Genomic DNA, 84,458 nt, shown 5'->3' with positions numbered 1-84,458 from the left:
ATGATAATCATTTTTATATTTTAAAAATTGTATGATGATAATCATTTTTATATTTTAAAAATTGTATGATGATATCTTGAATGAATTTAAATTGATGGCTAGATTTAACCTTAATTGCGATACCTACATTATTTGAAAATAGTGAATCAATGAAGTCAATCATGCCAGTGAAACTCAATTTTTCTAAAGCAAGGTTACTAATATTGTTAATCATCAAATAGGATTCGGATAAATCAGTAAAATTGAGATTGGTGTTTAAAGTTGTTTGAACGATATCCATTAGGTCATCAATGTGAATAAAAAGCGTCGGTGTTTTTGCAATATCCTCGTAGGATAATTGATCCAATTCGATATTGACTTGATCAGATGGCAATGGCTTTTCTACTGAAATAGATTCGAAATAGGGGATATACTTACTAACGTCTTTGTTAATGAGCTTAACAGGCATACGTTGTAATACCATGAACTTTTTCCTATATTCATTAGGTGTCATATTTAAGTGGTTTTTAAATTGATGTGTATAATTTGGATAATGGTTAAATCCCATGTTTTCTGAGATCGCATGGATTGTATTCTTACTATTTACTAATTCAGCTAAGGAGGCAGCTATCTTTAAGCTAGTAATATAATGTTTAAAACTTATGCCTAAATATTTCTTGAACAAAATAGAAATATACGGTGCAGATATATAAAAAGAATTAGAAATATCTTTTGAAAAAATAGGCTGAGTGATATGAGTCTTAATAAATAAAGTGATTTTATTTAATAAATTACTTTCAGACTGAATAGAAGGTACATAAATAAAATCTTGTTTAATTTTAGCTTCTTTATTTAAAATGGTAATAACTTCAATGATATTTGAAGATTCCGTAGCTTCTAAGCGACTTAAGTGATCAATCATAGTCAATGTTAAATACTTAATATATTCACTAGAATTTATCAATTTGAAATTATAATAACAATGAAAGAATGATTGATCTATTTCTGTAAATTGTTGTACAGGTATCGTTAATTCAATAAGTTGTTCAGCGTTCGTGATTTGATATAAATCGCTATGATTGATAATGATAAGATTGCTGCCAACAGACTCATGTTTCCCATTGATTACGACGTCAAGTTGGTTGTTTAAAGAAAATAACAAGATTACTCGGTCGATACAACGTCTTGTGTAGGTACTTAAATATTCATGAATACATAGTGTTGTACTTTCCATAATAAAAGCAACTCCTATTAGAAAAATGATTTATTGAACAAATTACATTATATAATAAAATATTGTGAACATTAATACTTTAAATATAAAAAATTTTGAATATCATGTTGTTATATAGATGTGAAAATTAGGGCAATGTAAAATCAGACGAGCATAAATTTCACTATACAATAACAAATTTTAATTAATGTACGTATCATTTAGAAGGAGTTATTCATTTATGAAGCATATCTATACCAACTTTTATACAACATATAATAAAATAACTGATTTAAAACCTTATATATTAGGTATTGTACTTCATGATAATGCTGAGAATTATGCAGCTAAAGATTATATAGAATGGCTAAATAATAGAATTGCAAAAAATGAACTTGAAAAAGGATGAGCAAGTGTTTACGTAGATGCGGACACTTGCTATTGGTTTCATCCAACTGAATACGTAGAATGGAATTGTGGTAAGACCTATGCTAATTCACATTTTATAGGCATAGAACGATGCCAATATAAAAGAGGCGGTGTACTTACGGATCAAGAATTTATGGACAATGAAGAAGTTAATTTTAGAGTTGCCGCGCTGTTATTAAAAAAATACAATTTACCAGTTAACAGAAATACCGTTAGAATACACAAAGAATTTTTTGAAACTGAATGTCTAGATAGAGCATGGAAGATTCATCTTGAAGATGCACAGACAAATTCAGAATCTATACTAAAACTAAAGGATTATTTTATAAGTAAAATTCAAGGATATTATAATAAAGTTGTTCATTCTGAACTCAGAAATATAGGCTGACTATCATTTAGTAAGTGATATATACCTCCCAGAACAAGTGGTGTAAAAGTTCATTTATCTATTGCGTAATTTATTGGAACCGGTTACAATTAAAATATTCATACTTATGGAACCGGTTCTATTTTAATGGGAGGTATAGAGATGAACTATAAAAAATATGCTGCAGAAATACTACAAGCAATCGGTGGAGAAGCAAATATAGATGCGATGGCACATTGTTCTACACGATTACGTCTTGTTCTTAAGGATGAAAGCTTAGTAGATGAAAAAGAATTATCCGAAATGGATGTTGTGAAGGGAACATTTTCAACCGGGGGTCAATATCAAATTATTATAGGTTCGGGTACTGTAAACAAGGTATTTGCAGAGTTAGAAAGCATAACAGGTGAAGAGTCTGCTACGACATCGGAAGTAAAAGCAGAAGGTAATAAAAATATGAACCCATTCCAGAGATTTGTGAAAATGTTATCTGATATATTTGTCCCTATTATTCCTGCAATTGTAGCTGGTGGTTTATTGATGGGGATTAATAATATTCTAACGGCACCAGGTATTTTCTATGATAAACAGTCTTTAATAGAAGTACATAGCCAATTTAAAGGTCTAGCAGAAATGATTAACATTTTTGCAAATGCGCCGTTTACGCTACTGCCAATTTTAATTGGATTTAGCGCTGCCAAACGCTTTGGGGGAAATGCTTTTCTTGGTGCAGCGCTAGGGATGATTCTTGTACATCCAGAGTTAATGAGTGCTTATGATTATCCCAATGCTTTAGAAGAAGGGAAAGAAATACCTTCTTGGAATATACTTGGTTTAGAAATAAATCAAGTAGGTTATCAAGGTCAAGTGTTGCCAATGCTGGTAGCCACTTATATCTTAGCTAATTTAGAAAAAGGTTTACGTAAAGTAGTACCAGCTGTATTAGATAATTTATTAACACCGCTACTTTCAATTTTAGTAACAGCATTTTCAACATTTTTATTTGTTGGACCAATTACACGCACATTAGGTTATTGGTTATCTGATGGATTAACATGGTTGTATGAATTTGGCGGTGCAATTGGAGGGCTTATTTTTGGATTGTTATATGCGCCAATTGTAATTACTGGTATGCACCACAGTTTTATTGCAATTGAAACACAACTGATTGCAGATAGTGCGTCCACAGGTGGTTCATTTATTTTCCCAATTGCAACGATGTCTAACATAGCACAAGGGGCAGCAGCTTTAGCCGCGTTCTTTATTATAAAAGAGAACAAGAAATTAAAAGGTGTAGCATCTGCTGCGGGCATATCAGCACTTTTAGGTATTACGGAACCTGCAATGTTTGGAGTGAATCTAAAATTAAGGTATCCATTTATTGGAGCGATTGTAGGTTCAGGTATAGGCTCAGCTTATATCTCATTCTTTAACGTTAAAGCAATTGCTTTAGGTACTGCAGGACTTCCAGGATTTATATCTATTAGTGGTCAGAATAATGGTTGGTTACATTATGGTATCGCAATGCTCATTACCTTTATCGTAGCATTTGCGATTACTTACATTTTATCTTTTAGAAATAAATATAAAAATGAAGTAGGATAGTTTAATGAAAAGTTATTAAGTAATATGTCCCCTTAAAACAATTGAATTTTAAGGGGGCATTATGATGTTGAAATATTTCCAACTAATAATATTAGTGTTATTGATCTGATTTCATGTGAGACGTCATAGGTCTCAGAACGAGTCGATACTACAGGAAGAGACCGTGCCCTAGGCAAGCGAGTATGAAATTTATATAGGAAAGTCGAAGTTACACTTGCGGAAAGTACACAAAAAACTGCCAACCAAATCCGCGAGAATTTGTCGACAGTCAGTGAACACTAAAAGATATGTTTCTATATTATAAAATCAACGAAGATATAAGTAGCTTTTCAGAATTTAAACTCAAAGTTTTTGTTTACGCCACAAAAAGGCACCTACAATTGTAACAATCACTAATGAAATGGCAATAACAATCAGCCACGACACATAGCTATGATCATCTATAGGTAAGGGCACATTCATACCAAAAAAACTAAACACCAATGTAGGCAAGGTTAAAAAAACAGTGAACAATGTTAATGTCTTCATCGTATTGTTCATTTCATTAGAAAGCAACGAAGCGTAAGAAGATGTAATGCTCTCTAAAATGTCCGTATATAATTTTGTGGTTTCTAATGCTTGATTATTCTCGATAACTAAATCTTCGAGTAAATCTTCATCTTCATCAAAACGCTTAATCGCAGGTAGTCGAAATAATTTTTTGATAATTGCTTCATTGCCTTTAAGAGCAGAGAGAAAATATACTAAACTCTTCTCTACTTCCATTAAATTATAAAGCTGTTTATTCGTGACATTATTTTTCAAATCACGTTCGATGCGTAATCTTGTTTTATTAAGTAATCTAAGATTTCTATTATAGTGGTTGGAAATTGTCAGTAATATATTAAGCGCAAAGCGACTATGAAAATGTAAATTAATATTTTGATGACTAAACTTTTCAAGAAACTCATTTTCAGTATTACATACGGTTATTATTTTTTTATTACCAATGATGATACCTAAAGGAATAGTTATAAATGAAAGTACTTTTAAGTTTGTATCATTAACAACTGGTATATCAAGAATGATTAGTGAATAATGTGTATCTTCATCATATTCTACACGAGCACTTTCTTCTGTATCTAATGGGTCTCGAACAAAGTCATCTGGAATACCATATAAATTTATTAAAGATTCAATTTCTTCCCAATTTGGATCAACTATATTTATCCAAGAAGCGGTTTGATCTAATGGAGATTCAACAATCTCATGTGTTTGTGTGTGTTTATATGCAGTAATCATAATACAAATAGTTCCTTTCTCTAAAATTCTTTTTAATACTAGCGGAGAACTATAAAGATGACAAGTTTAATTTGTGTGATCAGGATAGTGGTGTTGATTTGCCATAAGACGTAAAGGACCATTAAAGATAATTTTAAACAAATAATCAACTACCGTATCAGGGTCCATTCTATCTTCATCTTGTACCCAATGTTTGATGAATGAAACTGTAGCGCCATTTACATAACTATGAAAATAATCAATAGGAATACCAGAAACGGTATTACTTAAAGGAATGCTTTTTTTCATATTATTCAACATTAAATCAGAAATTTTTTCTTCGATTTTACTTTTTCTATCAAGTTTAAAAATCACTTTATAAAATTCAATATTGTCATATAAATAAGTAATAATATTTTTTAAAACTTCCTCAGAAAATGCCTTGGCAAATGCTTCAATGCTTACACCATGCATAATGACTTTTTCAAATACGATTTTATCGGTTAATCCTGATATAAATTCATCTTCCATATCAGAAAGTAAAATGTATTTATCTTCATAGTGTAAATAAAAAGTACCACGGTTCACATCGGCTAACTGTGTAATATTTTGTATCGTAATTTTTTCTAAATCTTTTTCTTCAAGCAATTGTATAAAAGCATTTTTAATCGCCGATTTCGTTTTACGTACACGTCGATCTTCTGGCATAGTAGTCACCTCATTATAGTTAATTAACAATATGTATTTATATGTTGATAAACAGACAATATGATCGTTATTGTGTATTGTGTATTGAATATTCGATTAACCTCATTATAATAAACAAAGTAGTCAATAATCAACACGATGTTTAATAAGGAGGTAAATGGTATGAATATATTTAAAAATAAATTACTTTGGATCGCACCCATAGCGATATTACTCATACTTGCAATTTTTTCGATTGGATTTTATCCAGCGTATAATCCACAACCTAAAGAGATGCCAATCGCAATTGTGAATCACGATGAAGGGACATCTATTCAAAATAAAGATATAAACATAGGGAAAATTTAGAAGATAAATTAAAGGGTAGTGACTCTGATAAAATAAAATGGGTTCAAGTAGATAGTGAAAAAGAAGTACGCAAAGGCTTAGATGAACAAAAATACTTTGGTGGTGCAATTTTTGAAAAAGACTTTTCAAAAAATGCGATGAGTAAAACACAAAAAGTAGTGATAGACAGTAAGAAACAAGAAATGAAAGATAAAGTGAAATCAGGTGAAATACCTGCTGTTCAAGCTTCACAAATACAACAGAAAATGGCTCAAGTAGATAGTAACCAAGACATAACAGTTAAACAAGCTGAATTTAAAACGCTTACGAATAGTGGGGCAAATATGCAAGCTTCACAAATGTCATCCAATGTACTCACAGATATCGGGGATAATCTGAATAAGCAGATTTATCAACAAAGTTTAAATACATTAGATAAGCAAAATGTTCAAGTAGATGCGAGCGACATCAAAGATATTACAACGCCTGTGAATGTAGTAGATAAAAAAGTGAATGAAGTGAAAGATCACCAAGCTAGCGGTAACGCACCATTTTTAATGTTTATGCCAGTCTGGATAAGCTCAATTGTAGCTTCAATATTACTATTCTTTGCATTTAGAACCAGTAATATTATTAAAATTTCGCAACGTATCATTGCTTCATTAGGTCAAATGGTTGTAGGAGTAATTACAGCATTTGTTGGTGGCTTCGGTTATGTTTATTTCATGTCAAGTGTGTTAGGTTTTGATTTTCCTGATATAAATAAAATAGCAATTTATATATCTATTTCCGTTCTAGGGTTTATGGGGTTAATCTTAGGTGTAATGACATGGTTGGGTATGAAAGCAATACCTATTTTCTTTATTGCAATGTTCTTTAGCATGCAACTCGTAACATCGCCAAAACAAATGTTACCGAAATTTTATCAAGACTATATAGTGAATTGGAATCCATTTACGCACTATGCTGAATATTTAAGAGAATTACTCTATATGCATCAGTCATTAGAACTGAATGCAACGATGTGGATGTTTGTAGGATTTATAATTTTTGGGATAGTTTCATCAATATTAGCAGCAATATTTAGAAAACATAGTGAAAAACGTTCAGAATTACCATCTTAAACCAAATAATTAACTGTATATAACAAACAGTTATAGAAAAAAATCGGATAAAAATTAAGATTAAATAAAAAAGGTTCTCCAAAACTTGGAGAGCCTTTTTTATACTTAAAACTCAATAAAAACATAAAAAAGAGAATTGTTTAATTTGAATATATTTATAAGATTAAATTCATTAAAAAGACATAATTATTTTACACATAAAGACCAATGAAATAACTAGGGGAACACTGATAATAAAGCATTTGTTAGGGGGGCTGATATATCGTTGAAATATGATTGCAAAAACATTTAGAAATCTCTCTATAATTTAATAAAAAATTAACACTAAATTTACAAATATGCGTTATAATTCACATAGTTTACAAATAATTTAAAGAGGTGTGACAATGGATTCATCTGTTATGGAGATAATTTTCACTTTTATCGGTGGATTAGGTATATTTTTATACGGGATTAAGCAAATGGGCGATGGCTTACAAGCTTCAGCAGGAGACCGTCTTAGAAGTATATTAAATAAATTTACCAGCAACCCGCTTATGGGCGTGCTTGCAGGTATGATAGTTACGGTTTTGATACAAAGTAGTTCAGGTACAACAGTAATTACAATTGGACTTGTAAGCGCAGGATTTATGACAATGCGTCAAGCCATTGGCGTTGTAATGGGAGCGAATATAGGCACAACGGTTACAGCATTTATTATAGGTATTGATATTGGTGCATATTCGTTACCCATATTAGCTGTGGGTGCATTTTTAATATTCTTTGTTCAAAAACGTAAAGTTAAAAATATAGGTATGATTTTATTTGGTTTTGGTTCGCTATTCTATGGATTAGAATTAATGAGCAGCGCCGTAAAACCACTTGCTAATTTAGATGGTTTCCATCAATTCATGTTAGATATGTCAACGAATCCGATCTTTGGTGTTGCAGCAGGTACAATCATAACAGTTGTCATCCAAAGTTCGAGTGCCACAATAGGTATATTACAAGGGTTCTTTGCCAACGACTTAATTAGTTTGAATGGTGCTTTACCAGTATTATTAGGCGACAACATTGGTACAACAATTACAGCGGTACTCGCAAGTTTAGCTGGCTCACTTGCTTCAAAACGAGTAGCAGCAGTACATGTTATGTTTAACGTAATCGGTGCGGCAATATTCTTAGCGATTTTACCAATATATCAATGGGTTGTCGAATGGATGCAAGGAGCAATGAACTTAAATCCAGAAATGACGATTGCATTTGCACACGGCACATTTAATGTAACAAATACATTAATCCAACTACCATTTATATTTGTCTTAGCTTGGATTGTTACAAAACTTATTCCAGGTGAAGATATCAATGAAAAATACAAACCTAGACACTTAGATAAAAATTTAATTAATAGAGCTCCAAGTATCGCTTTACAAGAAGCACAAGATGAAATCCAAAACATTGGACGCATGACATTCTCATTATTAGAGAATGTTAATGAATATAATGAAAAAAATGAGAAAAAAGTACTTCAAAAGCATGCCGCTATTAATAATATGCATGAAAATGTAAAAGAATATTTAACGAAAATATCTGAGAAAAAGATATCTAAAAAAGATGCAGAAAGAATGACTGTGTTATTTGACGTAAATCGTACGATGTTAAAAGTAGCTGGATTATCTGAAGCATATATATTAGATTTGAAACAATTGCATAATGAACCAGTACAAATTTCTGATAAAGCTGCACAAAGTATCGATAAACTCTATTCACATGTGAATACGTCATTCGAGAAATCAGTTGAAATGTTTAGCGTATATGACAAAGTTAAAAAAGATGAAATTGTTAATTTAAGTAACGACTCATATACACTTGAACACAATTTAAGAAAAAAACATATTAAGCGTTTAAGTTCAGGTGAATGTTCACCAGAAGGTGGTCTGTTATATCTAGATATGATTGCTATATTAGAACGTATCGGTTACCATTCAAGAAATATATCAGAAGCAATGATCGATATTGACGAACTTTCAAGTGAAGAAGAAGCAGAACATACTGTAGGTTGGACTTACTAAAGTTTAATTAAATATAAGTTGAAAGCTGAGAAAGTTTGTTGTAAAACAGACTTTCTCAGCTTTTTTGAGTTGTTGAAAATCAACCAATATCGCTATATCTGAAACGATAAAACACAGGTACCAAATTATTTCATTTTTAATCCTTAGTAAAGAGATAGGGATACTTGACAAAGTGTTATGGAAAGCATAATATTACATATAATAAAAATTTAACAAAACTGATATGGGGGGGACAGCGTTTGACAGCCATTAGCATTCTTGATCAAAGCCCGATAGATAAAAATGAAACAGTAAACGACGGTATAGCTCGTACCATTGAATTAGCACAACTAGCAGATAAATTAAACTATACAAGGTATTTTGTTGCTGAACATCACAATATAGAAGAAGTAGCGGGTACAAGTCCGGAGATACTCGTAACACATATATTGAATCACACAAAAAATATACGTGTAGGTTCTGGTGGCGTAATGTTGCAACATTATAGCCCATTCAAAGTTATAGAACAATTTCATTTCATTAGTCATTTAGCGCCTGGAAGAGTCGATTTAGGTATAGGTAAAGCGCCAGGGGGCTTTCCTTTAGCAACACAAGCTTTGCAAACAGAATTAAAATCACCTCAAACAAGCTTCAACGATAAATTTCATTTATTAAATCAATTTAATAATGGAGGTTTTTCTGAAGATGAAGATTATCGACAATTACAGACAACGATTCGCAATAATGAAATCCCAACACCACAAATTTATCTACTAGGTGGTAGTGAACGTTCTGCACAATTTGCTGCTACAGAAAAAGTTGGCTTTATATATGCATTTTTCATAAATTCAAATATTGAAACATTACAACAAGCACTTAAAGATTATAAGCAACAATTTCCTGAAGGAAGAGTCATTGTAGGAGTGGCTGCCGTTGTATCAGAGAATAAAGAAGAAGCGAAATTAGTTAAAGAAGGTAGTACAAATTACGCTTTACATTTCGATGATGGTAGAAAAATCACTGTTAATACAAAGGAACAAGTAGAAACATTTAAAAAACAAAGTGACGAAGACTTTGAAGTTGAAGAAAAACAAATAGATGTTTTTGATGGATCCGCAGATGAAATTAAGCAACAGCTAAATCAATTAAATCGTGATGGAAATATAGATGAATTTATGCTACACATGCCAGTTAAAAATCATAAATTAAGAATTAAAACAGTTGAACAATTAGCTATAACGAATAACAAAAAAAAGCAGAAAGAAGGGGTATTATGAGTCAAAAAAAAATCGATTTTGGAATCATGTTAAACGGTCCTGGTGGTCATATGCATGCTTGGAAATCTAAAGATGTGCCGAGTGATGCGAGTACAAATTTTGAGTTCCAACTTGATGTCGCTAAAAAAGCTGAACAAGCAGGATTCAGTTTTGTGTTTGTGGCAGATGGATTATTTATTCATGAGAAATCTATTCCACATTTTTTAGATAGACATGAGCCGTTAACGTTTTTAGCTGCGCTTGCGCCGGTAACTCAACGTATTGGGTTAGTAGGTACCATTTCAACGTCATATAGTGAACCCTTCACTGTGGCACGACAACTCGCAACAATCGATAAAATCAGTCATGGACGTGCAGGTTGGAACATAGTAACTTCGCCACTTGCTGGTAGTGCTGATAATTATAGTAAAGGAGACCATCCTGAACATGATGTCAGATATGACATTGCTGAGGAACATCTTCAAGTCGTTCAAGGATTATGGGATTCTTACGAAGATGATGCCTTTACATTTGATGTTGAGACTGGTGCATATATAGATAAGGAAAAAATGCATACGCTAGATTATAAGGGGCAATATTTTCAAGTTAAAGGGCCATTAAATGCCAGTCGTTCGGAGCAAGGTCAACCTGTCATATTTCAAGCAGGTGCTTCTCCTAAAGGGCAAGCATATGCAGCTCAATATGCAGATGCAGTGTTTACTTTAGGTGAATCACTGGATACCGCTAAAAGTAACTACGACAGTATTAAATCACAAGCTAAAGCGTTTGGACGTAATCCACAAAACATTAAAGTATATCCTATATTATCCCCAGTTATTGGTAAATCGAACGCTGAAGTAGAAACACGCTTTGATGAAATAAAATCATTGGCGACAATTGACGAAGCTTTAGATTACTTAGGTAGATATTATGACCACCATGATTTCAGTCAATATGATCTCGATGCACCGTTTCCAGACTTAGGTGAAGTGGGTCAAAATAGTTTTCGTGCTACTGCAGATGCAATTGCGGCACGTGCAAAACAAAATGATTTAACATTGAGAGATGTTGCTTTAGAAGAAACAGCACGTCGCTCTCCTTTCACTGGTACCTATGAAGAGGTAGCAAACTTAATCATTGAATGGTTTGAACAGGGCGCAGCGGATGGATTTATCTTCGGACCTCATATTAATGGACCAGTATATGATGAATTTTTAAATTATGTATTACCTATCTTAGAAGAAAAGGGTTATTACGATAAAGCATATCAGGGAGGTACATTACGAGACCACATTGGTATTCCTTTTAAAGAAAATAGATATAGTAGGTCAGAAATAACACATTAATACTCAGTAAACAATAAAGTTGATAGATGCAGCTGATTTTAAAACGTTGCGTCTGTTTTTAAATATAAGGAGTGAAGTTCATGTCAGAATCAAGTACAACATCATATCAACATGTAAATCATAGTAACGTCAACACCACACCAGAACAAACTGAAACAAAAGTGAAAAGAAAATTCCAATTACCACATGTGCTATTAATGATGCTTATGATGATGATGTTTGCTTGTTTATTGACGTATGTCATTCCTGCTGGACAATTTGATACGAGTAAAGATGGATCAATGATACAGGGGACTTATCATGCGATTTCACAAAATCCAGTAAATCCATTTTATGCTATTACACTCATACTTAATGGTGGGATACAATCGGCCCAAACGATTACACTATTATTATTTATTGGTGGTGCAATGGGCGGTATATTACAATTAGACTCTGTGACAAAATTAACGAACTATATGATTTTTCGTTTCGAACATGCAGGTGCATTACCGTTAATTATTGGGTTGTTTTCCTTAATGGCGTTTATCGGCTTCTTCGTTGGTGGAGATCAAATGATCGTGTTCGTAACGCTTGGAGTCATACTCGTAAACCGTTTGAAATTAGACCCTATCATGGCGCTAGCTATTACATTTTTACCTTTGTATATGGCTTTTTCAATTTCTCCCTCAGGTATGGCTAAAATTGGTCAAATTGTTTATCCTGAAGTAGCGCTTTATTCTGGTTATGGCGGGAGAGCCATAATGTATGCAGTATTTTTAATTATCACCCTGTTATATGTGATTTGGTATGCAAGAAGAGTCATTAAAGATCCGAATAAGAGTATGATGCCGACACAAACATGGCTGTTTAAACACAAAGAAAAAAGTAATGATGATATGGCAATTGAAGATAGACAAGTAAATTGGAGAGATATCATCGTAGCTGCATTAGTCATTGTGACGCCGATTATATTAGCCTTAGGTAATGGTATGTTAAACTGGACAGAAAAATACGGGAATGGTGTATTTATTACTGTTTTTGGTATTAGTTTTGTTTTGGCTTATTTAATAAAACGCAAAGGGACAACTGCAATGGTCGATGGTTTTTTGGAAGGTGCTAAACCAATGTTGGTCGTAGCATTTGCGATTATCATGGCAAACACAATTAGTGTGATTCTAGAAAAAGGTAAGATATTAAGCACAATTGTAAACGGTCTTACTACACAACTTGATGGTTCATCGTCTGGCATGGTAGCTGTTATCGTCTTTATTGTCGCAGGTATATTTAATTTCCTAGTACCATCTGGTTCAGGGTTAATGAGTGTGATGATTCCTATTTTACAACCTGTAACTAATGCACTAGGAGTTAATGATCAAATGTTGTTAACCTCTTTATCGTTTGGTGGAGGATTAGGTAACTTAATTACACCAACTTTAGGTGCAACAGTAGGTGCTATCGCGATTGCCAAAGCAAACTTTGGTTCGTGGTTTAAATTTATGGCACCACTATTTCTAATTTGGATTGTTGCAGGCTCAGTCATACTTTACATTTTTACTGCCGTAGGTTGGACGGGCGGTGTTTAAAAACAACAAAAATATAAGGAACAAGGACGTACTGTAATATTTTAGAAGTCATATTTAACTTTTAAAATAACAGTTTTCATCCTTGTTCCTTTTTATTTATTGTGCAATTGTGAGGGTGAAAGGGACGTCGTGTGCCCATTTTTGAGTTGGTGGTTCATCCGTTATGACTTCTGTAATATCACTGAGTTTTGCAAAGGAAAGTGTAGAAGAAATATCGAATTTACTTTTATCAATAAGTGCAATTACATTTTCACTTTCTCTAACCATTTGTTTTTTTAATTGAACTTCAGGTAGTGAGAAGTCTGTTAATCCATTATCAAGTGTAAAGCCATTTGCGGATAAAAAGAAATAATCAATATGATACATCTCTAATATTTGTGAATCTATATTACCAGTAATAGCATTTGAGTCCTGCGAAACAAATCCTCCGACTACTAGAACAGTTAAATGAGGGTTCTCTTTTAAAAGTACTGCATTTTCTAAACCATTTGTAATAATTGTAAGTTCCATTGTAGTTTCTGCTAACAATTTTGCTAATTCATATATTGTAGAGCTTGCATCAATCATAATGCACTGTTGAGGCTCAATTTTTTTTAATGCATATTTACTAATCTTATATTTTTCACTATGCTTTTGTGTCAGACGATAAGAAAAGTTTAATTTAGAAGTCATATTTTCAGTTACTTTTGCACCACCATGTGTTCGAGTGACTTTGTTTTCACTTTCTAAACGTCTAAGATCACTCCTAACGGTGGCTTCTGTCACACTTAAATAATCCGAAAGCTGTTTAACAGTCGCACGCTTATGGGATTTTATATAAGTGTATATATGCTCTCTTCGTTCATCCGCGTACATTTTCATATGAATCATATCCCCTTTCGTATCATAAACTATTTTAACATAAATCGTACACAAGCGAATAAAAACAGGCTAAAACGAAAATAAATGAAAAAATATTTGAAAGAAACGAAAATATATATTAGAATTGTAGTTGTAAATGAAAACGCTTTCTAATAAGTGGAGGAGCTGTTAATAATGAGAAAGAAAAATTATCCGGAAAAAATGAATGCTGTAGTTGCTTATTCACCTGGAGAATATAAATATGAAACTGTAGAAACACCAACAATTGATAATCCTAAGGAAATTATCGTTAAAGTAGAAGCTTGTGGAATTTGTGCAGGTGACATTAAAGCATATGATGGAGCGCCTAGTTTTTGGGGTGATGAGACACAGCCGTCATATATCAAAGCGCCTATGATACCCGGACATGAGTTTATTGCACGCATTGTAGAAAAAGGTGATGAAGTCACAGATTTTAAAATTGGTGATCGCGTAATTTCTGAACAAATTGTACCTTGTTGGGATTGTAGATTTTGTAATCACGGAGAGTATTGGATGTGTGAAAAACATGATTTATATGGTTTCCAAAACAATGTAAACGGCGGTATGGCAGAATATATGAAATTTACGAAAGAAGCAATTAATTATAAAGTGCCAGAAGATATGCCAATTGAAAAAGCAATTTTAATAGAACCTTATGCATGTAGTTTACACGCTGTACAACGTGCGAATGTTAAACTCGGTGATTTTGTAGTGTTATCTGGTGCGGGTACTTTAGGTTTAGGCATGGTGGGTGCTGCTAAAAAATCAGGTGCTGAAACGTTAGTAGTGCTAGATATGAAAGACGACCGTTTAGAGTTAGCGAAAAAATTCGGCGCTGATATTGTTATGAATCCATCTAAAGTAGATGTCGTCAAAGAAATTAAAGCACTGACTGAAGGGTATGGTTGTGATACTTACATCGAAGCAACAGGTCATCCTAAATCAGTAGAGCAAGGTTTGAGTGCAATCAGAAAATTAGGCCGTTTTGTAGAATTTTCTGTATTTGCAGATCCCGTTACAGTGGATTGGAGTATTATATCAGATCGTAAAGAATTAGATTTGATGGGTAGTCATTTAGGACCTTATTGTTACCCACTTGTTATCGATGGCATAGCAAAAGGAGATTTCCCAACAGACGGTGTTGTGACGCATCAATTAGCACTTAAAGATTTTGAGGAAGGTTTTGAACTAATGAAAAAAGGTGATCAATCATTAAAAATCGTTCTGGTACCTTAAACAGCTAATTACAAATACAGAACATCGTAAAAAGGAGAGAATTGAAATGAAAAAGATGATTAATAATCCTGATAATGTCATTGAAGAGTTAATGACAGGTTATGTGATTGCTTATCCTGACTATATTAGACGTTCAAAACTTCATCAAAGGGCGTTAATTGGAAAGAAACGTGATAATAAGCGAAAAGTAAGTGTATTAATAGGTGGTGGTTCAGGACATGAACCAGCCTTTCTGGGATATGTAGGGAAAGGCATGGCAGATGGTGTCGCTGTTGGTAATATATTTGCTTCTCCATCTCCTATTCCAATACAAGCTGTAACTAAAGAAATAAGTGAAGGTCACGGGGTGCTATACATTTATGGTAATTACGCGGGCGATTTGATGAACTTTGAAATGGCTAGTGAAATGACTGAAATTGAAGACGACATCAAAACCGCAGTAGTCATAGGTAATGATGATGTTGCCTCTTCAAAAGATATTGATGATCGTAGAGGGATAGCTGGAGAGTTTCTAGTGTATAAAGCGGCAGGCGCAGCAGCTGATTTTGGTTATGACTTAGAAGAGGTAAGACGTATTGCCCAATTAGCTAATGATAATACACGTTCAATGGGCATTGGTTTAAGTCCGTGCTATTTACCTCAAACTGGAAAACCGAGTTTTGATTTAGAAGCGAATGAGATGGAAATTGGTTTAGGACATCATGGTGAGCCAGGTATTGAAAAAACAACAATACGTACAGCAAAAGAAACAGTCCATGTGATTATGCAAAATATTTTAAAAGAAGGATTATACAACGCTGACGATGAAGTCGTTGTATTGGTTAATGGCTTAGGTGCAACCTCTCAAATGGAACTATACATCATCAATAAAGAAGTAGATGAAATTTTAAAAGAACAAAACATTAAAACATATAAATCTTATGTAGGTAATTTTATAACTTCAATGGAAATGGGTGGATTTTCGGTGACTTTAATAAAATTAGATGACACTTTGAAATCTTGTATGGATCATCCTGTAGATTGCCCAAACTTTAAAGAAGTGTAGGAGGAAGTAATTATGGTGTTGACGAGTCAATCATTTAAAGCATATATCTTAGCATTAACAACCTTATTTGAAGAACAACAAGATGAACTTTGTGAATTGGATAGGAAAATCGGAGACGGTGACCATGGTGTAACGATGAATATTGGTTATCAAGCCGTAAAAAAAACGATAAATAATGAATTACAAACACAAGACGATATCGCAAAGATTAGCGTTGCAGTGGGTAAAAGTTTTTTAGATGCAGTCGGTTCTTCAGTTGGTCCACTCTATGCTTCTGGTTATCTTAAAGCGGCCGTTGCTGTAAAGAACAAAACTGAACTAGATGATGTAGCATTATATCAATTTTGGATTGCTTTTAGTAAAGGTATTAAAGATAGAGGTAAAGCTGAAATTGGAGATAAGACAATGATAGATACGCTTGAACCATTTTATAAATCTTTAGAAAACGCACTAGATGAAGATGAACCGTTTGGGGATGCTTTTAATAAATCACTGGTTAAAGCGAAGTCAGGAATGGATAGCACGAAAGAGATTATTTCGAATAAAGGTCGTTCTAAAAGACTCGGTTATCGTGCCCAAGGACATGTTGACCCAGGCGCGACATCTTCGTATCTCATGTTAGAAACTTTTAAATCATTTATTTAATTACTGTAGCTCAATCTATAAGGAGGAATTAGAATGAAAATAGCAATTGGTGCAGACCATATTGGTTATGAATTAAAAGAAGCGGTTAAAACTCACGTTGAACAATTAGGACATGAGGTAGAAGATTTTGGTTGTCATCAATGTGCAGAAACTGACTATCCAGATGTAGCTGCTGAAGTAGGTAAAAGTATTCAACAAGGACAAAATGAAAGAGGCATCTTAATTTGTGGTACAGGTATTGGCGTAGCAATCACCGCTAATAAACTCAAAGGCATTCGTGCAGCACTTGCACATGATTATTACTCTGCAGAGCGTGCACAATTAAGTAATAACGCACAAATTTTGACAATGGGTGCTCAAATTGTTGGGATAGAAGTCGCTAAAAAGAACGTTGAAGCTTATCTCAACGTAGCTTGGGAAGGCGGTTCACAGCGTAAAGTCGATAAAATAGACCAAGTTGAGCATAATGAAAATAACTAAAATATAATTTGCAATCAATTCATATATTAAAAGAGCTCATTCCTAATCAAAACAATTTGGGGACGAGCTCTTTATTGTTTAGAGAGGGGAGGAGTCATATTTATTTTGTGAAAATAAAATCATCATATATTAAAAGAAGGCATTATACAAATAAATAATATGAAATAAATTGATTGCAAGTATATAACATGAATTAAAATATTGTAAATGATATGTCTGAAAAATGACAATTAATAATTAATATTGTGAATACGCTTTGAATTTAATATGATGAGAAGTACAAGACATAATTAGGGGGATTTGTCGTGCAACTATCTATAAGATTTCCTAAAGCGACGATGTCTATATTTTTCATCACTATAATCATAGTGTTTATGGCATTAACGCAACAAGTGTCAGCACATGCCACACTTGAAAAAGCAACGCCAAAGGCAAACAGCGTTGTAGATGAACAACCTAGAGAAATTGAACTACAATTTAATGAACCGGTACACGCACAATATTCGAGTGTGCAGATTTTTGATGATACTGGAAGTGAAATCGCTGAAGTGAAACCGAGTACTACGGGTTCTTCGCAGACATTATCATTTCCTTTGGATGAGTTAGAAAAAGGAACGCATAATATAAAATGGCAAACAATGTCAGCAGATGGTCACGAGATAAGTGATACGTTTGAATTTTCAATTGGTAAAGAAACGGCTAATGGAATTGACACTACACCGCCATTTTATGAAAAAGCAAATTTTTGGTTTGGTGCATTACGCTTTATAACTGAAGGGTTCATTATTACATTATCTGGTCTATTTTTAGTAAATCAATTGGCAAGTAGAAAAGGATTATTAACGTTTAAAACTGATCGATATTTTAAACCTATTATATGGATGCTTATGATGCTTTCAGTAATGACTGCTTTAGTTTATATGATGACACTTTCTTCAGATGTTGTTTCTGATGTATTATCATTGCAAACAGCAGCATTAACACAAGTGCCATTTGTCTTAACGATGGTGGCAATTATAGTATTGTTAGGGTTATTTACATTGAAACATATGGCACAGAGTTGGTATGTATTAATCACAATTATAATGCTAATCACATTGAGTATGTCTGGACACGCATGGTCTCAAAGCGTGCCAATTTGGTCAATTTTAATTAGAACCGTACATATAGGTGGCATGTCACTTTGGTTAGGTGCATTGATTTATTTACTCTTTGTCATACATGCGAAAGCGTATCAAAACAGTCAGTCTATCAGAGCATTGTTATTGAAATTAAATACGACTGCAGTAGCACTCATTATCATTTCTGGTGTATTGATGTCTATAGACCAAACAAATATATTAGCTATTTGGACTAATATACAAACATGGAGTGCCTTGCTCATCGTTAAAGTGGTATTAACGCTCATCATGATGACGCTAGGATTTTATCAAACAACACGTGCGTTAGGAAAACAACACCGTGCGAATAAAGTAACATTGTATATTGAATTAAGTATGGGACTCATATTGATATTAGTTGGAGTGATTATGAGTCAAATTAATATTCCAGGATAAAGGGAGATAAAAATTATGTTTAAACAAATTATGGTGGCAATAGTCGCGTGTATCATTGCAGTGGGCTTTTCTAAAAGTGCAGACGCTCATGTAACGTTAAATCCAGATACGAGCGAACCAGGCTCATATGAAAAGTATGATGTCAGAATTCCAGTCGAAAAAGATGCAAATACGACTAAAGTTGAATTAAAAGTACCGAAAGAACTTACAGTAGTTGGTATAGAACCTAATGATCAATTTGCTCATAAATTAACTAAAGATGATGATGGTAATATTATAAAAATTACTTGGACAGCAAAAGGTAAGGGTATTGGTCCAAATGAATTCATTGATTTACCAATCCAAGTCGCTAACCCTGAAAAAGAAGGAGAATTTAAATGGGATGCTTATCAAACCTACGATGATGGCGACACTGTTAAATGGACAGGCGATGAAGATGCAGAAAAACCTGCGCCTATTACTAAAGTAACTAAAGGCAACGAAGATACTGCTGGAAGTAGTCAATCTAGTAATGGTTCAATAGCGTTATGGATTGTATCTATTGTAGCAATCATTTTATCGTTAGTAGCAATCTTTAAAAAGACAGCAAAATAAAATAAGTAAAAAGACAAGTCATCTTAAAAATATGACTTGTCTTTTTACTGAGTAAGTTTGGTGAATTGTCACTGTAATTTTCAAAAAAATATCCTATAATAGCTATAAGGAGGAGTCTCGATGCGCAGAATTTTGTATGCTTTTTTAATCTATACAATATTAGGTTTACTAAGTGGGTTTTATTATCGTGAATTAACGTTAGTGTATGATTTTACCGGCGAAACACAACTTGTAGTTGTTCACACACATACGCTGATATTAGGTATGTTTATGCATCTTATTTTATTACCTGTAACAAAAGTCTTTAACTTAAGTAGTTATTATCTATTTAATTGGTTCTACATTATATTTAACTTGGGTGTATTAACAACTATAGGAATGATGTTTACTAAAGGGACATATCAAGTCATAGGTAAAACAGTACCAGAATCATTTGCAGGATTTGCTGGTCTTGGGCATACAATTTTAACAGCAGGATTTATTTTATTATTCTTCTTGTTAAAAAGTGCAATTATCCAAGATCCTAAAGAGGAAAAATGAACGGCCATGCTTTATTAAAGTATAATCATAAGTTTGAAAAACCTAGCTATCAACAGTTGAATAGTTAGGTTTTTATTTTTTGATGAAGTGTTTCGTTAGTAAGATATTGGTTGAAAATGTCCGTATAGTTATTTCAATTTAAGTATACAAATAAATGTAAAATGAATTGAGAATAACAGGTTTTTCATTGATAATCGTTATCATTTCAAGCATAATAGGTCTAAGAGAAGATAGATTTTGGGAGGATTCATTATGGATGACGTTATAATTATTGGTGGTGGGCCAGCAGGATTGTACGCGAGTTTCTATGCGGGTTTACGAGGTATGAGTGTTAGAATAATTGATATACAAGATAAACTTGGTGGAAAAATGCATGTTTATCCTGAAAAAATTATATGGGACATTGGCGGTTTAGCGCCTAAACCATGTGCCGAAGTAATTAAAGATACGGTTGCACAAGGTTTACATTTTAATCCTGAAGTGAATTTGGAAGAACGTGTCATAGACATTAGAAAAATTGCTGAACAACATTTTGAAATTGAAACGGATAAGCATAATATTTATGATGCTAAGTCTGTCATTATTGCAATTGGTGGTGGTATTATAAATCCTAAGCAATTAGATATCAAAGATGCTGAACGCTATAAACTAACGAATTTGAACTATGTAGTACAATCATTGAAAAAATTTAAAGATAAAAACGTATTGATTTCAGGCGCTGGGAATTCTGCGTTAGATTGGGCAAATGATTTAAGTGGTTATGCCAAAAGTATCACACTTATATATCGAAAGGCAGATATTAAAGGCTATGAGGCAATGAAAGGTGTGTTGGATAAATTAGAAGTTGAAAAGTTATCTAACACGCATATTCATCAACTTATAGGTGATTCTACGCAAACCAAAATTGAGCAGGTTATTTTAGAAAATACAGAAACGAAAGAACAAATTGCAAAAATATTTGATGAAGTGATTATAAGTCATGGCTTTGATCATGAAAGCACGTTACTAGAAGAATCTTCAACTCAAGTTGATATGTTTAACGAATATAGTATTAAAGGTTTTGGCAATACATCTACAAGTATTGAAGGGCTATATGCATGTGGTGATGTTATTTATCATGAGGCAAAAGCACATCTGATTGCTAGTGCATTTAGTGATGCTGCTAATGCCGCAAACCTAGCTAAATTATATGTCGAGCCTGAAGCCTCGCCTGAGGGTTATGTATCTAGTCACAATGATGTGTTTAAAGAATCCAATAAAGTGGTTATGAAAAAATATCTATAAAACAAAAGTAAGCTAAGAGGCTATGTGATATGGTAAATGTTACATAGTCTTTTTTTAGGAGTTGTTCGTAAATGATAGAAATAAAGCATAAAGCAGCAACAGTCTCAGAGTATCGAAATTTACGTAAAATAGCAGGATTGAGTGAGAAATCACAAAAAGCAGCAGAAAAAGGTTTAGCTAATGCTTGTTTTGATGTAACAATTTATGATGATCAAGTGCTTATTGGTATGGGAAGAGTGATCGGTGATGGTGGCACAGCGTTTCAAATTATTGATATAGCTGTTAATCCTAATTACCAAGGTCAAGGTTATGGTAAGGTGATTATGATCCATATTATGGCGTACATTTCTGCTGAAGCTGAACAAGGTACCTATGTCAGTTTAATTGCTGATTATCCAGCAGATCAGTTATACGCGCAATATGGTTTTATAATGACAGAACCGCATTCGGCAGGGATGTATCGAAAATATTAAAATATAATAAAATTTGCTCAGCTAATAAACTAAAAAACCAATTGCTATAAAAGCATTTGGTTTTTTTATAGGTGATTTCTTTAAGATGATGTTTGTGCTTTAATTTGGTTATTTAATTCTTACTCGGAAATGAAAGGCATCTTTTTCACTAAATTTAATATATTCATTTATTTGGCTTTAATATGATGAATAATTACATTATTTTTGTTTGGAAAACTGTAGTGATTTGGGCCGACTCCTGTCGTGAAAATACTAGCTTAAGACTACAGGTTGAAGATGTGATTACGGAAAGCGTACAAAAAAACTGCCAACAAATTCGTATGATTTTGTCGACAGATATGAGATGACACAAATGTGTCAGCGTATATTTTATATAATGAAATTATTTTGTTTCATTAATATTTGCATCGCTTGCATTTGTTCTAGAACGTAATTCAGCTTCGATTTCTTCTAAGCTACGTCCGCGAGTTTCTGGTAGGTATTTAATAACAAAAATCAAGGCTACAATACCAATAGCTGCGAATATTAAGAATACTTGTTCTACTGGTAATACGTCAGTTAAGAGTGGGAAGAATTGTGCAACTAATAAACTACCAATTGACAATACTAATGCTGCCATACCCGTTGCTGCACCACGTGCGCGCATTGGGAATAATTCTGGTAACATAACCCATAGTACAGGACCCCAAGTGAAACCAAAGAATATAATGAAAAGAGTTAAACAAGCAACAATAATCCAAGCTGATGATTGAATTCCTATTGACCATATTAAGATAGCCATGATTAATAATGAAGCAACCATACCGATATTACCGATAATTAATAGGCGTTTACGATCGATTTTATCAATAATATTAATAGCAACAATTGTAACTATCACGTTCACTGCACCGATACCCACTGTACCTAAAATAGAAGTGGCATTTCCTAATCCAGCTTTACTGAAAATAGTAGGTGCATAATAAATGATTGCATTAATACCTATGATTTGTTGCAGTAAGGCAAACACACAACCAATTAACAGTGTAGGTCTTAACCAAGCTGATTTTAGAACATTCCAAGTACTGTCAGAAATATTATTGATTTCTTTCATATCAGCAATTTCTTTATCTATTTCACTGTGTTTAAACGTTAATTTCATTACGTCTCGAGCAGCTTTTTCGCTTCGATGTTCAAGTAACCATCTTGGACTTTCAGGCATAAATGCTACACCGATAAGCAAGATGAGAGAAGGTACAATCGCAAGACCTAACATCCATCTCCAACCTTCAATTGGTGTGAAAGCATAGTTGATTAAATATGATGATAAAATACCAATTGTAATCATTAATTGATTTAATGAACTTAATGACCCACGTTGTTCTGTTGGTGCCATTTCAGATAAGTATACTGGAACAATTGCGGTAGAACCACCAACGGCTAATCCGATAACTAGACGACCGATTACTAAGACTTGCATTGATGGTGCTAATGCTAGTATTAATGCCCCAACAATATAAATGATCGCGATGATAAACACAACACGTCTACGTCCAAGTCTGTCTGACATTGGTCCACTTGCTCCCGAACCAACAATTGCCCCAACGAGCATAGATGAAACAACTAAACCTTCTGTAAAACTATTTAAAGGAATATCATCTTTTATAAATAATAAGGCACCAGATATGACTCCCATGTCATAACCGTAGAGTAAACCACCTAAGGCACCAAGGAAAAAGATGAGTTTTTTATTTATTTTCATTCCCAAACCCTCCTGATTTAATTCGATAGATATAAGTATACGCTTTCATATATTGGTTGTAAATGTTAAATTATAAGTTTTTTATTAATTCATATGTGTTTATATCAAACGGAACCTTTTCTATGTACGAATATAAATTCATTAATATTTAAAATATAAAAAATCCTACTTCAAAATATAAATTGAAGTAGGATAGGAAGAAATCATTATTTTACTATGCTTCGAAATCGATAACGATACGGCCAGAATTATTATGTTCAAGTACTTTTTTAATACTATCTTCTATATTGCTAAATTTGATTACTTGTTTAATTTCATGTAATTGATCTGGTTTTAAATCTCTAGCTAATCGACGCCAGATATGTTTACGTTGTCTCATTTCAGTATAAACTGAATCAATGCCAATAATACTTGTACCTCTTAATATGAAAGGAAATACTGAACTGTCAAATGTATGACCACCAGTCATACCGATTACTGCGATACTTCCATTGTAATCTATTTGTTTGATAACCTGAGATAAACTTTCGCCACCTACAGGATCAATCGCTCCTTGCCAAGTACGTTTGCCAAGAAGTTTATTATCAGTTTCGTTAATACGAGGTATAACTTCTTTTGCACCGAGTGATTTAAGTTTTTCTTCAACACCCGATTTACCTGTACTCGCTACAACATCAAAACCAATAGAATCTAACATCATAACAGCAAGTGTTCCAACGCCACCTGTAGCACCACGTACAAGTACGTCATCTTTTTCAACTGAAAGGCCGTTACGCTCTAATTTCTCTATTGCTAACCCTGCTGTATAACCAGCTGTTCCGTATATCATAGCCTCTTCCAGTGTTAAATCTTTAGGTAATGGCACAATCCATTCTTCTTTGACACGAGCATATTCACTAAATCCACCAAAATGACTACTGCCTAAATCGTAACCAGTAACGATTACTTCTTCGCCAGATTCGAATGCATGCGTATCAGAATGTTCTATTACACCTGCTAAATCAATACCTGGAACCATTGGATAAGAATTAACAACTTTTGAATTTTCAACTGTTGCTAATGCATCTTTATAATTGATACCTGAGTACTTAACCTTAATTAACACTTCACCTGCTGGAAGGTCATCTATAGTTATATCTTTAAATTGATTTGTTACTTTGCCGTCTTGTTCATCGACCACAAAAGCTTTAAATGATTCAGTCATTGCCTTAGGGCACTCCCTTATGTATATATTTATGCACAATTTAAAAACTAGAATCAACTTTATCACGTAATTGCAAATTACACAATAAGCCTAGGCATAAGGTTTTTTAAGTAAGCGCTTTAAAGTAAAAAACTTTTGTTTTTTGTTGAAAGTAAAGTGATATTGTAAATATACCCTTTGAAAGTAATGAAATTATAATTAATTTTTTATAGTAAAATTATCCACGAATTAGTATAATAAATTACAAATATTAATAGAGATAGAGGTGGAAATCATGACCCACTGTATTGAGCGTGTAGAACAATCAGAGGTTAAAATATTGAGAGATTTGTGCATGACAACATTTAGAGCAACTTTTGAGGAAGGCGAATATTCTGATGAAGATTTTAACCGTTATTTTAATGAAGCTTATGCTGTGGAGCAACTGGAAGAAGAATTAGTAAATAAAAATTCATTCACTTACTTTTATAAAGAAGATAATAAAATAATTGGTTATTTTAAATTGAATGTACATGATGCCCAAACGGAGATTATGGGTGATGATTATCTTGAACTACAACGCATTTATTTTTTACCTCAAGCACAAGGTAGTGGTAAAGGTAAAAATGTCTTTGATTTTGCAGTAACAAAAGCTAAAAAACTTAATAAATCAAAGCTTTGGTTAGGTGTATGGGAGCATAATGCTCAAGCTTATCGATTTTATCTAAAACAAGGGCTTACAGTGACTGGAGAACATCAATTTTATACAGGTTCTATTATAGATACGGATTTAATTATGGAGAAAGACTTATAAATATGGATAAGAATGTGAATTAAAGTTTTCAATTGTTTAGTTCTCATTAAATTTATATTTTATTTCGAAAGAATTTTGACAAAAGATGTTTATTTTTTAATTTATAGTGAATAACATACTAATTCTCATCTAACTGATTGGGCAAATTAATACATATGGCTAAATCATTAAGTTACGAGTATTAAAACATAAGGAGGTTTTTCTGTATGAAAAAATTATTAGCAGGGGTTCTGACACTATCTTTAGCTTTAGCTGCTTGTTCAAATGGTGGCGATGACGAAAGTAATAAAAAAGGCGATAGTTCAGACGACAAAAAATCTAGCGAAGACAAATCAAAAGATTCTAAGAATGATGACAAGAAGAGCAATGATAGCTCTGACAAAGATTCAGATAAAGGTTCAGACAAAGGTTCAGACAAAGATTCAGACAGTAAATCTGGTGACAGTAAATCAAGCGATGATGATAGTTCTGATAGCAATAGTTCATCAAGCGACAGCGGAAATGCGTCAGACAGTGATGGTTCAAATTCAAATGATAGTAATAGCGCTAATGGATCTAATAGTAGCGATAGTGCTAATAGTTCAAGTGATGCAAATTCTAATAGCAATGCAGCTAACAGTGGTAGTAATGCTAATGGTTCTGCAGATAGCGCAAATGCAAATAGCGCAAATGATAATGCGAATTCTAACAGTGATGCATCAAATAATGCGAATGCAAACAATGCGAATAATAGTACAGCAAACTCAGGAACATCAGAATATGTACCACCGTACCAAGGGCAAAATACAGTTCCAGTTTCACAAAATATTACGTCAGGACCTGTTGATAATCAGGCCGCATTACAGAATTTACCCAACTTCCAAAACTCATTAGATAATGCAACAACAGAAGTTAACTCAATCAATGGTCAATCTAATCCATATAATGATTATGCTATTGAAGGTAGTCAAGGTAATTATAGTTATATCTTTAGTTTCCAAAATCAAGCTGAACCAGGATCATACACAATTGCTACAGTAGATCAGCAAGGAACTGTAAGAGTTGTAGACCCAGCTTATTATCAATAATCTATTAAAGTAGTAATCATACACACAATAACAAGGCTAGGGGATCTCATTACTGTAATGAGATCCCCTAGCCTTGTTAAATTTTAAAGGTATTTCTATGTTAATTATATGTTTTATTACACTTTTTAATAATATGAGACAGGGTTTCAAAAGCATGATTATCTTTATTGATAAAAGGATTAGAATGAATCTCTGTCATTTGATGACTAATTAAATCATTTAACAAAGCCTTAGCATCACTATATCTAACAGTAGCTAATGAATGCATAACTTCATCGTAGACGCCACGTTCAGCAATGTATTTAGCGTGATTTGGTGTATACTGACAAACCGTTTTATTAATTGTTAATGCATCAAAAATAATAGAAGAATAGTCTGTGAGTACAATGTCTGAAACTAATAATAAATCTTGAACTTCTATATGTGACGGCGCAAGAATTGCATTTTCTGGAATATAAGAAGATTGATCTTCAATATGTCCTTTAAATACAACATTATATTTATTGAGTAATCCATCACTAATAGGTAATAAATCTGAATCATCGTGGTGAGATTTCCATGTTGGCGCATAAAGTAAAGTTTCTTTTTCAGGGTCTAACTTTAACTCTCGTTTAATAAAAGAAATATAGTGGTGATCAGTTTGTTTATCTAGCAAATATCTGATTCTAGGATAACCACAGTTTAAAATATGGGTTTGCTGTTGCGGAAAAGCAGATTTGAAATATTCAATAATGGATTCACTATCGCACACAAAATAATCTTGCTGTAACCACTTATTATATTTACGAGCTCGGTAATTGTAAATATTTAGATTTTGTGACGGTTCATTACTATCTAAAAACAGTTTTTTTATGGGTGTACCATGCCAAAGTTGAATAATAGTTCCATTGGGTTTTAGTGTGTCAGGAATGTTGCTTTCTAATATCACTACACATGCGCTTTCTATAAGTTCTTTTGTTTTTGGATCTTTTGGCTTGATAAAGTTTGGACCATTAACATCATCGGTTATAAAATATATTGGTAATTTTGAAAAATGTTTTGCAAAGTGATTGAACAAATAACGAGAATTACCTCTAAAACCATAATCAAAGCCTAAAAATACAATATGATTTTTAACTTTTGACGGGTTTTTTTCATATATGTAGCTTTTCTCTCGATGCTTTTTAACCGATTGACTTTGCACCATATTGAAAAGCCAATGGGGCATTTTGAAACCTGTAGAATTTAACCATTTATCAGTAAAACGCATTTGTTCAGGCGCTAATGTTTCATTCGTTTTAAATGGAAGTCCGTGTTTGTGTTCATATGCTAATTTATTTAAATTGAACTTTGTCGTGTTCAACGGTGTCAGTTTGTGTATATCATTCCATATCTTATCACTTGTAGTGAAAGACTGACTGAAATCAAAAGTGACATGACCGTCAGTAACAACATCATCTTGCAATAGTGATATTAAAGCTAAATCAAATATATTTTGTATATCAAATTCATCTATAATACGCTGGGTTGTTTCTATATGGAAAACGATGTTTGGATAGTGATTAATATTTTCTATCCAGTCATTAAATGTAATCTCTAATTTACCAAAATAACGACAATCATTTATATATTGTTGGTTAACAGTATAGTCAGATACGATCGTGCAAGGTTTTAAATTAACTGCCTTAATCATATTTTGGTGTATTTTTATACTATTGTTAATTACAACAAAATGTGTATAATTTTCTAGTGTTGCTTTTTTTAGTTGAGTTTCTAAATGTTGCCACTCAGCTAATTCAATTTGTTTTATCATTAATATACCTCTACTTAATCATTATTGTTACTATTTTACCATGGAGTGCACTTGAGATAAATGAATCTCTTGTAGAGCAATTTTTAAAATTTTAAACTTCGTGTTACGATAGAAAAATTAACGACAGTTTTAAAAAGTATATTGTATTTGATATAGAAAATGTTATAATTGAATTGTGAAAAAAATCACAATTATAATATATCATAATTTAAATTAAAAATAGAAAGAAGTAGTGAAGCAAATGTTTGTAGAAACTTTTAACCCCTTTAACAATGTTTTAGTTTCATCTATCATTGCAGCGATTCCTATTATTTTATTCTTGTTATGCTTAACTGTATTTAGAATGAAAGGAATATATGCGGCAATTACCACTGTAGTCGTTACATTAATCATTGCAATATTGTGTTTTAAACTACCAGTAAGTATTGCTTCTGGTGCAGTTGTCGAAGGATTTTTCCAAGGTATCATACCTATTGGTTATATTGTTATCATGGCAGTATTATTATATAAAGTCACAACTGAAACAGGGCAGTTCCAAACTATCCAAGATAGTATATCTAGTATCTCACAAGACCAACGTATCCAATTATTACTTATTGGGTTTGCGTTTAATGGATTCTTAGAAGGTGCTGCAGGTTTTGGCGTGCCAATTGCAATATGTGCACTTTTACTTACTCAACTTGGTTTCGCTCCATTACAAGCAGCGATGTTATGCTTAATTGCAAATGCTACGGCAGGGGCGTTTGGTGCGATTGGTTTACCTATCACTGTAATTAATACTTTAGGGTTACCAGGAGATATTACAGGTATGGCAGTATCACAAATGTCTACGCTAACTTTATTTATTATGAATATGGCTGTACCGTTTCTATTAATATGGATTATTGATGGTTTCAAGGGTATTAAAGAAACATTACCAGCCATCTTAATTGTAAGTATTACTTATACAGTGTTACAGGCTGTAATTACATTATTTATTGGACCTGAATTAGCAGATATCATTCCGCCATTAGGTGCAATGTTAGCATTAGCTTTATTTTCTAAAAAATTCCAACCAAAACATATCTTTAGAATTAATAAAGAAGAAAAACCACAAGAAATTGAGCAACATCAAGCGAAAGCAATTGTTTATGCATGGAGTCCGTTCTTTATTTTAACGGTATTTGTAATGGTATGGAGTGCACCAAGTTTTAAAGCACTCTTTGAGCCAGGTGGCGCATTAGAAGCGTTCGTCTTTAACATCACATTGCCGGGTACTTACAGTGAGATAGCAAATAAAGCAATTAGTCTTCCTTTAAACATAATTGGTCAAACAGGCACAGCCATTCTTTTAGTAATAATTATTACTATTTTAATGTCTAAACATGTTGGTTTTTCTGACGGTGGTCGACTATTTAAACTGTCATTTAAAGAACTTTGGTTACCAATCATCACAATTTGCTTTATCTTAGTTATTTCAAAACTTATGACGTATGCTGGATTAAGTAATGTGATTGGTGAAGGTATTGCTAAAACAGGTGCTATATTCCCATTACTATCTCCAGTTTTAGGTTGGATAGGAGTCTTCTTAACTGGGTCAGTGACAAATAATAATACGCTATTTGCACCGATTCAAGCAGCAGTTGCAAATAATATAGGAGCAAGTGGTGCGTTACTCGTTTCTGCCAATACTGTTGGTGGTGTTGCAGCGAAACTTATATCTCCACAATCTATTGCAATTGCTACTGCATCTGTTCAACAAGTTGGTAAAGAATCTCAACTGTTGAAAATGACATTACGCTATAGTATTGCGATGCTTGTATTCATATGTATTTGGACATTTATCTTGAATTTCTTTATATAGAAATAAATAATGAAAACGACGATATATTATTTGGCTGTCGACAGAGTCTATGACTTTGTTGGCAGTTTTTTTGTATACTGTTCATAGACAGATTTAACTAATATATCATTCTCTCTTCCTTATGGCACTGCCTCAGTCTGTATTCTTCAGCTTGTGCTATTCTACTGGACGGAGCCAAATCACTGTCGATACTTAGGTTAAAAAAAACAAATCAAACGTCATAATTAACGTTTGATTTGTTTACGTTTTGGATAAAGAACTATGGTGTGTGTGAATTAAGCATATTTGAAAACTGTTGATAAATAGCTTCAGGCGCATAAGTAGCGACGGTCTTGAAACCATTTTCTATAAGGACGTGTTCTTTGAATTCTTGATTGATTAGTCTACGCAGTTTATTCGACAATTCAGTCACATTCGTATGATCTATTAAATAACCATTCACGTTATTTTTAATAATAGAATCAGGACCAGCATTTCCACTAAAGCTTACTACAATATTACTTTGATTCATGGCTTCTAAGATAACCATGCCGAAACCTTCGTTACGTGAAGGAACGACTGTAATTTCACTAATTGCTAATTTTTCGTTTAATTGTTGCGTTGAGCCTTGTAGTAAAACAATATCTGATAAATTATAATGATCAATAAGGTGTTGTAGCGCTTCTCTTTCCTGGCCCTCTCCGAAAATGTGTACTTTATAGCCAAATTTTCTGACGATATATTGAATAGGATTAATACTATCGATGAGTAAGTCGAACCCTTTTTCATATTCTAAACGGCCAGCTGCAGTAATTATTTTTTCTTTTATTGTATTAAGTCTAGGTTCGTCTAAAATATTTGGAACAACATAAACAGGTGTTTGAATATATGATTGATATTTAATTTTATCTACATGAGTAAGTGTAGTCACTTTATCTAAAGAAGTATATGCATCAATGATTTCTTGTTGAAATACTTCAGGATGGGCTTCAAAGTTCATGTGCTCCATGCCAATGGTTTCAATGTTGTTTTGTGCATATTTTGCAATCAATATATTAAAACTGGCTCTAGTTCCGATTAGAACGTCTGTATCAATTTTACGGATGGATTTAATCATCTTTTTCTCTATATAACGTGAAAATTGATTTAAACCCGGTTCGTTTTTTGAAAGTACTTTAGGTTTAGAAATTGAAGTGTATTTATTGATACGGTTAAAAAATAAATCTTTAAAATTTTTAGGATGTAACTGATAATCGATCAAAGGCTTTACTACTATAGAATCATGGAGTTCGAAATAAGGTTTTATATCAGCTTTAAATATAGAAATAATTTCGACTTTATGACCTTTTTTAGCTAGTGTATTAGCTAATTGTGAAATAGACTTTACAGTGCCTCCCATGGCATAGATATTATGCATGAAAAAAGTGATTGATTTCATCCGAGAACCTCCAAATGTTTCTTAACTTAAATTAAAATTCATTATATCATGAATTGTATGATGTTTTTTTATGATTAGTACCAAACTTATTTAAGTATTTTAAAAAGCGTATTAACGTCTTTTTAGTAGGTATAATAGAGCGTTTAATCAACAGTTTGGTTAACACATATTAACAAAATTTGTGTAGAATTACTGAAAGCCCTTTTTTCATAGGGCAATTACGTATATAATTAGAGATGTATAAAGATATATTTCGTTATTTTTACATTTTAATCAATAATAACGGCAGGTTTTTTTATTTTTCAGTTATAGAAAACGCTTCATCTCATTTTCTAAAAGGATAAAGATAACGTTTCTATAAACATATATAAAGGGGGACTGTGTTTGTTATGAGCACAAAACATAGCAAAACAGATGTCATCTTAATCGGTGGCGGTATCATGAGCGCAACATTAGGCACTATATTAAAAGAACTCGCACCAGAGAAAGAGATTAAGATGTATGAAAGGTTATCCACACCGGCAGAAGAAAGTTCTAATGGTTGGAACAATGCAGGAACCGGTCACTCTGCATTATGTGAGTTGAATTATACAAAAGAAAATAAAGATGGTTCAATAGATATAAATAAGGCTGTAAAAATTAATGAACAATACCAAGTTACCAAACAATTTTGGAATTACTTAGTTAAACAAGGTCAACTTACACAACCTGAGGCGTTTATTAAGCCTGTACCTCACATGAGTTTTGTACAAGGTGTACGTAACGTAGATTTTTTAAAAAGACGTGTGGACAGATTAAACAAAAACATTCTATTCAGTAATATGGAAATTACTGATAATAAAGATAAAATAGCTGACTGGGCACCACTGATGATGGAAGGTCGTACATCTCAGGTACCAGTGGCAATGAGTTATGATAAAACTGGCACGGATGTTAATTTCGGTGAACTAACTAAAAAGTTATTTAAAAACTTAGAAGAAAAGCAAGTTGAATTGAATTATGAACATGAAGTTCAAGATCTGAAACAACGTAAAGACGGTGTTTGGGAGATGAAAGTTAAAGATTTACAAACGGACAACGTGACATTTGTTGAAAGTGACTTCGTGTTCATCGGCGCTGGTGGGGCAAGTTTACAATTGCTACAAAAAACAGGCATTAAAGAATCTAAACATGTTGGTGGATTCCCTGTAAGTGGCTTGTTCTTAGTATGTAAAGATGAATCTATCACAACGCAACATCTTGCTAAAGTATATGGAAAAGCTTCAGTAGGAGCGCCACCTATGTCAGTGCCACACTTAGATACACGTTATATAGATGGCAAACGTACAATATTATTTGGTCCATTTGCTGGATTTTCACCTAAATTCATGAAAACTGGTTCAAATATGGATTTAATTAAGTCTGTGAAACCAAACAACTTAATTACAATGCTGTCTGCGGGAATTAAAGAAATGAGTTTAACAAAATATTTAATTTCACAACTTACGCTTTCCAATGAAGAGCGTATGGAAGACTTACGTCAATTTGTTCCTAATGCTAAGAGTGAAGATTGGGAAATTGTTGTAGCTGGTCAACGTGTGCAAGTTATAAAAGATACAGAAAATGGCAAAGGGACATTACAATTTGGTACAGAAGTTATAACTTCTGAAGATGGTTCATTGTCCGCATTGTTAGGTGCATCGCCTGGTGCTTCTACAGCAGTAGATATTATGCTCGATATGCTTAAACGCTGCTATGGCGAGGAATTTAAACAATGGGAAGATAAAGTAAAAACAATGGTGCCGTCATATGGCATGAAACTATCAGATAATGAAGCACTTTATACGAAATTGAATAAAGAAATCACGAAAAATTTAAAAATAAATTAGTATTGCTTTAGCAATGATCTGATAATAAACAATGAAAATAAGCGCACGGTTAATCTAGTATCATACTAGACTAACCGTGCGCTTTTATTTTAACTTTTGCTAATTTCGATAGAGAATGTAGTGCCCACATTCTTTTCACTTACTATGGATATCATACCACCATGTAGTTCAAAAATAGCCTTAGCAATTGCAAGGCCTAAGCCATTACTATTGTCATGATTACTTGCTTTATAAAATCGTTCGAACAAACGGGATTGAGTTTCTTCAGTCATACCCTGGCCATCGTCTGTAATCGTACACTTAATAGAATCTAAATCTTGTTTAAGCATAATGTCTATCGTGCCACCTTGAATTGAATATTTAATGGCATTTGTAATGAGATTTTGGAATGCTTGATGTAATAAGCGTTCATTACCAACCATTTCAATATTTGCTAAATCTGACATGATAATTAAATCTTTTTCATTGGCAGAGAATTGTTCATGACGAATAATTTGTTTTAAAAGTTGATTAAGTTCAATGTGATCCTTAAATTCAAGATGTGCACCATTATCAATTTCTGATAATAATAAAAGTTCTTTGGTTAATTCACTTAGTTGTGTAGTGATTTGGTAAATATCATCAATATAGCGCTCTCGCTCTTGATTGTTCTTAGCAAATTTGAGTTGATCAAGTAAATGATGAACATGTGTCAACGGTGTTTTGATTTCATGCGAAACGTTCTGAACAAAATGTTGTCTCATATCATCTAATTGCTTTAATGAAAGTCGCATCTTATCAAATCGATATTGTAACGTGCCTAATTCATCTTTACGTGTAATCTTAATTGCTGTATCAAAATCACCTTGCACAAGACGTTCTGTCGCGTTTTTCAATTGTTGAATTGGTTTGATTAATGTATAAGTTGAAGAAATAACTAGGATGATAGAGATAATGAGTAATAACGATATTAATATCGCTAAGAATATTCTAAATTCACTAAATGTTTTACCGATATCAGGTCTCATGAAGACGGCATAGTGTTGATTTTTGGATTCAAAAGCAATACCTACTGTGTTTTGAGTAGTGTTTTCAAAAAAACCAGTAATAATAGGCGTGTAAGGTAAATTTTTAATACCATGATAATCTTTACCATTTAATACACTTTGAACATCTTGATATGCTATATTATCTTTTCTGAAAGCTTCACCATAGTATGTTCTTTTTCCGTTTTCTGAAATAGTCATAACTTGGTAGTTCATTTCACCTAAATGTTTGAAAAATGATGGATGACTATCAATTTTTGATTCTTTTTGATATTCCATCGAATCTTTTAAAGTACGCATGATTTTTGCATCATTATTTTCTTTTAAAAAATTATGATAAATAATATTTGTACATAAAAAACTAACTACTGCACTGAAGAGCATAACAACAATAGTATACACTGCAATACGTGTATAGAGTGATTTAAACATGATCATCCACCTTATAGCCCAATCCACGCACTGTATGAATCGTTACTGATGCTTCCAATTTTTCAAGCCTTTTTCTAAGGCGTTTAATGTGAACATCGACAGTGCGTTCATCACCTTCATAATCAAATCCCCATATTTTTTCTATTAAATCATCACGGTTAAAAACTTGTCTTGGATGAGAAGCAAGGATAAATAGTAGTTGGAATTCTTTATTAGGTAAATTCATCGTTTTAGAAGCTGTTTGTAGTTCTAAATACGCTTGATTAAGCGTCAGGTTGCCAATAGCAATTTCATTATTAGCATTAATATTATAGCGTTTAAGCACAGCTTTAATTCTGAAAATAAGTTCTTTCACTTCAAAAGGTTTCGTGACATAGTCATCAGTGCCTGTTAAATAAGCTTGCTCTTTATCACTTAAAGCATCACGCGCAGTTAACATGATGACCGGCATATTGTAATCTTCTTTTAAAATCTTACAGAGCTCAAAACCGCTCATGCCACCCATCATAATATCTACAATAGCAATGTCTACTAGATTTGATTCTAGATAGGACAATGCATCTTCAGCGCTAGGTCGTGTAATTGTTTCTAATCCTTCACGACTAATATAATTAGAAACATACTCTAATATTTTTTGGTCATCATCGACAATTAGACAAGTTGTCATGGGCAATGTCTCCTTCTTCATTTTAATGTCATTATAAACGTTACTAAATGACTTAACAAATAACAAAAGTTTTTAAAAATGAACATAAGTTCATATTGAGTTCACATAAGGAGGATAAACTCTAGATATAAGTTTTAGAGAAGGAGTGGGAAATAATGAAATTAGCATGGCAGGAGATTAAATATTATAAATTCCGCTATATTTTAATTATGTTAATCATTTTATTACTAGGTATTATGGTTCTATTTATTAGTGGACTAGCACAGGGGTTAGCAAGAGAGAATGTATCGATGTTAGACAACATGAAAACTGAAAAATATGTTTTACAGGACAATAAGCAACCACAAATTGAGAAATCAATTATCAAACCAGAGCAACAAAAGAAAATAGAAGATATTACAAATCAAGAACCATTAAAATTAGCGTCACAAACATTAAAAATTAATAAAAGCGAAGAAGATGTTGTGATGACTAATACGGTAGATAATGACAAGCCTGAATTGGCCGAAGGTAGTTATCCAACAAAAGATAACGAATTTGCAATTAACAGCAAGCTCACTGCAGAAGGTATCAACGTTGGTGACATGGTTGAAGTTAAAGATGGTAAAGCATTAAGGGTATCAGGTGTTATCAACGATACGATGCATTCACACAGCTCAGTCGTGATGATGAATGATAGTGGATTTGACAACTTGAATAAACAAGTGAGTACAGTTTATCCGGTTAAAGATTTAACAAGTAAACAACAAGATGAAGTAAATAAAATTTCAGGAGTCAAAGTATTTACAGAAGATGATATAACAAGTGAAATACCAAGTTATCAAGCAGAGCAAGCGCCATTAAATATGATGATTGTAAGTTTATTCGTGATTTCAGCGATAGTACTTAGCGCATTCTTCTATGTTATGACAATTCAAAAAATACCAGAAATTGGTATCTTAAAAGCAATTGGAATCAAAACAAAACATTTATTAAGTGCGTTATTAATTCAAATATTAATTACTACTATGATCGGCGTATTGATATCTGTCGGATTCGTGAGTGGTTTATCATTAATTATGCCAGTGTCAATGCCATTCCACGTAACAATATCTAATTTACTATTAGTTGTAGGCGTATTTATTGTAGTGGCAATTATAGGTGCGGTATTATCATTCATTAAACTGTTTAAAGTAGACCCTATTGAAGCAATTGGAGGTGGAGAATAATGAGTTTACAAGTAAAAGATATTAAAAAAACATTTGGTAAAGGTCCATCAGAAACGCCTGTATTAAAAGGAATAAACTTTGAAGTGAATGATGGAGAATTCGTAATATTAAATGGTGCGTCAGGTTCAGGTAAGACAACATTGCTTACTATATTAGGTGGTTTACTCTCACAAAATAGTGGTGATATTTTGTATAATGGTTCTCCATTATACGCAGGAGATAAAAAAGCATCAGAATTAAGATTGAATGAAATTGGATTTATATTTCAATCTTCACATTTAGTACCTTATTTAAAAGTGAAAGCACAATTAACGACGATAGGCAAAGAAGCTGGAATGTCTAAAAATGATGCTAATCAAAGAGCGGAAATGTTATTAAAACAAATAGGATTAGAACACCGTTTGAATGTATTTCCACATATGTTATCTGGTGGGGAGAAACAACGTGTAGCGATTATGAGAGCATTGATGAACAATCCTAAAATTATACTTGCGGATGAACCTACAGCGAGTTTAGATGCTGAACGTGCAACTGAAGTTATTCACATGATTAAAAATCAAATACAAAGTAAAAAAATGATAGGTATAATGATTACCCATGATAAACGATTATTTCAGTATGCAGACAGAGTAATTGAATTAGATAATGGTGTCATAGTGAATTCGTAACCCTTAAAATTCCAATTCCTTTTGAAGTGCTTCGAAGATAATAATAAACAAGGTTTTTATAACGTGGACAACCCAAATGCTACAAAGACATTTGGGTTGTTTTATATATAATTCCCTTGAAACTTATCTTTGTCCATTAGTTTAGTTATTTAATACTTATTAGAAATAAAGGGAATGTTTTTTGCTAATTTAGTTATATATTCAGCTTATTTGTGTTTGACTTTATGTAAGTTCAATGAAAATTGGCAGCGATTTGGTCCGGTTCCTGACTAGTTAATAAGGTACTAGCTGAAGGCTACAGGATGTAGCTGTTTCCGCTGAAAGAGTATAAAAAAATGCCAACAAAGTCACAGACTTTGTCGACACGCTAAAAAGATGATTTCTACATGAAATAAAGTAGAAATCATCTTTTTTACGCTCTTAACGTTAATAGTTATTGTTACTCGCTCGATGTCACGATTCTCTATTTGCTAAATTGATATTTTTAATCAGTTTTATCTGGTTGTTTTTAAAATTATATGGCTACGAAGTAGGGATGTGCCATAATGCAAATATACAAGCAAAGAACAATGTAGCAAAGTAGACTGTTAGCAATAACTTGTATTGATACATTAATGCTAAAAAGTCTCTAATTAAGGCAACTTCAAAAAAGTGATACGGCGTATGACTTCCTACACCTTTTAATTTAAGGTCTAACTTTTGGCCGAAGCGGACTGCACGCATAATATGAAATTGACTTGTAACACAGATAATCTTAGGTTTTGTGTTAAATGATTGTTGTATCAGTGCTTTTGTAAATTTAATATTTTCGTATGTACTCGTAGACGCGTCTTCCATTAAAATTTGAGCTGGATTCACGCCGCGGTCAACTAAATAACGAAACATTGCCAAAGCTTCAGATATAGGTTCATCCGGACCTTGTCCACCACTTACAATTAATTGCGCATTTGGTTGTTGGTTAAATAAGGCTAAGGCTCGATCTAATCTACTAGCTAGCATAGGCGTGACATGTTCATTAAATATGCCTGCACCTAAGACGAGTATCGTATCAAATTTTGTTATGTGTTCCTGATTTAAATAACAAGAAGTACAAGATACATAACAAATAAAAGTGAAAATCGCGCTAAAAGCAATCGCTGCTAACCATAGAAATACAACATTAAATGCAAACGGTAGTAAGCTGATGTAGGCACAAGCAAGTGTGAAAACGATGACTTTAAAAGATAAGCGATAGAGTCGTTTTAAAAATAGCGCGCTCATACGGTACTGCAATATATGCTTGTGTTTTATATGTACTAATAAGAAACCAATAAGTATCACAACAATTATATCTATAGGGATATGATGAGACCCAATACGTAATATAATGACAATATAACCTAATATTACCTGGGAAATAAAAATATTGATATTGGCAAAGTATTTTAAATTTAAATACATACTTACGAAGATAAGGACTATCATTAAACTACAGACTAGTGCCAGAATATTCATGTTTCACCCCAGTATTTTATAGTATATTAAATGTAGTTGAATCTATTAAAATAAGCAAATGTATAAAGCGATATTATCAATATTAAGCAACACGCAACATCAATAAATAGATGCATGATATATTTTGACTTTTATAGAAGTTAAAATATTGATACTATTAATATAACAAATTACAAAATGTTATTACATACAATGGAGATTGAAGAGGTGCAACCAATGGTGAAAAATTTAAGCAATCATATAGAATTCATGGGAGATTTCATAGATGATGTAAACACATTATTAGCTAAATTATTAAAGGCATTGAGAGAGGAGTACAATGTATCCAAAGAACAGGCAAACGTTATATTAATGCTTGAAAATGGAAAAGCGATGACTTTAACAGAAATTACAGAACGACAAGGCGTAAATAAAGCTGCTGTCAGTCGAAGAATAAAAAAATTAATTCAATCTGAGGTTGTACAATGGGATAAACCTGAAGAAACAGGAGATCAACGATTAAAATATATTAAATTAACTGAAAAGGGCAAACAGTTTAATAAAAAAAGTAAAACTATTATAAATGACATAGTGAGTGATATACTGCATGGTTTATCAGACGATGAAATTGAACAGGCGCGTTACGTATTAGAAATTATTGATCAAAGACTGAAGAACTTTAATGTCAAACATCATTCGTAACATTAATCAATATCAATATTGTAGGACGAATTTAAAAATACATTAAGTTATAATTATATAAAGAGGAGTCTTATTAAGTGGCTGTTAGCATCCAAGCTAGGGTGACTAGTAGTCGTTTTTTTATAAATCATTAAGCTATAAAGTTTTTAGATATATTGTTTTGAATAATAGATGATTCAATAAAAGAACTGAAGCATTAGACTAAATGCGTATATCAATTTTTAAGCGAGCCACATATAATAAATGTTATAGCTTTAAAATATACATTATGACACTTCAATTATGCATAGGTATAGTAATTTGTGCAGTATTAATCTGACATATAGTTTCATCCTATAATGTGTTAAAATAACGGGATAGTGTAAAAATCGAGGATAAAGAGGTGATAAAATGCAAAAATGTCCGAAGTGCGGAGAAAATATAAGAAATGGGCAGATAAGATGTAGTCATTGCGGATATCGAGCAAAACAAGGCGATTCAGAAAAAATGACACGTTCTACAAAAATAAATAAAAACACAACACACATTAACGCACGTAAAGTTATTCCTTTGGGTATTGCATTCTTTATCCTTATCTTACTTATCATTGTTTTTTTCTTAGTAAGAAACTATAATTCACCTGAAGCGCAATCAGAGATTATAATAAATGCAGTAGATAATAACGATACGCAAAAGCTTTCAACGCTTTTGAGTACCCAAAACAACAGTGTTGATGAAAATGAAGCTAAAGCTTATATTAAATACATAAAAAATGAAGTTGGAATGGATAATTTTGTGAAAGATGTAAATAGCAAAATTGCGAAATTGAACCAAAATGATACAAAGAATTCAGACTTTGTCACAGCCAAAAATGGAGAGAAAGTTCTGCGAATTAGTAAAAATGGGACACGTTATTTAATATTTGATAATATGAGCTTTACTGCACCAACTAAAGAAGCGATTGTAAAACCTAAACAAGAAACAACTTATAAATTTAAGGCAGATGATAAACAAAAGACTGTAGTAGCTGAGAAAAATAAGCCCACTTCTGTAGGTGAATTTATTCCAGGTGATTATACACTTGAAGCTAAGAAAGAAATGGTGAACGGTCAATTCAATGGTCATCTTAATTTCAACTTTAATGATAGTAATAATGAGTCAGTTGATGTTATTGAAGACTTTAACGAGGCATATGTACAAGTTGAATTAAATGGTGCATCTGAAATAGATAAAAATTCAGTTAAAGTGAAAATCAATGATAAAACTTATGATTACGCAAAAACCAAAGAATTTGGTCCATATCCTAAAACAAAAGATATAACAGTCTCTGCTGAAGGACAAGCGAAGAAGAAAGCATTTAAATCAGCAGAGACAACAGTAAAAACAGATAATCTCAAAGATAAAACACAAGTCACTTTAAACTTTGACGATGATGAAATCGGGAAGTATGTTGAGAAAAAAGAAAAAGAAGAAAATAGTTTTAGAAATAAGGTGTCTCGTTTTTTCGGTGATTACACTGCGGCAATGATTAGTGCACGCAGTCAAAGTAATTTTAATTTAGTATCATCCTATTTAAAGAAAGATAGTGAAAAATATAAAGATACTAAAAAAGACGTTAAATCTAATGAACTATTCTATCTTCAACAACCACAGATTACTGATATTGTAAAAGAAGGTAATATATTCTATGTAACGGGGCAAACATTAAAAGAGGATGGCCAATATGGTGAGGTAGAGTATCAACTTGAAGGTAATGACAAAGCTAATGATTTAAAAGTAGTGAAATACGCAGAGTAAAATTAAACATTTGAAAATTTAATGCAAAGCATACAGTTTCTAGTTAGCCTTGTGGGAGCGGAAATACGAAATCAAAATTTAGAATTTGATTTCGTATTTCCGCTCCCTTTGTCTTTTACATATCAATTTAACTTCATCTATTTAAAATTGCATTAGCAAAGGCTATAATAGTAGCAATAAACTTTATCTTATAATGATATGGTATAAAGTATTAATAAGTAGCTAAAAATGCTAGTGATTCAGCATTGAGGAGAGTAGTAATGTCCAATTATCAAGAGCAAAACAAGAATTCCTTACTGTTTGTTATTATCTTAGGCGCGTTAACTGCGATTGGGGCATTATCTATTGATATGTTCTTGCCAGGTTTGCCACAGATTCAAACAGATTTCAATACAACAACATCTAATTCACAATTAACATTATCTTTATTTATGATTGGTTTAGCATTAGGTAATTTATTTGTAGGTCCGATATCAGATTCTATAGGACGAAAGACACCACTTATCGTAGCTATGGCATTATTTACGTTGGCAAGTATAGGTATTATTTTTGTGGATAATATTTGGTGGATGATTGCCTTACGATTTGTACAAGGTTTTTGTGGTGGAGCAGGGGCAGTGATCTCTAGAGCGATATCAAGTGATCTGTATACCGGAAAACAATTAACTAAATTTTTAGCGTTACTTATGTTAGTTAACGGTGTTGCACCAGTATTAGCACCAGCCTTAGGTGGCGTCATTTTATCATTTTCTACGTGGCGTATGGTCTTTGTCATACTAACTATATTTGGTCTCCTTATGTTATTTGGAACGATATTTAATATCAAAGAGTCATTATCAACTGAACAACGAGATAGCCCACATCTCGTTAGTATCTTCAAAAGTTTCAAGCAATTATTAGCTACACCTCGATTTGTATTACCTATGCTTATACAAGGTGTGACATTCGTTATTTTGTTTAGTTATATTTCTGCATCTCCTTTTATTGCACAACGTATTTATGACATGTCTGCTCAGCAATTTAGCGTTATGTTTGCATCTGTAGGTATAAGTCTCATTATTTCTAGTCAAATGACAGGTAAGTTAGTGGATTATATTGATAGACAAGTTCTTTTACGTGTATTAACAATCATTCAATTAGTAGGTGTTGTGTGGATAAGCATTGTTTTGTATATGCATCTATCTATCTGGTTATTGTTTATAGGTTTTATTATTCTCGTAGCTCCTGTTACAGGGGTAGCGACACTAGGATTCTCAATTGCAATGGATGAGAAAACAGGTGGCAATGGAAGTGCATCTAGCTTATTAGGATTAGTTCAATTCTTAATAGGTGGCCTTGTGTCACCGCTAGTAGGCGTGATGGGGGAAGATAGTTATATACCCTATGTCACAATTATATTGATAGTAGGGGTATTGTTGATTACACTTCAAATAATAAATTATTATGTATTTAAACGTGTAGCTCCTCAATAGTGAAATTGGATAATGTGAAATGAAAAATGGCTGTTAGAGTCCTTAGTGGATACCTAGCAGCCGTTTTTATTTTCTATATTATAAAAACATTGTAATACGAAATTAATTACAATATTAACGCCCTAATTTAATTGCATTTGCAAGTAAAATTTGTGCCATTTCATTTGGTGTTTCAATACACCCTTCACGTACCCAGTAATAGATAATACCAAGTTGCCCACCGATAGCATATGTTACAAATTGTTTTTTATTTGTGACGGTCGTATAATCATCTAACATTTTTGTATAAGTGATTTTGGCTTCTTTAACATAATCACTAAATAAATCACGATTTGGGTGTGTGACAAATATTGCGTGAAAAAAACCATAATGACGACGGATATAGTACAAAATAACTTTGAAAAATTTATATAATTTAGCGTAGCTGATTTCTTTGTGTTCAAAGCTATTGTATAAAATATCTAATAATTTTATATACTTTTTTAGGTGATAAGTTTGAATTGTATATAAAAGCGCATATTTATCTACAAAATAATCATAGAATGTCGTTCTATTGACACCGCTATAAGCGCAAATCATTTTAATAGTAATATGTTCAAATGGATGTTCTTCTAATAGGATAATCATATTTCGAATAATTTTATTTTTAGCTTTTTGTCTCATTTTATCTCCTTAAAAATAACATATGATTACTTACCCGACACATTTAGTAGAAGTGTCGGTGTTTTTTTATTTAGCATGACTCTATAATATATAAGGTGAATTTTAAAAGCAAATAGGAGGAAAGTGTAATGAAGAAAATGGTGTTAATTAATGTCATTACCATTGTAGTTCTTGTAATAATAGGAGTAGTTGGTTTCCACTTTTATAATCAAGCTACAGGATTTGTCAGTACAGACAATGCCAAGGTTGACGGAGAGCAAATTAAAGTTTCGGCTCCAGCAGCAGGCGAAATTAAATCTTTTGATGTTAAGAATAATGAGAAGTTAAGTAAAGGCGACAAAGTTGCAGAAATTGCAACAAAAGGTGAAGATGGCCAATCACAAAAAATGGATATTAAAATGCCGCAAGATGGCACAATTGTAAAAACGGATGGTATGGAAGGTTCAATGGCGCAAGCTGGATCGCCAATTGCCTATGCTTATAATTTAGATGATTCATACATTACTGCAAATGTTGATGAAAAAAATATTGCAGATGTTGAAGCAGGTAGAGATGTAAATATAACACTAGACGGTGAAGACGCTGAACTTAAAGGTAAAGTAGAAGAGGTTGGTAAAGCAACAGCGTCAAGTTTTTCTATGATGCCTTCAACAAATAGTGATGGTAACTATACTAAAGTTTCTCAAGTAGTACCTGTAAAAATATCACTAGATTCAAAACCATCTAATAGTGTTGTTCCAGGAATGAACGCTGAAGTTAAAATTCATAAAAACTAAGGAGGGCTTGAAATGACAATGGCCTTCATTATTATTTACGTAGTCATAGCGCTCATTCTTGTCGGGTTATTGAATCTATTTATAACGAAAAGAAATAAGAAGAAATCAATACGACAAATGGAACATGTTAAGCATGAAAACAACACATCGAACGAAAATTATCAATCTAAATTTAATATAAAAGACAATGAAAAATCTAGCGAAACAACGAAACAATCTGCAACAACACATCATTCAAGTGAAAACAGCACATCAGATTCTGATGTGCAAGATGATGAAAATGAAACCTTTAATACAGAAACAGAAGAAGTACCACAACAAACTGATTCTGATCATGAAAAGATAAATCCAAATTCAGAAGAAGCTCAAGTCAATGAACAACTTAAAGCCAAACATAGTTCATTTATGTTTGGTAAAGGCGCTACGCAAGGGAAGGTTTTAGTTGCGATGATCTTTGGTATGTTTATCGCAATTTTAAACCAAACGCTATTAAATGTTGCTTTACCTCAAATCAATACTGATTTTAATATTTCTGCTAATACGGGACAGTGGTTGATGACAGGATTTATGTTGGTCAATGGCATTTTGATTCCTATTAGTGCGTATTTATTTAATAAATATTCTTATCGTAAACTCTTTTTAGTTGCGATGTCATTATTTACATTAGGTTCGTTAGTCTGTGGTATATCAGGTTCATTTGAAGTTATGATGATAGGACGTGTATTACAGGCCATTGGCGCCGGCATATTAATGCCGCTAGGAACAAATGTATTTATGACGATTTTTCCACCAGAAAAACGTGGGGCAGCAATGGGAACATTAGGTATTGCAATGATTTTGGCTCCAGCGATTGGTCCAACATTATCTGGATATATCGTTGAAAATTATCAGTGGAACGTTATGTTCTATGGCATGTTTGTCATTGGTATCATATCGTTAGCTATTGCTTATGTATGGTTTAGAGTATATCAAGTTACAACAAACCCTAAAGCAGATGTACCAGGTATTATCTTTAGTACCATTGGTTTTGGTGCGTTATTATATGGCTTCAGTGAAGCAGGAAATAATACGTGGACTTCACCTATCGTAGTAATTTCATTAGTATTAGGTGTTATCTTTATTATTGCCTTTGTTATTAGAGAACTTACAATGCGCGTTCCAATGCTGAATCTAGAAGTATTAAAATATTCTGGTTTCACTTTAACAACTATAATAAATATGATTGTCACAATGAGTTTATTTGGTGGCATGATACTTTTACCGTTATATTTGCAAAATTTAAGAGGATTTACGCCTATTGAATCAGGTTTGCTATTATTACCAGGCGCATTAATCATGGGATTAATGGGTCCAATTGCAGGTAAATTATTAGATACAATTGGTATTAAACCGCTAGCGCTTATAGGTACAGCAATTATGACTTATGCAACTTGGGAATTGACGAAACTTAGTATGAATACGACGTATAGTCATTTAATGATGATTTATATTATTCGTTCATTTGGTATGAGTTTTGTCATGATGCCTATTATGACTGCAGGAATGAATGCATTGCCACAACGATTAATTTCACATGGTAATGCCTTATCAAACACATTAAGACAACTTGCAGGTTCTATTGGTACAGCGTTATTAGTGACAGTAATGTCGACACAAACAACGGAACACATCGCATCCTATTCACAAGATTTAGATAAAACCAATCCATTTATTAAAGAACGTTTACAAGAAATGGCACAAACATTGGGTGGCGAACAACTGGCGACATCACAAGTGTTAGAATTTGTTCAGAAACTTGCATCAATCAACGGTGTGAATAGTGCGTTCTTAATTGCGACTGGTTTAAGTGCACTTGCATTTATTTTGAGTCTTTTCTTAAAAGGGAAAGAACATTACCTATCTAAAGAAAATTAAAGTAATTATAATATATCCAAAAAGAGGGGTGAATATCCCGCTCATAAGTAAAAAGAACCCATCCGTTAGAAATTAATGGATGGGTTCTTTTTACTTATAAATTTAGTTGTATTAGCTTGATGAATGAATGTTTCAATATTAAGCACGTATACGAGGTTTTCGATTTCTGAAAAACATACTAATAATAATTAATGCAATACTACATCCTAAAAGAATGAGCGCATTATGAATTGCGTCGGCTTCAGTCAAAATATTACTAGGCTTAACGGAAACATAATATTGATTCATTGAATCGGCAATACGTCTAGCAATATTTTTAATTAGGTAAGAAAAACCAAATGTAATAACTAACATAATAGCAATAACAAACATATTGACAATTTTTAATGCAGTTCTATTAAAAATAATCGTAAAAATTGTTAGAACTAAACTAAAGATACAAGCAATGAAAAATACATAAAACACTAATATCAAACGATCGACACTTGTTTGTAAGTTGTCAATGCTATCAACGTTGATATTTAAGTTAGAGAAGCTATTGATTGTTTCTTGAAAGTTTGTAAGTTGATGGAAGTTAATCGTTTCTTTGACAAACACTAAATTGAAAATAGGTTCCTTAAACATACTATAGCCTGTAATAGCTACTAATATTAATACGATAAATTGGGTAAAAAGGTTTACCCAAGAAAGTTTCTTTTTACCGTATCGAGATCCTCTTTGCATAGGCTCACTCGTTAGGGTGTGCTCAAAATCGGCAAACTGTTTGTTTTGTTCGGCCATAAGGTGCTCCTTTCGCTAAACTAATATTAGCATCTGCTTATTTTATGACTTTTGTTTTGTTATAATGCTTAATAACTGATACATTTTAATTATCGGTAGAATGTATTTAATATTCAATAGCATTTAAAATAGGTATTTTTTATGTTACTTACATTATATTATATGTTCGTTTTTATGTCATTGTATTAATTTTACCATAACATTAATTTTTAAATACTAAATTATATTAAAAAATTCTGATAAAATACACATTAAATTTAGGGATTGGGTTGATTATGAATGAAATCAAGATTGACAACAAAATTTATTAACAAGTATTTATTACCACATAGGTCAATTTTATTTGAAGATGAGCAAGATTTCGATCGATTTTTAGACACAAGGTTGAAAATGAATGAAAAAAAGCATAAACAACCAGAAACATTAAATGTAAAATCTGATTTGGATAAGCAAACTATAGGGGACATGCAACTTTTCAGATTTTGTTTTAGACATAGTCGCGAGAAAAAAATACTATATATACATGGTGGTTATAATGTATTGCAACCCTCAGCATTTCATTGGAGATTAATGGATAAGCTCGCATTGAGTACGTTATATGAAATTGTTATGCCTATTTATCCTAAGGCACCTGAGTACTATATTGATGACACATACAGTGCTATTTTTGAAGTGTATAATCAATTATTATCCGAAGTTAATAGTGATGAAATTGTCATTATGGGCGATGGCACAGGTGGTGCATTGGCATTAGGATTTTTGCAGCAATTGCAAGAAAAGCAACAACCCTTACCCAATAAGCTTTATTTACTATCTCCACTTCTAGATGCGCAACTACAAAACGAAGCGATTACAGAAGAGTTAGAAAAGAAAGATGTCATTCTAAATAAATATGGTATTCAAAAAATTATGCGTCATTGGTCAAAAGATTTATCAATAGATGAACCTAAAGTTTCACCTATTAATGGGAATTTAACTAATGTACCACCTATATTTATGTTTGGTGGTACTCGTGAAATTTATCAACCAGATATGAAAAAGTTGGTTGATATTTTAGAAGAGTGTCAACAACCAATTCACTATTATGAATATAAAAATATGGTTCATGCATTCGAGCTCTTGCCTATCAGAGAGTCACATAAAGTTGTTAAACAAATCGTTAATACAATTGACATATAATGTACGAAAAAGCCATTTAATTCAAATGAAAATGCAACTTACAGAGGCAAAGCATAAATAGAATAAAGAATGAGGCTGGGACATAATTACATGTTTTAAGCCTCATTCTTTATTTGACAGTAGCTGACTGAAATGAAAATACACTTATATTAAGCTTTTAAAGAACGACTAGTTCAGTTATGAAGACGAGTAATTCTTATGCAAGCGTTTCGGATCTTGTATTCCGTTTTCTAGTCAGCTTTGCCAGGCGGGGCTCATACAACGAAATCTCATTAGAAGAATTAGATTTCTGTCCCACTCTTTTTTGCGTTTAATTATTTATAAGTGTGTTAATTGTATCAATAATTAGTTTTTGACCCATTAGATTATAGTGAGTTGCTAAAAATAATTCGAATTCATCTTGAGGTTCAACCATTGAACTAAAGTTAGAAGTAGATGTTTCGACTTCAGCTGATGTAATAAGCGCGTAATTATTATAATATTCAATGAAAGTACGATCATCTGCATATGTTTTTAACATTGTATGAATGGCGTCGATTGCCTTCTTTTGACCTTGCAGATAGCTTATATCTAATCCACGCTTAATGAGTTTACTATCAGGACCATTAATAACGAGACTTTTATTTTGGTTAAGTTCACTAAGTTCAAATTTAGTATTATCGAATAAATCATAAAGTTGTAATTGTACGACTTCTCTTATACTTTGTGACATGAATATACATCTCCTTATTGTGGAATATCGATACGATGACCTAATTGTTTAGGCCAATCGATACGTTCTTGATTATCATAATAACTTACAATTTGTTCTAAATAGTGTTGAGGGAATGGGGCGGATTTTTTAGTTACTCTGCTAACCCCTAACATCATAGCTTCATTTGTAGCTACAGTTGTCCCGTCTTGTTGCTTCATTATTGAGAAGAAATGAACTCTTTTAACATCATAATTATATATATATATATTTATGTGGAATTGGTCATCTTCAATTAATTCCGATAGATAAGCAGTCTGTTCTTCAACGGTGAACATTGTATAATTTAATGCTTCTCGTTCTTCAAGTGATAAACCATGTTGATAATTAAATTGGTTAATTGCATCACTAAAAACCATATTGTAGTTGGCATCATGTACGTGCTCGTTATGGTCAATCATTTCTTTAGCAACAGTTTGAACTACTGTAAAAAGCTTTTTCATGTAAACAGCTCCTTGGTCGTTAAAAACAAATATGATAGTTAAATTTTAACATGTAAATGTATTTTCTAAAGAAAAATCATTAAAACTTACCAAACCATACATACAGTGTATTTCATGGTAAAATAGAAGAAATGATTTGAGGAGGGAAATTATGAGTGTGACAATAAAATATCAGACAACCAAAGAATCTTTAACCCAAGTTAATCACTTTAAAGAAATTCCTGAATCAGCTACTTTTATCTGGTGTGATTTTAATGATCCATCTGATGAAGAAAACGAGATGTTACAATCATACTTTAATTTTAATCAGCTTGAAATCGATGATACGGTAAATGGGACTCCGAGGGCTAAATATAAAATTTATAATACTTATCAATACATAGTGTTTCATAGTATTGATTCGCATGATACTGGGGATAAAGTTCTGAATTTGTTCATTAAAGACAACATGTTAATTACATATCATCATAAATATTTTGATATATTACAAGTGGTAGAACACTATATTTCAAGTCATTATGAATCGGATTTAGATACTTCAGATGTGATACTTTATATTTTGGACGAAGTTGTAGATACTTATTTTGAATTAATTTATGATATCGAAAATAAAGTCTATGAGTTAGAAGACAGAGAAACACAAAGTAGCTCAACTAAAGAAATAATGGATGATGTATTTAAAATACGTTCGAAAATTATAAAATTAAAACGTATTATATATCCAATGAGAGAATTAGTAGAGAATATGAAAGAAAGCAGTCAATTACTTGTAGATGACAAAAATCATATGTATATTCAACATATAGATGATCACATGATTAAACAAGAAAATATAATGAACTTATCACAAGAAATGACTGAAGAAATAAGGGATAATTATTCGTCATATACATACTATAAGATGAATAGTATTATGCAAATCCTTACTTTAGTATCTGTTGTATTCCTTCCTCTAACACTAATTACAGGTATATATGGAATGAATTTTTCGAATATGCCAGAACTTAAATGGCATTACGGTTATTACATTGTACTTGCGATCATGTTAGCGATTAGTATAGGGAGCATTTGTTATTTTAAAAAAGAAAAATGGTTTTAATATAATATTTGAAAATATAGTTAATGTTTTAAATAATAGAGTGAACATAATAAGGATTGAAAGTAGGGCAAAAGATGAGCGATAATAAAAGAGAACAAAGAAAGAATGAGCATGTAGAAATTGCAATGGCACAACAAGATGCTACAATTTCAGATTTTGATGAAATAAGGTTTGTTCATCATTCAATTCCAAATATCGATGTGGATGATGTTAATATACAAAGTAAATTAAAGGACTTTACACTTAAGAAACCATTATATATTAATGCAATGACAGGCGGCAGTGAATGGACGAAAGAGATCAATGAGAAGCTAGCAATCATTGCACGTGAAACTGGGATGGCAATGGCTGTGGGGTCTACACATGCGGCTTTACGTAATAGTAAAATGATTTCATCATTTAGTGTAGTGAGAGAAACAAACCCTGATGGTATTATATTCAGTAATGTTGGTGCAGATGTGCCTGTAGATAAAGCAGTTGAATCAGTGAAATTACTTGATGCACAAGCTCTACAAGTTCATGTGAACGCCCCCCAAGAACTTGTCATGCCAGAAGGGAATAGAACTTTCTCTACCTGGATGGAAAACCTCGCGCAAATTGTAGCGCATGTGGATGTACCAGTGATTGTTAAAGAAGTTGGCTTTGGTATGAGCAAAGAAACAATTAAACAATTGCATGAGATTGGAATCCGATACGTTGATGTAAGTGGACGCGGCGGTACAAACTTTGTAGATATTGAAAATGAAAGACGCACGTATAAAGATATGGATTATCTGGGGTTATGGGGACAAACGACTGTTGAATCACTATTAGAAAGTACTGCACATCAGCAAGATATGGATATATTAGCAAGCGGTGGTGTGAGAACGCCATTAGATGCAGTGAAATGTCTTGCATTAGGTGCTAGTGCTGTTGGTATGTCACGACCATTTTTAAACCAAGTTGAGAACCATGGCATTACAGAGACAATTAATTATACTGAACAATTCACTGAGCATATGAAGAAAATTATGACCATGCTTGATACCCCAACGATTAAAGATTTAAAACAATCACAAATGATCTTTAGTCCTAAGTTAGAATCATGGATAGAGCAAAGAGGATTAGACATTCGATAATAAAAAGATGAGCCTAGGACATAAATAGCCCATTTTCAAATAGAAAGCACCAATCTATTATATTCTAATTGATTGGTGCTTTCTATTTATAATAATCCGATTTTGAAAGTGCATGCATGGGACATGACTTGAGCCTGTAGTCTTTCACTCATACTATTTCCCTAGGCGTCACCACTTTACAAAATTGGTACAATTATATAAATTTATACAAAAAACAAGCCACTTTCGTATAATAAAGTTATGTTAACATAACTATAAAACGAGGTGGCTTATGTATAAAAATTATAATATGACTCAATTAACACTGCCAATGGATTTCGATATTTTTACTTTACCCAAAAATGTTAATAAATGTTGTAACGATTGGTACACCAAGTAAATCTATTAAGAATGCTCCCACAATCGGGACGACAAGGTAAGATTTAGGTGATGCACCGTATTTTTTAGTGATCACATCTAAGTTAGCCATTGCGTTAGGTGTAGCACCTAGACCATGTCCGATGAAACCACCGATCATAACTGCGGCATCATAGTTTTTACCAAGTCCTCGGAATACGACGAAGACTGAGAATAATACGATGAATACAACTTGTACTAATACAATAACAATTAACGGTACTGCTAATTGGTAAATTTCAGTAAGTTGAATACTCATTAAGGCAATAGATAAGAATAAGCTAAGAGAAACATCACTGATACTATCGATAATCTTCATATCAATAAGATTTAAATTGTTATATTCTGATATATTACGTATAATAACTGCGACAAACATTGCACCTACATAAACAGGGATATTAATGCCTGTTATATCTGAGAATGTATTACCTAAATAAGAACCAATGGCCATGCAGATGGCTACAATTGAAAATTGTAGTAAGAAAATTGTTGTCGGTGTCATACGGTTTTTTAAGTATGAGTTTGATTTTACGTTACTATAATCTTTAGTTGTTTCTTCTGCGTGTTCTGGTTTTAAATTATATTTATTTATTAAAAATTTAACGACAGGACCACCAACTAACCCACCAGCAACAAGACCTAATGTTGCGGCTGCTAGAGCGGCTGTTAATGCTGAATCAATACCCATGTTTTGAACGGTTTGACCATATGCTGCAGCATTACCATGTCCACCTTCCATTGACATTGAACCAGCTGTTAGTCCAAGCAATGGTGGAATATTTAAGACTTTTGCGATAGATACACCAATGATATTTTGGAATACGGCAAGAACGCCACAAAAGATAAAATATAATATTAATACTTTTCCGCCTAAACGTAGTAGTTTTAATGATGCTCCTAGTCCAATTGTTGTAAAGAAAGCAAGCATAAAGAAATTCTGGATAAAATCAGAATCTAATTTTATTGTTAATATGTTCGTTGATTGTAAGATAGCAACGAGTATCGAGAATAACAAACCACCAATTACTGGTGCTGGAATACATAATCGCCTTAAAATTGATACGTGATTCACAATAAATATACCAAAAAGGTATAAAACACTCGCAAGTGCTAAAGTAGTAATAGCATCTAGCTCTAGCATTTTCATTCCCCCTCATTTTACAAATAAATCTCTCCTATAATGTGATATGTAAACAAATTTCACACTAAAACAAGAAAGTGCTTACAAAAGCCCATTATATTTATTATACATTTTAAAACACTATAACGCTAGAAAAGAATTAAATGCGAAAGAAAATTAAATTTCATTGTGTAAAATAACACTTTTGTTTTTAATGTTACTTCATATATATTCTTAAAGGTAATAACAGTGATTCAAAATTAATTTATAATATGATAGAGGTATTATTAAAATGAACTATATCAATATAAAGAAACAAAAATGAATAACTGTATAAAAGAAATGAAGTTTTATGCGATGACATTCAATCAGTTTTGATATACTATATACCATATGTAAATACTAGGTTATAAGGAGTAAGTATATGGATGAATCATTAAGAAGTGAAAAACAATATGGTGCGTTAGCGTTATTACCGCTACTAATATTTTTAGTTTTATATATCGGTGTAGGGATTACATTTACGATTATGGGAAAAGAGGATGCTTTTGATCAATTGCCACGGCATGTCGCTATTTTTATAGGTATCGTCATAGCGTGGACTTGTTATGATAGAAAAACGAAATTCACAAAAAAAGTTCAGATTTTTACTGAACATGCAGGGAACTCAGGCATTGTAAATCTTGGATTAATCTTGTTACTTGCAGGTGCTTTTTCAACAGTTACTTCTGAGATGGGTGGTAAAGACGCTATGGTCAACATGGGTCTATCCGTTATCCCACCCAGTTTACTTATCCCAGGAATATTTATAATGAGTGGGTTTGCTGCGTTAACGTTAGGGACTTCAACAGGAGCGCAAGCAGCATTTATTCCTGTAGGTGTAGCCGTAGCACAAGCAGCAGATTTAAGTGTAGCTGCAGCAGGTGCAGCAGTTATTGCAGGTGCTTACTTTGGTGATAATTTATCTATCATTTCAGATACGACGATTGCCGCAACGAATGGTGTAGGCGCCAAAATGAAAGATAAATTTAAAATGAATGTGTTGATTGCTTTGCCTGCCGCACTTATCACAGCTATTATATATGCCATTGTTGGTGGCACTGGTAATGTAGAAGGCGATTTAAGTTTCAATTTTATAAATATTTTACCTTATATATTTGTATTAATTGCAGCTATTGCAGGTTTAGACGTAATTCTGGTACTTATTCTTGGTATCGGGATGGCTGGACTACTAGGTTTGGTTCAGGGTCAAATGGGTATCTTCCAATTTACGAAAGCAATTGGTGACGGTATGGAAAGTATGTTTAACATTTTCCTTGTAGCATTCTTAGTATCTGGACTAGTAGCATTAATTCGATACTATGGTGGTGTAGATTGGATTATTCGCGCTATGAAACGAAAAGCAACTGGACGTAAAAGTGCTGAATATGTAATTAGTATGATGTCAGGTGTGCTTTCTGCAGCACTTTCACATAATACATTAGCGATTATTATTTCTGCACCGATTGCAAAAGAAATTGGTGATGAATATAAAGTGCCACCTAAAAGGATGGCCAGTTTACTAGATATTTTTGCTTGTTGTGCCTTAATGGTTCTCCCTCATGACAGTGGGATGTTAATGGTTGAACAATATGGCGATGTTTCCTATTTAGAAGTATTAAAATATTCATTCTATCCAGTTGTATTTGTTATTTGTACAATTATTACAATTCAATTTGGTTTGTTAGATGGAAATAAAAAAGTTAAAAATAAATAGGTTGATGAAAAACTTAGGCAATATATACAAAGAAGCTTCCATATTTGGAAGCTTCTTTGTATATATTGTTGTAATATTTTATTTACGCCATGTATGTTCTGAATCTGTCATATCTGATTTACGCATTTTAGAGACATACGGATTCCCTTTTACAGTAAAGCGTAGTGGTTTAAATGTCCAGTCGCCTTTATTTGGAATTCCAATACGTCCGCTTTCTTCAATAGCACATGGATATTTACGGTTTTTAGTGTCGATTAATAGACGACTTTCATTTAAACGAGAACCATCTAAATGTCGAGGGATATTAAAAGCTTTTGTCCACTTTCCAGGGCCATTGGTTAATTCAAAACCACTTTTTCCTCTATTTAATTTCATGGTTTCGATACCTTCTTCAGGTTCTACAGCTCTAATTAATACACCCTCAGGGACGCCTTCATCTCTTGTGACAAAATTTATTAAAAGGTGATTATGCATAACGTGTGCATATATTGTACCGCCACGTTTATACAAAGATTCTACTTTGGGCGTTATTTTTCCATTAAAACCATGAGCAGCACGATCTTCTTTGCCAACATAGGCCTCAGTTTCTACAATATATCCAGAGAACATTTCGAGCTCATCTTGGAAAATCACTTTAACACCTAATAAATCTTTAGCAATAGATATTGTATCTCGACGTAAAAAATCCATTTGTTGTTCCTCCAATTTATGTTTTTTAAAAATAAATATTTTTAAATGTTTTTTTAGAATCAGTAAAATTATATTACTACTTACAAAATAGTTTGTTACACTAAACTAAATAAGATATTAAAAGAATTTACATATAATGTACCAAAATTTAATGTGAATTAAAATTATCTTTAATAAATGAATATAAAAGGGGGAGCAATATGGAGCGGAAAGTTAGCTTTCTTCAAGCACTCAAATTGTTCTGGAAAAACTATGTGAATTTTAAAGGGCGCTCACGTCGAAGCGAATATTGGTATATGACATTATGGCATATGATTTTTATGATACCGGCATTAATATTACTTGTTATAGGTATTATCATGCTTATTTCAGGCATTTCATCATATACCGGTGAAGTTACTACAATTGGCGGCATTTTAATAGTCATATCTTTAATATACCTTGTTATATATGCATTAGCTACACTGATTCCTTGTTGGGCATTATTGGTTAGAAGATTTCATGACACTGGTAGAAAAATGTTGGTTCCAGTGATTTATTTTGGCGTATTAATTGTTACTAATATTATTGTTACATTGATAAATGCGATGGATCCTGAATATGTTAATGTTTCTAGTATCATTACGCTGATGTTGATATATATTATTTATATGGTATTAGGAATATATTGTTTAGTTATTTGTTGCTTGGATAGTGAGAGGAAATCGAATAAATATGGGATGAGCCATAAATATGGTAATCACATTCTTTCGAATGCTAATGTGTACGGGGATACTTTTAATCCAAAAGAAAAAGAACACCTTAGACAACCTAAAAATAAAAACAAGATGAATTAAAATAATGAAATTAAAACGCTGTTTCCGGCTTAGCGTAAGTGGAAACAGCGTTAATTTTTTCTTGTGTGATATCACTTGCATAAGAAGTAATAAAATTACGCTTTGTATCAATTATGGTCATGGCAATGAGTTATGACTATAATTAAAGTGGCATCAAGTCTAGTAATGTTCAATTTAAAATGTAACTTTGCTAGATCTAATGGTATTATCAAAGTATATTATTTTTAAAAGAGAGGGGTCGGGGAACAGTGTCACTAAACATTGAACATGTAACCAAGAAATATAAAAATTTTACAGCGGTTAATGATATTTCATTATCTTTAGATCAAGGCAAAATGTTAGGTTTTCTAGGCAGAAATGGTGCAGGAAAAACGACAACCTTCAGAATGATTTTAGGGCTAACGCCAATCACTGAAGGTAAAATTGCATATAATGATAAACCCATAGACAAGACTTCATACAACCACATCGGCTATTTACCAGAAGAGAGAGGCTTACATCCTAAAATGAAAGTAGAAGATGAGTTACGTTATTTAGCTACGTTAAAAGGAATGAAGTCCAAAGAAATTACCGAAGCTATAGACTATTGGTTAGATAGGTTTGGTATTAAAGAAAATAGAGAAAAGAAAATTGAAGCACTATCCAAAGGGAATCAACAAAAAATCCAACTTTTAGCAAGTATGTTACATAAACCAGAATTATTAATTTTGGATGAACCATTCAGTGGATTAGATCCAGTAAATGTAGAGTTGTTAAAATCAGCTGTTAAAGATTTAAATGATGCTGGTACAACTATTATATATAGCTCTCATAGAATGGAACATGTAGAAGAATTATGTGATAATGTCTGTATTCTAAATCGTGGAGAGCTTGTTGTTTCGGGACCAATTGATGAAGTGAAAGCAAATCATGGTAATAAAAGCGTCGTCATAGAAACAGAACATGAAATGCCAGAAATAGATAGCATTGACGGTGTATTACATGTAGATAGAAGTAAAAGAGAAATTAAAGCAATGATTGAGACAGAAGTGGTTGCTGAGAAAATTTATGAAGTTGTAATACAGTACGGTTTCGTCAAACGGTTCCAAGTTGTAGAACCATCACTAAATGAAATATTTATAGCAAAAGTAGGTGACGTCAATGGATAAATTCTTTGCGACCTTTTCCTTAACTTATAAAAGTAAAGTCAAAACAAAGTCATTTGTTATTTTCACAGCTATTGTGATTCTTTTAATGATTGGAGCGGCGAATATTAATAAAATCATTGATTTATTTGACGATGGTCCTGATAAAGTAGGGGTCGTATCATCGAATAATCAAATTTATAAAGTCATTAAATCACAAGGGGATCAACTTGATGAAGGCGCAGACTTTAAGCAATTATCAGAAAAACAAGCAAAATCACAGGTTAAAAATGAAAAATTAGATAAAGCTTACGTTATTAAACTGAGTGAAGATAAAAAGCTTTCAGGTAAAATATTGAGTAAAGATACTGTTTCAGGACAAGATAAGCAAAAATTAAAAGCGGCGTTATCAACTATACAAACACAATTTGTTGCAACGAATTTAAACTTATCACAAGATGAATTAAAGCAGTTACAATCTCAAAGTGAAGTAACTTCAGAAGTGCTTGCAGATAATGCTAACAATTCAAATTTAAGTGAAGCTGAAAAAGGCTTTAATACAATGATAGTATATGCAGGCGTGATGCTCATATTCTTTATCGTTTTTAATTATGCGAGTCAAGTTGCTATGGAAATCGCAACTGAAAAAACATCGCGAGTTATTGAAATGATTATTACGAGTGTGTCACCAGTGACACACATTCTTGCGAAGATGGCAGGTGTGGTTTCAGTAGCATTAACCCAAATCAGTATATTTATTGTGGCTGGCATTATATGTTTCTTATTGTTTGATATTGGAGATATGTTAAAAGGGTTTGATATTGAACCAAACGAATTAACCGTGCAATTAATCATCGTAGGTATCATATCAATGATTATTGGAATACTTTCATATATTATTTTAGCATCTATTTTGGGGTCTATTACTGCTCGTATAGAAGATATTAATCAATCATTAATGCCAATGACATTAATTAGTATGATTGCTTTCTATATTTCCTTATTTAGTATAATGAACACAGATACGTTATTGGTGAAAATCACTAGCTTTATACCATTACTTTCACCATTTGTGATGTTTGTTCGTGCATCCACACCTGATGTAGCTATTTGGGAAATCGTATTAAGTATGATTCTATCTATTATCACTATTTTCATACTATTATGGGTTGCAGTGCGTAGTTATAAAGATACGATCTTAAGTTTTGATAAAGGCTTTATGAGTTCGGTAAAACGTATCTTCAACAAAAAATAACAATTTAAAATATGCTATTAAAATAAACTACCATCATCATGTAAGATATGGAGGTAGTTTATTTTTTGATTACTGAGATGTTTATTGTGTGAAAAATGTATCTTTTTAGAGTGAATAGAAAGTTGTTTATATAAAATTACTATGTACTTATATAAATTAAGTAGTAGAATAAAGAGGAATTCAACAAAGTTATAATATTATACAATAAAAAAATTGGCTGTTATTTGTATAATAATAGAAAAAGTATAACAATTTTTATGATTGTTTGTTAAAATTGACGATTAGTATAGCTAAATATTTGACTAAATTGTTACAATATAAGAGTGTAATAGAAGAAATAGGGCGTATTAAATACCTACACAAGTTTTGTGTTATTGCATCACAGTGACTTTGTAAGTTTTTTGTGCTAGAGAAGCATAGCTAATCACATTGATGTTGTTTTATTTAATCGTATTATGTGTGAAAGGGATTGCTCACTACAATTGAAATATGATTATTAAAATAAATATTCAAGTTAATTGGACTTGTAGTGAGATAGTTTACATTGCCTAAACACAATGAAGATCCCCTTCTGAGTTGTGATTTACAGGCCACGTTTGTAAGTGATGTTTTTATTCATGATAAAACCTGATCTTAGCTTTTGAAAAAGTATTGGGTTTGAAAGGGAGTAATTGATGATGTTTGCAAAAGTAGAAAGCCAAAGTAATGGTATTGATTTAATTAAAATTGATAATGAAGAAACGAAAATCGTTTTTACTAATTATGGAGCACGTATCGTTTCATGGAAGTACGATGATAATAACATTGTACTTGGAAATGTTGTAGAAGCAGATGAATTCTATGAGGAAAATCCATTTCATTTCGGGGCAACAATTGGTCGTTATGGTGGTAGAATTGCAAATGCTACTTTCGAATTAGAGGGTAAGACTTATCAGCTTGACGCAAATAACGGTGAACATAACATACATGGGGGACCTGAAGGAATTGGTACACGCTTTTTTGATTATGAAATTGAAGAGCAAGTGGGCCAAGTAAAAGTAATTTTTACTACAACTATAAAAAGCTCGGACGACCATTTTCCTGGTGATATTGAGCTAGAAGTAATTCATACTTATGATGTTGATCATAAATGGACAATTGAATACAAAGCAACGGCTACAGAGAAAACGTTATTTAATCCAATGAATCATGTTTATTTTAATTTGAATAGAGATAATAATGTAATTGATAACCACAGTATTTCAAGTTCAAAATTAGATATGTATTTATTAGGCGATGATAATATCGTTGAAAGTATGAAACCAATTGATTTAGTGGACACATTTAACGAAGAAAACATTCAATTTAAAGACATCTTTACGAGTGAGCATCCAGTTGTGAAAGCACAAATGGAACGTTTTGGTGGCATCGATCATCCATTCGATATAGGCGGCAATGAAATGACCGTTGAAAATAAACGCTTTTTATTAACAGTAAACACTGACATGCCAAATGTTGTGATTTTCACATTTAATGATACTACAAGTTGGCAAAGTGACTTTAATATTTATAAGGCACATTCTGGTTTTACACTTGAGACGCAATGTATACCTAATGATATTAACTTAATGGGAGAAAAAGCAGCATCTATATTGGAAGCTAATCAACCATACTACTCAAAAACGTCATATAAAATTTTTGAAAAAGAGTTATAGAAACTAAATTGATATGATGAAAATAAGTCTGGGACATCAATATCTCATTCTCAAATTTAAAACACTAAGCTATTAGTTTTCTAATGGATTGCATATGAGTTGTTTAGTATTTTAATGTACTTGTTTCAATATTTTAAAGAACTACTTTTTCATTTGTGAAGGCTAGTAGTTCTAATGCAAGAGCTTTAACGCTTGTATTTTTTTCTAGTCAGCCTTGTGGGGGCGGGAATACGAAATCAAATTTTGATTTCTGTCCCGCTCCCTTATTTGTTAGATTGACAGTAGTTCACTGTATTGGAAATGCGTTTATATTAAACTTTTAATGAACTATAGCTTCTGTATTCCATTTTCTAGTCATCTTTGCCAGATTCCAATCATACAACGAAATTTTATTAAAAAAATAGATTGCTATCCAGTTCCTATTCATATATTTATTTATCTGCAATGTTTTGTGCTCGTTTTAAAAATTTTTGCAACTTTGAAACTCTTTCGTCAGTGAGATAGGGGTTTTTCAAAGCGTCTGTTAAACGTGTTATATTTTTATTATCATTATAATAGATGTCATTAAGTTCAAACACTGATAGAAGCATAAGTGTGTTTGAAGAATGTATTAATTCTAAATTTGCAGCATCATCTACAAACCCTTCTTTGATAACCCTAAGATAAAACCCAGTCTTACAAGAATGAGACATGCGCTTAACTAAATTTGGAATTTTATACTTTTCTTGAATTTTCCAACATGGTTCTCTTATTTCAGATACTTCTACAATTGCTTCACCTAATTGGAATTTATCACCTAAATAAATATCATTTTCGTCTAAATCGGCAGCAGTTAAATTCTCGCCAAACATAGCATAGTCGGGTAATGTAGCAACATCATTTTTCCATAATTCATAGTTCTTCTTACTATAAAGACATAGCGCTTTATCTGGTCCACCGTGTCCTTTATATTCTTGTTCATCTTCAATGAACCCAGTCTTTGATAACCACATTTGTCCTGTGATTCTCTTTTTATTTAAGGCTGAGCGCATCGGTCTTTTCGTACTGTATGATAAATCTTGAATTTTACCTGTAGAAATTGCATCTAGAGCATAAATCATAATTCAGTACCTCCTGCAGTTTAGTGATTATCATTTTAAAACAATTTTTAGAATATGCAAGTGAACATATATTAGAGTCATATATTTACGTTTTTTTAGCTATGTATTTTTATAAATCTCATGTACAATAAAGATAAAAGTACTGTGTGTAAAGGGGAAGCATTATGAATAAAAAACAGTTGAAGTTAAGTACATTTGATGATGCATTAGACCAAATTAAAGATGGTATGATTGTGGGTATTGGTTCAGGTTCAACAATTGAACTACTCGTGCCAAAAATCGCTGAGAAATTAGAACAAGCACAAATTGATATAACTGGAGTCTGTACTTCAAACAAAACGGCTTATATCGCAAAAGAATTAGGTATGCGTGTAGTCGATGTAAACGATGTGGATAAAATTGATGTCGCAATTGATGGCGCTGATGAAGTAGACAATCAATTAAACCTTATAAAAGGTGGCGGTGGAGCACTATTTAGAGAAAAAGTAATTGATGCCATGGCAGATAGATTTATTGTTTTAATAGATGATAGCAAATGCGTAGATTATTTAGGTCAAACGTTTAAGCTTCCTGTAGAAGTAGATAAATTTAATTGGCTACTCGTTTCTAAAAAGATTGAGTCATATGGTAATGGTAATATTAAAGCGATACGCCGTGTTGTTGATGATGTGCCATTTATTACAGATAATGGTAACTATATATTGGACTTAGAATTAAACGGAAATATAGATGCTTACGAAATGCATGAGTATTTAATCCATCTTGTGGGCGTATTGGAAACCGGTTATTTCTTAGATGTTGCTGACCAAATTATTATTGGTTCACAAAATGGTGTGAAAGTTCTTGAAAAATAAATAATACAAAAAGTGATAAAGGTCCTAAAGGATTATTTATCACTTTTTTGATTTTATTTAAAACTGTTGTGATGTTGGCGACTCCCGGCTAGTCAATAAAGCATTAGCCAAAGACTATAGGCTGAGACTTTGCCATGGAAAAAGCGTGCATAAAAAAATGCCAACAAAGTCAGAGACTTTGTCGACACTCTGTGAGGAAGTATTGATGATGTTATTCATTAATGTAACTAACGACGGTGACCACGTTTACTTTTAAGATTAAAAGGAGAACGCGTATGTTTATCATTTGAACCATTATCTACTTCTTCATCATGTGTTGCGTGTGTAGTGTTTGATTCAGTTGGTGATGTGTCTTCAATATGATTATCATTAGTAATGGATGCTTTCGCATTATTCACAGCTGAAGATTTACGAGCAGTTGAATAACTTGAACTTGTTTTTAATGGCTCATTATCGATATCAGTTGTATCATGGTTTACTTTTTCAGTAGATGCTTCAACCGAACTATTAGTCAAATTGTTTGAGTCGTTATTGTCATATTGTTCATTTATCACAACACTATCACCATTCGTCGTGTTATTTTCAGTATTTGTCTTCTTTTGATTATCATCAGTAGTTAAATCTGCGTTGTTTTGTTCAGTTGCTTGATTAAAAGAAGATTTGGTAGATGATGCGTTATCTTTATTATCGACTGTTGAAGCTGTCGTCTTTGTTGTGTCATCAGTATGTTGTTGATCTGAGTCCTGTGTCTTATGATCAGTCGCAGCAACACTACTTGCAGCAGTCGTTGACTTTAAGCTGTCTGAAGTCGATGTGTTTGTCTTGTTATCATCTTTAACACTATCTTCATCAACATCATCATCGGTTTGAGCATCGTTTTCAGATGTTTCATTAACATGATCAAGATAGTTGTTATCATCCACTTCATCTAAATTGCGTTTTGTGAAGAAATAAAGAATCGTACGAACGATAATACTTAATAGAATGTAAACAGCGGCAACAGCGACTGTAGTTAAAGCCATTACTTTCATTGGGAACACCTCGCCCAACTCTTCATTAAATAAGAAGACGAGACCAAATGACATTGTCGCATGGAATATTGTCGCAATGTATATTGTACGTCCTTTTGTAGTGCGAATAAGTTCTCCAATAATCATTGAAAAAGCGAAAGAATAAAGGAAACTATATATCGCATAATCAAAGCTAAATGAAATATTAACATTCCATATTGAATACATAATGCCCACAATAATAGAGGCGATAAATGTATTCATCTTAGTTTCAACAATATGTTGTAAATAAGAACGGAACCCAAACTCTACTAAGAAAGCCATGATAATTTGACCAACAATAATTGATATAATTGAAACAGATAAATCTTTTGTTTGTAGAAGTACAAAACTATCTGCATAAACATTGAAACAAATCATAGCAATAATAAAAATAATTAAGGGTATGACGAGCGCTAAAATGATACGTTCTATAACTTTTAAACTAATTGAAAATTTTAAACTACCGAGTTGCGTACCTCTGTGCTTAAAGACGAGTAAACATATAATAGCAGCAATAAATGGTGCTAGACTACTTATGTCAAAGACAAAAGTTTTAAGCGAAATTGTACCTTGAAAATCTTTAAGTATAATAGGTGCTGCGTAAGCAATAATGAAGAAAATAAATATCATCATTGCCCATTGAAAACCTGGTATACGCTTTGTATTCATTATGTAACCTCCAATAGGGTTCAGAAAAATCATTTATTCTTAATTATACATACTTCTTAGTGATAAATAAATTAAATTCAAATATTTATCATTGAAATGTAATACTTTTACAAAAATAAACGTATCAATGCAACAATTTTAATGTGAATTTCAAAATTAACTTTTAAGCAACTGGGTAAAGATAATTGAATCGGCAATAATGTAAGCGTATACTTTAAGTGTCGATATAGTTTCAAAAGGAGGAGAACTATGTATAAATTAGCGCAACGTGATTTATGGACAGGAAGAATAGATAGTGAAATAGAGGCAACAGAGTTTAGGCATTTTCAAACAATACAATTTCGTAATATTGAAGATGAGTACGATGAGCCACGTCACGGTGTGGGTATGTTAGGTTATGCGGTTGATAAGGGTGTTGAACTTAATAAAGGAAGAATTGGAGCTAAGTTAGGCCCAGATGCAATCAAGAAGACTTTTGCTAATTTACCAGTCTTAAGAACATGTTCAATTTATGATTATGGGAACGTTGAACATAATCACGAGACTTTAGAAGAAACTCAACAAGAATTTGCGCATCATGTTGCTTCATCGATACAAAGACATAACCAAACTTTTTTGTTAGGTGGTGGACATGATATCGCTTATGCACAGTATTTGGGCACACGTGAGGCGTTCCCTGATGCTTCTATTGGTGTCATCAATATTGATGCACACTTTGACACTAGAAAAGAATTAGGTTCTACTTCTGGTACGAGTTTTAGACAAATTTTAGAACAGGATGAAAACACTGATTATTTAGTATTAGGTATTCAACAAGGTGGTAACACACAAGCACTATTTGATTACGCGAAAGAAAAAGATATCGGTTTTGTTTATTCTGATGAATTGTTACATCAAATTTCTCCTCCTATTAAAGATAAAATAGAACGTTTTATACATGATCATGATGTGATTATGTTTACGATATGTATGGATGTTATTGATAGTGCATTCGCACCGGGGGTAAGTGCAAATGCTGTGTTAGGACTATCACCACATGTTGTACTTGAATTAGCTAAACGTATTATTCCAAATGAAAAGGTTTCAACAGTTAGTATTGCTGAAACGAATCCAAAATATGATGTGGATAACCGAACTACTAAATTATCCGCTAATTTTTTACATCATTTTATTCTTTAATATTCCAATAACTAAGGCACTGGTCTATAAAAGAAAGTACTCGCTCTGAGTGCTTTCTTTTTTTTAGATAGTTGATATAAATAGAACGGCCTAGTTTGGGACGCATTTCTAAAGCGTCTAAATCCCGAGCATTAAATGATTGATAATATACACGTGGAATAACAGCATATCCCAATCCTCTATGGACAAAATTCGTAGCCGCTTCAAAACGATCGACTTCCATAATGATATTCGGATGAATGTTCATACGTGTAAAGTAATCATCAAGATGTTTGCGCACTTGAGAACCTTTAGTAGGTAAGATTAATGGCAATGATTTAATAGATGTTATTTTAGTACTTGGAAAAGCATTTTTAGGTGTAATAACGACATAGGATTCTTCATATAAAGGAATAGATTTAATATCTTCGTGATCAATTTGTTCGTTGGTCAATGCGAGATGATTTTCAAAATTGATGAGTTGTTCCAGTATTTTATTTTGGTCATGTACCTCAGATACGAGATAAGTCTGGTTGGGGTTATGTTTTAAATGGATAGAAAGTACTTGTGAAATCCATTGATTTGCTGATTCTAAAATAGATAATTTAATTTTAGGCGCATGACCCATATTGAGGTCATACATTTTTTCGAGCGTTTGATGATAGTTCTGTATCAATTGTTGTGCGTAATTATAAAAATGAATGCCTTTTTCAGTGATTTTAATATCCTTAGTAGTTCTCATAAAAAGGTCATAACCTAAATTGGCTTCCATTTTCTTAATTGTAGTCGTTAAAGATGGCTGACTAATATGTAAGAAATTAGCCGCTTTAGTAAAATTATTATATTTCACAACAGCGACAAAATATTCTAATTGAATGATTTTCAATATAATCCCTCCTTGAATATGTAATTTATTTATAGTTTTAAACTATCAATAATTAGTTTATTTATATTGGTAGTATATAGCATATCATATTATACTTAGTGATATAGAGGGAGGCGTACTTTCATGTTAGGGGCGTGAAGTACATGTGGAAATTTTTCGTTTATAGCTTAATTGGCATTCTAAGTTTCTTTGTACCTATAACGATTAATGGTAAATCAACAATTCTTATTGATCATATTGTTCAGTGGATTACATTTTTGGTAAATCCAATTTTACCTTATTATGTATTACTTTTAATCATTATAGGTGCATTACATCCGTTTATTAATAAAAAATGGAACAAATCAAAAACTGATATTATATTTAGCTTATTTAAAGTATTAGGCGTCTTTATTGCTTTCATGATTGTCTTTGATTTTGGACCAGGATTTGTATTGAAAGAAAGTATTGGACCATTTTTATACGATAAATTAGCGATACCATTAAGTGTGTTAATCCCAGTAGGGGCTATTTTATTAACATTTTTAGTTGGTTACGGTTTATTAGAATTTATTGGCGTAATTATGAGACCAGTCATGAAACCTATTTTTAAAACGCCAGGCAAATCAGCAGTTGATGCGGTTGCCTCGTTTGTAGGGAGTTATTCAATTGGCTTATTAATTACAAATAAAGTCTATAAGGATGCTGGTTATACGCATAAGGAAGCAGTTATCGTTGCGACAGGTTTTTCAACGGTATCCGCTACTTTCATGATTATAGTAGCTAATACACTAGGTATTATTGAACATTGGAACCTTTATTTTTGGTTCACACTTGCAGTGACTTTTATAGTTACTGCCATCACCGTACAACTCCCACCTATAAGATTTGAGAAAAATACGACATATCAGAACAAACCGTATAAAGAAGAAAAACGCAGAAATATGCCTTTATTAAAAGAGTCTTGGTTAGAAGCTAAGTTAGCTGTTAAAAATGCTGACTCACTAATAGGAAATGTACGTGAAAATTTACGTGACGGCGTCGTAATGACAATTGCGATATTGCCTTCTATTATGTCTATCGGCTTCTTAGGTCTTATTATTGCTGAATATACATCGATAATAGAATATGTATCTTATATTTTTTATCCATTTATAAGTATATTCCCAGTCCAAGATGTAGCAATATTAGCACAAGCCTCAACCATTTCAATTGTTGAGATGCTGTTACCTGCTGCGATTGCACAAACTGCTGATTTAGCTACGAGATTTATAGTAGCGGTAATGAGTGTTTCGGCGATTATCTTTTTTTCGAGTGTGGTACCTGTGATTCTTTCAACTGAAATAAAAATATCGGTTGGTAAATTGGTATTGGTATGGTTTGAAAGAGTAGTGCTTACATTACTCATCACGATACCATTCGCATTATGGTTATTTTAAGATTTATTAAACAAAGGTTAATTAATTAAAATGAGGAGTGATTGTTCATGAGAAAAATAGTAGCAAAAAAAGGTTTAGACATTGAATGTAAAGGTTGGGAACAAGAAGCAGTGCTTAGAATGTTGTATAACAACTTAGATCCAGAAGTAGCTGAACGTCCTGAAGATTTAGTTGTATATGGTGGTATTGGTAAAGCTGCTAGAAACTGGGAAGCTTTTGAAGCGATAGAAGAGACGTTACGTTCATTAGAAGCGGATGAAACAATGTTAGTGCAATCCGGAAAACCAGTTGCTGTATTTAAAACACATGAAGAAGCACCGCGTGTATTAATTTCAAATTCAGTACTTGTACCAGAGTGGGCAAATTGGGATCACTTTAACGAATTAGATAAAAAAGGTTTAATGATGTATGGACAAATGACAGCAGGTAGCTGGATATACATTGGTTCCCAAGGTATTGTTCAAGGCACTTACGAAACATTTGGTGAACTTGCTAATCAGCATTACGATGGCACGTTAAATGGTACAGTGACTTTAACAGCTGGTCTAGGTGGCATGGGGGGAGCGCAACCACTGGCCGTTACGATGAATGGCGGTGTTGTAATCGGTGTAGATGTAGATGAAACACGTATTGATAAACGTATAGAAACGCGCTATTGCGATGTGAAGACGCATGATTTAGATGAAGCTTTACGATTAGCCGAAGGGGCACGACAAGAAGGCAAACCACTATCTATCGGACTTGTTGGTAATGCTGTAGATACACACAGAGCAATTTTAGATAAAGGATTTAAAATTGATGTTGTTACTGACCAGACAAGTGCACATGATCCATTGAACGGTTACATTCCACAAGGTTATTCTTTAGAAGAAGCCAATGCGCTACGTGATAAAGACCCTAAACAATATGTCATGTTATCGCAAGACTCAATGAGAAAACACGTTGAGTTAATGATCGAATTTCAAAAAAATGGTGCAGTTGCTTTTGATTATGGGAATAACATTAGACAAGTTGCTTATAATAACGGTTTAGAAAATGCTTTTGATTTCCCAGGATTTGTACCAGCTTACATCCGACCATTATTCTGTGAAGGTAAAGGACCATTCCGTTTTGCAGCTTTAAGTGGAGACCCTAAAGATATTGAACGTGCAGATGAAGAAATGAGAAAACTATTTCCAGATAATGAAAAGCTCATTCGCTGGTTAGATTTAGCTCAAGAAAAAATTGCATTCCAAGGATTACCATCTCGTATAGCTTGGTTGGGCTTTGAAGAACGTGCCAAAATGGGCTTGGCTTTAAATCGTTTGGTTCGTGACGGAGAAATTTCTGCACCAGTTGTTATCGGGCGTGATCATCTTGATTCAGGGTCGGTTGCGAGTCCAAACCGTGAGACAGAAGGCATGAAAGATGGTTCAGATGCTGTGGGAGATTGGGCAGTATTAAATGCTTTAATTAACACAGCAGCTGGTGGCTCATGGATTTCATTTCATCACGGCGGAGGTGTAGGTATGGGTTACTCATTGCATGCTGGTATGGTCATTGTCGCTGATGGATCAGAACGCGCAGATCGTCGTTTAGGACGTGTATTAACGACAGATCCGGGTATGGGTGTTGTAAGACATGCAGATGCAGGTTATGAATCAGCAATTAATGTTGCTAAAGAAAAAGGCATCAAAATTCCAATGATTACGGGTAAAGGAGATATAAAATGAACGATTTAATTATTCAAAACATTAAACAATTAATTTTACCAAAATCTACAGATCGCCCTTTAAAAGGAAAAGATTTAGATGAATTAGAAATCGTTGAAAATGGAACAGTTGTTGTTAAAGATGGCAAAGTGGTTTATTCAGGTTCCCATATAGATGAATATGAGGCGAAAGAAACACTCGACGCTACAGGGAAAGTTGTAACACCATCACTTGTTGAAGCACATACCCATTTAGTACATGGCGGTTCAAGAGAACATGAAATGTCGCTGAAAAGACAAGGTGTTTCATATTTAGAAATACTGGATCAAGGTGGAGGTATATTATCCACAGTAGAAGCTACACGAAATGCAACTGAAGAAGAGCTGTTTAAAAAAGCTGAAAAGAATTTGTTAACGATGATACAACATGGGGTCTTAGCTGTTGAAAGTAAGAGCGGTTATGGTTTAGATAAAGAAAGTGAACTCAAGCAACTACGTGTGTCAAAACGTTTAGCAGAAAAGTATAACTTAGATATGAAACATACTTTCTTAGGGCCACATGCAGTACCCAAAGATGCAAAATCTAATCAAGCCTTTTTACAGGAAATGATTGATTTACTACCTGAAGTTAAACAGTATGCTGATTTTGCAGATATCTTTTGCGAAACAGGTGTATTTACAGTAGAAGAATCTAGGAAATATATGCAAGCAGCAAAAGATTTAGGTTTTGATGTTAAAATTCATGCTGACGAAATTGATCCGTTAGGTGGTCTAGAATTAGCAATTGACGAAGGTGCAATTTCTGCAGATCATTTAGTAGCCTCTAGTACAGAAGGCAAAGCGAAACTTAAAGATAGCGATACAGTGGCTGTGTTATTACCAGGTACTACGTTTTATTTAGGTAAGGAACAATACGCAGATGCTAGAGGTATGTTAGATAATGGTGGAGCTATTGCAATTGCAACAGACTTTAATCCAGGAAGTTGTGTGACAAACAACTTACAACTTGTGATGTCAATTGCTGCATTGAAATTAAAATTATCACCAAATGAAATTTGGAATGCCGTTACGGTAAATGCAGCGAAAGCAATTGATGTTGATGCTGGTACAATTAATAAAGGTGACAAAGCCAATATTGTCATTTGGGATGCACCCAATCATGAGTATATTCCGTATCACTATGGTATAAATCATGCTGAAAAAGTGATTAAAGATGGAAAACTACTTGTTGATAACCAAGTTAAGTTAAATATCAAATAATAATTGAGTCTGGGACATAAATACATGTTTCAGACTCAATTTGTATTTTGGCAGGAGCTATCTGATATCAAAATGCGCTTATTTCAAAAAACATAGATGTCTAGTCAACCTTATAGGGGGGACTACGAAATCAAAATTAGATTTCTATCTCGCTTCTTTTTTTAAGTGTAAACAAGTTGAGTTTGAGTTGATTAAATATTTTGACAATTATGGTACCATGTTATTTAAAGCATACATGGGAGGTGACATCGAATGTGGGGCAAACTACTTATGTTAAACAATGGAGTGGGGATTTAAGCCAAAATATGCTCACAGGTATGTTGCTTGCCCTTGCATTACTTCCAGGCGCAATTGCATTCTCTTTCATTGCCGGCGTAAGCCCAACGATAGGCATGTTAAGTACTGGTTTGATGATGCTCGTGTTGAGCTTTACTGGTAATAGGACGTTGATGGTATCAGCGCCAAGTAGTGGTGTGTCGCTCGTAGTTGCACCATTAATGGCAAGTCATGGTCTAAACGCGCTTATTTTAGCTACATTATTTATGGGTGTCATACAAATTATATTGGGATATTGTCACATAAATAAATTGTTAGACTTCATACCTACGGGTGTAGTCATTGGTTTTATGAATGCATTAGGTTTATTATTGTTTACATCTCAATTAAAGAATATATTTAACATTTCAGCCTCAACCTATGTGTTTGCTATAGCTTCATTCTTTATTATTTGGCTTGCAGGGCAATATATAAAACTTATACCAGCACCTTTAATAGCAATTATTATATTGACGCTACTTGCAGGAGTGGTTAAACCAAATATTCAATATGTCTCTGATATGGCTTCATTACATATTAAAATGCCAATACCTTCCATACCAAATGAAATGAGTGATTTGAATATAGTTATGGTTGCATTACTTTATGGTGTAGCAATGGCTATCGTAGCAGTGATACAAACGACGTTAACAGCGCAAATGGTTGATGTTGTAACTTCAACAACCAGTGATAAAAATAAGGAAACTATTGGTCAAGGTATCGCGAACTTTATTGTTGGCTTGTTTGGAGGGTTTGGTGGTAGTGCACTTGTTGGACAATCGCGCTTTAACGTAGCGATGGGTGCGAATTCAAGATTGTCGACTTTCATCACAGGCAGCTTTTTATTGATATGCTTATTTATTTTTGGAGAGATTATCGGACGAATACCCATGGCAGTATTAGCCACTGTGTTAATTACGATTTCACTTGGTACGTTTGATAGACGAACGATGCCATTCATCCGCAAAGCACCTTTGTTAAATAGCATTTTAATTATATCTACCGTAGTGATTATATTAATTACGAATAACCTTGCCATAGGCGTCGTTGTTGTAACGATAAGTTATTACATGATTTTTTGTTTTATTAATAAGAAAGGACGTGACATATAATGCCACAATATGAAGATTACGTGAATTGGAGAAGAACTTTACATCAATACCCTGAACTCTCAGATGACGAATATGAGACGACAAAAAGATTAAAACGAATATTAGAAGCGTACGATATTAAAATACTTGATCTCCCATTAGAGACTGGTTTAGTTGCTGAAGTAGGACAAGGCGAAACATTCATAGCTGTAAGAACAGACATTGATGCTTTGCCTATCAATGAGCAAGTGGTACATGAATTCACTTCAACGAATGAAGGTGTTATGCATGCATGTGGACATGATATACACATGGCTAGTATTTTAGCTGTAGCAACAAGACTTAAAGACATTGAAACCCAATTAAAAGGACGTGTCCGTGTTATTTTTCAACCTGCGGAAGAACTAGGTTATGGTGCGCTACATATCACTGAATCAGGAGCGATTGATGGTGCAAAAGCTGTATTAGGCTATCACAACTACCCGTCGTTAGATGTGGGTGAATTTGCAGTGAAGTCGGGTGTAATAACGTCATCTGTAGACCGTTTTGAATTTAAAATAAAAGGCACAGGTGCACATGCTGCTAAACCAGAACAAGGTAATGATCCTGTCATCGTTCTAGGACAATTAATTAATAGCGTTCAGTCGATTGTGAGTAGAAATCTATCTGCTTTTGATAATGCAGTTGTAACTATAGGTGAAGTATCCAGTGGAAATACATGGAACGTCATCGCTGATCAAGCATACGTCCAAGGTACTGTGAGAAGCTTTGATGAAGATAAACGTGTTTATATTGAAGAACGACTTAGAGCAATTGGAAGTGGGCTTGCAGAAGCATTTGATGTCGAAATAGAAACACTATATCATCGTTTACCAGGTGCTGTTAAAAACGATGAGAAATTAACGGATGACGCTATCGAAGTAGCGAAACAAGTTGGATATAATGTAGAAGTTATGGATAAACCTTTAACAATTGGCGAAGACTTTTCTGGTTTTTCAAATAAATATCCAAGTGTCTTTGCATTCATTGGGTCGAATAGTGAATATGATTTACATCATCCTAAATATGACCCAGATGAACGAATTCTAGAAAAAGTACCTGAGTATTTTGTTACATTTGTTCAAAAATTATTGAACGACGTATAATTTGTATATGTATTAACTACTATAAAATTTGGGTAATGTATAGATAGAATAATTATTTAAGGAGTGTTGTATTATGGCAGGCCAAGATCCGAGAACAAAATTTTCAAATGAAGATTTTCCTAAACAAGAACAATCTACTCCTGGTTTACAAAAAGAATTAGAACCTAAACCAGATTGTGGAGAGACTTCATACGTAGGTTATGGTAGATTAACAGATTATAAAATGTTGGTAACGGGTGGAGATTCTGCCATTGGAAGAGCAGCTGCTATAGCATATGCAAAAGAAGGTGCAGATGTAGCGATAAATTATCTTCCTGAAGAACAAGCAGATGCCGAAGAAGTACAAGAAGTGATTGAAGCGGCAGGTAGAAAAGCTATTTTAATACCAGGAGATATCCGTAATGAACAATTTAACTATGATTTAGTTGAGCAAGCATATAATAAATTAGATGGTTTAGATAATGTAACCCTTGTAGCTGGACACCAACAATACAGAGATGATTTAAAAAGTTTCGATACAGCTTCATTTACTGAAACATTTGAAACTAACGTGTATCCTATATTTTGGACAGTTCAAAAAGCACTAGATTATTTACAACCAGGTGCTACAATTACGACAACATCGTCAGTCCAAGGATATAATCCGAGTCCGATTTTACATGATTATGCAGCCTCAAAAGCAGCAATCATTTCATTGACTAAAAGTTTATCTGAAGAATTAGGTGCCAAAGGTATTCGTGTGAATTGTGTAGCACCTGGGCCGTTTTGGTCACCATTACAAATATCTGGCGGACAACCACAATCGAAGATACCTACATTTGGTCAAAAAGAAGTATTAGGTAGAGCAGGACAACCTGTGGAACTTTCAGGCGTATATGTACATTTAGCTGCTGAAGAGTCGAGTTATACAACTGGGCAAGTATATGGTGTAACAGGCGGAACTCAGTTAGACTAATGATATCAAAAGTTAGTAATCTCTTATAGATTATCTAGCTTTTTATTTTTTGAAGGGTATGGTAATAAACTATGAAACAATTTAAAGCAGATACACTCTCTAAGAAACAAAATTATAAATTATTGAGTGGGAGTATTATTCCAAGACCGATTGCATTTGTTACTTCTCAAGACAAATCAGGTCATTTAAATGCAGCGCCATTCAGTTTCTTTAATGTAGTGAGTAGCGCACCGCCAATGATTATGATTTCTACTGCTCGTTCAGAAGGTGAACGAAAAGACACATCAGTAAATATTGAAGAAACTGAAGAATTTGTCGTTCATATTACTGATGAAACAATAGTTGACGAAGTTAATAGAACTGCAGCACCAATAAAGCGTACGAGTAATGAGCTAGAAAGAACAAACTTAACATGTATTGATTCAGAACTTGTTTCAGTCCCAGGGATACAACAAGCAAAAATTCGCTTGGAATGTAAATTAAACAGAATTATTCCATTAGGCGATCCACAAGAAGGTTCTGATTTAATTATTGGTGAAGTTGTTATGTTCCATATCGATGATGATGTATACTTTGAAGACAGTAAAATTGATGCCCAGGCATTAGCAGCTGTTTCTCGCTTAGCTGGCAATGACTATGCATCGTTAGGAGAGACATTTACGATTCTGCGACCTACTGAATAAGGGGGGCGTACTTCTTGAACATGCGTATTATTGCATGGCAATATTGACAAACGCGCTTTAACGTATTAAGCTAAATCAGGATTTGACGAATTACAGTTGAAAATGTACTATTATAAAACAATTTAATAACTTATCGAGAGAAGTGGAGGGACTGGCCTGTTGATACTTCGGCAACATGATGATGCGTGTGCCAATTCCAGTAGCATAAATGAATGCTAGAAGATAAGAATAAAAACATAACGTTTACTCTTTTCTTCAATAAGAAAAGAGTTTTTTTATTTTCAAAAAGAAACACAAAGAAATAGCGAGGATTTAATTTCACGCTTTTACCCTTATAGAAAGTTGGTTTTTTATGGAGAAGACAAAGAAAGGTAACGCTTGGGCATTGATTCCATTGCTCGTATTTGTAGGCTTATTTTTAGGTGTAGGTATTGGTACAGGAGATTTTTCAACAATGCCTTTAAATGTAGCTATTTTAGTAGCATCTATTGTAGCTTTGATTTTAAATAGAAAAGAAACGTTTCATAAAAAAGTGGAAGTCTTCACAAAAGGCGCGGGTCATTCAAATATTATTTTAATGATGCTCATCTTTATACTGGCTGGGGCTTTCTCTCAAACTACCGAAGACATGGGGGGCGTGCAATCTACAGTTAATTTAGGACTGTCACTTATTCCAGAGAATTTAATTATTGTAGGCTTATTTATTATTTGTATGTTTGTTTCGCTTTCAATGGGTACCTCTGTAGGTACAGTAGCAGCAATAGCGCCTGTTGGATTTGGATTGAGTCAAGCAACTGATGTCTCAGCAGCTATCACAATGGCTACAGTTGTAGGTGGTGCAATGTTTGGTGATAATCTATCAATGATTTCAGATACAACAATCGCAGCCGTACGTACTCAAAAGACAAAAATGAGTGATAAATTTAAAGTGAATATAAAAATTGTATTGCCAGGTGCTATATTTACTATTATAGCTTTGTGGTTTTTAACAAATGGAGCACAAATTGATACAAGTAAAAGTTATGACTATAACATTATCAAAGTCTCACCTTATTTAATGGTACTGATATTAGCATTAATTGGTATTAATGTGATTATTGTACTTATAGGTGGTATCGCATTATCAGCAGTGATTGGCCTCATAGATGGGTCATTTGGTTGGTCAGGATTATTAGGATCTATTTCAAAAGGTATTATTGGTATGGAGGATATTGCGATGATTGCCTTATTAATCGGAGGTCTCGTAGCGCTTATTCAACATAACGGCGGTATTACATGGTTACTTCACTTTGTTCGTAATAGAGTAAAATCAAAACGTGGCGCAGAACTAGGTATAGCTGGGTTAGTCAGCGCAGCTGATATTTCAACAGCGAATAATACGATTTCTATATTGATGGCTGGGCCATTAGCAAAAGAAATATCGGAAGAATACGATGTAGACCCAAGAAAATCTGCAAGTATTTTGGATATGTTTGCGAGTTGTTTCCAAGGAATATTACCCTACAGTCCACAGTTAATTGCAGCAGCAGGCGTGGCATCTATATCTCCATTTGAGTTATTACCCTACTCTATTTATCCAATGATTTTGGGTGTTTGTGGTTTGATTGCAATCTTCTTTAACTTACCAAGATTAAATAAAAAATAAGGGTCTAAAAGGGAAGGTGAATCAGTGTATTGTTTGTATCTGATGAATCTCCCTTTTTATTATATTTTAATATACTGTGATTTTATAAAAAGTACTTAAATACATATTTTTGCGAAAGTGGCGTTTAAAATTTTGACGTTTACTGACTATTGACGATAAAATATAGAAGTTGATCGTTTTAAAGTAAAGACTGGAACATTGTATGATTCATATGATTATTGTTTAGAAGTCTTGTAGAATAGGTTAGAATGGAATTAAGAGTGAAAGTAGGTGAACAATCGTGGGTAAATATAATGTTGAAAATGAATACGTTGAGATACGACTTGAACGACTATTTAAAGTTGAACCAGAATTATTATATCAAGCATGGACCGATCAACGTTTTCTTAAGCAATGGTTTATGACAACAGATAGAACAAATAAATCAATTCATATTAACGCTGAACAAAATGGAAGTTATGAAATTGTTGACGTTCGTAAAGGAAAAGAAAATGTAGTGAGAGGTTCTTTTATTACGTTAACACCATATGAATATATCGTCATGACAATTGGTATGCCAGAGTTAAGTGATTCTGAAGATACAATTGAAATTGAAATATTCGAAAGAGAAGCGGGCATTGCTCAAATGATTTTTAATTATAAAGCTTTTGTGCCAAAAGAACGTAGATACACAACACTGGAATATAAGCAGAAGAAAAAAGAATATCATGATTCTACTGCGCATGGTTTCGAAATATTATTTGATAAATTAAAAGTGATATTAGAAGAATTTGAATCTGAACTTTAATATTTAATGAGATATTTTGAATTTAAACTGTTAGCAAAGTTTTAGCTTTGTTGGCAGTTTTTTTGGGTTTTTGCAAGTATAACTTCAACTTCACTTTATAAATTTGATATTTGCTCACCTTGGGCATGGACCTTAGATTGTAGTCTTCGGCTCATGCAGTTTCCTTTGGCGACTCGAATGAAATCAGATTGAGAATATCATAGGAAAACTAAAATAACACCAATTCATGAGTGGATGATGGATTGATGTTATGAATTTTGAACATAGAGATGTTTGGTTGTATTTCAATAGTAAGCACAGCATAAAGGGCGTGAATGATTACGGTGTAATTTCACCATTTTCTATTCGCTCATTGAATTTACGCAATAATGTTTCGAAAAATATGTGATAACTTATAAAGCTTGAATAATCTATACCATCAGCAAGATAAAAAGTGTTGCTAGAGATATAAATATTATAATCAGCTTTTTGAGCAAGTGTATTATCATTTAAAGTAGTTATAGAGAAAAAATACTTTTGACGTAACTGTAATAAGTTGGTGATATCTGATAATTGATGAGATTCACCAGAAAGAGAAATAATGAAGAAAATATCTGTAGGCGTGGTTCTATTAAGAACCATTTTAAATTCGTGTACATCATGTAACACAATAATATTTTTATGAATTGTTAACAAAATACGTTGTGCTTCTTGGGCGACATTCATTTGCGCGACGCCTGTTCCATACAAATAGACGGTCTCTGCTTCATTGATTTTATCAGTGACAAGATTATAATCAATACGTTCTAAATATGTAAAAGTATTTTCGACGTCTTGTTTGAATCCTTCGATAGAGTCAGAAGGGAGATTATGAGATTTTTCAGTTTCAAACTTTAAATAAGATTTAAAGTCACTATAACCATCAAAACCTAGTTTACGTGTAAAACGATGAATGGTTGCATTTGAAGCATGCGTATATTCTGCTAAGTCTTGAATTTTCAATGTTTTACATTCTGTCGTATGCGTATTGATAAATTGAGCAATATGTAAGTCATTCTCGTTTAATTTATTAAAGTTATGATTAACGCGTTCATCTAAAAACAATATTATAACCTCACACTTCATGAAAATATTTTCAAGTTTTGGAAATATAATCTGATTATACAAAACTATTCGTAATATAGTCAAACCATTGCTTGGTTGTAAGCGTTTCCTTTAGTATTGAGATAAGCTTTGAAACAGACTTATCTAAAAATGATAAGTGTACATATAAGTATTTGAATGTAAATTATCTGAATTTAATAGAATTTGGGGGTATATTTCTATGAACGCAATTAAACGCTTTGGGAGTGCGATGATAGTTCCAGTACTGATGTTTGCTTTCTTTGGTATTGTTTTGGGGTTTTCTACATTATTTAAAAATCCTGCAATAATGGGCAGTATTGCAGAAGATGGGACAACTTGGTTTAGAATATGGTCTGTAATAGAATCTGGTGGTTGGGTAATATTCGATCATATGGAAATTGTATTTGCTGTCGGGTTGCCACTTTCTTTAGCTAAGAAAGCACCTGGTCATGCTGCACTAGCAGCGTTAATGGGTTATCTCATGTTTAATACATTTATTAACGCTATGCTTACACAATGGCCACATACATTTGGAGCTAATTTTGAAGAAGGAGTAGAAAATGTTACTGGACTCAAGACAATTGCTGGGATTGAAACGTTAGATACCAATATTTTAGGTGGTATCATAATTTCTAGTATTGTGACATGGATACATAATAGGTTCTACAGTAAGAGGTTGCCTGAAATGTTAGGAGTGTTCCAAGGATTAACATTTGTAGTAACGATTTCGTTTTTTGTTATGTTGCCGATTGCATTGATAACATGTATTATTTGGCCAACGATTCAAGGTGGTATTTCTTCATTACAAGGATTTATCATAGGATCAGGTTATATTGGGGTATGGCTATATCATTTCTTAGAAAGAGTACTTATTCCAACTGGTTTACATCACTTTATTTATGCACCAATTGAAGTGGGGCCAGTAGTGGTAAACCACGGATTAAAAGCAGAGTGGTTTGCGCATGTAAATGAATTTGCGACGAGTACGAAGCCATTGAAAGAACAATTCCCTTATGGGTTTATGTTGCAAGGTAACGGTAAAGTATTTGGAGCGATAGGTATTGCATTAGCAATGTATTCAACAACGCCTAAAGAGAATAAGAAAAAAATTGCAGCGCTACTTATTCCAGCTACATTAACTGCTGTAGTTGTTGGTATTACAGAGCCATTAGAGTTTACATTCTTATTTATTGCACCTTATTTATTTGTATTGCACGCACTATTAGCTGCAACAATGGATACACTTATGTATGGATTTGGACTCGTAGGTAATTTTGGTGGAGGTCTATTAGATTTCTTTGCTACCAATTGGATACCTTTAGCACAAAATCATTGGTTAACCTATGTAATTCAAATCATTATTGGTCTTGTATTTACAGCTATTTATTATTTCTTATTCAGATACTTAATTTTAAAATTCAATATTCCACTTCCTGGTCGTAAGAAAGACGAAGAAGACGTGAAGTTATATAGTAAAAATGATTATAAGAGTAAAAAAGGTAGTGATGACAAAGGAAACACAACATCTACTGGTAATGAATACGAAGACAAAGCAAATTATTATTTAGAAGGTCTCGGCGGTAAAGAAAACATCAAGGACGTAACAAATTGTACGACACGCTTAAGATTAACAGTAAATGATATAAAAAAAGTAGAAGAAAGTGGTTATTTCACATATAATCAAATGGCACATGGATTAGTTAAAAGTGGTAAAAACGTTCAAGTCGTGGTTGGTATGTCAGTACCACAAGTAAGAGAAGCCTTTGAAAACATCCTTAACGAAGAAGAGCAAGATTAAATAGATAATAAAAAATAAGCACAGCCCATATGGAATTGTTCCATGGGCTGTGCTTTGCTATATAGACGAATTACGAAATTCTAGCTTTATTCATTAATCGTGGTTGGTATATTGCACCAAGTACATCAATGTTATGAGTAGCAACCATTTGGATGAGTTTTGCGAAAACTTTAGGAGAACAAGAAACATTTATTTTATCTTTATTGAAGGTATATATAATATGCTCTGTTTGATTGATTAGATTCAAAATATCAATGACTTTATCTTTGACAAAAGCGTCATAAAGTCCATCAATAGTCAGTTCAAACCGTTTAGAAGATAACAATAAATGATTAAGATCTAATAACTTTTCAGAATGATTACTTTCTATAATTTGGTAAATTAAATAATTATGAAAGCTAAGAAAACTAATAATATATGGTAATTGGTACTTTGGTAAGTTGACCTTTAATGCATACAAGTTATTTTCTTTGAAAATCGAAAATTTGAATGAGTTGCAAAAATAAATTTGCTTACATAATGTTGTTAAATTTTTACGTGTGGTACGTTTGTTAAGTCCACCTATATTTAATACAAAAGTTTCCGTTCTATCTAAAAACATATTATACCTCCACATCTATATAAAGTGTCATATGGATATTAATCATAATATTCTTTACACTTAAATTTATACAAGTTTTTATTTCTATTAAATTGTACCACTCTTTTAAAATGTTGACACTAGGTCTTTAGAACGAAGTTGGAAATTATTTTAGAGTTTAATAATATGTCATTTAAAAAGTTGGAATATTTTGAAAATTAAGTTGTATAGCCGTTTAAAGTATGATACATTTTTCTTTATTAATACATAGAGGAAGTGTTTAGAGATGTTATCAAAAGTGAGCAGGTTTGCAACAAACACATTCTTGATATGGATGTTAATCGCTGCAATAATTGGATTTTTTTTTCCAACTCAGTTAGCTACATTAAGTGGTTGGGTGCCATATTTACTTGGTATCGTAATGTTGGGTATGGGGTTAACCATTGATCCTAAAGATTTTAAAATTGTATTTCAATCGCCTAAGTACGTAATAATTGGGGTGGTTTTACAATACACAATTATGCCTTTAGCAGCTTATTTAATCGCTAAATTATTTCAATTACCGCCAGAAATTGCAATTGGTGTAATATTAGTTGGGTGTTGTCCAGGGGGGACATCAAGTAACGTTATGAGTTATTTAGCAAATGCGAATGTTGCATTGTCTGTAGCTATTACAAGTGTATCTACGTTGCTTGCACCATTCTTAACACCAGCATTAATTTATTTATTCGCACATGAATGGTTACAAGTCTCATTTATGAGTATGTTTTGGTCAGTAGTACAAGTGATACTTATCCCTATTGCGATTGGCTTTATATTACAAAAAGTATTTAAAAAATTCGCTGATAAGTCTGCAACTGCATTGCCAATAGTTTCTGTAATTGCTATTTCACTCATACTCGCTTCTGTAGTAGGTGGGAGTAAGTCACAAATACTTGAAACAGGATTACTCATATTTGCAGTAGTCATACTACATAACGTTGTTGGTTACGTACTTGGGTATACATTAGCAAATATATTTAAATTGGAACGCGCTGATAAAAAAGCTGTTTCGATTGAAGTTGGTATGCAGAATTCAGGACTGGCAGTAACACTCGCTACCGTACACTTTAGTCCTTTATCGGCAGTACCTGGAGCAGTATTTAGTTTGATACACAATATTACCGGACCGATTTTAGCAAAATATTGGAATAAACGGTAATAACATTGGAAGCATATATAATAAGCTCACTTCAAATTTGAAGTGAGTTTTTAATTTAGATATTACCATTTTGAAATCGAAACTGCATAATTCGATTTTAAAATATGATAAGCTAACATTAACATATTTTAACGAAACAACATGGGGACAGAGGAGGATATATTATGTATAGAGCAGTCGTATTTGATTTTGATGGCACGATTATTGATACAGAAAGACATCTATTTGAAATTATTAATAAACACTTGAAAAAACATAATTTAACTGAAATAACATTGGATTTTTATCGTCAATCTATTGGTGGAGCCGCAACGGATTTACATGGTTATTTAGAAGGTCAATTAGGCAAAGAAAATAAGCATGAAATTTATGTTGAACATAGTAGCACGAGCGTTGACTTGCCAATCATTGATGCAATGAAACAGTTAATGAACTATTGTAAAAAATGTCATATACCAATGGCGATTGCGACGAGTAGCTATAGAGCTGATATTAAACCAGCTTTTGAAAGTCTAGGACTAAGCAATTATATCGATATCGTTGTAGGGAGAGAAGATGTTGAAGCGGTTAAACCAAGCCCTGAACCATACCTCACTGCTGTTCAAAAACTTAATTACAACCCTGGAAATTGTTTAGCAATCGAAGACTCTGTTAATGGTGCAACTGCTGCAGTTTTAGCTGGTTTAGATGTTATCGTCAATACAAATACAATGACAGAAAAACAAGATTTTAGCGAAGTGGCATTTACTGGAAAAGATTTAACTGGTGAAGAAATCATTGCGACATATTTTGAGAAAAATAGAGGCTAATTAAATGAGTGGATATTTAATTTTATTTTTCTTGGGTGGCCCCATTGTATTGGCGATAAGTAATTTAGTGTTAGGACCAATCTTTAATAAAAAATTACCTTTTAAAATACAATTCAGATCATTTATGGTAGGGACAATGGTTTATTTGTTAGGCGCTAGTTTAATATATTATTTTGTTCTTCAGGATAAATTATAAATTTGTACCTGATTTTAAATATAAAAAGGGAGCTTCCTTGTGGAGGCTCCCTTTAGAACGTAAACAAATCACTATAGCAAAGTCAACTTCATTACATATTTTAGAATATATTTAATATATGTATTGCCAATTATAGAAGTTGAAAAATTAATGTTGCTACAACGAGGACGAGTAGTATTGAATCTATACCTACCATTATTGCAAAACGTGTGTTTTTTTCACCAGTTTCTTTGGAGGCTTTTACTGCTTTTAAATTAGGAATCAAACTTACTATTAGTAAAATGATTACAATAACGCCTATGATCATACTCAAGATCTGTCACCACCATTTTTATTTTTTTCTATATATTCCCAAACATAACCAGCGATGATACCAAGGATTAAACCGACAATAATACCAACCTTTATAGTAGATATTAAAGCACATATGATAATAACTATTAACAATGCGATTGGAATCGTGATACCAAATTTATATTTTCGTTCTGGTGAATCAACAATAGAAAATAAGACATAATATAATATAGCAAATACTACAATTACAAGTAGACTTTTTAAAATTAATTGTCCAATTGAACTATCTGAACCAGTAACATAATTTAATAAGAAAAATAGTACACCAAAGATAAGAGAAACTGCAATTGTTCTTTTAAGTAAAATTTTATTCATGTTTGACTCCTTTGTAATAAAATCTAATGAAAATTATACCATAGAAAGTTTAAAATATAGAATGTCACAAAATGAATGTAATCTTCTCCATCATATTGATGATAATCATTTACATATGCGTAAAACAATCCAATAAAAATAAAATCAGTAAAGTTTTTAAAATTACTTTGCAATTTTTGACGAAATAAAATACAATTAATAACGGAATGTAAGCCCTTACATAATTTAAAAAATAATTTTTCAAATTTTTAGAATTTATAGTATAATGGCGACATGATAAGTGTTTCACCTTTATTTATAATCGAAAGAGATGGGGTTTGAATTATGAATGAGAACAATGAGCTGCAGAGGGGACTAGGTGCACGTCAGATGAGAATGATTGCACTTGGTGGAACAATTGGAGTCGGACTGTTTTTAGGAGCTACAAGCACTATAAAATGGACAGGTCCTTCTGTTATATTTGCATATTTAATTGCAGGTATTTTTATATTTTTAGTAATGAGAGCAATGGGAGAGATGGTTTATTTACACCCAACTTCTGGTTCCTTTGCTAACTTTGCAAGTGATTACATACATCCAGTAGCTGGTTATTTAACTGCTTGGAGTAATATTTTCCAATGGGTAGTTGTCGGTATGAGTGAGGTCATAGCCGTCGGAGAATATATGCATTATTGGTTTCCAGATTTACCGCAATGGATTCCAGG

At 32.8% G+C, this 84,458-nt stretch carries 74 protein-coding genes, 2 pseudogenes and 1 riboswitch (1 of these 77 cut by a window edge); of the genes and pseudogenes, 52 read left to right on the top strand and 24 right to left on the bottom strand.

All coding sequences use genetic code 11. The annotated features are described in order from the left end of the window. Window positions 1-13: 13 nt before the first annotated feature. Window positions 14-1,213 carry a helix-turn-helix domain-containing protein gene (locus tag ACA31_RS10640; RefSeq protein WP_253721390.1) on the bottom strand — a complete coding sequence of 400 codons (1,200 nt, stop codon included), beginning with the start codon at window positions 1,211-1,213 and terminating at the stop codon, window positions 14-16. Between the two features lie 220 nt (window positions 1,214-1,433). On the opposite strand from ACA31_RS10640, the gene ACA31_RS13525 reads away from it, so the two are divergent. From ACA31_RS13525 to ACA31_RS10630, 3 genes and pseudogenes are all read left to right on the top strand, one after another. After that, on the top strand, window positions 1,434-1,601 hold the full coding sequence (locus ACA31_RS13525) for a hypothetical protein (protein WP_253721389.1): 168 nt from the start codon (window positions 1,434-1,436) through the stop codon (window positions 1,599-1,601). A 21-nt stretch (window positions 1,602-1,622) separates the two neighbouring features. Next, window positions 1,623-2,009: pseudogene (locus ACA31_RS13520) on the top strand (N-acetylmuramoyl-L-alanine amidase); the annotation flags it as partial. A gap of 141 nt (window positions 2,010-2,150) precedes the next feature. Then, entirely contained in the window at window positions 2,151-3,593 is a 1,443-nt protein-coding gene (locus ACA31_RS10630) for a sucrose-specific PTS transporter subunit IIBC (RefSeq protein ID WP_057513294.1), read from the top strand. A gap of 342 nt (window positions 3,594-3,935) precedes the next feature. Here ACA31_RS10630 and ACA31_RS10625 read toward each other — a convergent pair whose 3' ends face one another. Next, window positions 3,936-4,874, bottom strand: a complete 939-nt coding sequence (locus tag ACA31_RS10625; RefSeq protein ID WP_057513293.1) for a magnesium transporter CorA family protein — start codon at window positions 4,872-4,874, stop codon at window positions 3,936-3,938. Window positions 4,875-4,940: 66 nt separating this feature from the next. Beyond that, window positions 4,941-5,561 carry a TetR/AcrR family transcriptional regulator gene (locus ACA31_RS10620; protein WP_057513292.1) on the bottom strand — a complete coding sequence of 207 codons (621 nt, stop codon included), beginning with the start codon at window positions 5,559-5,561 and terminating at the stop codon, window positions 4,941-4,943. A 162-nt stretch (window positions 5,562-5,723) separates the two neighbouring features. Here ACA31_RS10620 and ACA31_RS10615 point away from each other — a divergent pair. The 5 genes and pseudogenes from ACA31_RS10615 (at window position 5,724) to ACA31_RS10595 (ending at window position 13,209) form a co-directional block, all read left to right on the top strand. Continuing rightward, window positions 5,724-7,012 (top strand): annotated as a pseudogene (locus ACA31_RS10615) (ABC transporter permease). Between the two features lie 386 nt (window positions 7,013-7,398). Further along, window positions 7,399-9,063 (top strand): Na/Pi cotransporter family protein, encoded by a 1,665-nt coding sequence (locus ACA31_RS10610; RefSeq protein WP_057513291.1) that lies wholly within the window; start codon window positions 7,399-7,401, stop codon window positions 9,061-9,063. 239 nt (window positions 9,064-9,302) lie between these two features. Next, complete coding sequence (locus tag ACA31_RS10605) at window positions 9,303-10,319, top strand: LLM class flavin-dependent oxidoreductase (protein ID WP_057513290.1); 1,017 nt, start codon at window positions 9,303-9,305, stop codon at window positions 10,317-10,319. Then, a complete protein-coding gene (locus tag ACA31_RS10600) occupies window positions 10,316-11,644 on the top strand; it encodes an LLM class flavin-dependent oxidoreductase (RefSeq protein ID WP_057513289.1) in 1,329 nt (442 codons plus the stop codon). The genes ACA31_RS10605 and ACA31_RS10600 overlap by 4 nt, the downstream gene beginning before the upstream one ends. Before the next feature lie 80 nt (window positions 11,645-11,724). Next, window positions 11,725-13,209, top strand: a complete 1,485-nt coding sequence (locus ACA31_RS10595) for a Na+/H+ antiporter NhaC family protein (RefSeq protein WP_057513288.1) — start codon at window positions 11,725-11,727, stop codon at window positions 13,207-13,209. A 96-nt stretch (window positions 13,210-13,305) separates the two neighbouring features. Here ACA31_RS10595 and ACA31_RS10590 read toward each other — a convergent pair whose 3' ends face one another. Next, window positions 13,306-14,070, bottom strand: coding sequence for a DeoR/GlpR family DNA-binding transcription regulator (locus tag ACA31_RS10590; protein WP_057513287.1), 765 nt, complete (start codon window positions 14,068-14,070; stop codon window positions 13,306-13,308). 174 nt (window positions 14,071-14,244) lie between these two features. On the opposite strand from ACA31_RS10590, the gene ACA31_RS10585 reads away from it, so the two are divergent. The 9 genes from ACA31_RS10585 to ACA31_RS10545 all read left to right on the top strand — a co-directional run bounded on the left by ACA31_RS10585 (window position 14,245) and on the right by ACA31_RS10545 (window position 21,944). Further along, a complete protein-coding gene (locus tag ACA31_RS10585; protein WP_057513286.1) occupies window positions 14,245-15,327 on the top strand; it encodes an MDR/zinc-dependent alcohol dehydrogenase-like family protein in 1,083 nt (360 codons plus the stop codon). Between the two features lie 46 nt (window positions 15,328-15,373). After that, window positions 15,374-16,372: a dihydroxyacetone kinase subunit DhaK gene (locus tag ACA31_RS10580; RefSeq protein ID WP_057513285.1), complete on the top strand. Its 999-nt coding sequence runs from the start codon at window positions 15,374-15,376 to the stop codon at window positions 16,370-16,372. A 12-nt stretch (window positions 16,373-16,384) separates the two neighbouring features. After that, a complete protein-coding gene (gene dhaL, locus ACA31_RS10575; protein ID WP_057513284.1) occupies window positions 16,385-17,017 on the top strand; it encodes a dihydroxyacetone kinase subunit DhaL in 633 nt (210 codons plus the stop codon). Between the two features lie 33 nt (window positions 17,018-17,050). Further along, the gene (rpiB, locus tag ACA31_RS10570) at window positions 17,051-17,497 is read left to right on the top strand and encodes a ribose 5-phosphate isomerase B (protein ID WP_057513283.1); all 447 of its coding nucleotides are present in this window, start codon (window positions 17,051-17,053) and stop codon (window positions 17,495-17,497) included. Window positions 17,498-17,802: 305 nt separating this feature from the next. After that, window positions 17,803-19,053, top strand: a complete 1,251-nt coding sequence (locus ACA31_RS10565; protein ID WP_082587071.1) for a copper resistance CopC/CopD family protein — start codon at window positions 17,803-17,805, stop codon at window positions 19,051-19,053. A 15-nt stretch (window positions 19,054-19,068) separates the two neighbouring features. Then, on the top strand, window positions 19,069-19,647 hold the full coding sequence (locus tag ACA31_RS10560) for a YcnI family copper-binding membrane protein (protein ID WP_057513282.1): 579 nt from the start codon (window positions 19,069-19,071) through the stop codon (window positions 19,645-19,647). Between the two features lie 120 nt (window positions 19,648-19,767). After that, window positions 19,768-20,187 (top strand): DUF2871 domain-containing protein, encoded by a 420-nt coding sequence (locus tag ACA31_RS10555; protein ID WP_057513281.1) that lies wholly within the window; start codon window positions 19,768-19,770, stop codon window positions 20,185-20,187. A gap of 252 nt (window positions 20,188-20,439) precedes the next feature. After that, complete coding sequence (locus ACA31_RS10550; RefSeq protein ID WP_057513280.1) at window positions 20,440-21,471, top strand: NAD(P)/FAD-dependent oxidoreductase; 1,032 nt, start codon at window positions 20,440-20,442, stop codon at window positions 21,469-21,471. 71 nt (window positions 21,472-21,542) lie between these two features. Further along, entirely contained in the window at window positions 21,543-21,944 is a 402-nt protein-coding gene (locus ACA31_RS10545) for a GNAT family N-acetyltransferase (protein ID WP_057513279.1), read from the top strand. Between the two features lie 382 nt (window positions 21,945-22,326). Here the strand turns inward: ACA31_RS10545 and ACA31_RS10540 are convergent, their stop codons facing one another. Both ACA31_RS10540 and ACA31_RS10535 read right to left on the bottom strand, forming a co-directional pair. Further along, a complete protein-coding gene (locus tag ACA31_RS10540) occupies window positions 22,327-23,685 on the bottom strand; it encodes a sugar porter family MFS transporter (protein ID WP_057513278.1) in 1,359 nt (452 codons plus the stop codon). 214 nt (window positions 23,686-23,899) lie between these two features. Continuing rightward, window positions 23,900-24,889 carry an acrylyl-CoA reductase family protein gene (locus ACA31_RS10535; RefSeq protein ID WP_057513277.1) on the bottom strand — a complete coding sequence of 330 codons (990 nt, stop codon included), beginning with the start codon at window positions 24,887-24,889 and terminating at the stop codon, window positions 23,900-23,902. A gap of 274 nt (window positions 24,890-25,163) precedes the next feature. On the opposite strand from ACA31_RS10535, the gene ACA31_RS10530 reads away from it, so the two are divergent. Further along, window positions 25,164-25,682, top strand: coding sequence for a GNAT family N-acetyltransferase (locus ACA31_RS10530; protein ID WP_057513276.1), 519 nt, complete (start codon window positions 25,164-25,166; stop codon window positions 25,680-25,682). Between the two features lie 206 nt (window positions 25,683-25,888). Beyond that, complete coding sequence (locus tag ACA31_RS10525) at window positions 25,889-26,749, top strand: hypothetical protein (RefSeq protein WP_057513275.1); 861 nt, start codon at window positions 25,889-25,891, stop codon at window positions 26,747-26,749. Between the two features lie 100 nt (window positions 26,750-26,849). Here the strand turns inward: ACA31_RS10525 and ACA31_RS10520 are convergent, their stop codons facing one another. Next, window positions 26,850-28,541, bottom strand: coding sequence for a CDP-glycerol glycerophosphotransferase family protein (locus tag ACA31_RS10520; protein WP_057513274.1), 1,692 nt, complete (start codon window positions 28,539-28,541; stop codon window positions 26,850-26,852). Between the two features lie 241 nt (window positions 28,542-28,782). On the opposite strand from ACA31_RS10520, the gene ACA31_RS10515 reads away from it, so the two are divergent. Beyond that, window positions 28,783-30,384: an L-lactate permease gene (locus tag ACA31_RS10515; RefSeq protein ID WP_057513273.1), complete on the top strand. Its 1,602-nt coding sequence runs from the start codon at window positions 28,783-28,785 to the stop codon at window positions 30,382-30,384. Window positions 30,385-30,643: 259 nt separating this feature from the next. Here the strand turns inward: ACA31_RS10515 and ACA31_RS10510 are convergent, their stop codons facing one another. Further along, on the bottom strand, window positions 30,644-31,801 hold the full coding sequence (locus tag ACA31_RS10510; RefSeq protein WP_057513272.1) for a glycosyltransferase family 4 protein: 1,158 nt from the start codon (window positions 31,799-31,801) through the stop codon (window positions 30,644-30,646). A 389-nt stretch (window positions 31,802-32,190) separates the two neighbouring features. Here ACA31_RS10510 and mqo point away from each other — a divergent pair, with 389 nt between their 5' ends. Then, window positions 32,191-33,669: a malate dehydrogenase (quinone) gene (mqo, locus tag ACA31_RS10505; protein ID WP_057513271.1), complete on the top strand. Its 1,479-nt coding sequence runs from the start codon at window positions 32,191-32,193 to the stop codon at window positions 33,667-33,669. An 89-nt stretch (window positions 33,670-33,758) separates the two neighbouring features. Here the strand turns inward: mqo and ACA31_RS10500 are convergent, their stop codons facing one another. Continuing rightward, window positions 33,759-35,126, bottom strand: coding sequence for a sensor histidine kinase (locus ACA31_RS10500; protein ID WP_057513270.1), 1,368 nt, complete (start codon window positions 35,124-35,126; stop codon window positions 33,759-33,761). Beyond that, window positions 35,119-35,793, bottom strand: a complete 675-nt coding sequence (locus ACA31_RS10495) for a response regulator transcription factor (RefSeq protein ID WP_057513269.1) — start codon at window positions 35,791-35,793, stop codon at window positions 35,119-35,121. Before ACA31_RS10495 ends, ACA31_RS10500 begins: the two co-directional genes overlap by 8 nt. Before the next feature lie 155 nt (window positions 35,794-35,948). On the opposite strand from ACA31_RS10495, the gene ACA31_RS10490 reads away from it, so the two are divergent. Beyond that, a complete protein-coding gene (locus ACA31_RS10490) occupies window positions 35,949-37,001 on the top strand; it encodes an ABC transporter permease (protein ID WP_057513268.1) in 1,053 nt (350 codons plus the stop codon). Next, window positions 37,001-37,669, top strand: coding sequence for an ABC transporter ATP-binding protein (locus ACA31_RS10485; protein WP_002506847.1), 669 nt, complete (start codon window positions 37,001-37,003; stop codon window positions 37,667-37,669). The genes ACA31_RS10490 and ACA31_RS10485 overlap by 1 nt, the downstream gene beginning before the upstream one ends. Before the next feature lie 522 nt (window positions 37,670-38,191). On the opposite strand, the gene ACA31_RS10480 is transcribed toward ACA31_RS10485, so the two are convergent. After that, entirely contained in the window at window positions 38,192-39,163 is a 972-nt protein-coding gene (locus ACA31_RS10480) for a YdcF family protein (RefSeq protein ID WP_057513267.1), read from the bottom strand. A gap of 216 nt (window positions 39,164-39,379) precedes the next feature. Between ACA31_RS10480 and ACA31_RS10475 the strand changes: the two genes are divergently transcribed. The 3 genes from ACA31_RS10475 (at window position 39,380) to ACA31_RS10465 (ending at window position 43,092) form a co-directional block, all read left to right on the top strand. After that, window positions 39,380-39,844: a MarR family transcriptional regulator gene (locus ACA31_RS10475; protein ID WP_057513266.1), complete on the top strand. Its 465-nt coding sequence runs from the start codon at window positions 39,380-39,382 to the stop codon at window positions 39,842-39,844. Between the two features lie 390 nt (window positions 39,845-40,234). Beyond that, window positions 40,235-41,620 carry a zinc ribbon domain-containing protein gene (locus tag ACA31_RS10470; RefSeq protein ID WP_057513265.1) on the top strand — a complete coding sequence of 462 codons (1,386 nt, stop codon included), beginning with the start codon at window positions 40,235-40,237 and terminating at the stop codon, window positions 41,618-41,620. 260 nt (window positions 41,621-41,880) lie between these two features. Continuing rightward, entirely contained in the window at window positions 41,881-43,092 is a 1,212-nt protein-coding gene (locus tag ACA31_RS10465; protein WP_057513264.1) for a multidrug effflux MFS transporter, read from the top strand. Window positions 43,093-43,206: 114 nt separating this feature from the next. Here the strand turns inward: ACA31_RS10465 and ACA31_RS10460 are convergent, their stop codons facing one another. Continuing rightward, window positions 43,207-43,755, bottom strand: coding sequence for a TetR/AcrR family transcriptional regulator (locus tag ACA31_RS10460; protein WP_057513263.1), 549 nt, complete (start codon window positions 43,753-43,755; stop codon window positions 43,207-43,209). 128 nt (window positions 43,756-43,883) lie between these two features. Between ACA31_RS10460 and ACA31_RS10455 the strand changes: the two genes are divergently transcribed. Both ACA31_RS10455 and ACA31_RS10450 read left to right on the top strand, forming a co-directional pair. Next, a complete protein-coding gene (locus tag ACA31_RS10455) occupies window positions 43,884-44,531 on the top strand; it encodes an HlyD family secretion protein (RefSeq protein ID WP_057513262.1) in 648 nt (215 codons plus the stop codon). A 12-nt stretch (window positions 44,532-44,543) separates the two neighbouring features. After that, window positions 44,544-46,445, top strand: a complete 1,902-nt coding sequence (locus tag ACA31_RS10450; RefSeq protein WP_057513261.1) for a DHA2 family efflux MFS transporter permease subunit — start codon at window positions 44,544-44,546, stop codon at window positions 46,443-46,445. Window positions 46,446-46,583: 138 nt separating this feature from the next. Here ACA31_RS10450 and ACA31_RS10445 read toward each other — a convergent pair whose 3' ends face one another. Beyond that, a complete protein-coding gene (locus ACA31_RS10445; RefSeq protein ID WP_057513260.1) occupies window positions 46,584-47,225 on the bottom strand; it encodes a hypothetical protein in 642 nt (213 codons plus the stop codon). 279 nt (window positions 47,226-47,504) lie between these two features. Between ACA31_RS10445 and ACA31_RS10440 the strand changes: the two genes are divergently transcribed. Continuing rightward, the gene (locus ACA31_RS10440; RefSeq protein WP_057513259.1) at window positions 47,505-48,404 is read left to right on the top strand and encodes an alpha/beta hydrolase fold domain-containing protein; all 900 of its coding nucleotides are present in this window, start codon (window positions 47,505-47,507) and stop codon (window positions 48,402-48,404) included. A 310-nt stretch (window positions 48,405-48,714) separates the two neighbouring features. Here the strand turns inward: ACA31_RS10440 and ACA31_RS10435 are convergent, their stop codons facing one another. Continuing rightward, window positions 48,715-49,116 (bottom strand): hypothetical protein, encoded by a 402-nt coding sequence (locus ACA31_RS10435; protein WP_057513258.1) that lies wholly within the window; start codon window positions 49,114-49,116, stop codon window positions 48,715-48,717. A gap of 14 nt (window positions 49,117-49,130) precedes the next feature. Beyond that, window positions 49,131-49,598, bottom strand: coding sequence for a thioesterase family protein (locus ACA31_RS10430; protein WP_057513257.1), 468 nt, complete (start codon window positions 49,596-49,598; stop codon window positions 49,131-49,133). Window positions 49,599-49,749: 151 nt separating this feature from the next. On the opposite strand from ACA31_RS10430, the gene corA reads away from it, so the two are divergent. Both corA and fni read left to right on the top strand, forming a co-directional pair. Next, window positions 49,750-50,697 (top strand): magnesium/cobalt transporter CorA, encoded by a 948-nt coding sequence (gene corA, locus ACA31_RS10425; RefSeq protein ID WP_057513256.1) that lies wholly within the window; start codon window positions 49,750-49,752, stop codon window positions 50,695-50,697. 74 nt (window positions 50,698-50,771) lie between these two features. Continuing rightward, window positions 50,772-51,815 carry a type 2 isopentenyl-diphosphate Delta-isomerase gene (gene fni, locus ACA31_RS10420; RefSeq protein WP_057513255.1) on the top strand — a complete coding sequence of 348 codons (1,044 nt, stop codon included), beginning with the start codon at window positions 50,772-50,774 and terminating at the stop codon, window positions 51,813-51,815. Window positions 51,816-52,146: 331 nt separating this feature from the next. Here fni and gltS read toward each other — a convergent pair whose 3' ends face one another. Continuing rightward, window positions 52,147-53,355, bottom strand: coding sequence for a sodium/glutamate symporter (gltS, locus tag ACA31_RS10415; RefSeq protein WP_057513254.1), 1,209 nt, complete (start codon window positions 53,353-53,355; stop codon window positions 52,147-52,149). A 403-nt stretch (window positions 53,356-53,758) separates the two neighbouring features. Here gltS and ACA31_RS10410 point away from each other — a divergent pair, with 403 nt between their 5' ends. Then, window positions 53,759-55,090, top strand: coding sequence for a Na+/H+ antiporter NhaC family protein (locus ACA31_RS10410; protein WP_057513253.1), 1,332 nt, complete (start codon window positions 53,759-53,761; stop codon window positions 55,088-55,090). A 78-nt stretch (window positions 55,091-55,168) separates the two neighbouring features. On the opposite strand, the gene ACA31_RS10405 is transcribed toward ACA31_RS10410, so the two are convergent. Further along, window positions 55,169-55,780 carry a DNA-3-methyladenine glycosylase gene (locus tag ACA31_RS10405; protein ID WP_057513252.1) on the bottom strand — a complete coding sequence of 204 codons (612 nt, stop codon included), beginning with the start codon at window positions 55,778-55,780 and terminating at the stop codon, window positions 55,169-55,171. Between the two features lie 200 nt (window positions 55,781-55,980). Here ACA31_RS10405 and ACA31_RS10400 point away from each other — a divergent pair, with 200 nt between their 5' ends. The 4 genes from ACA31_RS10400 (at window position 55,981) to ACA31_RS10385 (ending at window position 60,689) form a co-directional block, all read left to right on the top strand. After that, window positions 55,981-56,616: a DUF805 domain-containing protein gene (locus tag ACA31_RS10400; protein WP_057513251.1), complete on the top strand. Its 636-nt coding sequence runs from the start codon at window positions 55,981-55,983 to the stop codon at window positions 56,614-56,616. A 248-nt stretch (window positions 56,617-56,864) separates the two neighbouring features. After that, entirely contained in the window at window positions 56,865-57,764 is a 900-nt protein-coding gene (locus tag ACA31_RS10395) for an ABC transporter ATP-binding protein (protein ID WP_057513250.1), read from the top strand. Further along, window positions 57,757-58,995 (top strand): ABC transporter permease, encoded by a 1,239-nt coding sequence (locus ACA31_RS10390; RefSeq protein ID WP_057513249.1) that lies wholly within the window; start codon window positions 57,757-57,759, stop codon window positions 58,993-58,995. The genes ACA31_RS10395 and ACA31_RS10390 overlap by 8 nt, the downstream gene beginning before the upstream one ends. 677 nt (window positions 58,996-59,672) lie before the next feature. Then, the gene (locus tag ACA31_RS10385) at window positions 59,673-60,689 is read left to right on the top strand and encodes an aldose epimerase family protein (RefSeq protein ID WP_057513248.1); all 1,017 of its coding nucleotides are present in this window, start codon (window positions 59,673-59,675) and stop codon (window positions 60,687-60,689) included. A 431-nt stretch (window positions 60,690-61,120) separates the two neighbouring features. Here the strand turns inward: ACA31_RS10385 and ACA31_RS10380 are convergent, their stop codons facing one another. Then, window positions 61,121-61,789 carry an MOSC domain-containing protein gene (locus ACA31_RS10380; protein WP_057513247.1) on the bottom strand — a complete coding sequence of 223 codons (669 nt, stop codon included), beginning with the start codon at window positions 61,787-61,789 and terminating at the stop codon, window positions 61,121-61,123. Window positions 61,790-61,953: 164 nt separating this feature from the next. On the opposite strand from ACA31_RS10380, the gene ACA31_RS10375 reads away from it, so the two are divergent. Then, window positions 61,954-62,643, top strand: coding sequence for a ribose 5-phosphate isomerase A (locus ACA31_RS10375; RefSeq protein ID WP_057513246.1), 690 nt, complete (start codon window positions 61,954-61,956; stop codon window positions 62,641-62,643). A 227-nt stretch (window positions 62,644-62,870) separates the two neighbouring features. On the opposite strand, the gene ACA31_RS10370 is transcribed toward ACA31_RS10375, so the two are convergent. Then, complete coding sequence (locus ACA31_RS10370) at window positions 62,871-64,364, bottom strand: CPBP family intramembrane glutamic endopeptidase (protein WP_057513245.1); 1,494 nt, start codon at window positions 64,362-64,364, stop codon at window positions 62,871-62,873. A gap of 249 nt (window positions 64,365-64,613) precedes the next feature. Between ACA31_RS10370 and hutG the strand changes: the two genes are divergently transcribed. Beyond that, complete coding sequence (gene hutG, locus ACA31_RS10365) at window positions 64,614-65,543, top strand: formimidoylglutamase (protein ID WP_057513244.1); 930 nt, start codon at window positions 64,614-64,616, stop codon at window positions 65,541-65,543. Here the strand turns inward: hutG and ACA31_RS10360 are convergent. Beyond that, window positions 65,533-66,408 carry a LysR family transcriptional regulator gene (locus tag ACA31_RS10360; protein WP_057513243.1) on the bottom strand — a complete coding sequence of 292 codons (876 nt, stop codon included), beginning with the start codon at window positions 66,406-66,408 and terminating at the stop codon, window positions 65,533-65,535. The two genes, hutG and ACA31_RS10360, sit on opposite strands and share 11 nt — an antisense overlap. A 143-nt stretch (window positions 66,409-66,551) precedes the next feature. Here ACA31_RS10360 and ACA31_RS10355 point away from each other — a divergent pair, with 143 nt between their 5' ends. From ACA31_RS10355 to ACA31_RS10315, 9 genes are all read left to right on the top strand, one after another. Then, window positions 66,552-67,826: a YjiH family protein gene (locus ACA31_RS10355; protein WP_057513242.1), complete on the top strand. Its 1,275-nt coding sequence runs from the start codon at window positions 66,552-66,554 to the stop codon at window positions 67,824-67,826. 47 nt (window positions 67,827-67,873) lie between these two features. Continuing rightward, a complete protein-coding gene (hutU, locus tag ACA31_RS10350; protein ID WP_057513241.1) occupies window positions 67,874-69,538 on the top strand; it encodes a urocanate hydratase in 1,665 nt (554 codons plus the stop codon). Beyond that, window positions 69,535-70,776, top strand: coding sequence for an imidazolonepropionase (gene hutI, locus ACA31_RS10345; protein WP_057513240.1), 1,242 nt, complete (start codon window positions 69,535-69,537; stop codon window positions 70,774-70,776). Before hutU ends, hutI begins: the two co-directional genes overlap by 4 nt. Window positions 70,777-71,030: 254 nt before the next feature. Then, the gene (locus tag ACA31_RS10340; RefSeq protein ID WP_082587069.1) at window positions 71,031-72,203 is read left to right on the top strand and encodes a SulP family inorganic anion transporter; all 1,173 of its coding nucleotides are present in this window, start codon (window positions 71,031-71,033) and stop codon (window positions 72,201-72,203) included. Further along, entirely contained in the window at window positions 72,203-73,327 is a 1,125-nt protein-coding gene (locus ACA31_RS10335; protein ID WP_057513239.1) for an amidohydrolase, read from the top strand. The genes ACA31_RS10340 and ACA31_RS10335 overlap by 1 nt, the downstream gene beginning before the upstream one ends. A gap of 73 nt (window positions 73,328-73,400) precedes the next feature. Beyond that, window positions 73,401-74,282 carry an SDR family oxidoreductase gene (locus ACA31_RS10330; protein WP_057513238.1) on the top strand — a complete coding sequence of 294 codons (882 nt, stop codon included), beginning with the start codon at window positions 73,401-73,403 and terminating at the stop codon, window positions 74,280-74,282. Between the two features lie 71 nt (window positions 74,283-74,353). Next, on the top strand, window positions 74,354-74,965 hold the full coding sequence (locus ACA31_RS10325; RefSeq protein ID WP_057513237.1) for a flavin reductase family protein: 612 nt from the start codon (window positions 74,354-74,356) through the stop codon (window positions 74,963-74,965). 127 nt (window positions 74,966-75,092) lie between these two features. Then, window positions 75,093-75,194, top strand: a riboswitch (SAM riboswitch). Window positions 75,195-75,317: 123 nt separating this feature from the next. Beyond that, window positions 75,318-76,610 carry a Na+/H+ antiporter NhaC family protein gene (locus tag ACA31_RS10320; protein ID WP_057513236.1) on the top strand — a complete coding sequence of 431 codons (1,293 nt, stop codon included), beginning with the start codon at window positions 75,318-75,320 and terminating at the stop codon, window positions 76,608-76,610. Between the two features lie 280 nt (window positions 76,611-76,890). After that, window positions 76,891-77,397 (top strand): SRPBCC family protein, encoded by a 507-nt coding sequence (locus tag ACA31_RS10315; RefSeq protein WP_057513235.1) that lies wholly within the window; start codon window positions 76,891-76,893, stop codon window positions 77,395-77,397. A 318-nt stretch (window positions 77,398-77,715) separates the two neighbouring features. Here ACA31_RS10315 and ACA31_RS10310 read toward each other — a convergent pair whose 3' ends face one another. After that, window positions 77,716-78,480: a MurR/RpiR family transcriptional regulator gene (locus ACA31_RS10310; protein WP_057513234.1), complete on the bottom strand. Its 765-nt coding sequence runs from the start codon at window positions 78,478-78,480 to the stop codon at window positions 77,716-77,718. Window positions 78,481-78,700: 220 nt separating this feature from the next. Between ACA31_RS10310 and ACA31_RS10305 the strand changes: the two genes are divergently transcribed. Next, window positions 78,701-80,299 (top strand): alpha-glucoside-specific PTS transporter subunit IIBC, encoded by a 1,599-nt coding sequence (locus ACA31_RS10305; protein ID WP_057513233.1) that lies wholly within the window; start codon window positions 78,701-78,703, stop codon window positions 80,297-80,299. A 70-nt stretch (window positions 80,300-80,369) separates the two neighbouring features. On the opposite strand, the gene ACA31_RS10300 is transcribed toward ACA31_RS10305, so the two are convergent. Next, entirely contained in the window at window positions 80,370-80,900 is a 531-nt protein-coding gene (locus ACA31_RS10300) for a hypothetical protein (RefSeq protein WP_057513232.1), read from the bottom strand. A gap of 265 nt (window positions 80,901-81,165) precedes the next feature. Here ACA31_RS10300 and ACA31_RS10295 point away from each other — a divergent pair, with 265 nt between their 5' ends. The 3 genes from ACA31_RS10295 (at window position 81,166) to ACA31_RS10285 (ending at window position 83,085) form a co-directional block, all read left to right on the top strand. Further along, window positions 81,166-82,080 carry a bile acid:sodium symporter family protein gene (locus tag ACA31_RS10295; protein WP_057513231.1) on the top strand — a complete coding sequence of 305 codons (915 nt, stop codon included), beginning with the start codon at window positions 81,166-81,168 and terminating at the stop codon, window positions 82,078-82,080. Window positions 82,081-82,244: 164 nt separating this feature from the next. Next, a complete protein-coding gene (locus ACA31_RS10290; RefSeq protein WP_057513230.1) occupies window positions 82,245-82,889 on the top strand; it encodes an HAD family hydrolase in 645 nt (214 codons plus the stop codon). Between the two features lie 4 nt (window positions 82,890-82,893). After that, on the top strand, window positions 82,894-83,085 hold the full coding sequence (locus ACA31_RS10285) for a hypothetical protein (RefSeq protein WP_057513229.1): 192 nt from the start codon (window positions 82,894-82,896) through the stop codon (window positions 83,083-83,085). A gap of 130 nt (window positions 83,086-83,215) precedes the next feature. On the opposite strand, the gene ACA31_RS10280 is transcribed toward ACA31_RS10285, so the two are convergent. Both ACA31_RS10280 and ACA31_RS10275 read right to left on the bottom strand, forming a co-directional pair. Beyond that, a complete protein-coding gene (locus ACA31_RS10280; protein WP_002506889.1) occupies window positions 83,216-83,398 on the bottom strand; it encodes a hypothetical protein in 183 nt (60 codons plus the stop codon). Continuing rightward, entirely contained in the window at window positions 83,395-83,754 is a 360-nt protein-coding gene (locus ACA31_RS10275; protein ID WP_057513228.1) for a hypothetical protein, read from the bottom strand. The genes ACA31_RS10280 and ACA31_RS10275 overlap by 4 nt, the downstream gene beginning before the upstream one ends. Window positions 83,755-84,078: 324 nt before the next feature. Between ACA31_RS10275 and ACA31_RS10270 the strand changes: the two genes are divergently transcribed. Continuing rightward, window positions 84,079-84,458: the 5' portion of an amino acid permease gene (locus tag ACA31_RS10270; protein ID WP_057513227.1), read on the top strand. The gene runs 1,009 nt beyond the window's last position; the window shows 380 of its 1,389 coding nt (coding positions 1-380); its start codon is at window positions 84,079-84,081; its stop codon lies off the right edge, out of view.

Source organism: Staphylococcus sp. NAM3COL9, from assembly GCF_001431205.1.
GTDB lineage: Bacteria > Bacillota > Bacilli > Staphylococcales > Staphylococcaceae > Staphylococcus.
Note: the sequence above shows the minus strand (reverse complement) of the source record. Positions and strands in the feature narration are given on the sequence as shown.

Coding starts and splice junctions, on each gene's coding strand:
- ACA31_RS10275 (WP_057513228.1), bottom strand. CDS start 83,754: ATGAATAAAATTTTACTTAAAAGAACAATTGCAGTTTCTCTTATCTTT.
- mqo (WP_057513271.1), top strand. CDS start 32,191: ATGAGCACAAAACATAGCAAAACAGATGTCATCTTAATCGGTGGCGGT.
- ACA31_RS10560 (WP_057513282.1), top strand. CDS start 19,069: ATGTTTAAACAAATTATGGTGGCAATAGTCGCGTGTATCATTGCAGTG.
- ACA31_RS10430 (WP_057513257.1), bottom strand. CDS start 49,598: ATGAAAAAGCTTTTTACAGTAGTTCAAACTGTTGCTAAAGAAATGATT.
- ACA31_RS10475 (WP_057513266.1), top strand. CDS start 39,380: ATGGTGAAAAATTTAAGCAATCATATAGAATTCATGGGAGATTTCATA.
- ACA31_RS10285 (WP_057513229.1), top strand. CDS start 82,894: ATGAGTGGATATTTAATTTTATTTTTCTTGGGTGGCCCCATTGTATTG.
- corA (WP_057513256.1), top strand. CDS start 49,750: ATGAGTGTGACAATAAAATATCAGACAACCAAAGAATCTTTAACCCAA.
- ACA31_RS10500 (WP_057513270.1), bottom strand. CDS start 35,126: ATGTTTAAATCACTCTATACACGTATTGCAGTGTATACTATTGTTGTT.
- ACA31_RS10465 (WP_057513264.1), top strand. CDS start 41,881: ATGTCCAATTATCAAGAGCAAAACAAGAATTCCTTACTGTTTGTTATT.
- ACA31_RS10470 (WP_057513265.1), top strand. CDS start 40,235: ATGCAAAAATGTCCGAAGTGCGGAGAAAATATAAGAAATGGGCAGATA.
- ACA31_RS10520 (WP_057513274.1), bottom strand. CDS start 28,541: ATGATAAAACAAATTGAATTAGCTGAGTGGCAACATTTAGAAACTCAA.
- ACA31_RS10460 (WP_057513263.1), bottom strand. CDS start 43,755: ATGAGACAAAAAGCTAAAAATAAAATTATTCGAAATATGATTATCCTA.
- ACA31_RS10480 (WP_057513267.1), bottom strand. CDS start 39,163: ATGAATATTCTGGCACTAGTCTGTAGTTTAATGATAGTCCTTATCTTC.
- ACA31_RS10440 (WP_057513259.1), top strand. CDS start 47,505: ATGAAATCAAGATTGACAACAAAATTTATTAACAAGTATTTATTACCA.
- hutG (WP_057513244.1), top strand. CDS start 64,614: ATGTATAAATTAGCGCAACGTGATTTATGGACAGGAAGAATAGATAGT.
- ACA31_RS10450 (WP_057513261.1), top strand. CDS start 44,544: ATGACAATGGCCTTCATTATTATTTACGTAGTCATAGCGCTCATTCTT.
- ACA31_RS10435 (WP_057513258.1), bottom strand. CDS start 49,116: ATGTCACAAAGTATAAGAGAAGTCGTACAATTACAACTTTATGATTTA.
- ACA31_RS10625 (WP_057513293.1), bottom strand. CDS start 4,874: ATGATTACTGCATATAAACACACACAAACACATGAGATTGTTGAATCT.
- ACA31_RS10600 (WP_057513289.1), top strand. CDS start 10,316: ATGAGTCAAAAAAAAATCGATTTTGGAATCATGTTAAACGGTCCTGGT.
- ACA31_RS10545 (WP_057513279.1), top strand. CDS start 21,543: ATGATAGAAATAAAGCATAAAGCAGCAACAGTCTCAGAGTATCGAAAT.
- ACA31_RS13525 (WP_253721389.1), top strand. CDS start 1,434: ATGAAGCATATCTATACCAACTTTTATACAACATATAATAAAATAACT.
- ACA31_RS10510 (WP_057513272.1), bottom strand. CDS start 31,801: ATGAAATCAATCACTTTTTTCATGCATAATATCTATGCCATGGGAGGC.
- ACA31_RS10355 (WP_057513242.1), top strand. CDS start 66,552: ATGTGGAAATTTTTCGTTTATAGCTTAATTGGCATTCTAAGTTTCTTT.
- ACA31_RS10300 (WP_057513232.1), bottom strand. CDS start 80,900: ATGTTTTTAGATAGAACGGAAACTTTTGTATTAAATATAGGTGGACTT.
- ACA31_RS10455 (WP_057513262.1), top strand. CDS start 43,884: ATGAAGAAAATGGTGTTAATTAATGTCATTACCATTGTAGTTCTTGTA.
- ACA31_RS10540 (WP_057513278.1), bottom strand. CDS start 23,685: ATGAAAATAAATAAAAAACTCATCTTTTTCCTTGGTGCCTTAGGTGGT.
- ACA31_RS10335 (WP_057513239.1), top strand. CDS start 72,203: ATGCCACAATATGAAGATTACGTGAATTGGAGAAGAACTTTACATCAA.
- ACA31_RS10370 (WP_057513245.1), bottom strand. CDS start 64,364: ATGAATACAAAGCGTATACCAGGTTTTCAATGGGCAATGATGATATTT.
- ACA31_RS10400 (WP_057513251.1), top strand. CDS start 55,981: ATGGAGCGGAAAGTTAGCTTTCTTCAAGCACTCAAATTGTTCTGGAAA.
- ACA31_RS10535 (WP_057513277.1), bottom strand. CDS start 24,889: ATGACTGAATCATTTAAAGCTTTTGTGGTCGATGAACAAGACGGCAAA.
- ACA31_RS10390 (WP_057513249.1), top strand. CDS start 57,757: ATGGATAAATTCTTTGCGACCTTTTCCTTAACTTATAAAAGTAAAGTC.
- hutU (WP_057513241.1), top strand. CDS start 67,874: ATGAGAAAAATAGTAGCAAAAAAAGGTTTAGACATTGAATGTAAAGGT.
- ACA31_RS10445 (WP_057513260.1), bottom strand. CDS start 47,225: ATGGCCGAACAAAACAAACAGTTTGCCGATTTTGAGCACACCCTAACG.
- ACA31_RS10640 (WP_253721390.1), bottom strand. CDS start 1,213: ATGGAAAGTACAACACTATGTATTCATGAATATTTAAGTACCTACACA.
- fni (WP_057513255.1), top strand. CDS start 50,772: ATGAGCGATAATAAAAGAGAACAAAGAAAGAATGAGCATGTAGAAATT.
- ACA31_RS10610 (WP_057513291.1), top strand. CDS start 7,399: ATGGATTCATCTGTTATGGAGATAATTTTCACTTTTATCGGTGGATTA.
- ACA31_RS10550 (WP_057513280.1), top strand. CDS start 20,440: ATGGATGACGTTATAATTATTGGTGGTGGGCCAGCAGGATTGTACGCG.
- ACA31_RS10380 (WP_057513247.1), bottom strand. CDS start 61,789: ATGATTTATGCTCTAGATGCAATTTCTACAGGTAAAATTCAAGATTTA.
- ACA31_RS10585 (WP_057513286.1), top strand. CDS start 14,245: ATGAGAAAGAAAAATTATCCGGAAAAAATGAATGCTGTAGTTGCTTAT.
- ACA31_RS10515 (WP_057513273.1), top strand. CDS start 28,783: ATGTTTGTAGAAACTTTTAACCCCTTTAACAATGTTTTAGTTTCATCT.
- ACA31_RS10385 (WP_057513248.1), top strand. CDS start 59,673: ATGTTTGCAAAAGTAGAAAGCCAAAGTAATGGTATTGATTTAATTAAA.
- ACA31_RS10630 (WP_057513294.1), top strand. CDS start 2,151: ATGAACTATAAAAAATATGCTGCAGAAATACTACAAGCAATCGGTGGA.
- ACA31_RS10620 (WP_057513292.1), bottom strand. CDS start 5,561: ATGCCAGAAGATCGACGTGTACGTAAAACGAAATCGGCGATTAAAAAT.
- ACA31_RS10330 (WP_057513238.1), top strand. CDS start 73,401: ATGGCAGGCCAAGATCCGAGAACAAAATTTTCAAATGAAGATTTTCCT.
- ACA31_RS10375 (WP_057513246.1), top strand. CDS start 61,954: ATGAATAAAAAACAGTTGAAGTTAAGTACATTTGATGATGCATTAGAC.
- hutI (WP_057513240.1), top strand. CDS start 69,535: ATGAACGATTTAATTATTCAAAACATTAAACAATTAATTTTACCAAAA.
- ACA31_RS10580 (WP_057513285.1), top strand. CDS start 15,374: ATGAAAAAGATGATTAATAATCCTGATAATGTCATTGAAGAGTTAATG.
- ACA31_RS10410 (WP_057513253.1), top strand. CDS start 53,759: ATGGATGAATCATTAAGAAGTGAAAAACAATATGGTGCGTTAGCGTTA.
- rpiB (WP_057513283.1), top strand. CDS start 17,051: ATGAAAATAGCAATTGGTGCAGACCATATTGGTTATGAATTAAAAGAA.
- gltS (WP_057513254.1), bottom strand. CDS start 53,355: ATGCTAGAGCTAGATGCTATTACTACTTTAGCACTTGCGAGTGTTTTA.
- ACA31_RS10485 (WP_002506847.1), top strand. CDS start 37,001: ATGAGTTTACAAGTAAAAGATATTAAAAAAACATTTGGTAAAGGTCCA.
- ACA31_RS10590 (WP_057513287.1), bottom strand. CDS start 14,070: ATGAAAATGTACGCGGATGAACGAAGAGAGCATATATACACTTATATA.
- ACA31_RS10325 (WP_057513237.1), top strand. CDS start 74,354: ATGAAACAATTTAAAGCAGATACACTCTCTAAGAAACAAAATTATAAA.
- ACA31_RS10595 (WP_057513288.1), top strand. CDS start 11,725: ATGTCAGAATCAAGTACAACATCATATCAACATGTAAATCATAGTAAC.
- dhaL (WP_057513284.1), top strand. CDS start 16,385: ATGGTGTTGACGAGTCAATCATTTAAAGCATATATCTTAGCATTAACA.
- ACA31_RS10490 (WP_057513268.1), top strand. CDS start 35,949: ATGAAATTAGCATGGCAGGAGATTAAATATTATAAATTCCGCTATATT.
- ACA31_RS10530 (WP_057513276.1), top strand. CDS start 25,164: ATGACCCACTGTATTGAGCGTGTAGAACAATCAGAGGTTAAAATATTG.
- ACA31_RS10320 (WP_057513236.1), top strand. CDS start 75,318: ATGGAGAAGACAAAGAAAGGTAACGCTTGGGCATTGATTCCATTGCTC.
- ACA31_RS10295 (WP_057513231.1), top strand. CDS start 81,166: ATGTTATCAAAAGTGAGCAGGTTTGCAACAAACACATTCTTGATATGG.
- ACA31_RS10405 (WP_057513252.1), bottom strand. CDS start 55,780: ATGGATTTTTTACGTCGAGATACAATATCTATTGCTAAAGATTTATTA.
- ACA31_RS10525 (WP_057513275.1), top strand. CDS start 25,889: ATGAAAAAATTATTAGCAGGGGTTCTGACACTATCTTTAGCTTTAGCT.
- ACA31_RS10495 (WP_057513269.1), bottom strand. CDS start 35,793: ATGACAACTTGTCTAATTGTCGATGATGACCAAAAAATATTAGAGTAT.
- ACA31_RS10305 (WP_057513233.1), top strand. CDS start 78,701: ATGAACGCAATTAAACGCTTTGGGAGTGCGATGATAGTTCCAGTACTG.
- ACA31_RS10555 (WP_057513281.1), top strand. CDS start 19,768: ATGCGCAGAATTTTGTATGCTTTTTTAATCTATACAATATTAGGTTTA.
- ACA31_RS10290 (WP_057513230.1), top strand. CDS start 82,245: ATGTATAGAGCAGTCGTATTTGATTTTGATGGCACGATTATTGATACA.